Origin of the sequence: Gemmata palustris (assembly GCF_017939745.1) — a bacterium.
Classification (GTDB): Bacteria; Planctomycetota; Planctomycetia; order Gemmatales; family Gemmataceae; genus Gemmata; species Gemmata palustris.
In genome coordinates this window covers 634,384-747,339 of record NZ_JAGKQQ010000002.1, presented here as the reverse complement: position 1 = coordinate 747,339, position 112,956 = coordinate 634,384, and the positions used below count along the sequence as shown (strand labels likewise).

At 65.1% G+C, this 112,956-nt stretch carries 110 protein-coding genes, 1 tRNA gene and 1 pseudogene (1 of these 112 only partly in view); 42 read left to right on the top strand and 70 right to left on the bottom strand.

Annotated elements, in window-relative coordinates:
• A protein-coding gene (locus J8F10_RS37525) for a sulfurtransferase (protein WP_210663493.1) crosses the window boundary here: on the bottom strand, window positions 1–730 show its 5' portion. 236 nt of this gene lie to the left of the window's left edge; only the first 730 of its 966 coding nucleotides appear in the window; it begins with the start codon at window positions 728–730; its stop codon lies off the left edge, out of view.
• 341 nt (window positions 731–1,071) lie between these two features.
• Window positions 1,072–1,245 (bottom strand): hypothetical protein, encoded by a 174-nt coding sequence (locus tag J8F10_RS37520; RefSeq protein WP_210663491.1) that lies wholly within the window; start codon window positions 1,243–1,245, stop codon window positions 1,072–1,074.
• Between the two features lie 80 nt (window positions 1,246–1,325).
• Here J8F10_RS37520 and J8F10_RS37515 point away from each other — a divergent pair, with 80 nt between their 5' ends.
• Entirely contained in the window at window positions 1,326–1,562 is a 237-nt protein-coding gene (locus J8F10_RS37515; protein ID WP_210663489.1) for a hypothetical protein, read from the top strand.
• A gap of 124 nt (window positions 1,563–1,686) precedes the next feature.
• Window positions 1,687–2,079, top strand: coding sequence for a phytanoyl-CoA dioxygenase family protein (locus J8F10_RS37510; RefSeq protein ID WP_210663487.1), 393 nt, complete (start codon window positions 1,687–1,689; stop codon window positions 2,077–2,079).
• A gap of 807 nt (window positions 2,080–2,886) precedes the next feature.
• On the opposite strand, the gene J8F10_RS37505 is transcribed toward J8F10_RS37510, so the two are convergent.
• From J8F10_RS37505 to J8F10_RS37470, 8 genes are all read right to left on the bottom strand, one after another.
• Entirely contained in the window at window positions 2,887–4,098 is a 1,212-nt protein-coding gene (locus J8F10_RS37505; protein ID WP_210663485.1) for a cytochrome P450 family protein, read from the bottom strand.
• Window positions 4,099–4,303: 205 nt separating this feature from the next.
• Window positions 4,304–5,248 carry a tyrosine-type recombinase/integrase gene (locus J8F10_RS37500; protein ID WP_210663483.1) on the bottom strand — a complete coding sequence of 315 codons (945 nt, stop codon included), beginning with the start codon at window positions 5,246–5,248 and terminating at the stop codon, window positions 4,304–4,306.
• Between the two features lie 433 nt (window positions 5,249–5,681).
• On the bottom strand, window positions 5,682–6,053 hold the full coding sequence (locus tag J8F10_RS37495; RefSeq protein WP_210663481.1) for a hypothetical protein: 372 nt from the start codon (window positions 6,051–6,053) through the stop codon (window positions 5,682–5,684).
• A 38-nt stretch (window positions 6,054–6,091) separates the two neighbouring features.
• Window positions 6,092–6,370, bottom strand: a complete 279-nt coding sequence (locus J8F10_RS37490; RefSeq protein WP_210663479.1) for a hypothetical protein — start codon at window positions 6,368–6,370, stop codon at window positions 6,092–6,094.
• Window positions 6,367–6,663, bottom strand: a complete 297-nt coding sequence (locus J8F10_RS37485; RefSeq protein WP_210663477.1) for a hypothetical protein — start codon at window positions 6,661–6,663, stop codon at window positions 6,367–6,369. Before J8F10_RS37485 ends, J8F10_RS37490 begins: the two co-directional genes overlap by 4 nt.
• Before the next feature lie 52 nt (window positions 6,664–6,715).
• A complete protein-coding gene (locus J8F10_RS37480) occupies window positions 6,716–6,928 on the bottom strand; it encodes a hypothetical protein (RefSeq protein WP_210663475.1) in 213 nt (70 codons plus the stop codon).
• A gap of 258 nt (window positions 6,929–7,186) precedes the next feature.
• Window positions 7,187–7,528 (bottom strand): hypothetical protein, encoded by a 342-nt coding sequence (locus tag J8F10_RS37475; protein ID WP_210663474.1) that lies wholly within the window; start codon window positions 7,526–7,528, stop codon window positions 7,187–7,189.
• Window positions 7,529–7,579: 51 nt separating this feature from the next.
• Entirely contained in the window at window positions 7,580–7,831 is a 252-nt protein-coding gene (locus J8F10_RS37470; protein ID WP_210663471.1) for a hypothetical protein, read from the bottom strand.
• 169 nt (window positions 7,832–8,000) lie between these two features.
• On the opposite strand from J8F10_RS37470, the gene J8F10_RS37465 reads away from it, so the two are divergent.
• The 4 genes and pseudogenes from J8F10_RS37465 to J8F10_RS41050 form a co-directional block, all read left to right on the top strand.
• A complete protein-coding gene (locus J8F10_RS37465) occupies window positions 8,001–8,207 on the top strand; it encodes a hypothetical protein (RefSeq protein WP_210663469.1) in 207 nt (68 codons plus the stop codon).
• A gap of 235 nt (window positions 8,208–8,442) precedes the next feature.
• Window positions 8,443–8,655, top strand: coding sequence for a helix-turn-helix domain-containing protein (locus J8F10_RS37460; protein WP_210663467.1), 213 nt, complete (start codon window positions 8,443–8,445; stop codon window positions 8,653–8,655).
• A 193-nt stretch (window positions 8,656–8,848) separates the two neighbouring features.
• Window positions 8,849–9,400 (top strand): RNA polymerase sigma factor, encoded by a 552-nt coding sequence (locus J8F10_RS37455; protein ID WP_210663465.1) that lies wholly within the window; start codon window positions 8,849–8,851, stop codon window positions 9,398–9,400.
• Window positions 9,401–10,078: 678 nt separating this feature from the next.
• Window positions 10,079–10,174 (top strand): annotated as a pseudogene (locus tag J8F10_RS41050) (helix-turn-helix domain-containing protein); the annotation flags it as partial.
• A gap of 160 nt (window positions 10,175–10,334) precedes the next feature.
• Here the strand turns inward: J8F10_RS41050 and J8F10_RS37450 are convergent.
• Together J8F10_RS37450 and J8F10_RS37445 are read right to left on the bottom strand one after the other, a co-directional pair.
• Entirely contained in the window at window positions 10,335–11,138 is an 804-nt protein-coding gene (locus J8F10_RS37450) for a permease prefix domain 1-containing protein (protein WP_210663463.1), read from the bottom strand.
• Window positions 11,135–11,479 carry a PadR family transcriptional regulator gene (locus J8F10_RS37445; protein WP_210663461.1) on the bottom strand — a complete coding sequence of 115 codons (345 nt, stop codon included), beginning with the start codon at window positions 11,477–11,479 and terminating at the stop codon, window positions 11,135–11,137. Before J8F10_RS37445 ends, J8F10_RS37450 begins: the two co-directional genes overlap by 4 nt.
• A gap of 470 nt (window positions 11,480–11,949) precedes the next feature.
• Here J8F10_RS37445 and J8F10_RS37440 point away from each other — a divergent pair, with 470 nt between their 5' ends.
• Window positions 11,950–12,681, top strand: a complete 732-nt coding sequence (locus J8F10_RS37440) for a HipA family kinase (RefSeq protein WP_315854268.1) — start codon at window positions 11,950–11,952, stop codon at window positions 12,679–12,681.
• The gene (locus J8F10_RS37435) at window positions 12,678–13,478 is read left to right on the top strand and encodes a DUF3037 domain-containing protein (protein WP_210663457.1); all 801 of its coding nucleotides are present in this window, start codon (window positions 12,678–12,680) and stop codon (window positions 13,476–13,478) included. The genes J8F10_RS37440 and J8F10_RS37435 overlap by 4 nt, the downstream gene beginning before the upstream one ends.
• Window positions 13,479–13,573: 95 nt before the next feature.
• On the opposite strand, the gene J8F10_RS37430 is transcribed toward J8F10_RS37435, so the two are convergent.
• The 3 genes from J8F10_RS37430 to J8F10_RS37420 all read right to left on the bottom strand — a co-directional run bounded on the left by J8F10_RS37430 (window position 13,574) and on the right by J8F10_RS37420 (window position 16,576).
• Window positions 13,574–13,969 (bottom strand): hypothetical protein, encoded by a 396-nt coding sequence (locus J8F10_RS37430; protein ID WP_210663454.1) that lies wholly within the window; start codon window positions 13,967–13,969, stop codon window positions 13,574–13,576.
• Window positions 13,966–15,261 carry a hypothetical protein gene (locus tag J8F10_RS37425; protein WP_210663453.1) on the bottom strand — a complete coding sequence of 432 codons (1,296 nt, stop codon included), beginning with the start codon at window positions 15,259–15,261 and terminating at the stop codon, window positions 13,966–13,968. Before J8F10_RS37425 ends, J8F10_RS37430 begins: the two co-directional genes overlap by 4 nt.
• Window positions 15,262–16,243: 982 nt before the next feature.
• A complete protein-coding gene (locus J8F10_RS37420; protein ID WP_210663451.1) occupies window positions 16,244–16,576 on the bottom strand; it encodes a DUF1580 domain-containing protein in 333 nt (110 codons plus the stop codon).
• Between the two features lie 299 nt (window positions 16,577–16,875).
• On the opposite strand from J8F10_RS37420, the gene J8F10_RS37415 reads away from it, so the two are divergent.
• Window positions 16,876–17,367 carry a hypothetical protein gene (locus J8F10_RS37415; RefSeq protein ID WP_210663449.1) on the top strand — a complete coding sequence of 164 codons (492 nt, stop codon included), beginning with the start codon at window positions 16,876–16,878 and terminating at the stop codon, window positions 17,365–17,367.
• On the opposite strand, the gene J8F10_RS37410 is transcribed toward J8F10_RS37415, so the two are convergent.
• The 3 genes from J8F10_RS37410 to J8F10_RS37400 all read right to left on the bottom strand — a co-directional run bounded on the left by J8F10_RS37410 (window position 17,364) and on the right by J8F10_RS37400 (window position 19,437).
• The gene (locus J8F10_RS37410; protein WP_210663447.1) at window positions 17,364–18,365 is read right to left on the bottom strand and encodes a hypothetical protein; all 1,002 of its coding nucleotides are present in this window, start codon (window positions 18,363–18,365) and stop codon (window positions 17,364–17,366) included. The genes J8F10_RS37415 and J8F10_RS37410 overlap by 4 nt on opposite strands.
• Before the next feature lie 80 nt (window positions 18,366–18,445).
• Window positions 18,446–18,916, bottom strand: coding sequence for a hypothetical protein (locus tag J8F10_RS37405; protein WP_210653070.1), 471 nt, complete (start codon window positions 18,914–18,916; stop codon window positions 18,446–18,448).
• An 11-nt stretch (window positions 18,917–18,927) separates the two neighbouring features.
• Window positions 18,928–19,437, bottom strand: a complete 510-nt coding sequence (locus J8F10_RS37400; RefSeq protein ID WP_210653071.1) for a hypothetical protein — start codon at window positions 19,435–19,437, stop codon at window positions 18,928–18,930.
• 78 nt (window positions 19,438–19,515) lie between these two features.
• On the opposite strand from J8F10_RS37400, the gene J8F10_RS37395 reads away from it, so the two are divergent.
• A complete protein-coding gene (locus tag J8F10_RS37395; protein WP_210653072.1) occupies window positions 19,516–21,411 on the top strand; it encodes a hypothetical protein in 1,896 nt (631 codons plus the stop codon).
• Window positions 21,412–21,447: 36 nt separating this feature from the next.
• On the top strand, window positions 21,448–21,870 hold the full coding sequence (locus tag J8F10_RS37390; RefSeq protein WP_210663445.1) for a hypothetical protein: 423 nt from the start codon (window positions 21,448–21,450) through the stop codon (window positions 21,868–21,870).
• Between the two features lie 264 nt (window positions 21,871–22,134).
• Here the strand turns inward: J8F10_RS37390 and J8F10_RS37385 are convergent, their stop codons facing one another.
• The 4 genes from J8F10_RS37385 to J8F10_RS37370 form a co-directional block, all read right to left on the bottom strand.
• Window positions 22,135–22,449: a hypothetical protein gene (locus J8F10_RS37385; protein ID WP_210663443.1), complete on the bottom strand. Its 315-nt coding sequence runs from the start codon at window positions 22,447–22,449 to the stop codon at window positions 22,135–22,137.
• A complete protein-coding gene (locus J8F10_RS37380) occupies window positions 22,446–24,308 on the bottom strand; it encodes a serine/threonine-protein kinase (RefSeq protein ID WP_246524907.1) in 1,863 nt (620 codons plus the stop codon). The genes J8F10_RS37385 and J8F10_RS37380 overlap by 4 nt, the downstream gene beginning before the upstream one ends.
• A 59-nt stretch (window positions 24,309–24,367) precedes the next feature.
• Window positions 24,368–24,970 carry an RNA polymerase sigma factor gene (locus J8F10_RS37375; RefSeq protein WP_246524905.1) on the bottom strand — a complete coding sequence of 201 codons (603 nt, stop codon included), beginning with the start codon at window positions 24,968–24,970 and terminating at the stop codon, window positions 24,368–24,370.
• Window positions 24,971–25,201: 231 nt separating this feature from the next.
• Window positions 25,202–25,525: a hypothetical protein gene (locus J8F10_RS37370; protein WP_210663437.1), complete on the bottom strand. Its 324-nt coding sequence runs from the start codon at window positions 25,523–25,525 to the stop codon at window positions 25,202–25,204.
• A 343-nt stretch (window positions 25,526–25,868) separates the two neighbouring features.
• Here J8F10_RS37370 and J8F10_RS37365 point away from each other — a divergent pair, with 343 nt between their 5' ends.
• Window positions 25,869–26,150, top strand: coding sequence for a hypothetical protein (locus J8F10_RS37365; protein ID WP_210663435.1), 282 nt, complete (start codon window positions 25,869–25,871; stop codon window positions 26,148–26,150).
• A 33-nt stretch (window positions 26,151–26,183) separates the two neighbouring features.
• Here the strand turns inward: J8F10_RS37365 and J8F10_RS37360 are convergent, their stop codons facing one another.
• Together J8F10_RS37360 and J8F10_RS37355 are read right to left on the bottom strand one after the other, a co-directional pair.
• Entirely contained in the window at window positions 26,184–27,470 is a 1,287-nt protein-coding gene (locus J8F10_RS37360; protein ID WP_210663433.1) for a site-specific integrase, read from the bottom strand.
• Between the two features lie 117 nt (window positions 27,471–27,587).
• Window positions 27,588–27,661, bottom strand: a tRNA-Arg gene (locus J8F10_RS37355).
• 692 nt (window positions 27,662–28,353) lie between these two features.
• On the opposite strand from J8F10_RS37355, the gene J8F10_RS37350 reads away from it, so the two are divergent.
• Both J8F10_RS37350 and ung read left to right on the top strand, forming a co-directional pair.
• Window positions 28,354–28,752: a hypothetical protein gene (locus tag J8F10_RS37350; RefSeq protein ID WP_210663431.1), complete on the top strand. Its 399-nt coding sequence runs from the start codon at window positions 28,354–28,356 to the stop codon at window positions 28,750–28,752.
• 85 nt (window positions 28,753–28,837) lie between these two features.
• Complete coding sequence (ung, locus tag J8F10_RS37345) at window positions 28,838–29,686, top strand: uracil-DNA glycosylase (protein ID WP_210663428.1); 849 nt, start codon at window positions 28,838–28,840, stop codon at window positions 29,684–29,686.
• Window positions 29,687–29,770: 84 nt separating this feature from the next.
• On the opposite strand, the gene J8F10_RS37340 is transcribed toward ung, so the two are convergent.
• Both J8F10_RS37340 and J8F10_RS37335 read right to left on the bottom strand, forming a co-directional pair.
• Window positions 29,771–31,474, bottom strand: coding sequence for a sensor histidine kinase (locus tag J8F10_RS37340; RefSeq protein WP_210663426.1), 1,704 nt, complete (start codon window positions 31,472–31,474; stop codon window positions 29,771–29,773).
• A 57-nt stretch (window positions 31,475–31,531) separates the two neighbouring features.
• Window positions 31,532–33,163 carry a hypothetical protein gene (locus J8F10_RS37335; protein WP_210663424.1) on the bottom strand — a complete coding sequence of 544 codons (1,632 nt, stop codon included), beginning with the start codon at window positions 33,161–33,163 and terminating at the stop codon, window positions 31,532–31,534.
• Window positions 33,164–33,498: 335 nt separating this feature from the next.
• Between J8F10_RS37335 and J8F10_RS37330 the strand changes: the two genes are divergently transcribed.
• The 5 genes from J8F10_RS37330 to feoB all read left to right on the top strand — a co-directional run bounded on the left by J8F10_RS37330 (window position 33,499) and on the right by feoB (window position 38,878).
• A complete protein-coding gene (locus J8F10_RS37330) occupies window positions 33,499–34,527 on the top strand; it encodes a DUF6263 family protein (protein WP_210663423.1) in 1,029 nt (342 codons plus the stop codon).
• 307 nt (window positions 34,528–34,834) lie between these two features.
• Complete coding sequence (rfbD, locus tag J8F10_RS37325; protein WP_210663421.1) at window positions 34,835–35,698, top strand: dTDP-4-dehydrorhamnose reductase; 864 nt, start codon at window positions 34,835–34,837, stop codon at window positions 35,696–35,698.
• A 289-nt stretch (window positions 35,699–35,987) separates the two neighbouring features.
• Complete coding sequence (locus J8F10_RS37320; RefSeq protein WP_210663419.1) at window positions 35,988–36,227, top strand: FeoA family protein; 240 nt, start codon at window positions 35,988–35,990, stop codon at window positions 36,225–36,227.
• Complete coding sequence (locus tag J8F10_RS37315; RefSeq protein ID WP_210663417.1) at window positions 36,227–36,454, top strand: FeoA family protein; 228 nt, start codon at window positions 36,227–36,229, stop codon at window positions 36,452–36,454. Before J8F10_RS37320 ends, J8F10_RS37315 begins: the two co-directional genes overlap by 1 nt.
• A gap of 114 nt (window positions 36,455–36,568) precedes the next feature.
• Window positions 36,569–38,878 (top strand): ferrous iron transport protein B, encoded by a 2,310-nt coding sequence (feoB, locus tag J8F10_RS37310; protein WP_210663415.1) that lies wholly within the window; start codon window positions 36,569–36,571, stop codon window positions 38,876–38,878.
• 194 nt (window positions 38,879–39,072) lie between these two features.
• Here feoB and J8F10_RS37305 read toward each other — a convergent pair whose 3' ends face one another.
• The 3 genes from J8F10_RS37305 to J8F10_RS37295 all read right to left on the bottom strand — a co-directional run bounded on the left by J8F10_RS37305 (window position 39,073) and on the right by J8F10_RS37295 (window position 41,600).
• Entirely contained in the window at window positions 39,073–40,134 is a 1,062-nt protein-coding gene (locus tag J8F10_RS37305) for a hypothetical protein (protein ID WP_210663413.1), read from the bottom strand.
• A gap of 359 nt (window positions 40,135–40,493) precedes the next feature.
• A complete protein-coding gene (rpsU, locus tag J8F10_RS37300) occupies window positions 40,494–40,694 on the bottom strand; it encodes a 30S ribosomal protein S21 (RefSeq protein ID WP_210663411.1) in 201 nt (66 codons plus the stop codon).
• A 141-nt stretch (window positions 40,695–40,835) separates the two neighbouring features.
• On the bottom strand, window positions 40,836–41,600 hold the full coding sequence (locus J8F10_RS37295) for a hypothetical protein (RefSeq protein WP_210663409.1): 765 nt from the start codon (window positions 41,598–41,600) through the stop codon (window positions 40,836–40,838).
• Here J8F10_RS37295 and J8F10_RS37290 point away from each other — a divergent pair.
• A complete protein-coding gene (locus tag J8F10_RS37290; protein WP_052559824.1) occupies window positions 41,599–41,796 on the top strand; it encodes a hypothetical protein in 198 nt (65 codons plus the stop codon). The genes J8F10_RS37295 and J8F10_RS37290 overlap by 2 nt on opposite strands.
• A 189-nt stretch (window positions 41,797–41,985) precedes the next feature.
• On the opposite strand, the gene J8F10_RS37285 is transcribed toward J8F10_RS37290, so the two are convergent.
• Window positions 41,986–42,333 carry an ArsR/SmtB family transcription factor gene (locus J8F10_RS37285; RefSeq protein WP_210663407.1) on the bottom strand — a complete coding sequence of 116 codons (348 nt, stop codon included), beginning with the start codon at window positions 42,331–42,333 and terminating at the stop codon, window positions 41,986–41,988.
• Window positions 42,334–42,441: 108 nt separating this feature from the next.
• Here J8F10_RS37285 and J8F10_RS37280 point away from each other — a divergent pair, with 108 nt between their 5' ends.
• Complete coding sequence (locus J8F10_RS37280) at window positions 42,442–44,121, top strand: FAD-dependent oxidoreductase (protein ID WP_210663405.1); 1,680 nt, start codon at window positions 42,442–42,444, stop codon at window positions 44,119–44,121.
• Between the two features lie 31 nt (window positions 44,122–44,152).
• Window positions 44,153–44,698, top strand: coding sequence for a rhodanese-like domain-containing protein (locus J8F10_RS37275; protein ID WP_210663403.1), 546 nt, complete (start codon window positions 44,153–44,155; stop codon window positions 44,696–44,698).
• Window positions 44,699–44,749: 51 nt separating this feature from the next.
• Here J8F10_RS37275 and J8F10_RS37270 read toward each other — a convergent pair whose 3' ends face one another.
• Window positions 44,750–46,753, bottom strand: coding sequence for a hypothetical protein (locus tag J8F10_RS37270; protein WP_210663401.1), 2,004 nt, complete (start codon window positions 46,751–46,753; stop codon window positions 44,750–44,752).
• Between the two features lie 233 nt (window positions 46,754–46,986).
• On the opposite strand from J8F10_RS37270, the gene J8F10_RS37265 reads away from it, so the two are divergent.
• Window positions 46,987–47,568 (top strand): peptidylprolyl isomerase, encoded by a 582-nt coding sequence (locus J8F10_RS37265; RefSeq protein WP_210663399.1) that lies wholly within the window; start codon window positions 46,987–46,989, stop codon window positions 47,566–47,568.
• A gap of 357 nt (window positions 47,569–47,925) precedes the next feature.
• On the opposite strand, the gene J8F10_RS37260 is transcribed toward J8F10_RS37265, so the two are convergent.
• Window positions 47,926–48,693 carry a methyltransferase domain-containing protein gene (locus J8F10_RS37260; protein WP_315854264.1) on the bottom strand — a complete coding sequence of 256 codons (768 nt, stop codon included), beginning with the start codon at window positions 48,691–48,693 and terminating at the stop codon, window positions 47,926–47,928.
• A gap of 21 nt (window positions 48,694–48,714) precedes the next feature.
• Complete coding sequence (locus J8F10_RS37255) at window positions 48,715–49,482, bottom strand: hypothetical protein (protein ID WP_210663397.1); 768 nt, start codon at window positions 49,480–49,482, stop codon at window positions 48,715–48,717.
• 280 nt (window positions 49,483–49,762) lie between these two features.
• Between J8F10_RS37255 and J8F10_RS37250 the strand changes: the two genes are divergently transcribed.
• The 7 genes from J8F10_RS37250 to J8F10_RS37220 all read left to right on the top strand — a co-directional run bounded on the left by J8F10_RS37250 (window position 49,763) and on the right by J8F10_RS37220 (window position 54,060).
• Window positions 49,763–49,972, top strand: a complete 210-nt coding sequence (locus tag J8F10_RS37250) for a hypothetical protein (protein WP_210663395.1) — start codon at window positions 49,763–49,765, stop codon at window positions 49,970–49,972.
• Window positions 49,973–50,027: 55 nt separating this feature from the next.
• The gene (locus J8F10_RS37245) at window positions 50,028–50,795 is read left to right on the top strand and encodes a hypothetical protein (RefSeq protein WP_210663393.1); all 768 of its coding nucleotides are present in this window, start codon (window positions 50,028–50,030) and stop codon (window positions 50,793–50,795) included.
• Complete coding sequence (locus tag J8F10_RS37240) at window positions 50,792–51,607, top strand: hypothetical protein (protein ID WP_210663391.1); 816 nt, start codon at window positions 50,792–50,794, stop codon at window positions 51,605–51,607. Before J8F10_RS37245 ends, J8F10_RS37240 begins: the two co-directional genes overlap by 4 nt.
• A gap of 169 nt (window positions 51,608–51,776) precedes the next feature.
• Complete coding sequence (locus tag J8F10_RS37235) at window positions 51,777–52,277, top strand: flagellar basal body-associated FliL family protein (RefSeq protein ID WP_210663389.1); 501 nt, start codon at window positions 51,777–51,779, stop codon at window positions 52,275–52,277.
• A complete protein-coding gene (locus J8F10_RS37230) occupies window positions 52,274–53,128 on the top strand; it encodes a FliM/FliN family flagellar motor switch protein (RefSeq protein WP_210663386.1) in 855 nt (284 codons plus the stop codon). The genes J8F10_RS37235 and J8F10_RS37230 overlap by 4 nt, the downstream gene beginning before the upstream one ends.
• 33 nt (window positions 53,129–53,161) lie before the next feature.
• Window positions 53,162–53,524, top strand: coding sequence for a FliM/FliN family flagellar motor switch protein (locus tag J8F10_RS37225; RefSeq protein WP_210663384.1), 363 nt, complete (start codon window positions 53,162–53,164; stop codon window positions 53,522–53,524).
• The gene (locus J8F10_RS37220) at window positions 53,521–54,060 is read left to right on the top strand and encodes a hypothetical protein (RefSeq protein ID WP_210663382.1); all 540 of its coding nucleotides are present in this window, start codon (window positions 53,521–53,523) and stop codon (window positions 54,058–54,060) included. Before J8F10_RS37225 ends, J8F10_RS37220 begins: the two co-directional genes overlap by 4 nt.
• Here J8F10_RS37220 and J8F10_RS37215 read toward each other — a convergent pair.
• The 7 genes from J8F10_RS37215 to motA form a co-directional block, all read right to left on the bottom strand.
• Window positions 54,057–55,313 carry a flagellar hook protein FlgE gene (locus J8F10_RS37215; protein WP_210663380.1) on the bottom strand — a complete coding sequence of 419 codons (1,257 nt, stop codon included), beginning with the start codon at window positions 55,311–55,313 and terminating at the stop codon, window positions 54,057–54,059. The genes J8F10_RS37220 and J8F10_RS37215 overlap by 4 nt on opposite strands.
• An 84-nt stretch (window positions 55,314–55,397) precedes the next feature.
• A complete protein-coding gene (locus tag J8F10_RS37210) occupies window positions 55,398–55,760 on the bottom strand; it encodes a flagellar hook assembly protein FlgD (protein WP_210663377.1) in 363 nt (120 codons plus the stop codon).
• Between the two features lie 42 nt (window positions 55,761–55,802).
• Window positions 55,803–57,431, bottom strand: a complete 1,629-nt coding sequence (locus tag J8F10_RS37205) for a flagellar hook-length control protein FliK (RefSeq protein ID WP_210663374.1) — start codon at window positions 57,429–57,431, stop codon at window positions 55,803–55,805.
• A 14-nt stretch (window positions 57,432–57,445) separates the two neighbouring features.
• The gene (locus tag J8F10_RS37200; RefSeq protein ID WP_210663372.1) at window positions 57,446–57,757 is read right to left on the bottom strand and encodes a hypothetical protein; all 312 of its coding nucleotides are present in this window, start codon (window positions 57,755–57,757) and stop codon (window positions 57,446–57,448) included.
• Window positions 57,758–57,839: 82 nt separating this feature from the next.
• Entirely contained in the window at window positions 57,840–58,454 is a 615-nt protein-coding gene (locus J8F10_RS37195; protein ID WP_210663370.1) for a hypothetical protein, read from the bottom strand.
• An 89-nt stretch (window positions 58,455–58,543) separates the two neighbouring features.
• Window positions 58,544–59,098 (bottom strand): flagellar motor protein MotB, encoded by a 555-nt coding sequence (locus tag J8F10_RS37190; RefSeq protein WP_210663368.1) that lies wholly within the window; start codon window positions 59,096–59,098, stop codon window positions 58,544–58,546.
• A gap of 66 nt (window positions 59,099–59,164) precedes the next feature.
• Window positions 59,165–60,010 (bottom strand): flagellar motor stator protein MotA, encoded by an 846-nt coding sequence (gene motA / locus J8F10_RS37185; RefSeq protein ID WP_210663366.1) that lies wholly within the window; start codon window positions 60,008–60,010, stop codon window positions 59,165–59,167.
• Window positions 60,011–60,219: 209 nt separating this feature from the next.
• On the opposite strand from motA, the gene J8F10_RS37180 reads away from it, so the two are divergent.
• Window positions 60,220–61,041, top strand: a complete 822-nt coding sequence (locus J8F10_RS37180) for a HEAT repeat domain-containing protein (protein WP_210663364.1) — start codon at window positions 60,220–60,222, stop codon at window positions 61,039–61,041.
• Between the two features lie 75 nt (window positions 61,042–61,116).
• On the opposite strand, the gene J8F10_RS37175 is transcribed toward J8F10_RS37180, so the two are convergent.
• From J8F10_RS37175 to J8F10_RS37095, 17 genes are all read right to left on the bottom strand, one after another.
• A complete protein-coding gene (locus J8F10_RS37175) occupies window positions 61,117–61,848 on the bottom strand; it encodes a sigma-70 family RNA polymerase sigma factor (protein ID WP_210663362.1) in 732 nt (243 codons plus the stop codon).
• A 32-nt stretch (window positions 61,849–61,880) separates the two neighbouring features.
• Entirely contained in the window at window positions 61,881–64,016 is a 2,136-nt protein-coding gene (flhA, locus tag J8F10_RS37170; RefSeq protein WP_210663360.1) for a flagellar biosynthesis protein FlhA, read from the bottom strand.
• Between the two features lie 464 nt (window positions 64,017–64,480).
• The gene (gene flhB, locus J8F10_RS37165) at window positions 64,481–65,548 is read right to left on the bottom strand and encodes a flagellar biosynthesis protein FlhB (RefSeq protein ID WP_210663358.1); all 1,068 of its coding nucleotides are present in this window, start codon (window positions 65,546–65,548) and stop codon (window positions 64,481–64,483) included.
• A gap of 245 nt (window positions 65,549–65,793) precedes the next feature.
• The gene (locus tag J8F10_RS37160; RefSeq protein ID WP_210663356.1) at window positions 65,794–66,564 is read right to left on the bottom strand and encodes a flagellar biosynthetic protein FliR; all 771 of its coding nucleotides are present in this window, start codon (window positions 66,562–66,564) and stop codon (window positions 65,794–65,796) included.
• Entirely contained in the window at window positions 66,561–66,830 is a 270-nt protein-coding gene (locus J8F10_RS37155; RefSeq protein ID WP_210663354.1) for a flagellar biosynthetic protein FliQ, read from the bottom strand. Before J8F10_RS37155 ends, J8F10_RS37160 begins: the two co-directional genes overlap by 4 nt.
• Before the next feature lie 127 nt (window positions 66,831–66,957).
• Window positions 66,958–67,635 (bottom strand): flagellar type III secretion system pore protein FliP, encoded by a 678-nt coding sequence (gene fliP / locus J8F10_RS37150; RefSeq protein WP_210663352.1) that lies wholly within the window; start codon window positions 67,633–67,635, stop codon window positions 66,958–66,960.
• Between the two features lie 179 nt (window positions 67,636–67,814).
• Window positions 67,815–68,612 carry a hypothetical protein gene (locus J8F10_RS37145; RefSeq protein WP_210663350.1) on the bottom strand — a complete coding sequence of 266 codons (798 nt, stop codon included), beginning with the start codon at window positions 68,610–68,612 and terminating at the stop codon, window positions 67,815–67,817.
• Between the two features lie 404 nt (window positions 68,613–69,016).
• A complete protein-coding gene (locus tag J8F10_RS37140; protein ID WP_210663348.1) occupies window positions 69,017–69,529 on the bottom strand; it encodes a flagellar biosynthetic protein FliO in 513 nt (170 codons plus the stop codon).
• Window positions 69,530–69,555: 26 nt separating this feature from the next.
• A complete protein-coding gene (locus tag J8F10_RS37135; RefSeq protein WP_210663346.1) occupies window positions 69,556–70,293 on the bottom strand; it encodes a hypothetical protein in 738 nt (245 codons plus the stop codon).
• 27 nt (window positions 70,294–70,320) lie between these two features.
• Window positions 70,321–70,806, bottom strand: coding sequence for a flagellar FliJ family protein (locus tag J8F10_RS37130; protein ID WP_210663344.1), 486 nt, complete (start codon window positions 70,804–70,806; stop codon window positions 70,321–70,323).
• A 190-nt stretch (window positions 70,807–70,996) separates the two neighbouring features.
• Window positions 70,997–72,313 carry a FliI/YscN family ATPase gene (locus J8F10_RS37125; RefSeq protein ID WP_246524786.1) on the bottom strand — a complete coding sequence of 439 codons (1,317 nt, stop codon included), beginning with the start codon at window positions 72,311–72,313 and terminating at the stop codon, window positions 70,997–70,999.
• On the bottom strand, window positions 72,300–72,992 hold the full coding sequence (locus J8F10_RS37120; protein WP_210663342.1) for a FliH/SctL family protein: 693 nt from the start codon (window positions 72,990–72,992) through the stop codon (window positions 72,300–72,302). Before J8F10_RS37120 ends, J8F10_RS37125 begins: the two co-directional genes overlap by 14 nt.
• A 358-nt stretch (window positions 72,993–73,350) precedes the next feature.
• The gene (locus J8F10_RS37115; protein WP_210663340.1) at window positions 73,351–74,286 is read right to left on the bottom strand and encodes a FliG C-terminal domain-containing protein; all 936 of its coding nucleotides are present in this window, start codon (window positions 74,284–74,286) and stop codon (window positions 73,351–73,353) included.
• Window positions 74,287–74,336: 50 nt separating this feature from the next.
• Window positions 74,337–75,887, bottom strand: a complete 1,551-nt coding sequence (gene fliF / locus J8F10_RS37110; protein ID WP_210663338.1) for a flagellar basal-body MS-ring/collar protein FliF — start codon at window positions 75,885–75,887, stop codon at window positions 74,337–74,339.
• Window positions 75,888–75,974: 87 nt separating this feature from the next.
• Window positions 75,975–76,283 (bottom strand): flagellar hook-basal body complex protein FliE, encoded by a 309-nt coding sequence (locus tag J8F10_RS37105; RefSeq protein ID WP_210663336.1) that lies wholly within the window; start codon window positions 76,281–76,283, stop codon window positions 75,975–75,977.
• Between the two features lie 3 nt (window positions 76,284–76,286).
• Window positions 76,287–76,718, bottom strand: coding sequence for a flagellar basal body rod protein FlgC (gene flgC, locus J8F10_RS37100; RefSeq protein ID WP_210663334.1), 432 nt, complete (start codon window positions 76,716–76,718; stop codon window positions 76,287–76,289).
• A gap of 20 nt (window positions 76,719–76,738) precedes the next feature.
• Window positions 76,739–77,089 (bottom strand): flagellar basal body rod protein FlgB, encoded by a 351-nt coding sequence (locus tag J8F10_RS37095; protein ID WP_210663332.1) that lies wholly within the window; start codon window positions 77,087–77,089, stop codon window positions 76,739–76,741.
• A gap of 120 nt (window positions 77,090–77,209) precedes the next feature.
• Here J8F10_RS37095 and fliK point away from each other — a divergent pair, with 120 nt between their 5' ends.
• Complete coding sequence (gene fliK, locus J8F10_RS37090; RefSeq protein ID WP_210663331.1) at window positions 77,210–78,706, top strand: flagellar hook-length control protein FliK; 1,497 nt, start codon at window positions 77,210–77,212, stop codon at window positions 78,704–78,706.
• Between the two features lies 1 nt (window position 78,707).
• Window positions 78,708–78,977 (top strand): EscU/YscU/HrcU family type III secretion system export apparatus switch protein, encoded by a 270-nt coding sequence (locus tag J8F10_RS37085; protein ID WP_210663329.1) that lies wholly within the window; start codon window positions 78,708–78,710, stop codon window positions 78,975–78,977.
• Window positions 78,978–79,089: 112 nt separating this feature from the next.
• Here J8F10_RS37085 and J8F10_RS37080 read toward each other — a convergent pair whose 3' ends face one another.
• The 7 genes from J8F10_RS37080 to J8F10_RS37050 form a co-directional block, all read right to left on the bottom strand.
• Window positions 79,090–80,283: a response regulator gene (locus tag J8F10_RS37080; RefSeq protein ID WP_210663326.1), complete on the bottom strand. Its 1,194-nt coding sequence runs from the start codon at window positions 80,281–80,283 to the stop codon at window positions 79,090–79,092.
• A complete protein-coding gene (locus J8F10_RS37075; protein ID WP_210663325.1) occupies window positions 80,280–82,415 on the bottom strand; it encodes a hybrid sensor histidine kinase/response regulator in 2,136 nt (711 codons plus the stop codon). The genes J8F10_RS37080 and J8F10_RS37075 overlap by 4 nt, the downstream gene beginning before the upstream one ends.
• Before the next feature lie 487 nt (window positions 82,416–82,902).
• Window positions 82,903–84,654: a CRTAC1 family protein gene (locus J8F10_RS37070; protein ID WP_210663322.1), complete on the bottom strand. Its 1,752-nt coding sequence runs from the start codon at window positions 84,652–84,654 to the stop codon at window positions 82,903–82,905.
• A gap of 374 nt (window positions 84,655–85,028) precedes the next feature.
• Window positions 85,029–86,603: an FG-GAP-like repeat-containing protein gene (locus tag J8F10_RS37065; RefSeq protein ID WP_210663320.1), complete on the bottom strand. Its 1,575-nt coding sequence runs from the start codon at window positions 86,601–86,603 to the stop codon at window positions 85,029–85,031.
• A 194-nt stretch (window positions 86,604–86,797) separates the two neighbouring features.
• On the bottom strand, window positions 86,798–88,471 hold the full coding sequence (locus tag J8F10_RS37060) for a hypothetical protein (protein WP_210663318.1): 1,674 nt from the start codon (window positions 88,469–88,471) through the stop codon (window positions 86,798–86,800).
• Window positions 88,472–89,039: 568 nt separating this feature from the next.
• Window positions 89,040–90,200 (bottom strand): LysR family transcriptional regulator, encoded by a 1,161-nt coding sequence (locus tag J8F10_RS37055; RefSeq protein WP_210661683.1) that lies wholly within the window; start codon window positions 90,198–90,200, stop codon window positions 89,040–89,042.
• Between the two features lie 88 nt (window positions 90,201–90,288).
• Entirely contained in the window at window positions 90,289–90,669 is a 381-nt protein-coding gene (locus tag J8F10_RS37050; protein ID WP_210651472.1) for a hypothetical protein, read from the bottom strand.
• Between the two features lie 361 nt (window positions 90,670–91,030).
• Here J8F10_RS37050 and J8F10_RS39635 point away from each other — a divergent pair, with 361 nt between their 5' ends.
• From J8F10_RS39635 to J8F10_RS37030, 4 genes are all read left to right on the top strand, one after another.
• Window positions 91,031–91,873 carry a DUF1559 family PulG-like putative transporter gene (locus tag J8F10_RS39635; protein ID WP_246524784.1) on the top strand — a complete coding sequence of 281 codons (843 nt, stop codon included), beginning with the start codon at window positions 91,031–91,033 and terminating at the stop codon, window positions 91,871–91,873.
• Window positions 91,874–92,155: 282 nt separating this feature from the next.
• Window positions 92,156–92,593: a hypothetical protein gene (locus tag J8F10_RS37040; protein ID WP_210663316.1), complete on the top strand. Its 438-nt coding sequence runs from the start codon at window positions 92,156–92,158 to the stop codon at window positions 92,591–92,593.
• A gap of 240 nt (window positions 92,594–92,833) precedes the next feature.
• Complete coding sequence (locus tag J8F10_RS37035) at window positions 92,834–94,090, top strand: tetratricopeptide repeat protein (RefSeq protein WP_210663314.1); 1,257 nt, start codon at window positions 92,834–92,836, stop codon at window positions 94,088–94,090.
• A 40-nt stretch (window positions 94,091–94,130) separates the two neighbouring features.
• On the top strand, window positions 94,131–97,181 hold the full coding sequence (locus tag J8F10_RS37030) for a tetratricopeptide repeat protein (RefSeq protein WP_210663311.1): 3,051 nt from the start codon (window positions 94,131–94,133) through the stop codon (window positions 97,179–97,181).
• Window positions 97,182–97,327: 146 nt separating this feature from the next.
• Here the strand turns inward: J8F10_RS37030 and J8F10_RS37025 are convergent, their stop codons facing one another.
• From J8F10_RS37025 to J8F10_RS37010, 4 genes are all read right to left on the bottom strand, one after another.
• Window positions 97,328–97,834, bottom strand: a complete 507-nt coding sequence (locus J8F10_RS37025; protein ID WP_210663309.1) for a hypothetical protein — start codon at window positions 97,832–97,834, stop codon at window positions 97,328–97,330.
• Between the two features lie 48 nt (window positions 97,835–97,882).
• Complete coding sequence (locus J8F10_RS37020) at window positions 97,883–98,656, bottom strand: succinate dehydrogenase/fumarate reductase iron-sulfur subunit (RefSeq protein WP_210663308.1); 774 nt, start codon at window positions 98,654–98,656, stop codon at window positions 97,883–97,885.
• Window positions 98,657–98,843: 187 nt separating this feature from the next.
• Window positions 98,844–100,709, bottom strand: coding sequence for a fumarate reductase/succinate dehydrogenase flavoprotein subunit (locus J8F10_RS37015; RefSeq protein ID WP_210663306.1), 1,866 nt, complete (start codon window positions 100,707–100,709; stop codon window positions 98,844–98,846).
• Window positions 100,710–100,769: 60 nt separating this feature from the next.
• Window positions 100,770–101,573 carry a hypothetical protein gene (locus J8F10_RS37010; protein WP_210663304.1) on the bottom strand — a complete coding sequence of 268 codons (804 nt, stop codon included), beginning with the start codon at window positions 101,571–101,573 and terminating at the stop codon, window positions 100,770–100,772.
• Between the two features lie 192 nt (window positions 101,574–101,765).
• Here J8F10_RS37010 and J8F10_RS37005 point away from each other — a divergent pair, with 192 nt between their 5' ends.
• The 3 genes from J8F10_RS37005 (at window position 101,766) to J8F10_RS36995 (ending at window position 105,383) form a co-directional block, all read left to right on the top strand.
• The gene (locus J8F10_RS37005; RefSeq protein WP_210663302.1) at window positions 101,766–102,317 is read left to right on the top strand and encodes an RNA polymerase sigma factor; all 552 of its coding nucleotides are present in this window, start codon (window positions 101,766–101,768) and stop codon (window positions 102,315–102,317) included.
• Between the two features lie 194 nt (window positions 102,318–102,511).
• On the top strand, window positions 102,512–103,471 hold the full coding sequence (locus J8F10_RS37000) for a hypothetical protein (protein ID WP_210663300.1): 960 nt from the start codon (window positions 102,512–102,514) through the stop codon (window positions 103,469–103,471).
• A 64-nt stretch (window positions 103,472–103,535) separates the two neighbouring features.
• Entirely contained in the window at window positions 103,536–105,383 is a 1,848-nt protein-coding gene (locus J8F10_RS36995) for a redoxin domain-containing protein (protein ID WP_210663298.1), read from the top strand.
• 277 nt (window positions 105,384–105,660) lie between these two features.
• Here J8F10_RS36995 and J8F10_RS36990 read toward each other — a convergent pair whose 3' ends face one another.
• Both J8F10_RS36990 and J8F10_RS36985 read right to left on the bottom strand, forming a co-directional pair.
• Complete coding sequence (locus tag J8F10_RS36990; RefSeq protein WP_210663296.1) at window positions 105,661–107,454, bottom strand: GDSL-type esterase/lipase family protein; 1,794 nt, start codon at window positions 107,452–107,454, stop codon at window positions 105,661–105,663.
• A 331-nt stretch (window positions 107,455–107,785) separates the two neighbouring features.
• On the bottom strand, window positions 107,786–109,120 hold the full coding sequence (locus J8F10_RS36985) for an IS701 family transposase (RefSeq protein WP_210651692.1): 1,335 nt from the start codon (window positions 109,118–109,120) through the stop codon (window positions 107,786–107,788).
• Window positions 109,121–109,302: 182 nt separating this feature from the next.
• Here J8F10_RS36985 and J8F10_RS36980 point away from each other — a divergent pair, with 182 nt between their 5' ends.
• Window positions 109,303–112,194 (top strand): S9 family peptidase, encoded by a 2,892-nt coding sequence (locus J8F10_RS36980; protein WP_210663294.1) that lies wholly within the window; start codon window positions 109,303–109,305, stop codon window positions 112,192–112,194.
• A 441-nt stretch (window positions 112,195–112,635) separates the two neighbouring features.
• Window positions 112,636–112,893 carry a hypothetical protein gene (locus J8F10_RS36975; protein ID WP_210663292.1) on the top strand — a complete coding sequence of 86 codons (258 nt, stop codon included), beginning with the start codon at window positions 112,636–112,638 and terminating at the stop codon, window positions 112,891–112,893.
• Window positions 112,894–112,956 lie beyond the last annotated feature (63 nt).

The following is a 112,956-nucleotide window of genomic DNA, read 5'->3' as shown; positions in this document are numbered from 1 at the left end:
TGTCCGCCTCCATGAGCCGCGCCCAGTGGAAGCTGATCGCGCCGGGGATGTGCCCCTTCCGCAACCAGATCTCGTCGTCGCCCACGTACTCGTTGTGCGGCCGGGCGTCCACGAGAACCGCGCCCGGCTTGCGCTTCAGCACGTCGTCCACGGTCAGGGCGATATCCGGGTTACCCTTCTCGGGCAGGGCTCCCTTCGGGTTGCCGAAATACTCTTGGGTGACCGGGAGCTTGGCCGCCTTCCACGCCGGGAGCCCCCCGTCCACGATCCGAATGTCCTTCACGCCGTACTTCTCCAGCACGTAGGCCACCATGCTGGCGCTCAGGATCTCGTCGTTGGGCAGCTTCTCACCGGTCGCGTAGATCAGGTGCAACCGGTCCTTGTTCACGCCGGCGCGCACCAAGAGGGCTTTGGTCAGATCGTCCGGGAGGTACTGCACGGGGACGCCGTTGTCCGTGCCGCGCAGGGTGTCGAAGTTCAGGTGGTGGGCGGTCGGCAGGTGCCCCCGGAAGTAGTCCTTGTACCCGCCGCGGGTGTCGAGCACGATCGGCCGCTTCGCGGGGTCGTCGGCCTCGATGAGTTTCTTGGCCTCGGCGGGCGAAATGATCCCGATGTCGGCCCGCGCGGTGCGGCCGGGCAGTGCGAGAACGAGGGCCGCGACGACGGCTTTTGCCGGGAAACTCGAGCCGGCCGAACGGAGCGCGCGCAGGACGGATCTGAAAGGTTGCATGTGGGATCGATCTCCTCGTCGCTTGGATTACTGCCCGGGTGTTAGGTTACGGTTCCGGGGGTACCCGGCCACGTTTCGTGGGCCGGCGCGCCCGCGCTGGAACTCGAGTTGCAACCGCCCGATCACCGCCCAAACTGTGTTGAGCGCACCGGCCCCGAGCCGCGCCGCCCGGCCCGTGGACCTGAACCCCGATCGGGTCGGGCGCGCCGCTCGGTGTCGAGCCGGACGGACGGGCGCGCCGGTACCGCTGGTTCGCGAACGCTCCGGGTGTTCCGAGGCAAGGTCCCTTACCGCGCACCGTGTCGGGTTCACGAACCCAAATGTACCACGGGGCGCTTGACTCACGTTTCGTTCCCGACGAATATAATGACGCCTGCCGAGTTCTTAAGTTGTCGGCCGCGTTCTTCCAGCGACCTGAAGCACAGCAGGGTTCGCGTCTTCCCGTCCGCGGACGCCGTTTGGAGGAACACCTTGCCCCCGACGAGGAGGAAGGTCGCGAGCGCGAGCCGGTTCATCGGCACTCGCCTTCGTGCGCGACCCACGGCCGCGGCGCCGGGCGCGGACGAACACCGGTACACGCTCGGGGCCGCGCTCCTTGCCCGGGTTCTGGGTGTTCGGCCTTGCGCCCTCGTTCTACGGGTCGGTCACCGCGGGCACGTCACTGTTCGACGAGTCGCTCCTGGCCGCGCGCGGGTTCGACCGCAGCGTGTTCTACACGAGTACCTCGGTCACCTCGTCCATCGGCCCGGCCGTGAACCTCGGGGCCGGGTGGCTCGCCACGAAGGTTCGGCTCGGCTCACCGCGTCTCTGGTGCTCCAGGACATCGCGCTGATGTGCTTTCCGTTTGTGACCGCGCGGGGAAGTGTACACGACGAGCCGGCGTGCCTGTTCAAAGACAAGTTGATCTACAAGCCCCCGGGCGTGAAGGGGTGCGGGCTGCACCAGGACCGGATCGCGTGGGACGGGTTCCCCGCACCTTCCTCACGATCCTGGTCCCTTTTGATGCGGCCGATCGCGACAACGGGTGTACGGTGGTGTACCCGGGCTGCTACTCTACCGGCCCGCTCTCGCCCGAGGACGGCCAGTACCATGAACTCCCGCCCGGAACGGTGGACGAGGCGCGGGCCGTGCCGCTGCTCTTTGAGCCCGGGGGCGTGGCCGTGTTCGGCGGGTTCACCCCGCACTGCTCCGCTCCCAACGTCAGTGCGCGCTGGCGGTGCCAGTTGTACCTCAGTTACAATGCCCTTTCTGATGGCGGCGACCAGCGGGACGCGCACTACCGCGAGTTCCATGCGTGGCTGAAGACGAAGTACGCCGAGTACGGGAGGACCGACACCTACTTCGAGTGATCCGCCCTGTTGAGACCATGAGCGATCCCGTCCGCTTCCACCTCTCTCTGAACGTGGCCGATTTGAGCACGTCGGTCGCGTTCTTCCGCAGTCTACTCGGCGTGGAATCGGCCAAGCAGCGGGCCGACTAGAGATTCGGGCGAGCCGAACGGACCGGGAAGTAATTTCTCGTAGTGGCCCCAGGGCCATGTAATGTGTGGATGTGGGCAAGGGGGTGGAACTTTCCCATCCCCCGAGAACTAAAGGCCATGGGTCCAGATCAAGCGGCCCTTGCCGCTTTTAGTGCGTTTAAGGTAGTGCGGTACGAGTTTACGGGGACGTGTCATTGGTGCGGTTCCTCGGGAGTTTTGTGGGCCAGTCCACGAAACGCCTCATTCGGAAGCCGCGCCCGGCACACTGATGTAAGCAGAAGCTGCTTCGGCGAAAGGATTTAAGTCGAGTACACCCGAGAGGATTTGAACCTCTAACCCTCGGTTCCGAAGGCTCCGTCAGGACGGGCTTTCACTGCTCGCAAAGGCCAGAGAAACAAGGCAGATCGTACCCTTTTACCCCATCGCATGCCCCGTTGCAAGTGACTACAAACGCCATCAAGGAAATGCAGGGATTGTCCGTAGTTCGCCATTCGCACGCTGGGCAGATCGTGCGGTACGTCCGTAGCTGCTTCCGTAGCTGATCTGGTAAGCTCGCACCGACATACCTCCCACCAAATGCGGAAGTGATTTCGGCTGGTGGGTTGAGCGGGACGAACGGCACAGCTCAGCAGCGGGTGGTTCGGCCTTCTTGACATCCGTCTCGGCGGCCGCGTGGTCAGAAGCGGACGGGCAACTTCGCCAGGCCGCGAAGCCCGAAGCTGGGCCGCCACGTCAAGGTTTCGCCCGCGACCCCGAGCCGCAGGTCGGGCAACCGCCGTAACAGTGTCCCGAACGCGATCTCGCCTTCCAGCCGGGCCAGCGGTGCTCCCAGGCAGTAGTGGATGCCGTGCCCGAACGCGAGGTGCTTGTTGTCCGGCCGGGTGATGTCGAGCGTGTCCGGGGACGGGAACCGGGCCGGGTCGCGGTTGGCCGCCGTGATGATGACAAGCACCATCTCCCCCTTCGGGATGACCACGTCGGCCACGCTCACGTCTGCCGCCGCGTACCGCACGGTGGACGTCTTCACTGGCGAGGTGAACCGCAGCAGCTCCTCGACGGCGGACGGCATGAGCGCCGGGTCGGCCCGCAGCCGGGCGAGTTGGTCGGGGTGCTCTAACAGCGCCAGCACCCCGCTGCCGATCAGGTTCGCGGTGGTCTCGTACCCGGCCACGAGCAGCACATACGCCATCCCCTGCAACTCGTCTTTGCTCAGCTTGTCCCCCGCTTCCTCCGCCTGCACCAGCCCGGTGATCAGATCCTCCGCTGGTGCCCGCCGCCGGTCCTCGAACCGGTCCCCGAGGTACCGCGCCAACCCCTCCAACGCCGCGACCGCCTCCGGGGTCGCGGGCTGCGGCGGGATCGCCGTGAGGATCGCGTCGGACCACTCGCGGAACTGGTCGCGATCGGCCGCCGGGATGCCGAGCATCTCGGCGATGACGGTGATCGGCAGCGGGAAGGCGTACTCGTCGATCACGTCCATCTCGCCGCGGTCGGCGACCGCGTCCAGGAGGGCGTCGGCGATCGCTTGAACGCGCGGCCGCAACTGCTCGACCATCCGCGGGGTGAACGCCTTCGACACCAGCCGCCGGAGCCGGGTGTGGTCGGGCGGGTCGCGGGAGAGCATGTTGGTGCGGGCGTACCGCGTCGACTCGGGGCGGATCGGCATCCGGGCGAGTTGCTCCGGCGAGCAGGCGCTCCGCGGATCCTTAACCATCCGCGGGTCGGTAAACACTGCCTCCACGTCGGCGTACCGGGTGAGCAGCCACACTGCCTGCCCGTCGGGCAACACGGCCCGTTGGACGGGGGCCGTCTGCCGCAACCGGGCGTAGTAGGTGTGCGGGTCCGCCACGTACCGCGGGTCGAACGGGTTGAACAGTGGTAGGGACATACCGCCGCCTCCGCCCAACTGACAGCGTGCCGAACCGATGATTACGCGTACCAACCTAACACGCAGAATACCGGCCCCGGCCCGCACCCCGCAACTCCTTTCCCCCAATCGCCCCGCGACCCGGTCGTTTCACCTCGGCCGCACGTGTTAGACCGAGCAGCCTATCCCCACGTCTCTTGCGATACCTCTCTCTCCGCCGGCTCCCTCAGTTTCGTTGCCCAGTGTTTTCCCCTACTACGGGGCTTTCTTGAATTGGCACTAAGACGGATTCCATCACCGCCGCAGCCCGTTCTTGATCGCCCGGCATGACGTGCGTGTAGGTGCGGAGCGTGGTCATCACGTCCTCGTGGCCGAGCCGCTCGCTCACGACCTTGACGGGCACACCCGCTCGCAACAGCAGGGTCGCCATCGTGTGCCGGAACGTGTACGGTGTTACCCATTCCAAATTCGCTTCCTTGCGGATCGGGCCGAACACTTTCTTCATGAAATTCGACTGCCAGAAATAGCCACCGTCCGAATTGGGAACTACAAGTTTCGCCCCAGCCGGCCGCGTCTTTATCAGTTCCTGAACCGTACTTGCGGAGATCTTGATCGTCCGCCGGCTCTTGCGTGTCTTCGGCTCCTTCACGGTGTTGGTGATGAGCTCGAGCGATCGGCAGACGCGGATGGTCCCCGCGACCGGATCGAAGTCGCCCCACTCCAGGGCGAGCATTTCTGCTGACCGTAAGCCCGCGTCCACCCAGAGTTGGATGACGTGACCGAGGTTGTCGAAGTCCTCGGCCGCGGCGACGAACGCCCGCACCTGCTCGGCCGTCAAGCTCTGCTTTTCCTCGGGCTTCACGTTCGGCAGCTTGAACCCGGTGAGGGGGTAGGACGGTAACTGTTGGTAAATCACAGCGGACCGGGTCGCTCGCCGTAGCAGCGACCCCGCTTTGTGGCGTTCCGAATCGCTCCTACCGTCCTTGGCCATCGCCGCGAGCATCTGCGTCGCAATCAGGACCGTGAGATCACGGAGCTTAACGGTCCCGATCCGGGGCTTGAGGTGCTTGTCTACACGCCATTTGTCGCTGACGTAGGTCTTCGCGGCCTTGTCCGGCTTGATGAGTTCCAGCCACATGTCGAGCCACTCGCCCACGGTGCTAACACGCACCGCTGGCTGGTCGCCTTTGAGCCAATGAGCTGCTTCCCTCCGCGTGTCAAAGGTCTGGGACGAGCGGACCAGTTTGCCATCGATAACTTTTGACTTCCTCGCCCGGAACCTGCCGCTGGGCAGGTTCTCGATTTCACCCGCTCCATTGCGTCGCTTACGACCCGCCATCGTCGATCCTCGCTGGTGGTAGTGGTACCGTCGGAATCGGTGCCGCCAAAAACAGCGATTATTGTGCGCATGTCATCTAGTAAATGGCCACAATTATTCGCCCAGCCGATCTCCTTCATCTAAGCAAGTGGTCGCGCGACCACTTTTGGAACCATGTCTCCAACGGAATTTTACCGAGCAGGCCGTGCGAATTCGGACCGAGCTGGAATGGGTCGCTCCGAGGCCATTCGGAGTCCGCTATCCGACCCATCGCTTCGGCACTGCTTCAGAACCGGCCCGGCCTGCGTTCGACCTTCGGCCGCTCGTCTCGCCCGATCTGTTCCCGACGTTCCGATCGGAGGTGGGTAAGGAGTGGACCGGGAGGTTCGACGGGCGTGAACCCGTAGCGTCTCTCGAGCCACATGACCCACTCGGTGAGGGTGAGCAGGTGGCAGTGGATGTCGTCCGTCTCCCCGCCCTGGCAGCCGAACACGATGTCGCGTTTGATGGCGTTGGAGTGGAGCTTCTGGACCCGGCGGCGTTCCCGCTTCAGCACGGCGACGAGCCGAACCGCGGCGGCTACCCGCTCGGTTGGGGAGAGCGAGTAGAACGAGGCAAAGGCGTTGGGCGTGGTCGGGTTCATCAGAATCGTGACCATGATGAGCTCTTGGTTTGGTGTTGCGTGAGGGAGTCGGTTCAGTCCCAATTTCTCCCGGAACGGGTCGCCTGACGCGGATCGCGGAGCATCCAGATGACCCGGACCAGTTCGGCGACGGCCAGTAGGTCCGTGTGCAGGTTCTCGATTTCGGTCAGTTCCGCGTTCTCGTGGCCCATGTTCTCCAGTGAGTCACCGAGAGCGTTGACCCCGTTGTTGACGAGCCACCAGAGGCGGTCGGGTTTCAGCGTGCGTAGCGCTTCCTCGCACCCGACCGGCGTCAGCTTCAGCGGGTTCGTCCCCTTGCCTTTGGGTTTCATCTCCGGCCCCCGTTGCGGTTGAGCGGGTCGATGATCGCGTTCGCCTGCTCCGGTCCCAACTCCAGCATCCACGCGAAACGTAGCGTCTCGGCGATGCGGTCCACCTTGTACCAGAGGTCTTCCGGCCCCATTGAGCCACGATCGATGAGGCACTGGAGGCCCTCGATCATGTCCGTGGCGGCCTGCTTAATGTCGCCCGCGTCGAACGACTTCAGGGCCGCGATCAGGTTCGCGTAGTCCGGCGTTGTGGTAGGTACGGGCGTGGGTGCCCCCGCGACCGGTTCGGTCGTCATGGCAAAGTTCCTTGTGAGTGGGGGAAGTTGGATGGAGCCGGGGCCGTGCGATTCAGTCGCCCGTGGCGATCGTGAACCGGGTGCAGTCGAGACAGGTGAACTCGCGGTTCGGCCCCGTACCCGTGACGGTGGCGTCGCCGCCGCACATGGGGCAGATAAACACCACCCCAATCACGGGCCGCTTCGGGCTGGTCTTCGGGTTCGGTCGCTGGGTGGTCCCGCGACCACTTTGCACGGTCGCCTTGGTTGTTGTGGCGTTCTTCATGATCGGTCCTCGGAATAGGTTAAGGGTTCGGTCAGTTGGTCGGGACGGCGAGGAATTCACCGTCGTCAAAATGGATCGTGTACCGGCCGGGCGAGGATAGGATGAGCCGCTCGGCCTCGATCGGGCTCACCAGCATCCGGCCGCGTCCGTCTTGGACCCGAGCCACGAACGACTGCCGGAGCCAGCGACGCCAGCGGCTGACGTCGGTTCCGCGTGTGGTTCTGGATCGGGGAATTCGACCTGCCATGTTCGTGGTCCTCAGAGCCACCGGTTTTGGATGATGGTGTTGATCGCATCGACGTGCTTGCAAAAACCCCAGCGTGTGAACCCGCGGCACTCGCACCGATCCTGCCGCCCGTTGCTCGAGCAGAACACCGAGTACACCTCTTCCGTGGCGTCGGTGCCTACACCCGAAACTTTCTCCAGCCGGAACGCCCGGCCGTTCCAGTCGGTCGGCAGTTCCACCACGGCGTAGGTGGTCGCGTCCCGCCTGCCCTGGATCTCCACCACCCCGCACCCGGGGATGATGCCCGGGCTCCAGAGGAGCGTCATCTGCGGGCCTTCGTGCTTCGGCAGCAGGTCCGTGTAGGTCGCGGTCATCGGGCGATTCCTCGAAATGGACCGGGCGGTGAACCCGGTCCGGGTGTGGGATCAGAACGGGATGTCCGCGAGGGCAAGTTCGTCGGCCCGCACCCGCATGTCTTCCTTCCAGGCCGCCCGGTCGCGGCACCCGGCCCGCCACCCGTCGGCGAACAGTACCCGCTCCCGGGCGGTCAGGTCGCGGCCCAGGTTCAGGCGGATCAGGGTCACCGCGGCCACCCAGCCCGGCCCCTCCGAGCCGTAGCTGTGGCCGATCTCCCACTCGCTGCCGAGGAACTCGCGGTCCAGTTCGCTGCGGGTCATCTCAAGCCCTCCGTTCGATACCGCCGGAACAACCATCACCACTGGTGGCAATGTAATGTCGAATTGCTTGCATGTCAATATTGCTTGCAATGAAATCTCATCAGCGTAGATTGAATTTGCTAGACGAAGTGCGAATACTTGTGTGGCAAGACTTTAATGGAGCGTTAGCATGGTCAGCATGGCAAAAAAACCAAGCTCGAAAGCGTCCGCGACCGAGAAGAAGAAGCGGCACACGATCTTCATCACGCTCGACGACGAAACCGAAGAGCGGCTCCAGCGGTTCCTCAAATCGCAACGGGTTACCCCCGACCGTGCGGCCGTTGGGCTCACCGCCATCCTCGAGTTCCTTGATCGTGTTGAGGCAGAAAAGAAGTGACGTCCTGCACTGGGGCCAAAACGACGTGACGGCCCTTACTCTTCGCTGGCGTTGCTCGGCCTGAGCGAGTTCACTTTTCGGGTTATCCCCACCTCACCCGACCCACCCCTGTACCCATCACTTCAACGCGCCTTCCCTTTTCGCGGTCCTGCGCGTTACCTTCTTGCCCGCCCGGGTCACCGAGTGAGTGGCCCCGGGGGCGTTCGTTTCCTGTTACCACGTTGGAGGGTTCGACATGCCGACATTACCCCTGATCCCGCTACCCAAAGGCGACCGCTGGATGGACATTCGCAAAGTGGCCCGGCTGTTCGGCGTGCAGCGGAACACAATCCGCCGCTGGACGGTGGACGGCGAGATCACGGGCTACAAGCCCACGAAGAAGATGACGTACTACATGAAGTCAGACGTTAACAAGCTCCTCACGTCCCGCGGCCTACCGAACATCTGAACCACCAGTTCGACGCACATGAGTCCGTCACTTCTCTTTCCGAATACCCTCCCTCGACCTCCTCCTCTTTTTCGACCAAGTGGTCGCGCGACCACTTCCCGGCTCCCACATTTCCACTCGGCTCGCATTGAACGCCAGTCCACACGCCGTGTAAAATGGCTCCCACAGCCACCCCACCTCCCCGGCTCATCCCATGCGTGCTCCCCAACCATCCGATGCGGAACTGGCTCTGCGTGCCCAGGCCGGCGACCGTGACGCGGCCGACCAACTGGTGACCAGATACAAGGTTCAAGTGTGGCGACAGGTCTGGAAGGTGAAGATGCCCGCGGGCGTCGAACCGGATGACGTGGCGAGTGTCGGGTTGTACACGCTGTGGCGGTGCGTACTGGCGTGGTCCCCGAACGGCGGCGCGATCTTCCGCACCTACGCTTGGACCGCGGTCCAGCGAGCGATCTTTCGGGAAGCGGGTCAGCAGAAACGCCAACTTGATCGGCAGCCGGTTCAAGTGGACGAGGACGGCGACGACACGCTCGTTCTCGTTCCGGCCCGCGAGCCCGTTGAGTTGCCCCCAGGCGTCAGCGAGTGGGTCGGCGAACTGTCCGTCGTGGAACGCATCGTCGTTGAGAGGTCGTTTGGTTTGGACGGTACACCCGACGAGCCGAGTAAAATTGGGAAACTGGTTGGGCTTTCCATTCATCAGGTCAAAACCGCCCGCGAGCGAGCAATGGCCACACTCGGCCTGTAGTCACGCGACCACGCTGGGGCAGGTGGTGCTCCACTGAAGCATTTGCGACAGTCCCTAGAAATTCCGTCCCGCTGCGACAGTGGGGATGGGGCCGATCCCGACTGTTTCTTGCGTTCAACGCAAGAAACAGTCGGGCGTGAGCGACGGGGGTGGGGTAAGGGGCGGTTCGGCGACGTTTTCGGGATAGACACGAAATAGCCGCGACGACGTGGCTTCGCTACGCTGCTACGACGGGGATGGGGCTGATCGGGCTCATTTTCTGGACTGTCCAGAAAATGAGCCGGCCGCGAAGCCGTGGGGGTTAAGGGGTGGGCTCGTGACGTTGTCGGGATGAACCTGAAAAATCCGGGAGGGGCGAGCACCACCCGGTTTCCAAATAATCTGGATTTTTGGACCGCGTGGATCAACGTTGCGAGCGGTCCTCACCGGGACCGGGGGCTACACGATTCCCGGTGGTTTAAGTGGATGCGTGCGGCTACTGAAGTGACGACTTCAGTGAGACAGGGAGTGGGGTAAGGGGCACACGGCTCGGTACTGACATCTACGTGACAGTGAAGCGGCTCTGGCGAGGAACGGGAAGCAGTTGCAGATCATCTACACCCCCGATTGCCGTAATTGCCGCCGCGCTACAACATTCTCGCTCAGCTGCTCAACGACGACCGCCGACACGAGGATCGGATGCAGCGTGCCGAGCGTGTGCGGCGGTTGCGTGAGAAGGGGCTGAGCACGCGGGCGATCGCGGACGTGGTGGGGGTGGACCACTCCACCGTTGTGCGAGACCTAAAGGCAGGTGGTGCAACTGCACCACCTGAGCCAGAGCCGGAGCCCGATCCCGATCCGCCGAAGGTGAAGGGGTTGGACGGGAAGCAGTACGCGGCTTCCTGTGCGGCCTGGAAGCCGGTCGAAAACAGACCGGAACGAGCCGACCCGGGTATCACGCCGCGGTCTCGCCATCCACACCGCTCGGGAGCTGCGGTCCGATGTCGAGGGAGGCCCACTCGACGTACCGGATTTGGCCCGGGCCGGCTTTCCACACGAACCACACCAAGTACAGAGGCACGAACAGGTACCCGACGGCCGACGCCACGAGGGAAGTGGGCGTCGTCAACTGATCCGCCATCACGTCGATGTTGCCCAAGCTGACCTGGAAGAACAGCAACCCGAGGACCGGGAACGCCAGCAGCGACAGCCCCGCGAGGCCCGCGACCCGCCGCCACGACCGCGGCGTGCCGAACGCGCCGAACATCGCGTCCCGGATGCGGATCGAGAGCATACTGAGCACGAACACGCAGAGCGGTGCGAACACCAGCACGCCGCCGAACAAGCGTAGGATCGCCGCGGTCGTCGGCACCGTCTCGTCGTGCGGCCGACGCAGTCCCGCCGTCACCAACGCGAACGGTAGCCACGGCAGGATAACGAGCGTGAGGAGGAGCGCCAGCCGCGCCGAGTACCGCGTCGCCGACTCGCCCGGACGCCACCCGTACATGCGGTTCAGCCGAGCGTCGATGCGGTCGTTCCACTTGACCGATTGCTGCAACTCGGCCGTCAGCGACTCCGGGTCGCCGAACCGCCGGATCGCCTCGGCCCGCGCCGCGGACTCGTCGCCGAGGCGGGCCAGTTCTTCCTCGTGGATCGCCATCAGGTGGGCGAGCAGTTCCTCACGCATCCGGGTCAACTTCTTCGGGCCGGCTTGCACCGGACGCACCGCCCGCTCGACCAGCACCATGAACTCGTTCATGCCGGTGCCCCCAGTATCGTTCCGACGACACGCACGAACTGTTGCCACTCCGCCCGCCCCGCTACCAGACGCTTCACGCCCTGCTTCGTAAGGCGGTACACACGCTTCCGCGGACCGCGCCGCGGGGCCGACTCGTCTTCCCACGCGCTCGTGATGAGCCCGGCCTTCTCGAGCCGGTAGAGCGCGGGGTACAGCGACCCTTCCTTGAGCCGCAACGCCCCGCTCCCGGCCTCGGTCAAGCGGCGCAGGATCTCGAACCCGTGCGCCTCGCCCTTCTCGAGCGACGCCAGTGCCATCGTCTCCAGGTGCCCCCGGAGTGCATCACCGCTGATGGGTTCCATCCCATCTATTTAGCCTGTCTTGGTAGATGCGTCAAGAGACGGTCGCCGTTCACGAGGCGGAAGGCATTGACGGCTTGTTATCGGCAATTTCGGGCCGTGGTGCCATTGGCCGAAGTGCAACCGAGACACGAACCATTGCCGCAATTGCCTCCGCTAAGGAAGCGGCCGTGACTCATTTTGGCACCTCATGGCGACCCTCCCACGGCAATTCAGCATCGCGGCGGGCGCGGCGTACTGTTGCGAATTGAATCCTCGTCTCGACTTTGTTAATAGTCGCACTAGTAATGACACGAGCAAATGATGTGGTCAGACGGCCTCCATCGCACTGCCTCTCTGTGTGAGCTCGGCGTCCAATGTCATCAAGCACTCCCTCGCGGTCGCCGACCGCCCTTCGCTATCAAAAACGCAGGCTATCCAGTAATTCCCTACCAGTCGTTGTTGAAACAGATGTTGGTGAGGGATTTTTGAAGGTGCTGTCCCAAAAAGGCTGTCCTCACGATTTAGCGTGCGAACTGGTGGGGATCGAGCTAGCCCGTATCGTCGGGCTCCGCACACCAGAATACGCAGTAATCGAAATACCGCTTCATGCCCCCATCGAACTCGCAGACGGAAATGAGTTTGTGCCCGGCCACGGCTTTATTACTCGAAAACTTGACGGGATGGACTGGTCCGGTAGCCGGTCAGTGCTTACCCGCGTACTCAACCCGATCGACTTGGCACGCCTTGTTGTCTTTGATACCTGGACACTGAACTGTGACCGCTTTCGACCGAGGACAGAAACCGCCCCCGAGTGGCGTGCCGCGAGAAACGTGTTTCTTGAACGTGCTGCCGATTTCGATGATCAATACTACCTAACGTCTCTCGACCACGGGTGCTGTTTCAAGTGCCTAGCGGATTTGACTCCCGCCTACCTCAGACGCGCGGCGACCGCAGACACACTGTACGGCTACTTCCCTGAATTTGCTGGGTTGGCCCGTCGCGAACACGCCCTTCAAGCGGTTCGTGCAGTACAATCATGTTCGAGGGCACAAATCGATGCGATCATCGAGCGAGTGCCCGAGGCGTGGTTGGCCAACGGGCATCGAAATGCTTTGGGCGACATGATATACGGTCGTATACATTTGCTTGAGCGAATTATTCGTGTCGATTTCCCGGCAGCGGATCTCTTTGATGACCAACAACGGTCGGGGGATAACCCGTGATTCCCGGCTACTACTCCGTGATCCAATACTGCCCCGATTTCGGGCGTCTTGAGGGCGCCAATGTCGGGGTGCTCCTGTATTGCCCTGCCACGGGTTATTTTGACGTCAAAACGAATCGTCGCGTTGGCCGAATTCACAGGTTTTTCGGCAAGAACCACATCTCGCTGAAACAGTACACTCGGCTCGTGTCCTCCTTTGAGACACGCATCCGACAAGCGTCGAAGAGCTTCCGCGATGTTGCGGATCTACGCAAATTCATTGGTCAAGAAGCTAACGATCTACTCATCACGGACCCGCGTAAGGTGTCGGTGAGCGTCCCGGGGGTCCAATTTTTTCAGTTGTTTGAGGAACTCGTGGAGCCGCAGCCCGCTCCAAACCGCAAACGTGGGCTGAAAGAGGTTCTCGAAGAGGAGTTCTCGAAGCCCGAATTCAAGCCGCTGGTGATGCACGATGTTGAGGTGCATTTGCCGAAGATCCGAAGCAGCCTGATGTTGCCTTACGGGTATCAGAATGGCAAGCTGACGCTCATTCAACCGGTTCAATTTCCCCGCGACACGGCAACTGAGCTGATCTCTCGTGCAGGCCGCTATCAACTGGAAAGCGAGTTGATCCACACGGTCGGTAATCAACTGGTCATCGTCGGGGAATTCCCTCCAGGTGAGACGGAAACCCCTCAAATCGTGGAGAAATTGCTTCGCGAGAAGCACGCCGAGTTCTACCGAGCTGAGGAACTCGATTCCTTACTCAACGTGATTCGACGAACAGCAAAGGTCGTCGTGTATTCCGAAAGCGATTAGCCTCGTGGTTCCCGCCTTTGCTGAGAACCACGAGGCTATTTCGGTCGTTCCCACACTTTGTGGCGTTTCACCGTGCCAATATCATCGAGCGGGACTTATGCCGCGGTCGTGTCCTCGGCCGCTGTCGGCTCCTCCCATTGGGTCTGCTTGATCGCTTCGACCTCCGACCCAGCGAACAGCTTTTCACACTCTCTACGATCGTTGCGGGAAATCTTCAGCCACTGCCCGCCGATCGACCCGTCGCCCAGGCAGCACAAGTAATTGATTTCCGCCGGAATGACCTGCTCGGTACTCAGTTCGATCGTGTGGCCGGTGCCGTTCAAGCCGAGCCACTGACGGCCCGTGAGGACGGCCCGCATGCCCGTGTGCAGGACACGGAGCGGGGCTTTGAGTTCCTCCGGGATCGTGCTCCGACACTTTAGAATCAACCCCTCCACACTCACCGCCACCTTTTGGGTGCGGAGCGTTTCGAGCAACTGGCGAGCGGTCATAGTCCGGCCCCCGTTCCCAACTTGTAGTCGTAATTCCCATCGTCTTCCTTCGCCTTCGCAGGTTCCTCTTGCTCACTGCGTTCGGTGGCCGTTACTTTCGTCGCGGGCTTGGTCGGTTCGGACGCCCACCGAGTGCAGCGATCCTTGACGTTATGCAGCTTGTCGTGGCGGTCGATCTGATCGCTCGTTAGCCACTTTCGGCTGTTGCACAGGTGGCACTGTTTGAGGTTGTTCAGCACGGTCTCGGCGTCGTGCTGCCCGCCCTGACCTACCGACGGGCACACGGACTCGGGCAGGCTGTTGATGACCAAGCTGCGTAAACTGTCGATTGTCTTTTCGATACTCTGGAGCGTCCCTTCATCCGGGATCAGGCCGAAGTGCTCTTTGCGAAGAGACTGCTGCAACTCACGTAGCTCGCGGATCTTCCTCGACCACTCGCGGCGGGCGTCAGAAGCGGCCGCGAACACCTTCGCCAGTGACTCAGGAACGATACGGCCGTACCGATCCTGAACGTCCCGGGAGGTACCGAGCTTCTCTGTCTCGGGTACCGGTTGAGGAGCGGGAACTTCTCCAGCAGATGGAGCGGCTTGGCTCGCGGTCACCGGATTCGAGTCCACATCGCTGGTTAAATTACCAGCGGACAATTCTGTCCTCTTTTGTTCCCGCTCCCGAACTTCGGTCGCGGCGGTTACGACGATTCGGCCGTTACTCTCGCGGTGGCACCCACCGCGGATGTTTGCTCCCTCCTTGTAACCGCGGCCCGGGTTTTCGGCCGACGCTTTGCCGATGAGCTCCCCGGCCGAAGTCATCTCATGGCGGACGCTCCCAACGATGACGTGGCTCACGCCGCACAGGTCCGCGATCCGCCGGTCGCTCATGCCCTCGTTCTCACGCATCAGAAGGGCGTTACGAATCGCAGCCCGCTTGTCTTCGTTGGAGCGGGGCACGCCGTGGACCCGGTTCGCACGCCCTGACAAGGCGAACAGCGTGGCCTGCCGTTCGGCTTCTGCGGCGGACTCACAGCGGGTAATGGTCGCCTTGATCGTTTGGCGTTTCAGCTTGAGCATGGCTTCTCCACGGTGCCAGCCGTCGCCCGCAAAGTAGTACCGCCCGCCGTCGGGAACGTGGCCGTAGAACAGGTCGATCGGCTTCGAGTTCGACCACTCCGATTCGGTCTCGGCATACCGCTCCACGGCCTCCGCGTTGAGAGCGGCCCGGCCCTTCTTCGCGGGGCCAAAATCGATATCCGCCAGCGGCACGTTGGCTACTTCGGGTGGGCTCGTGTTGTTCATGGGGTTCCTGATTAGTGGTAGGCGTGATCTCTTGATCTCGACTGCTCAACCCGATCCACACAAAGCGTGAAACACGCCCCGTGAGATTTGATCCGGTTTCCAGACGTTTGATAATGCCGAGCTTTTCCAGTGCGAGGCGGTCTCCACAGGCGGTCCGCTCGCACACGCCCAACGCTTCGGCGAGTTGCTTCAAGCCGATTGTGAACTCGGCCCCAGGGGTACTGTCTGCGAGATGGCGGCAGATCTCCGCGACCATCCGACGGCGTGCCGTAACTGCCGGCGTCGCCGCTCTAAGTTTCAGCAATTCGGCGGGCCACTCTTCTGATCCGGCAAGCCTCACGGCTCGCTCGAACCAGCAGGGCTTGCAGCTTTCTTTTTGCCCTTTTAAAGAGGGACTCGTCGCCTGAGCCGCGTGCGAGCCGCTCGCGTTAACACCACAGGATTCGGGCGGGGTACGAGTCGATGACCGAAAGTTACGCGCGGCCCAAAATGACCTGCGAGATGCGATCGCTGGCCGGACGACCCGTTCCAGCCCATAATGTCGCGATCGCCGACCCGAGAACCACTTTGCGGCCATCGAAGTGACGCCAGCCAGAGGCGACCTCATGACGAGCAGCTCCAGCAGCCGTTCGTCGCTGCCCGCCCAGAACGCCAGCCCTCGGGCCAGTGCCAGCATCGCGTGTTCTGGGTGACGGTATGAGTGGCGGCCGTTGTACAGTTCAATGAGCCTACGTCCGTGCCGCGACGCGAACGCCGCGGCGACGACCGCATCGGCACCGCCGGGGTACGAAGGAACACACCTTTTCGACGTGGTGTTCTCGGGCGGGCCGGCGAAGAGACCAAATCTTGCGAACGGATCTGGAAAATGCCTCCGACCACGGAGGTGCGAGCGTAACATGAAATTGACTTCCTTGGTGCTTTGGTCGGCTCCGGGAACATTGAGCCGGCCGGGTTTGGCGACCCGGCCGGCTCGCTTTTTCGATCACATCCCGAGCAACGAAGCGACTTCGGCCGCCTCGCGATCGGCATTCGTATCAGCGACCTGCACAACGGAGTCCGCCGTCTTTGCGGATTGGTTTTGGGCTGCGACGAACCGCTCTACGGCCTCACGCGACGTGATCCACGAGCAGCCACACCGGACCGCCTCGAGCTTCACCCGCCCGCCAGGAGTCGCTACGCCTTCCCTGACCCACCGCCAGATCGTGGAGGATTTGACGGCTGAGTTTTTCCGCAAGGGCGGAAACAGTCGAGCTGCCGCACTCAGCGACAACAGTGACTCCTGCAGCACGCGATTGGCGAGTGTCACGGTACCCATTGCAAGGCTCCGAGTTGGCGATTGTCTTGTACGCACGTATACTGAATGATACGCACCGCCAATTCGCTCCCGACTGTAGAAATCTGTAAATTCTTCAACACGTTTGACACACACGGCACGCAGTGCCACACACGGCACGTTGGCCGTCACGCCGAGAGACAGGTGTGATGCCAACAGAGTGGTCGCGCGACCACTTGCTCTAAGGAGCGAAATGACAATCGCCAGAGGTGTGAAAAGGCGTTCAGATTGCAGATCGGCGGGCGAATGGAGACACTGTGGGCATCTCAGGAGGGCTCAGAGTGGACGCGGACGAAGAGTACGAGGAGTTGATCGAGCGACGCCGCTTCGCGCGGCAACGGAAGGCCCGACGGACCGCCGTTCTGGGAATGGTGGCGTTACTGGTTCTTTCGGTCGCTACCGTAGTGGTCGTGATCGTCGCCACCTCGGGCCGCGATGCGACGCACAGCAAACGGGTGCCCACTACAGACAGGGAATGGGCCAGCCACAAGGATCTCGCCGCACATCTGCGTCAGCAAGGCGTGCCGGTCGAATTCGCGACAGCAAGTGTGGTCGATCGACCCGACCGCCCTGCCGCACACTTCTGGATCGGCGACGGACGGGCCGGAACGCGAGTTGTGGTGTATCTGTGCAAGGACGCGGCACGAGCTGAAGAGGCGGCGGGCACTATCGAGGACGGTTTCACCGTCGGCCGGTTCGCGATCGGCTCGTTTGACTCCACTGCCGAAGCGAGGGCCACAACCAAAAAGATCCGCGGCGTGTTGAAGGGTTAGAGGAGTCGCCCGCCTGGACGCGATGTTCCGCCCGCGGCTCTGGCCCGATCCATCAGCCGCCGCCCTTCCGCAGCAATTCGGGCCGCTTCTGCTTCAGCGGCTTGCATGGAGCCAGCCAAGCCGAGTTCCTCTTTCTTCTTCTCTTCCTCTTTGACCGACCACGGCCAATTCCGCTGGATGAACTTGGCGATGTCGGCACACACTTCGATCGCGGGAATGATCGCGTCGTTCAGCTTCGCGAGCACATCGTTCTTGATGTTCGTGACGGCATTTTCCAACGGCTCCATTGCGTCCTTGCGACGCTGGTCCGCGTTCGACAGTGCCTCCGTGCTGGCCGCCTGTGCTCGGCCCTGCCGCATGCCCCGCATCGCGTCCTTGATGTCCGCCTGGGCAAAAATCACATCCATCTGGCCGCTCACGTCGCGGAGCTTCCGTGCCGCGGAGAGCTGCTCGTCGGTGGCCTGCACGATCGCCTTCCTAAACTCATTCAACCCCTGAACAACGCCGGCCACAACCGCGACCGGGCCTGCGAGTCGGGCCGCGGCACCGGACACCCCGCCGAGCCCGCCCATACCGGACGGCCCCTTGCCCCCGAGGAACGAACCGACGCCCTTCTGCCCGCCCTTGTACGCTCGCCCCAGCCGCCCGCCCTTGATCTTGTTGCCGATCCCGCCCCTCACGCGGCTCCAGAAGCTCTGAGAGGACTTCTTGCCCCGCCGCTTTCGGGTGGTGTTCTGCTGCTGCCCTTGACCGCCCTGTTGCTGCTGGTTCTGCTGTTGGGGGTTGTGGTGCGGGGCCGGGGCGGTTCCGGGTTGCGGTTGACGTAAAGGAGTACCGGCGGGCGGTTGTGCCGGTGCCGCTTGGGGCGTGGCCACGAGACCGGCGGGCATCGCCTGCGTCATGAGTTGCTGCGTGCCGGCCGCGATCGTGTTGGCGACGGTCGCCAACTTGACCTGCTTCTTCAGCTCGTCCAGCACGTCGTCGAGAGTCGCGGCCATTTCGTTACCTCACAGTGCCCGGGCAATTTCGGTCGCGATCCGGCCGGCGATCTTGTTCGCCCGCTTCTCGTACTGCCGCTCTACGTCTTCTCGATAGAACCAGAGCCCGCAGAGGAGCCGGTAGGGGAGTCGGGCGGCATCGAAGGTGAGGCCCGCGACGGCCAGTTCGAGAAAGGGCGGGCGTCTTCCGCGGCGGTGCTCATCCACACGAGCCAGTCCCCGAGCAACTTGAAGCTCGCCGCTTCGGTGAGCACGAACCCCATGAGTGGGTCGGGCGACTTCTGAACCCCGAATACCTCACGGGCCACCTTCACGAGTTTGGCCAGCGTGTCCTTCTGTTGCTGTCGCAGGTCGTCCACCACCGGGCCGGAGTCGCCCGCGAAACTGTGATCTTCCGCCAGGAACCCGAGCAGCGTCGTGTACTCGGGGCACAGCCGCTCGACTTCCCGGGCGATGACGAGCGGATCGGCGTACCGCGTCTTGGTACCGTCGTGGAAGCAGTAGACCGTCCTATGGCCCCGGGGCCACAGGCGGCGAATCCAGTTGAGCATGGGGATTAAACTCAGGAAAGGGATCGGGTCCAGAGCGGCGTGTCCTTGTTGGTAACGGCGGTGGCAGCCGCCCACGGGATCGCCTGGAACTCGATGCGGAACGGGTTGGCGGCACTCGCGAGCGTCGTGCCGTACCCGGGGCGGATGAAGCACTTGTTGAACGACCACGGTTCGTCGAACGGCGACTCGATCCCGACGCGGAACAGGTACCCGCCGGCACCGAGCACCAGACCGGCCGTGTTCGCCAACCCGGGCGTGGTCCGGTCGCCACGCCCTTGCAGCTTCTTGAACACGGCACGGTCCATCGCGATCAGGTTGACCACGATTCGGGCCGTCATGCTCATATCCTGCACGTCCTGCGGGGCTTCACCCGAGATGTCCGTGACGATGTCCTTCTTCAACTCGGTGATGTCGATCTGCACACCGCGGTCGGTGTACCCCAGCAACTCCAACGCCCCAGCGCTCCCGGTCCCGACCTGGACCCGGGCCGCACCGTTCACGCAGTACCCGTCAACGGCCATGATCGCCCCTCAAAAGTGGTCGCGCGACCACTCGGTCGCCATGAGATATAGTACGCAGACGGTCGCGTACTATATCTCATGAGCGTACTCACCGTTAACGGCATCCGGTTCCATCTCCTCAAAAGCGCTTCGGTACAGTTCGACACCAAGCGTGACTCGGTCGGCGGCACCGACGTGGTCTGCAATACGAGCACGATCCGGGCTCGGGGCATCGCGTCACTTCAGAGCACCATCCCGACGAACTCGGCCCTGTTGCTGGCCGACATCCGCCACATGCTGAACATGCCCCGGCGGTCGATCTACTACGAAGTGAACGGCGTCCCGATCATCCAGTGGCAACCGATCGACGGGCGGCCCGACGCAGATCTGGGGCCGAACCCGATCCAGCCGGCCACGATCACCGAAATCAACCCCGGCACGTTCTTCATCGACGTGGGGTACAAAATCTCGACTTACGACTGCGGAAACAACGCCCTGACTGATCCGGTAGTGAGTCTGCGATGGGAGCAGAGCGAATCGTTCGACGAGCTCAACTACTCGCACATCAGCACGCACGGGAAGCTGGTCGTCCGGGGCGATTTGCTCCAGTCCGCGGACAACTTCCGTGACCAAGTGACGCCGCCCATTCTCCCGGACTACAAGCGCAAATCCGCGAAGTACACGTTGCACCCGAACGGGACCGAGCTGGCGTTCTCGTTCGACGACATGGAGCAGGCTTACATGCCCCCGTTCCCGGCCCTCGACTGGAACGGGCGGTTTACGATCGAGTGCCCGAAGCCCGGGTTCCGGCGGACCGGGCGGGTCGAACTGACGCTCACCGGCCAGAAGGGGACGAGCCGCAAGGATCTGCTCAACGTCGCGATGTCGATGTGTTACAGCAAGCTTCGGAGCGAACGGTTCGAGAGCGTGCCAATGGCGTGGGGCTCGTTCAGCGAAGACCTCAAGTCGCCGTCCGTGCAGGTCGCGATGCAAGCACAACTCTCGCCCGTCGGCGGGTTCACGGCCGGGCTCATAGGTGCGGCGGCGGGGGCCGCAATTGCGGCGTTGGGCAAGCCACCCGGTCCGGCCGTCATGCCGTCGGTCGGGCAGATGCCCGGCATCCAGGAGGGGCGCCCCGGGCTCGCCCCGCCGATCCGCAAGCGGCTCACGGCACTGGTCGCCGCGGTGTTTAAAGACCCGTGTGCCGCGGCCGAAGTGATCGTGACCGAGTTGCGGTCCGCGAAGGGTGGCGACCAACCCAACCGGGAGATGCTGGCGGACGCCGAAACCCGGGCCGCCGGGTTCGAGTTGACCATTGGTGACACCACGTTATCGACCCGCGGGGCCACCGCGTACACCGACACGGCCCCCTACGAAACCTACGAGCTCACCTCGTCCTACGCCTTCGATACGGGCGTGGTGATGATGCCCGCGACTGGCGTCGGGCCGAACGGGAAGAAGGCCAAAGCCGTGACGGTACACGGCGGGGCCATGACGCTCGAAGTCGATTGGGTGGCGATGCGAACCGGTGCCCCGCCGGTGCTCCCCACGTTCGAGTCAAAAGACCCGAACTTCGTGCCCCTTCGCGGCGGGGTGACGGTGTCCAACGTCGAACTGTCCCCGGACGGGGTGATGCCGGTCCACAAAGTCGCCGGACACTACAGTTATGGCGTTATCGACCCGACAATCGTCTCGCTCGCGGCCCCGATCCCGCCGTTCCTGTCCCCGCAACTGCAGGACGTGTCGCTGAGCACGACCCGGAACTTCTCAGACGAGATCCTGTGGGCCGGGGCGCCCGTCAACCGGGGGCAGACGCCGTTCACGGGCGACGGGATACTCACCGGCGGGGGCCAGCCACAAGACCCGCTCAGTGGCGGAGCGAGACCGGCCGTGCCGGGTTCTGGTCTACAACAAGATCCGGGCAGCGGTGGCCTCCCCGGTCTCGGTTCCGGCTCCGGCGGCATCCTGGGCGGGAACCCGGTCGTGTACCCGTAAGTGGTCGCGTGACCACTCCCCCATACGAGGTGTCCCGTGCCGACCGAGCGTACAACCCGACCGGTACCGCCGAAGCTCGTGGAGATCTGGGAGCGGCTCGATGTTGAGCCGCTCCCAGAGTTCACGCAATCGATTCCGGGATTGGGGCTGCTCAACAAGAAGCGGCGGCTGGCCGCGTTGTGCTACGAACTTTCGGGGCGTGCCTGGGGCGGGCAGTTCCTGCTCAGCGGGACACAAGCCGGCGTGCTCGCGGGCGTACATCAGGGAACGATTTCCAATTGGCTCCGCGAGTTCGAGTCACTCCGACTGATCGTGTGCATTCGGAAGGGGGACGAGCGGCGGCGGGCGGCGAGTGTTTACGTGTGGGTGCATCACGGGACGATCGCCACACAGGTTTTGAAGTGCCGGAAGCCGTTGGCAGTCGCAGCGAGCACCAACCCAGCGTTACCATCCCCGTGATAAAAGTGGTCGCGTGACCACTTTGGCGAACAAAACATGCTGACGAGTCAGAAGGCCGCGGCTCTTCGTCTTCCACAAATATGCGATGAATTACATGCGAGAACACCGCGGCGTGACGACCTGTGCCGCGGTACCCACCTCTTAAAGCAAGGGAGCGGACACGCGGCCACTTTAGTGATCGGAATAACCCAATCTGCTCCCCGCGACTTCATCACAACCACCACGCCCGGTCCGGTGAGCCGAGGCTCACCGGACCGGGCGTACTTACACGGTAAAGCCGTGCGTTATAGCAGGCTTACCACCGAATTCGGTCACGGCAGTGTAGGCACCAGCCCCCAGTGTGGTGTCGAACGATACCGTTCGATTGCCGCTGGCATCGAGAGCGCCTGATTTGGTTTCAACAACCACCCCGGCCGAGTTCTTAATATCAACCTTATACGATTCACCGTTCGGACCATGCAACGTGACCGTTACTTTACTCCCGGTAACTGTTGGAACGGCAATTTTCCCAGCGGGCGTGGTTGCGGCCGTCGCTGAGGCCGCTGTAGGCGCAGTGTGCTGCGAATCTTCGTTTGTCATCGGTTATCCCCTTGGCGTGTTTGAGGAGGGATGATGCGGACCGACCGCACCTTGATTGCCCCTCCCGAAACGATCAGTCCGATCCGGTGGCTGTACCGGGCCTCGATCTGGTCGATCAATTCATTTGGGTAATCATTAGCAAATCCTGGCATACCTCGAGCGCGCGCGTCGCGAACGGGTATCAACGAGAGCGGCGGAGGACCGGACCAAGAAATCGGGTCGTTGATTGGAGGGAGCGTGAGTTCCACAACGCGAAACGGGGTCGGAGTGGGGACAGGTACTTGAGAGTTCTGCGAAGCATTATTTGGGTAATATTGCTTCGGTTCCATGACCCCACGCCTTCCGACCGGCCATATCGCTCCGACCTGTACCCATCCCAATCCACCCACATCATCAAACGACACATGGGAAACAAACTGTACCGTTTCCCCGTTGTGCAGAACGCTCGAGATTCCGAACACGATCCCTACGCGCAAGAACAGGTTCGCTCCGAAATTGCTGTGTTGGTGCCGAAGCTCGACCTGAATCCGGCACCCTGGAGGTAGACGCGGAACGAGTTCGAGGAGCGAGAAGGCCGTCGAGCGGACGACCCAATTTTCTTCCCGGTACTCGGTATCTGTTGCACCGTGCCCAACGAGAAGAAAATAATCCGGCTCACGCTTGGCGTCCGGGTCGATCAACTCGACCGTCTCTCCACGTTCCAGTCGCCGGTTCACCCCCCGTGTGCGCCAACAGAACCGGCGATATGGGTCGGCCGCGAAGAATCCCACCGGAACTCCACCAGCCAGGGCAACAACCCCGGCCGCGAGTCCCGCTCGGAGAACCTTCCGGCGGGACGGTTGACCCAAGGCGCGGAGAGCGTCGGCCAGTTCGCCCGCAGTTACGTACCGCTCACTCGGCGACCGTTGCAGGCAGCGTCGAATGATTGCCGCCAACTGTCGGCCGAGGTGACCTGGGACGGCCGTTACGACCGCGCCTGGGTCGGGCGGATGCACGGGGGTGGGTGGCTCCCCGGTGAGTAACTCGTGCAGAATTACACCGAGTGCCCACACGTCGGTCGCAGCGGTGATCGGCTCGCCGACCTGTTCGGGGGCCATGTAGCCGGGGGTGCCGGACTGCCGCCCTCCGACTGTCGTTAGGGCGTGGGCTCGGGGGGTATCGAACGTACCCGTCAGGGTGTTTGCTGTGGGCTCGGGCGGCGGGTCAGGCTCGAACAGTTTCGCCAATCCGAAGTCCGCAACCTTGGGCTCGCCATCCTCCGTGAGCAGAATGTTCGACGGCTTCAGATCGCGGTGGTAGATTGGCGACTTTTGCGCATGCGCGTAATGCACCGCACGTGCGACCTTCGTCATGAGAGAAGCAATCTCCAGCGGACTGCTGTTCGTAATGCGTTCCCGCGCGGCGGCCACGCTCCCACCGGATATGTGCTCCATTGCTAGATATGAGCATCCTTCATCCGACCCGCCCTCGTACACCGTCACGATGTTCGGGTGGGTGAGCCGGGCGAGCACTTGGCCCTCAAGAGCGAACCGCTGTTCAGCAACGGCATCGGTTATCAAAAGGTGCCCGGAAGAAATTGTTTTTACCGCGGCGAGCCGCTTCAGTGTCGGATCGAAGCCGAGATAGACAACGCCCATCCCACCCTCGCCGAGCACTCCCCGGATCTCATATTTCCCTATCTTCTCTGGAATCGGCTCATCGACACAAAAGGTCTGATCGAACTGTTCGAGTAGCAGGATACGCTTTGCCAGTTCCGCACGTGTCGCGGGATCATGTGGGCACAACTGTTCGGGCGTCACAATCTCGCCACGTTTCCGTCTCTCTTCCCACTCGAAGAGTAACTCGTTCAAGAGCGCCATCACAGCTCTACCTCCGTTACCTTCTCGGGTTACAGCAAGCCGAACGTGCTGACCCGATGTCACGAAAACGGAGTCAGGTTCTCGAACTGGAGCATGAGCTCGAGTCGCGCGTTCTGCCAACGCTTTTTGAGCGTCGAGAGCGGGACGTCGAGGAGTTCCGCGGCGGCCGGTTGGCTAAGTCCCTGGTAATAAAGCAGATCGAAGAGCGTGCGGTCCTCGACCTGCATCGCCCCGATCCGGGCATGAACTTCTTGCCAGATCGCCAGCGTCACCGGGTCGTTCGAGTCATCGGTCACGAGATCCGCCGGGCCGAGTTCGTCCCCGCGATCGCCCCCGACGGCCGGTACATGGCCGAGCTTCTTCCGCTTGGCCATGTCGAGAAGTGTCCGCCGGATCTGGCAGGCCGCGAATAAAAGGAAATCGGTCGGGCTATCGATTGGCACCGTTTTGAGCGCCTTAACGAGCCGCATCGCGGCCTCCTGAAAGACGTCGTTGGTGGAACCGTGCACACGCACCGCACGGAACCCGCGGAGCATGCGACGGATGTGGGTTTTCAGTCGCTCCTGACAGTGGGCAAAAATGTCATTAAGCGCTTCGGAATCACCGACCTTCAGTCTCTCAAATAGCAGATGAAGCGATGGTGACGAATCTCGGATCCACATATTGGCAACAGCCGGTGGGCGAACACGGACGATGGACGTGGGCACGAGTCTACCCTCTGTTCACACTGTCAACAAGCCCCCGTAATTCGCCGCCGGTCCGACAAGCCGGCGGGTCGACGGTCGACCTCCCGCCCGAAGCGACGAAAAGTACCCGTCAATCTGTTCGCACAACTGCCAAGTCCAAGAGAAACTCTCGTAACCCTGGTCGGGTTCGATGATCGGTCCGAGGGCCTAACTCAGTTGGATCCGCGACACCCCCTCGAAGACGCGCCAATCTCCGTTTTCTGTGTACCGACGGTAGTGCATGGTCACCGTGACCTGAGCTCTTGCCCGGATCGCCGCCCACGCTGCACAGGCCGCGGCCCACGTCCGCGCCTTCTGATCGTTGTCGCCTTCCAATTCGGCCCACGCCACCCGGCCTCCCTCAGTAATTACCATGAAGTAGTACGTATCCGGCCTATGGCCGATGGCTGCGAGGTCGGTGATCCTTACCCCCGCCAAAGTCGCCTCAAGCACCTCGAACGGATTTCCCTCGTTCTTTTTGACTTCCGCCATCCCACATCTCCGAACCGCTGAATTTAATTTGTCAAGCCGGGGGCAGCGTATCCACCCGCCTGACAACCCGAAACTCGGATGCGTTTGCTACGGAAGGGATAAGCGAAGCGTGTCGTCGAGCAGGTTGAACTTTTCGCAGATTTGTTGCAATCGCCCAGAAAGCACAACAGGCGGGTGGGATCCACCGGCCCCGGATGCAACTGCGTGCGAATGAGCTGCTCTGAAAATGGTACCGGACCGGAAGATTCCGGCGCCGCCGCCCAAAAAATCGACTATTGCTCCGAGCAGGTTCGGGGTTAGACTCGCGGCGTTTCTTCTCCTCCCCTTCGTCCGGGGATCGCACATGCGTCGGTACGCCCCACTCATACTCACGTTCGCAATCGGAACCGCGGTCGGCTGGGTGGTCAACGCCGCCCCATCGCGACAGCAGTCATCGCCGAAGCCGGCCCTGCCCCGGGCGCCGGACCGCATCATGATCGGCTGCCCCGAACCCAATTCTCCCAGCGGGCGGGCGTGGCACACGCTCCGCGTGGTCCCGTCGGTCGGCCTGTCGCCCGATCAGAAACTGACCGACGAATGGGTCGTCACGGTCCTGACCGACGACATCGCATCGGGGACGGCGTGACGGCCGTTTCCTACACCGCCAAGTGACGGCCGCTCACCCGATCCGCTCGAACGCTCCCATGACCTTGTCGCGGTCCCGCTCGGCGTACACGAGCGTCGTCGTCAAGGTCGTGTGACCCAACGCCAATTGAGCCAGCTCGATCCCGAACTCTTTCCGCATCGCGGTCGCCGCGTTGTGCCGGAGCCGATTCGGTGCCCACTTCGGAACGAACACTTTTTCCGCGAGCCCTGACACGTCCGCCCCCGGGTTCTGCTCTCGGGCTCGCTCAACGGCCCGCTCCCGTGCGGCCGCGTCCGCCTGCTCGCACGCATAAGCAATGGCCCGGCGGTAGCTGCTCGGGGTGTACCGGTCCCCGGCCTTCTTACGGCGAGTCGCCTTCTTCTTGGTGGCGTTCCTCTTCATGTGCGATGCCCACCGGGGCGTGGCACGGTTCTGTGATCGCTCCTCGTGCCGCTGGGCTTCCGCTTCCGCCGGCGAGAACAGGTAGGCGTTCGGATCATCCTTGAGCCACGGTAGCAGCACGGCCTGAGCCCGCGGCCCGATGTACACTTCCCGTGAGTGCCCCCGGTGCTCCGTCTTGTGGTGTTCCGGTTTGAACACCCATACTTTCCCCGAACGGTCGATGTCGCAACCGCGAATGGTAACAATCTCCCCGGGCCGGGCACCGGTGAACATCTGGAGCTTCACCAGTGCCGCGACCTGGGCCGACATGAAGAGTAGGGCGGCTTCGATCCATTCTTCCGGGACCGGTTTCACGGGCTCCGTTTCTCGAACTCCGGGCTCGCCTTTGCGGATCGCCGCGACCGCGGACAACCCCCAGTTGACGGACGGCGGGACCAGCTCCTCCGCGACCGCGAACCGGAACATCCGCTTGACCCGGTTCACCTGCCGGTTCGTGTAAGCCCGGGACCAGTCCAGCGAGAGCATCTTTTGCCGGACCTGCTTCAACGCCTTCGGCCCGAACTCGGCCGCGGGAATCCGGCCGAACAGACCCGCGACCACCCGGCACGCGGCCTTGATCGCCTCGACCTCGGAGTTCGATCCCTTCTCACGCTGGACGTGGTGCCCGGTCGCGTGCTCCACGAACGCCAGGATCACCGCGTTCACGGTGACGACGGGCCGAGCCGGAGTGGATTCGTCGGGGAGTTTGCGGCCGTTGGCGAGCCAGCGAGAAATGAGGACGTCGTACTCGGCGCGGACGGACGGTGGGGCCTTCCTCTGGTCGCGCGACCAGTGGCCGAGGTAGTGCTCTTTGCCGTTGAGGGTAACGTAGCCTTGCTGGGCTGCCTTGTGGTGGCAGAGTTTCGGAGTGTGGTTCATAGGTGCGGTGGAGCGAGGAGCTTCCGTAGTCTACGGAAGTGACCCTTGTCTCTGGCCGCACCATCGAACGCCGATGGGTAAGCTTTAAGTGCTTCGCCGAGCAGGACTTACTGAGAGTACACCCGAGAGGATTTGAACCTCTAACCCTCGGTTCCGAAGACCGATGCTCTATCCAGTTGAGCTACGGGTGCGTGTACTGCAAATCTTGGTGTTTTCTGTGCCTTCGTTCGCTTCTTTCGTTAATTCCCGATGTGGTTGCGCTCACAACAATTGCCCCCCCTTGAAGGGCCGCCATGTCTAATGGCAATTCTATCGCGCCGGCGCCCGCGAACAAGTCAAACAACCCTCATCCCGATTTCCTGCTATTTTTGCACGCAGTGTAAACTGTGCGACCACCGCACCACCGGGAGTAGCTACCCGGGTGAATGCGGCAGCCGAGGAACGGCGGACTCGTACCCGCCCGCCCGAGGCCACCGGCGCGGCCACTCTGAAGTATGAGGAACCAATGCCAGAGGCTCTTGAGCATCTTGAGCGGTTACGTAACTGGGTCTCTTATCGCTTGGTGGTGCTCGATGCTTCTGTATCTCCCTAAGTCGATCGTCCTGAAGTTCAAGAATTCCAGGAAGATGCGCGACGGAGGCTCGAAAAGTTAGTCCACCTAGCAGAACGATTCTGTGACTCCACAGGATGGGTTGAACGCTCTTAAAGGCGGGCTCAGCAAAGCGGTGAATCGCATTAGCCTGAACTGCAAGATCATCAGACTGGGCTTCAACCCGCCAGGAGATCCGTATTCGCGCGCCGTACTCGTTTTCAACACCACAACACCCCGCGCGAACGCGAACTACATTTCGCTGTCCGACTGCTCCCCAACGAGGATACCACGATGACGACTGGTGCGCCCGCCGAGACGAAGCCGAGCGCGTGGCCGAAGTTGTGGCAGTTCACGCTCCTCGGGCTCCCGCTCCTGGCGCTCGCCGCACTGGTCCTGAGCCTCTGGTTCCGGAAGCCCGATTACATGGCCGTGCTCTGGCGCGACCCGATGGGCGTGAGGATGCTCACCGGGTCGGTAGGGCTGCTACTCGTAGGTGCCGGGCTGTACCTCGGCGGGTGCGCGTTGCTAAATCGATTCACGGCTCGATCGCGGTGGGGGAAGGGGGCGACCGTGGCGCAAATCGGACTTGTCGCCGCGTGGGTCGTGGTGTTCTGTGCCCCGGTCGCGTTCGTGTGTTTGATCGGGCCGGCGGCCATTCAGATTCAGAATAGCTTATTGAGCAAGGGCTGAACTTCGCGCGATTGCACAACGTGGGATGCACGGGCGCTCGATGGTGGGTAAAGTATGCCCAACACCCCCCCAACGAGGCCGACACATGGGCAAGAAGAAGAAAGACGCCGAATCCGCGTCCCTGTTCGATGAAGAGAAGCCGGCTGCCCCACCGACCGAAGGCTCACCGTCCGTTGCGAAGGATGAACCACTCGCGGAACCGAAGGTCGAAGAGCTCCCACCGCTCCCGCCCGGCGTCCCCGGATTGCCGGCCGACCTCGACCCGTCCTGGCGCGCGGCCCTCGACCCGGAAACGCGGAAACCGTACTGGGCCGCGCTCGCGAAGTTCATCGTCGAGGAGCGCAAGGCCCACACGGTTTTCCCGCCCGCCGCCGACGTGTTCAACGCCTTCCGCTACACCCCACTCGACAAAGTGAAGGTGCTCATCCTCGGCCAAGACCCGTACCACGGGCCGGGCCAGGCACACGGGCTGTGCTTCTCCGTTCGGCCCGGTGTAACGCCCCCGCCCTCCCTGCGCAACATCTACAAGGAACTCGATAGCGACCTCGGCATCCCGCCGGTGAAACACGGCTACCTGGTCACCTGGGCGCAGCGCGGCGTGCTGATGCTGAACGCCTGCATGACCGTGCGGAAGGGGGAAGCCAACTCGCACGCCGGCAAGGGGTGGGAGCAGTTCACCGACGCGGCCATTCGCGCGGTCAACGACCAGAAGCGGACCGTCGTGTTCCTGCTGTGGGGCGCGTATGCGGGGAAGAAGCTCCCGCTCATCGACCCGAAGCGGCACGTGGTCGTGAAGTCGGCGCACCCGTCGCCGTTCTCCGAACTGAAGTTCTTCGGCACCAAACCGTTCTCAAAGGTCAACACCGCCCTCGAAGCCGCCGGCGAAGAACCGGTCGACTGGCGCCTGCCGGAGAAGGTGGAAGAAGCGTCGTGAGAAATAGTCGTAAGGTCACAAGTTGTAAAGTCAAAGGCTGTCACCATTGAAGCCTTTGACTTTACGACTTGTGACCTTACGACGTTACGACTCGACACAAGGGAACCGCACGTGGAAGGTCGTTCCGCGGAGCGGCGCGGATTCGATCTCCAGTGAACCGCCGTGGTGCTCGAGCACCATCGCCACGAACGACAGCCCGAGCCCCATGCCGGCGCTGTACCCCTCATAGAGCGCGTTGTCGCGCTTCGTGGTGAAGTGCGTTTTCAAGCAGTTCCGCCGCACTTCGTCCGTCATCCCGATGCCGTTATCGCGAACCTCCAGAACGACGTACTCGCCGTCGCGGTGCGCGGCTAGGTGGATCTCGCCCTTCCAACTCGCGGCGGCGAGGAGCTTGTGCCGGCGCGCGGTCGGGTCGGTCTCGCGCTTGGCCTCGTCGCGCAGGTAGTTCCGCATCTCGAAGGTCGCGTCGCGCGCGTTGAACACGAGGTTCTCCACGGCCTGCTGCATGTGCGACAAGTCGCCCGTCACCAGCGCGGCCCCGGGCGGCACGACGGCCGTCACCGCGAGTTTCCACTTGTCGCGGCCCATCTCGGTCCAGGTGCGCTGGGTCTCGCGGAACAGCGCGTACACGTCCACCTGGGTGACCTCGGCGTTCGCCGGGTCGCGCCGCACCGTGCGCAGGATCTGTTGCAGGCGCTCCGTGACCGTGCCGAGCGTGGACTTCACCTCTTCCAACATGCCGTGCTGTTCGGTGTTGCCGGCCGCCTCCATGCAGCGCGTGATGAGGTCGTTGGGCCGCACGAGCAGGTTCTTGATGTTGTGCGCGTAGCTCCCGGCCATGATGCCGATGCTCGCGTAGAGCTGCGACTTCATCTCCAGCGCCTCGCGCTCGGCCTCGGCCGCGCGGTTGGTGAGCTTCGCGGCCGCGAGTTCCTGTTCGAGTAACTTGCGTCCGAGTTCCTCGCTCGAGCGCTCCAGCTCTTGCTGTTTCACGCGGGCCTCGAGCAGGCTGCGCTCGATGAGTTCGCGCTCCACCTGGGCGGCGAGCAGATCCCGCTCACGGTGCTCGGCCTCGGCCGCCGCGCGCCACTTCTCCAGTTCGCGCGCCTGCTCGCGCCGCACGAAGCGCCCCACGACGAACACCGCGAGCAGCGTCGTGGGGACGAGCACGCCGGTCGCGATCGTCTGCCAGAAGCGGAACTCGTCCTGCTGCTTCTGCATCCGGTTGAACGAGTGGAGCTGGTACACGCAGCGGACGCGCGCGCGGGCACTCGGGCGGTCCAGGGGAGGGGCGAATTCGAGCGTGCGGAGCTGCGCCTTCGCGGACCCGCCGGGGCGCGGCTTGGGCGACGTCCACACGACCGGCTCAACGGGCCGCGCGTCACCCCCCGTGACCCCGGCGAACTCGATTTCGAGCGAGTACACGTTCGGGAACAGCGGGAGCTGCCCCGCGTACATGCGCGTCGGCTCGACCATCGCGCGCATGTGCTCTTCGATCTCGGCGCGCTTGTTCTTCACCCGGTCGCCGTGGTCCGGTCCGCGGTTCTCGACGTGGAGCAGGTCGACGTACTCCTTCACCAGTTCGGCGAGCGTCTTGCGGAACACGCGGGTGTTGTCGATCCACTCGCGCACGTCCGCGCGGTCGGACTCTTCGCCCCAATTCGCGCGCGTCGCGAGGAGCCACGCGAGCAGCCCGACCAGCACGGCCCACAGCACCGCGAGCGGCACGAGCCGCCCCGCGTACCGCCAGACCGGGAACCGCGGCGCATCAAGCGCGGATGAACTCATACCGAATTCCGTGGATGGATTCCTTGGTGCCTATCGCGTGTCGAACGGTGCCCGGCGTCACTCGCCCGGTCCCCCGGCGTTCGGCCGCACGGTTTGCACGACCGGGCGCACGCGGATGCGGTCCCAGCCCGCCCCCGGCTTCCGCGTCCACACTTCGAGTTCCGCGTCCGGGTACGTGACCACGCCCTCGACCCGCGCCGTCGGGCGGAGCACAACCACGTGCTCCCCGGACCCGCTGAGTCGATTGCCGGACGGGTCGAAGAACGTCGGGGCCAGCGCCCGGAACCCTTTGGCGAGTGCGTCGGGGCCATCGATCAGGTGATCGGCCCCGTCGGGGTACGCGCTGCGGGCGACCGTGCGGACGAGCGTCGAAAATAATTGGATGTCTTCGGTGCTGTTCTTCACTTCGCCGGGCTTCGTGGGCGGGGCGAGTTCGTACCCCGGTGGCGCCGGCGGGTCGCCCGGTTCGTCCCAATCGAACGGGTTGGTGTGCGTGAACAGGACCAGCGGGATCGGCACCGTTCGCACGGGCCACGCGAATTCGCCGTCGCGGAACAGCGCGTTCACCGGGATACCGTCGCCGGTCACCGCGACGAGGCGCCGGGCGGCCCCGGGGTTCCCCTGTGCCAGTGCCCCGAGCACGCGGCGCGCGGGCGCCGTTACGGTGGGGATCACCAGAACCGTGCGCTCGCCGCGCTTCGGGAAGTGCGGGTGCGCGAGGATGTGATCGACGATCTGCGCTTCGTAGGGGTTCGGGCGCGCGAACCGGCCGGCACTGAACGGCACCAGGTTCGATTCGACCCCGAGCCGCGGGCGCCCGGCGATCGCGCCCTGCTCCGCGATCGCTTCGCGGAACTGGAGCGACAGGTCGAGCGAGTACGGGTCGTCCTTCCACGAGACCGCGAACGCCTGACTTCGCGGGGGTTCGCTCGCGAGTTCCGCCAGCCAGGGGAGCATCCCCCACCCGCCCCCCGATGCGCCGGGAACCGCACGCAGACCGGGCCACACCGCGGGGCCGGGCCGGAGCGTCGCGTCGCTGAACACAAAGTCCGTGACCGCCTCGGCCATCTGCTTGTTCGTGAAGCAGAACCGGTACGAACGGTCGTAGAGTTCGACGAGTTTCGGCGGCTGGTAATCGGCCTGGTAGTTCTCGTGCTCCTTATCGGGGTACACGAAATCGGCGGTCGCGGTGGCGAGTAGTAGAAGCGGTTTCTGGCCGGGCCACTCGACCCCGGCCATCGCCTCGGCGAGTTCGCGCGCGCGGTCGCTGGACCACCCGCCGACGACCGCGAGCGGGATCGGGGTGCGGGCCGCCAGTGCCTTCACCCACGCCGCGGTCGAAGCGTCGTTGGTGACCTTGTACCAGCGCACGCGGATCTTCCCCGCGAACCCGTCGCGCGACAGAACCACTTCCGGCACCGCGGTGGTGCGCGTGGGGAAGGCGTGGGAGTCGTCCACGTGCAGCCCGGACGGGGCCGTGCTCATCTCCGCGCGCTTCATCCCCCACACGAAGTTCTCCCACGTATCGGTGGACGTGGGGATGTGCAGCCACGCGATCTCCTGGTCGCCGCTCGGCACCGGGCGCGGGTCCGCGGCCGTCGTGTCGAACCACCCGGACCGGGCGAGTACCCACGCGGCGATCAGGGCGACCATCAGGGCGCCCACGATTACCGGCCAGCGCCGTTGCATGTCGAGCGCCTCCTGGGACGAGATGCGAACCACGTTCACTGTACCAAATGACGGGAGCGGGCCTGCGCAGCGCTTCGCGCCCCCGTGTTGCGGGGCGCAGTGACGTGGGCGGGTACCACGGCCGACCGTGGTCTGCGGAGGTCGAAAGGCAAAAGTGTGACACAATCCCGGGGGCCGTGGAAGGCGAGTTCGCGGCCCGCGCGCGAGCGGTCCACGATCGGCAACACCGTTTTCCCCAACGCTCTTGCTTCCCCCGACGGTGCGGGTAGAACAACCGGAACGTCAACCCGTTGTCCCGGCCGTGCCGGGGATTCCGGCCCGTAGGAGATCCATCCGTGCTTCGCACCCGCTTCGCCGTTGCCGCGCTCCTGGGCGTCGCCGTTGCCGCCCTCGCCGGCGCGCAAGACCGCAAGTTCGATCTGAACTTCGGCACCAAGGACAAGGACGGTAAATACACCCCGTACTACCAGGAAGTGACGACCGAAGTCACCCAGGTCATCAAGGTGCAGGGCCAGGATCTCACCCAGAAGCAGAAGAGCGTCTTCTGGTACCAGTGGACCCCGATCAAGGAAGACAAGGTCAAGGAAGGGGCCGAGGACGTCACCAAGTGGACGGTGAAGCAGAAGATCGAAGGGCTGGAGATGAACATCGACATCTCCGGTAACCCGATCAATTACTCCTCGAAGACCGAGACCCCGGGCAGCGCGGGCAACCCCGGCCTGGTCGAGTTCTTCAAGGGGCTGAAGGACAGCGAGTTCACCGTGACCCTGGGCAAGAACTACAAGGTCGAGAAGGTCGAGGGCAAGGAAGACTTCATCAAGAAGCTCGGCGCCGGCAGCGCCCAGATGGACGCCCTCCTCAAGAAGGTGATGACCGACGACGCCCTTAAGGAGATGGTGGACCCGACCTCCAAGCTGTTCCCGGACGGCCCGAAGAAGGTCGGCGAATCGTGGGAAAAGAAGACCAGCCTGAACCTCGGGCCGATCGGCAGCTACGAGCTCCTTTACAAGCTGAAGTACGCGGCCGTGGAGAAGGAAAAGGACAAGATCGAGGTCGAGACCGCGATCACCTACACCGCGCCGAAGGAGAACCCGGAAGGCCTGCTGTTCCGCATTAAGGAGGGCAGCAAGCTGACCAGCGACCCGGCCAAGAGCAAGGGCACGGTGATCTACGACCCGAAGACCAAGCGCATCGAGTCCGCCGAGATCAACATCACCCTGAAGGGCGACCTGATCGTGGTGATCGGTGGTACCGACACGCGGGTCGAACTGACCCAAGAGCAGAAGACGATCATCAAGACGCAGGACAAGAGCTACCTCGAAAAGGCCCCGGCGCCCGTCACGCCGCCGGTACCGGGCAAGTAACATTCGCTCGAACGCGACCGCAAACCGCCCGGCCACCGCGCCGGGCGGTTTCGTTTCATCCTTGAGAGAGCGCACCAGTCAACAGCAAGCACAGGGCTTCCGCCCGGTGCTACGGAAGACGGCCCCTCCGGGGCGAAGACGCCGAACCATCTTCCGCCACAGAGCCGGTGCGCAACGCCAAGCCGCCCTCATCGGGGCGAAGGTCAATGCTCTCAATGCCTTTCCGCCCCGGAGGGGCCGGCGTTCGTAGCACAGGGCGGAAGCCCTGTGCGCTCTTTGTACTCTTGTTTTCATGGGAGTTTCCTCAATGAAAATTGCCGTTCTGGGTGCGGCCGGACAACTCGGGCGCGACCTGTGCCCGCGCCTTTCGGCACTCGGTGAAGTCGTTCCGCTGTCGCGCGTCGAGATCGACCTCGCGCGTCCCGACGCGATCGCCGCCGTTGTCGCCGATCTGCGGCCGGATGTGTTCGTGAACTGCGCGGCTTACAATTTGGTGGATAAGGCCGAGACCGAGCCGGAATCGGCGTTCGCGGTCAATGTGTGGGGCGTCCGGGAGTTAGCCACCGCGTGCCGCACGGTCGGCGCGAAACTGGTTCATTTCAGCACCGACTACGTGTTCGGCCTCGATGCGGCTCGAACCGTACCGTTCAGCGAAGACGATGCCCCGGGGCCGGTCAGCGCCTACGGGCTGAGCAAACTCACGGGCGAGTTCGTTGCGCGGGCTGCGGCGCCGGGCAATCTCGTGATCCGCACCTGTGGGCTGTACGGCGTGTGGGGCAGTGGCGGAAAGGGCGGCAACTTTGTTGAGACGATGTTGCGAATCGCGAAGCAGGGAAAGCCTCTGCGGGTGGTGAACGACCAGCACTGCACGCCGAGTTACACCGCGGACGTGGCGGCCGCAACCGTCCAGCTCCTCGAACACAACGCGACGGGTCTCTTCCACGTCACTAACAGCGGCACGTCCACCTGGTACCAGCTCGCGGCGGAGATCTTCCGCCAGGCGGGATTGCGAGCCGATCTCACGCCGATCACGAGCGCCGAGTTCAACGCCCCCGCGAAGCGCCCGCCGTACAGCGTGCTCTCCACGGCAAAGCTCACAGCGCACGGCGTGCCGGCTCTGCGCCCGTGGACCGAAGCACTCGCGGCCTATCTTGGCGAACGACCGGCGTGAGCCGAATGGTGAAAGTGTCACGGGCAAAATGACTTACGTCTACACCTGTGGCCGGTGCGAGCCGCCGTGAGAATGACCCCATTCTCCATATCAATCAAAACAGCCGCCCTCCGTTTCACCAGCCGGCTCACGCCGGCCGTTCGCCCAAATCTCGTAACGACCACGCATTCCCGCCTCCGCGCCGATCGGTTCACGCCAACCGTTCGGTTAAATCCCGCGTCGCGCCCTTGACTCGTGCACGGTAAAGAGCGAAACTGTAATGAGACGAAATCTCAACAAGTGAGCCGTCATGCTGATGCCCCTCGATATGGTGCGCGCCGGCGAATGGGCCGATGTCGAAGAGGTGACCGGCCAGGCCGATTGGGTCGGGCGCCTCGCCGAACTCGGAATCCGTCAGGGCTGCCGCGTCCAAGTGGTTCAGCCCGGGTCGACCTGCCTCCTGAAGGTGGCCGGGGGAAAGCTCGGCCTGCGCGGGTGCGAGTGCGCCCAGATCCTCGTTCGACCCGTCACCGTGGGGCACGCCGGCTGATGCCCACTCTCGCCGATCTCGCACCGGGCCAACGGGCCGAAGTGCTGTCCGTAACCGGCCCCCCCGCTCTGGTCCAGCGCCTCTACGAATTCGGGCTGCTCGAGGGCGAGCCCGTGGAGGTTCTCGCGCGCGCGCCGCTCGGCGACCCGCTCGAAATCGGCATCGGCAACTCCCGCCTGAGTCTTCGCAAGTCCGAAGCCGCCGGTATCGGCGTGCGCCCACTTTAGAATCGCGGAGTTCGGAACGCGGAGCGCGGAACTGAGTCCAGGACCAGCGCCCGTTTCGTGCCCGCTCCGGTTGGTTTTCGTTCCAAATTCCGCGTTCCGAACTCCGCACGACTTATGCTCACCCCCACGCTCACCGTCGCTCTCGTCGGGAACCCGAACGCGGGGAAATCGACGCTGTTCAACGCGCTCTCCGGGCTGCGCCAGCGCATCGGTAACTACCCCGGCGTCACCGTCGAGATGAAGAAGGGGCAGTTCACCGCCGACGGTACAACGGTGGACCTCATCGACCTCCCGGGCACGTACAGCCTCGCCGCACGCAGCCCGGACGAGATGGTCGCGGTGGACCTGCTTTTGGGTCGCAGGCCGGAAGAGCCCAAGCCGTCGGTGGTGCTCTCGATCGTTGATGCGACGAACCTCGACCGGCACCTCTACCTCACGAGCCAGTTGCTCGACTTGGGGGTTCCGGTCGTCGTCGCGGTCAACATGATCGACGCGGCCGCGGCGCAGGGGCTGAAGTTCGATTACGCGAAACTGTCCGAAGCGATCGGTGCCCCCGTCGTACCGATCCAGGCGAACAACGGCACCGGGCTCACCGAACTCGCCGCGACCATTCGCGCCGCGGGGGAACGCGCAATCGCGCCGAGCGGCCCCGCGTTCCCGCCCGCGTTCGATGAGGTTGTGGAACAGTTGCGGAAGGAACTCAGCGACGAGGTTCCGCCGGTCCTCCTTCGGCGCGCGGTCATCGACATCGGCGGGTACACGGAACAGTGGCTCGTCGAGCGGTACGGCGACCGGTTCAAGTCCGCGCTCGTCGGCGCCCGGGACAAACTCACCGCCCTCGGGCACGCGGTCCCGGGCGTGGAAGCCCGCACGCGGTTCGCGTGGGTGCGTGCGGCCGTGACCGCGGCCGTGAGCAAGCCCGCTACGCGCCCGGTCACGTGGACCGACCGCATCGACTCGGTCCTCACGCACCGGCTCTGGGGCACGCTCGTGTTCCTGGTCGTCATGTTCCTGATGTTCCAGTCGATCTTCCTGTGGGCGAAACCGCTCATGGACCTGATTAGCAGCGGGCAGGACGCGGTCGCGAAGGCCGCGGACTCGGCGCTGCCCTCCGGCCCGCTCCGGGCGCTGTTGGTCGATGGGATCATCAAGGGCGTCGGCAGCGTACTGGTGTTCCTGCCGCAAATCATGATCCTGTTCGGCTTCATCGCGGTCCTCGAAGACTGCGGGTACATGGCCCGCGCCGCGTTCCTCATGGACCGCATCATGAGCCGGTGCGGATTGAGCGGGAAGTCATTCATCCCGATGCTGTCGAGCGTGGCGTGTGCGGTGCCCGGGATCATGGCCACGCGGGTGATCGAGAACCGGCGCGACCGGCTCGCCACGATCCTGGTGTCACCCCTCATGAGCTGTTCCGCCCGGCTCCCGGTGTACATCCTGCTCATCGGGGCGTTTGTCGCGCGCCCGGGTTCGCCGGGGTGGTTACCGGGACTGGTGCTGTTCGCGATGTACATGGTCGGCTTCACGATCGCGCCGCTGGTCGCGCTCGCGCTCAAGCGGACGCTCCTCCGCGGCGCGCCGCCGGTTTTTGTGATGGAACTGCCGAGCTACCGGCGCCCCAAATTCACCTCGATACTGCGGCGCATGGGGGGCGCGGGCTGGGCGTTCACCCTGCGCGCCGGCACGATCATCCTGGCCGCGATGGTGCTCGTGTGGGCCTTGCTCTATTTCCCGTACATCGACGCACAGGGCGAATCGTACCCGGACCGTATCGAGAAAGCCGAAGACGCCGTCAAGGAGAGCGCGGACCGGCTCAAGGAACTCAAGGAGAAGGACGAGGCGAGCAAGAAGGAACCCGAAGCAAACGAACCCGCGCCCGCTCAACTGACCGAGGGCGAAAAGGCGGAACTGGAGAAGCTCGAAAGCGCGACGGGGGCTCCCGACAAACTCAACGGCGAGTGGAAGCGGAGCAGTTACCTCGGTCGGGCCGGGTTGTGGATGGAACCCGTATTCGAGCCGCTGGGGTGGGACTGGAAGATCGGCGTCGCGGCGATGGCGAGCTTCCCGGCGCGCGAGGTGATCGTCGGCACGTTCGGGCTGCTCTACGACGTGGGCGAAGTGGACACGAAGGCGATCGGCGACGCGGGCGCCGACGACGAAGCGAAGGAAAAGGTCGCCGGGCTGACGAAGGCCGTGCAAGACGACTGGTCGAAAGACCCGGTCCGCGGCAAGTACGGCGTACCGGTCGCGCTGTCGCTGATGGTGTTCTTCGCACTGTGCTGCCAGTGCGCAGCGACCCTCGCCGTCATCCAGCGCGAAACGAAGAGCTGGCTCTGGCCCGCGTTCACCTTCGTCTACATGACGGTCCTGGCGTACTGCGGGGCGTTCGTCACGTTCCAGGTGGGTCGGCTGATCGTGGGGTGAGAGCCTCCTCCGATTGACGAGGAGGCGCATCCGAAGTGAACTCGCCCGAATTCATTCCGTGATCGTCGCGGAGCGCGAACGAGCCGCGACTGCAAGGGAGCGGGGTTAGGCTCCCCGTGTACTGAACTGGAATCATCAAGCCGCCGCCTCCCGCTCCTTGCGGTCGCGGCTCGCCGTGCAGAGCGCGAAACCAACTAACCGGCGAGCGGCGGGGCGAGGAGCCAGCGGAGCAACTTCGCGTTATCGGCGCCCTCCCCGCGTTCCCCGGCGGCCCACCACCACCACAGCGGCACACCAACGGCGGTGATCTCTCCCTTTCCGACTTTCGCTGTTGCCACGAACCCCAAGCCCGCTTTCTCGAAACCGACCGCGTTCACGAGAACCCGACCGGCGTTCTCCACACGGATCGGTGAAGCCCGAAAGAACGTCGTCGATTTGATGCCGGCCTTAACCACTTCGGCGGAGAAATCGTCGGCCTTCGGGGTCGCATTCTTCAGTCCGCGCGGTGCTTCTTGATCGAGGAGTTCCAAGCCGGTCCCGTCTAGCACCTCGTTCGCCGCGGGAACCGATCCCGCAAAGAACGCGCTCGTCGTGACGACCACGCGGCCGCCCGCTTTAGCAAAAGCCCGAACCTGTTGCACATCGTCCGCGGTCTTCACCAAGAGGGCACGAGCGTCCAACAGGACGCAGTTGTACTTGCTCAAATCAAGACCGCGGAGAACCGGCTGCTTGGCGCGAACGAGCAGGTAACTCGCGTCCAGATCCGCGCCCCGAACGAGGTCGGTCCAGGCCTTATACATTTTCCCGTTGTCCGCCGAGTCCCGCTCGAACGGCGTTCCGGCAACCAGGAGCCGCGTCTGCCCGACCTTCCGTGCCTTCACAGCGGCCGAGACCGGCACCTTGGTTGTGACCTCCCCAACGGTAACCTTGATCTCGCCTTCAAATTCGCCCGCGCGGGCCGTCTCGATCGCGACCTCGACCGCAACACACGTAAAGTTGTTCCCCAGACCCGCTTGTCGGGCGTAGGTCTCGGTACCGAGTACCTTCACGAACTTCGGGGCCTCGACCTTTACTACCGGTTTCGGGTCGTCGGCCGAAGCGTACACCAGGAAACTCCCTTCAGCGATCCCGCCCACGCACACGGTTCCGAAGGGGAGGTGGTCGGGTTGGGCCTGCCCCACGACCGGCGCGCCCCACGCAGTGGGTACGATCGCCAGCAAACAGCCAACAGTCAGCGCGAATCGAAACGGTGTCACGAGCGCCTCCGCACGAGCCATTGATGGATTGGCAGTAACGCGATTGGCGCCCACGATACCCATAGCAAGAGGAAGGGCTAATGAGGGCGGAAGGATTTGCAGGGATTGGCGTTGAACGCAGAGCTTGGTCGTTTCCGGTTTCTCGCGGTGGCGCCTCCCGCTCCCTCGCGGTCGCGGCTCGTTCGACTCGCGGGCACGAGCCCGAACCGAACGAATTTGTCCAGCACCGCTCGCGACGCGAGCGGCACGCACTGGAGCGCGGAATGATTTTGGTGCGCGAAAAATAGAAAATTGATACGGCCCCGCCGCCCTCACGGGCCTACGGTTCACCGAGTGCCGAGAGTTCGGACGTGGGCGGTTCAGGTGCGGGGCGTGCTCGCGGCCTTGCGGATCGCGTTCATGCGGCGGGCTTCCTTGCGGCGCCGGGCCTCGCACGGCTTCTCGTAATACTCGTGGGAGCGGAGTTCACCCTTCATCCCGCTGCGCTCGATCAGTTTTTTGAACCGCCGGAGAGCGGCGCCGATCGGCTCCCGCTCGTGAACACGCATCCGCAAGCCCATTCGATGTCCCCGTGAATCGGACCCATTGTGGTGGGTTCTGAGTGAAAAAACGCCTTCCCTAATATAAACGACCCGATATCGGTTCGGAAGTTCCTGCTTTGGAAACTATTTTCGGCACATCTAGGCTATGGAACGCGCGCGTCAACGGTCACGGGGCTTTTTTCGCTTCGGTCCCTTTTGTCGGTCGCTCACCTTCCGCCGGAGCCGGAAGTCGGCGCTGCCGTGGTACGTCGCCAGCACCGCCCCGACGCCCGCGTAGGAGTCGAACAGGTCGTACACCACCGCCTCCTCGTCCGGCCACGGGTACGCGAAAATCACGTCCAGGTCGCTGATTTCCAGGTCCAGGTCTTCATACGCCTGGTCGCCCTCGGTCGTGAGCCACGAGTACGTGCCGCCCTTGTACACGCGGTCCTCCGCGCCGGGCGGGACGAAGCTCCCGTGGATCAGCTCCACCGGCAAATCGTAGTCCTCGGCGAGCTGGCGCCCCTCGTCGACCAGCGTGCCCTCGATCTCGATCCCGCACGCATCGAAGTCGAGCATCGCGGCCAGCCCCACGACCACGCCGAACCCGCACCCCCACTCGCAGAAGCGCGACCCGCGCGTGAACTCCCCGCCGGCCAGCGCCCGGAGCACCTTGTACGCGGTGGTGTAATCGCACGGGACGAACGCGGGCACCCGGCACGCGGTCTGGAACCGGTCGATCCGGCGCTCGGCGTCGCGGAGGAACCGGCGCACGTCGGCCGGTGGGTCGGTGTCGGTGATCGGTACGAGTAGTTCTCGAAGTGACATTTGGAGCGGCACTATTGGGAACGGTTCCGGTAACTGTGCGCGAATTTCGTGCCCGAACCGAAACGGGTCGTAGGATATATGGGTGTTGTATTGCACCCGTGCCGCGAGGTTCGACATGTCCGAAGAACAATCAGGCCAAATCACCGTCGAACAGCGCCGCGCGATTTTCAAGGCGCTGGTCGAGGCCCAGGACGGCGGAGCGGGCGTGGCCGCGTCGCGCACCGCGGTGGCGCGCCAGTTCGCGGTGAGCGAGGACCAGGTGCGCGACGTCGAGCGCGAGGGCATGGCTAACCAGTGGCCCCCGCTCGACTAACGGCCCGCTCGACGCGGCTCGTCGAGCGCTCCTCTCCACAACGTCACGCGGGCACACGCTGACCCGCTCGACAAAACACTCCGCCCGAATACCGGCCGCGCGCCTCGCACTCGTCGGATCGTCCGCGGTCCCGGCGCCGAGACCGGTCGCGCGATCGGACGTGTTCTGGTTTGGCGATAGAACCGCGGATCACTTTCGCGGTTTGTCCTCCCCGCCCAGCGCCTCAAGTCGGCGCTCCGCGTCGCGCCGGAGCTTGCCACACACCAGTTCGCACAGCTCGAAAATCATCGATTCGGCAATCGAATACCGCACCAAATTCCCGTCCCTCTCTCGCGCGAGCAGCCCGGCCGCGTAGAGGATACCGAGCTGCTTGGAAACATTGGCCTGTTTCGCTTCGAGTTCGTTCACCAGCTCCGAAACCGCCCTCGGCCCGCCCTTTAAGCACTGAAGAATCGCCAGTCGCGTCGGCTCCGCGAGCACCGCGAACAGCCGAGCCACTGCTTCAAGGGCGTTCCGGTCGAGAGGACTTGACTCCACGTCACACTCCACACTATATTGCCAAATAGCAATATCGCCCAATCGCAAATTCCATCGCGGTAATTCTACCGTCATTGAAGGCGCAGGTGAAGGCCCGCGGAGAAGATCATGAGCAAGCGCGTGCTAATTGTGGGGGGTGTGGCCGGCGGGATGAGCGCGGCCGCCCGCGCCCGGCGGCTGTCCGAGAGCGCGGAAATCATCGTGTTCGAGCGCGGACCGGACGTGTCGTATGCGAACTGCGGGCTGCCGTACTTCTTGGGCGGGGAAATTGCCGACCGCAAGAAGTTGCTAGTGCAGACCCCCGAGCGCCTGAAAGCGGTCTTCAACATCGAGGTGCGCACGCGGTCCGAGGTCACCGCGATTCACCGCGGGCGCCGGGAAATCGACGTGCGCGACCTCGTTTCGGGGCACGCGACCACCGAACGGTACGACGCCCTCATCCTGTCCACGGGGGCGGCGCCGATCGTCCCGCGCGTACCGGGCGCGGCGCGCGCCGGGCACTTCGCGCTGCGCACGCTCGAAGACATGGACCGGATCGACGCCTGGGTCCGGGACCGGGGCGCGAAAACGGCCGTCGTCGTGGGCGGCGGGTTCATCGGCTTGGAGGTCGCAGAACAGTTCCACGCGCGCGGGCTGCGGGTGGCCGTCGTCGAGCGGAACCCGCAGGTTTTGAAGCCGTTCGACCCGGAGATGGCCGCGCACCTGCACCTCGAACTCCGCGGGCGCGGCGTCGCCCTGCACCTCAATAACGGGCTGAAAGAGTTCGATGACCCGCGAGCCGACGAGTCGGCGAGCGCCTCGGTCGTGGTGCTCGCCGACGGCACGCGCCTCCCGGCCGACGTGGTCGTGACGGGTTTGGGCGTGCGCCCGGAATCGACGCTCGCGGTCGCGGCGGGCCTGGATCTCGGTCGAACCGGCGGCATCAAAGTCGACGAGCACCTGCGCACGAGCGACCCGAACATCTACGCGGTCGGCGACGCGATCGAAGTGACGCACGCGGTCACGGGCGCGCCCGCCCTCATACCGCTGGGCGGCCCCGCGAACCGCCAGGGGCGCACCGCGGCCGACAACATCTTCGGTACCGCGAGCGCGTGCCCCGGCGCGCTCGGCACCGCGATCGTGCGCGTCTTCGGCCTCACGGCCGCGGTCACGGGGGCGAACGAAGCTCAACTGAGGGCCGCCGGGATCGCGTTCGAGGCGGTCCACCTGCACCCGAATTCGCACGCGGGCTACTACCCCGGTGCCAGGGCGCTCGCGCTGAAAATCCTCTTCGCCCCGGATTCGGGGAAATTACTCGGCGCACAAGCGGTTGGCCCCGACGGTGTGGACAAGCGCGTTGATGTGCTCGCTACCGCGCTCCGCGCGGGCCTGACGGTCGATGACGTGGCGGACCTGGAGCTCTGCTACGCCCCGCCGTTCGGCTCCGCGAAAGACCCGGTGAACCTGGCCGGGATGGTCGCGCAGAACGTCCGCGCCGGGCGCGTGCGAACGATCCAGTGGGACGAGGTCGCGGCACTGGACCGTTCGCACGTACTCGTTCTCGACGTGCGCGACGCCCCGGAGCGGGCGGGCGGAGCGATCCCCGACTCCGTCCACATCCCGCTCGGGGAACTCCGCGCCCGACTGAGCGAGTTGCCCCGCGATCGGGAGATCGTCGCGCACTGCGCGAGCGGGCAGCGCTCGTACACCGCCTGCCGCGTACTGATGCAGCACGGGTTCCGGTGCCGGAACCTCGCCGGCTCGTTCAAGACGTGGAAGGCCGCACGAGACGGCCTTACGCCCCAATAAACGCTTCTCCGCCAAATCCAGGAGGTTCACAATGTCCGCTCCCACCATCACCCCGACGCAACTCGCGGAATTGGCGAAAGCCGGCCCGGTCGCGCTGATCGACGTGCGCACGCCGGCGGAGTTCGAGGACGTTCACGTCGCGTTCGCGCACAACGTGCCGCTCGACCGGCTCGACCCGAGCACGGTGGGTACTGATCCCGCCGCGCCGCTGTTCGTGGTGTGCCAGCGCGGGAGCCGCGGCGAGAAAGTGTGCGCGCAATTACTCGCGGCCGGGTTCACGAACGTGACGAACGTGGCCGGCGGCACGCTCGCGTGTGTCGAGGCGGGGGTGCCCGTGGTCCGCGGGCGGAAAACGATCGCGCTGGAGCGCCAGGTGCGCATCGCGGCCGGGGCGCTGGTGCTCCTCGGTGTCGCCCTCGGGTTCGTTCACCCCGGGTTCTTCGGCATCTCGGCGTTCGTCGGTGCGGGCCTGGTGTTCGCGGGCGTGACCGACACCTGCGGAATGGGGCTGCTCTTGGCCCGAATGCCGTGGAACCGGCGGAAAGCGAAGCCCGCCGGCCCAACTTGCGCTTCGTGACGCTAACGAGGGCGCGGCGCTCTCAAGTGGGAGCGCCGCGCGGAACCGTGGTCATTTCTTCTTGGGAAACTGCCAGTTCTCATCGAACAGCCCGGCGGCAACGACCTCATACGCGGCCGGGTCTTTCTCGGTCGGCGCCGGCTTGATTACGGCCCAATCACCGAGGCGCGGGTACAAGAGCGCGTTGGTGCCCTTCAGGTCGGCTTCCTTGAACGTGTGCCCGCTGTTGATGACGACGTAAGAGAATTTGTCGGTCAGTGGGTTCGGGTAGATGAGTACGGGAACGTGTATTTTCGGATCGTACTCGGTGCCGTTCACCACGAGCTTGTCTTTCGTCCAGGTGATGGGCAGTTTCGGGAGCACCTTTGCGATGAGCGGGTTGCTTTGTGGATCGCCGAAGAGGACGAGGTTTTGCCCGCGATCGGGATCGTATTTTCCCTCAGTGGTTACGAACAGAGTACCACGAAAATAGCGGTCCCAGAGCGCGGCAAACTGCTCCAGGGCCGCAGCCGGGTAGCCACCAGCAGCCGGGCCGACGACAACAAAATGCGACCGGAAGGCGTCGTCGATCGGGCCTTCCAGACCGGACTCCTTGATCGCCGGGACGCACCGCGTGCTGAAAGGCGCATCGGCACTCACGTCCGCCCACTTTTGCCCCACCTTCTCGACTGCAAACATTCCTAACGTGTCCTTGCCCGCCACGGTTTCCACCCGCTGCCCGTCCACGTTAACAACGGCCTTCTGTCGGAGGTCGGGGTTGTTGACACAGATGGTGCGAACGTTCGTCGTCGCAATCGTAAACACCCCGCCCTTATAGCTCGCGTCCACGACCGCTTTCTCGTAGGGAACGGCGAGCGCGCGGACATCGATCCAGTCGCACAGACCGGCGGTGTACGTCACGAACCTGATACGCTCCGGATCGCGGTTGCGGCCCTTGTCCGCGAACTTGCGGTACTCGACCTCGGCCTTCCCCTGCCACTCCTTCGGCATCTGGTGTTCCAACCCCGGCGCAACGAGGTGCTTGAACTCGTGCGGCTCTTTGAAGCCCTTCAGCGCGTTCTCGATGTTGTCCGCGGCCTTCTTCTGCGCGTCTTTCTCTCCGCTGTACGCGACCACCGGAATGTTGAAGGCATTCTCGGCGTACCCGATCGCGTCGTAGATACGCAGGCACTTCTCCTGATGTTCGGGCAGGTGCTTCGGCAAGTTCGCGATGTAGCCGTGTGTGGTCGTAAAGCCGGCGCCGGGACCGATAACGCAGAACGAGGAGGGGTGTCGCAGCCCGATGTGCCAGGCGCCCGCACCGCCCATCGAGAACCCGCGAAGCACAACGCGGTTCTGGTTAACCGATCCAGCCCCGGAAGAACCTTCAAATGCGCGCATGGCCTCGAACACATCCGTCTCGCCGGCCCAGCGGTATGCGTTGTTTCCCCGCCCGTACACTTCGAGTTGGATGTACGCCAAATCCTTCGGTGCCGCGCCGCCGTGGGTCGCGATGAACTTCGCTTCGGTCAGCGACGAGTCGCGCCCATGCAGGACAACGTCGAGCCGCCATTTCTTGTTCGGGTCTTTGCCGTAGTCGTGGGGTAACAGCACCGCGTAGGGCTGAATCGAGTCGTCGACGTGCGACCGGTACGCGCGCAACACCCATCTGCCCGGGGCGTCGCGCCAGACGGCCTTGCCGCCTTCGGCCTGCTTCGCCCGGGCGAGGCCCTGGTCGAGCGTGGTCAGCGCCCACTTCCCACTGTTCGCGTGGTACCACTCTTCAAACCGGACAATGTTCTCTGCCGCCTTCAGGTAGATTTCGACCTCGACCAGCACGTCACCGGGGATCTTCTTCTCTTTCAGTGCCGCCACCGCTCTGCGGAGTTGTTCCGTTTTCTCCGTGATTTGCTTGAGCGTTGCTTCGTCGGGCTTGGTGGGCTTCGGCGGATCGAACTTCGGCTGCGCCACCTTCTTGTCGTCCTTCTTCTCTTGGGCCGCGGCCGTGTCGGGTTGCGACACCCCGACCGTAGCCCCGATGCCGGTGAACAGACCGATGGCGAGAAACAAGCGCATGTGTGAGCCTCCGGGCGGGACCAGCACACTACCAGTTCCCGGTTGCGCGTTCCAGGGTTCCGAATCCAAAAGAGAGGGGGGGCCGGTGCGCCGTCGTTCGGGTGTCGGTTTTCAGTTTGGAACTTGGACCTCGGGAACCTGAAACTTGCTAGAATCGAAATGCGAGACGGGCCGGTTCGGGGCGCGCGGCAGGGGTCGCGCCCGCACCCGACGGACGCACGCGGAGGTCAACCATGATTTCGGTCAAAGTGATGGTGATGTGCTTCGTGGTTCTCGGCGTGGTGGCCGGTTCCGCGCGGGCGGCCAACCCGGTCGTCCTCGTCGAAACGAGTGCGGGGAGCGTCAAGATCGAGTTGTTCGAGGACAAGGCGCCGGTCACGGTGAAGAACTTCCTGCAGTACGTCGAGGACAAGCACTACGACGGCACCATTTTCCACCGGGTCATCAGCGATTTCATGATCCAGGGCGGCGGGTTCGAGTCGGGGATGAAGGAGAAGAAGACCCGCGACCCGATCAAGAACGAATCGGGCAACGGGCTGTCGAACCTCAAGGGCACGCTCGCGATGGCCCGCACCAGCGAGCCGAACAGCGCCAGCGCCCAGTGGTACATCAACCTCAAGGACAACACGTTCCTCGACAAGGCCAAGGCTGGCGACGGCGTCGGCTACTGCGTGTTCGGCCGCGTGATCGATGGCATGGACGTGGTCGACAAGATCAAGGGCGTGGAGACCGAAACCGTGAAGGGCCACGAGAACGTGCCCTCCAAGGACGTCGTCATCAAGTCGGTGAAGGTCGTGAAGGAAGAGAAGAAATAAGTAGCGAGAAGGCAAAAGTAAAAAGAGAACAGGTAAGAACGAAGCCCTCGTTTGGCTTCGTTCTTACCTGTTCTCTTTGGTGGTGAGCAAAATTCTAGGGCTGGGTTGGTGCGCCGGTCCGGATCAGGCGGTCATCCGGTGCTCCTTACTGCAGATCGGCACGGCCATCGTGTACACCCGCCCGGCGCTCCGGGGATGTCGAACACGGATACCTTCCCGCCCGCCCCGCTTGCCTCCGAAGTAGGCCTCGTCCAACTCCACAGCCCTCGATCAGAGGCCGCTCCTCGGCATCGGTCGTAGCCCGTAGGGTAAGGTGGTGGGCCTGTACTGAGCCTGGACCCACCCACAAATACACACTCAGCGCTTCGTCGCGCGGAAGAGGAACGCCTGGTTCGCGAAACTGAGCCGGTGCTCGACGTCGGTGAACCCGGCGGCCGTGAGCTTGGCGGTGATGGTTTCGGCCGGGAGGTAGTGGAACCGCCCCTTGCGGGCCTCGCGCTTCAGCCACCCGCCGTAGCTCCACATGCCGTAGAGCTTGCCCAGGAACCGGAGCTTGCGCTTCGCCGACCAGAACGCGCGCATCGCGTTCCACCCCACGCGCCCCCATGAGGGCTCGGGCACGTTCATCGAGAACACGAACCGCGCGCCCGGCTTCAGCACGCGGTGGACGTCGCGCAGCAACTGGTCATAAGCGTCCGTGGTCCAGCGCTGCTCGGCCTCCGAGTACGATTCGGCGTACTGGATCGCCAGCCCGCTCACCGCGCCGTCGAACAGGTTCTCGCCGTCCCACGGGAGCCCGGCGCTGAAGTCCACCGCCTCGAACCGCAGCTTGTCGCCCGGGGGCGGTGTGAGGGATTCTCGCAGCTTGGCAAATGACTTCGCGTTGAAGGCCGCGACGTCGAGGCCGACCAGCTCCGCGAGCTGCCCGCCGCTCTTGGTCCACAGCGCGCGGCACAGGCGCCCGGACCCGCACCCGAGATCGAGCCAGTGCCCGCCGGGGGCGGGGTTCATCCACTCGGTGGTGTCGGCCAGGAGCTGCTGGTACGCCGGCATCTCGTACTGGCTCCAGAACGCCTTCGCGCAGCGGTCGTCGCGCCAGTAGTTCCGGGGTTGCGTCTTCGTCACGGGTGTTGCTCCTCCGATGGGTCAGGCCGCGCGCGCGTGAGCCTCGCGCACCTCTTCGGCCAGCGTGGTGTTCAGGACGTGTTCGAGATCGACGAGCACGCGCGCGACGTGGCGCCCGTCCATGACGCGGTGGTCGTATACGACCTTGATCGTCACGCGCCCGTCGGGTTGCACCGGGCCGAAGGTCAGGTACGTGGTGAGCGGCGTGAGCGGGTGCATCTGCTCCACGCCCTGCGCGCCCAGGCTCGACATCATGAACGTGCCGAACCGCTTGGCGCGCTTGTAGCCGGAAAAATAGAGCGACGACCAGAACACGAACCGGCGCAGGAGCCACGGTTGCCGCCCGAGCCGGAGCACCTGGCGGAACGGCGACACCGAGAGAACATCGTCCTCGCGGAACCGGCGCAGGTGCTCATCAATGAGAGTAAGTGGCGTCGTTTCGGGCGAAATGACCTTCGCGCCCAGCACGACCGGTTCGCCCTGCCACTCGCGCTCGATCAGCACGGCACAATCGCTGCGCGGGTGCTCGTAGAGTTTGGCCGTGGGGTAGGGGATGTACGCGCGGCGCAGCACCGGGTGGCGCAGGGCCACGAGGCCGTAGGCCTTCATAAACATGCTGGTCCACGACACGCCCGTGCCGGCCCGCTTGCGGGCGTCGGCGAGCACGTCAATGCGACAGTCGCGCGCCAGTGGGAGTGATGGAACCTGTTTGGCGTGGTGCAGTAGTTCGTCCACCATCCGCCGGGCGGGTGAAAGCGGAATCACTTTCCCGCGCGGACTGCTCGCCATCACCGCCCCTCATGTGCAAATGCGTAGGCGTGAGCTTATAAGGCGGACCGCGTAGGTTGGTCAAGGCCGGATCGCGCGCGCCACAGGGCCGTTTAGTTCTCGCGTAAGTCGTTCTTCTTCAGCCAGGCAGTCCCGATATTCGGGCCTTCCGCATTGAATTTGCGTGAGAACTGAACGGCCCTGGGCTTTGCACAGCGTGTGTTGACACGGCGCCCAAAGACGGTATAGCGTGGGCCTACTTTCAAATTTGAATTGCGTCAGTGCTTGCAGGAGGCGGGGCATGGACGAGGGACGAGCCGGGGCCGGCAGCCCGGTCGTGCGCGCCACTCGCGTGCGGGTCTCCGAGGAAGCGGTTCGGATCGGCGCCCCGGTCCCACCCGGGGCCTCGGGGGAACCGACGGTTCGGATCATCCGCGAAGGCGATGTGATTCAGGCGCTCGAAGTGACCTGTTCCTGTGGGGAGCGGGTCCGGATTCGGTGCGAATACTAGGGGACCGGCCGCGCGGCCGGTTGACGATCATGCCTCTGGCTCCAGGGAGGGAGCGGTGAACCGACGGTACGTCATCCTGTCGGGCTTGTTTGCGCTCGCCGTGGGGGCGGCGGGCTGCACCCCGCTTAGCGGTTCCCGACCCGATGTGTCGGTCCCGCAGCCCTACGGCAAGCCCAACCCCGTGAACACCGATCGGTCGCCGGGCGGTCCCGGCGGCGTGGTCCCGGCCGGCGGGCTCGAGCCCGCCGGCGAGCCGATCGGCGCGAACAAATTTGAACTGACCGGCCAGCCGGTGGGGTACCAGTCGGGGCCTTCGGGCCAGCCGCTCGCCCAACCGCGCCCGACCCAGTTGCCCCCGGTCGGAACCGCCCCCCCAGTTCCGGGGAGCGGCGCGCCGGGGGCGCCCGGTGCCGGAGCCCCGCTCCCCGGTACTCCGGGCGCGCCGAACCCGAACGTGCTGCCCGTCCCGACCGTGTACGGCAAGAACTGGAACCTCGGACCCAACGAGGTGCCCACGGACCGCGTCGTCGAGTTGACGCGCCAGTTGGAACTGGTCTTCGCGCAGAACCGCGAACTCGTGACCCGCATCAGGGAGCTCGAGAACCAGGGCATCAAGCGCGAGCAGGCCCTTATCGAAGCGATGCGCGAGGTCGAAGCGGCCCAGGCCGAGGTCGACAAGACGCGCGGCATCATCTCGACGCAGCGGTCCGACATCTCCGCCCTCCAGGAGAAGATCCGCCAACTGGAGCGCGAGGACATCGAGATGCTGAAGCTCATGATCGGGGCGCTCGAAAAATTGCTCCCGGCCCGGAGGGAGCCATGACAACGCGCTTGATGGGACCGGCCGCGGTGCTCGCGACCGTGGCCCTCGCGGGGTGCGGGCTGCTCGACCGGGTGCGGGACAAGGACCGCCCCCCGCCCGCCCCGCCGACGTTCAGCCAGTACCACCTTGAGGGGTGGCAGTGGGAAAACGTGCGCCGGGTGGTCGTGCTCCCGTTCCGCAACGAATCGGGGTACACGCGGGCCGGCGAAGAGGCCCGGGACGCATTTACCGCGGAGCTGCAGCGGGCCGGGCGCTTTGAAGTGATCTCGACCCCGGTTGATGATCGTGCTCTACTCGCGGCCCAGGTGCGGTGCGGCGGGCGCTTCGACGAGGTGCTGCTGTACGAGATCGCCCTGGCCACCAACGCGGACGTCGTGGTCCACGCCACCGTGTCGAACTACTCGCCGTACCCGCGCCCGCGCCTGGGGCTCGTGATTCAGGCCGTCGGGTCGCAGGAGGGGAAGGTCGTCGCGTCGGTGGACGGGCTGTGGGACTCGACCGATCTGGCGATCGCGGAACGGGTCCGCATTCACTACCGCGAGCGCGCCCGCGAGCGCCCGCCGTGGGTCCGCAACCACGTGATCGCGGCCGACGACAGCTTCGCGTCCGAACTCGCGCTGGATTCGCCGATACTGTTCCGCCGGTTCGTGGGGCGCGAGGCCGTGCTGACGCTGCTGGGGCTCCCGGTGCCCGGCGTCGTGATGGGCGCGGCGGGTGCGGACGCGGGTCCGGCGGGGAACTGTCGGGTCGGGTGCGCCCCGGTACTCGCGCCCGGCGCGCCAGTTGTGCCCGCCGCAGGAACTGTGAGATAAACGGGCTCGTAAAGGGCGGTTTTAATGCCGCCGGTTCGGAGATCGGTGTCCTAAGAGATATTTGGAGCTACGCGAAGTATGGAAGCTTCGGGGGCGTTTCAAGCCCCGCAATATTTTTACTCGCACGGACGCGACCCTATGAGCCAACACTCACCGAGGAGTTCGTACCGTGTCAACGCCCGCCGCCGGAGCCCCGCGCAAGAAAAGCCGTAAACTGGTCCTGATCGTCGTGTGCCTCGCCGCCATTGTCGGCGGCGCCGTGGTGCCGATGGCGATGGGCGGGGCGCTCCCGTTCGGGAAGCCCGCGGCGGAGAAGGAAAAGGGTAAGAGCAGCAAGAGCAAGGAGAGCAAGACCGCGATCGTGCCGTTCGGCGAGGTGACCGTGAACCTGGTCGAGGAGCGCCAGCAGCGCTACCTGCGGTTGAAGATCGCGATCCTGGTCGAGGCCGAGGCCGAGAAAGAGGCGACCGACCTGGTGACCAAGAAGAAGGCCGCCGTGAAGAGCGCCATGATCGGGCACCTGGCCGGCAAGAACACGAAGGACGTGAGCGGATCGGTTGGTGTTCAGCGGATGCAGCGGGAACTGCTCGAACGGATCGAGGAAGTTCTCTACCCCGACGGCAACAGCCGCATCCGGGCCGTCTTGTTCGAAGAGTACGTAGTCCAATGACCCCGCCGGCCGAGTTCGACTTCCGAAAGCCCCCCCCGGGGCAGATCGAGCGCAACGTTTCGGCGTGGCTCGCGAGCGCCTGCCGGTGGGCCACCGAAGCCGCCGCGGGCGCGCTCCCGTACCCCGTGACGTTCCAGTTCGCGGGCCTCGACACCCCGACCGCGACGGCCAGCATCCTGGCCCTCCCGGAGGGGGCCGTGGGCATCCAGCTCGCCGCCCCCGACGTCATCGGCACCGGCGCCGCACTTCTCGTGTTCCCCAATCCGCTCTTTCTCGCGCTGCTCTCCGGCCTCGTCGGTGAGGCGCCGGCCGAGCTCCCGGTCGGGCGCGAACCGACCCCGCTGGAGCTCTCGCTCGTCCCCCACCTGGTCCGCGAATTGTTCATTAGCCCGCTGACGAAGAGCTGGCCCACCAGCGCGCCGCCCAAGTTCAGTGTGGGCGCCCCGTCGCTCCCGTCGGCCGTTTGGCGCGCCGGGAACGAGCGCGTGATGGTCGGGACGCTCACCGCGTCCGCGCCGTTCGGCGACCACCCGGTCTACCTGTTCCTCGCGCGCACCGGCCCGTGGGAAGAACTCGGGGCCGCACCGGTCGAACAGGTTGCGCCGGTGCCGCGCGAGGTGATCGAGTCTTTAGTGCGCGAAATGAATGTGGAAATGACGGTCGTGCTCGGAAAAGCCGATCTCACAATGCACGACGTCACGAGCCTGACGCCCGGTGATTTAGTCGTATTCGATCAGAAAGTGACCCAGCCGCTCGACGGCCTGGTGTCCGGGGCGCGGAAGTTCCGCGTCTGGCCGGGGGTCGTCGGCGACCGGACCGCGGTCGTAGTCGATACCATAACCGGAGACTGACCGACCGACCCGCGAGCGAGCGAGACGCGATCTATGGCCGACCCGACGACCCCGACCGACCCCGCCGAGGCTGGCCCCGCGGTGGTCGCCAAACACGCCGAGTTCCCGCAACTGGACCCGCGCGCCGCTACCGGCGCCGGCGCCACCCTGGACTCGCTGCGCGACGTACCCATCACCGTCACCGCCCGGCTCGGACACACGATCATGCCGATCGCGGAGATCCTCACGCTCGGCCCCGGGTCCGTGGTGGAACTGGAAGAAATCATTAGCGCGCCGGTCGAGTTGACCGTCCGCGGCGTGCCGTTCGCCGTCGGCGAGGTGGTGGTGGTCAACGACCACTTCGCCGTGCGCATCAAGAACCTGCTCCCGCCCCGCACCGGAAGGACCGACTTGTGACACGGACGTTCGTCGCACTCGCGGTGTCGCTCGGTACCGCCGCACCGCTGTTCGCGGGTCCGACGAGCGGGTTCGAGTACACTGCGCCTACTACGCCCGCGGCGCCGGACTTCGGCGCGCTGGTACTCCGTCTGGTTCTGATGACGGTGGTACTCGTCGGACTGTGCGTGCTCGTGTTGGGGCTCGCGCGGCGGGCCAACCGGCCGGCCGGCGGGACGGGCGACGGGGGCGGGCGGGTGAAGCACGAGGGGACGCTCGCGCTCGATCGCGTGTGCGCCGTCCACATGCTCACGGTGGACGGCCAGACGGTCGCGGTTACTACCGACGCGACCGGGCTCCGCTCGATGGTTGTTCTGGCGGAACCCTTTGACGCCGCACTAAATGCGGCGACCGAGCCGGACGTGGAAACGGAACCGGCACCACCCGCGCCCGTTGCGCCGGCGGTGCCGAAGTGGTCACCGAACGATGTTCACCAGCTCCTCCAGCGCCTCGTGAGTCGGACCGACGGCCCGGTTCAAGGAGCCGGCCTCCGTTAGCGGATGATCTGCACCAGCGACTGGAGCGTGTCGCTCGTCGTGGAGATCGTCTTGGCGTTCACCTCGAACCCGCGCTGGGCGATGATGAGTTTCGCGAACTCGCTCGCGATGTCCACGTTGGACCGTTCGAGCGACCCGCCCACCATCGTCCCGCGGCCGCCCTGTCCGGACACGCCGACCAGCGCCTCGCCCGACGAGACCGAGGACTGGAAGTAGTTGTTACCGGTCCGGATCAGGCCGCCCTCGTTGTTGAACCCGGCGATCGCGAGTTGGGCCAGGCTGAGGGTGCGCCCGTTCGAGAACTTGCCCGAGAGCACGCCCGTCGAATCGACCGACACGTCCGTCAGGGTGCCGAAGCCCGCACCGTCCTGGTTGATCGCACTCGCGGTCGTGGCCCCACCGAACTGTGACAGCCCGTCCGCCGTCCCCGCCGTCCCGAGGTTCAGCGTGACGGTCTGCGACGCCGCGGCCCCGGGGATACCGGTGACGGCGACGCTCAGGGTCGTCGGGCTCACGAGCAGACCGGCCGTGTCGAACGTGATCGGCCCACCGGTGACCGTCGCGGTCCCGCCGCTGACGGTCGCGGTGGCGGTGAACGTGTTGGACGCGGTCTTGGTGAACGTCACCGTCAGTGCGCGGGGCGTGCTCTGCGAGTCGTACATCTGGATCGCGGTCGTGGCGACCTCGCCGACCTGGAGCGAACTGCTCAGGTTCCCCTGGTACTGGACGGCCGTCGTCGCGACGCCCTCGACGCCGGTGCCGAACGGGATCTTGATGTCGAGGTTGCCCGGAACCTGGAACGCCGGGGTGGTCGCGTTACCTTCGCCGGCCGCTCCGAAGCGCTGAACGCGGAACCCGGTGCTCGGGTCGACCAAGTAACCGGACGAGTCCACGTCGAACCCGCCGGCCCGCGAGTACGCGACGCTGTTGGCGTTCTTCAGCACGAAGAACCCGTTCCCCTGGATGCCGACGTCGAGGTTCCGCCCGGTCGGGTTCAGGTCGCCTTGGGCGAACATCGTACCGATCGAGCCCGTTCCCACACCGAACCCGAGCTGGGTCGGGTTCGTCCCGCCGACCGACGCGGACGAGCTCGAACCGCTGCTGAGCGTCTGGTACACAACGTCCTTGAACAGCATCCGCTGGTTCTTGAAACCGGTCGTGTTGATGTTCGCCAGGTTGTTACCGATCACGTCGAGAGCGGCCGAGTTCGCGCCCAAACCGCTGGAACCGATGAAGAGTGCGTTCAAGGACATTGCGAGAAACTCCTGGTGTGTGCGAGTGTTGCGAAACTAGTACGAGTTAGGATTAAAGTTGTGAAAAATCGTTCGATTTAGGGCCTAGCGGACGGACTGAATCTGGTCGAGGGTCACCGCGTCGCTCCCGACCTGGAGCACGAACGAGCCGCTCTGCGCTTCAACCGAGCTGACCTTGCCGGTCCTCGTTTCGGACGCACCGGCCGGGAGGTACTCGATCGTTTTTCCGATCAGGTCCGCGCCCTGGGTGAGCTGTTGCAGCTTGAGTTGCTGCGCGAAGCTGGCGTTCAGGTCCTGGAGCCCCTGAACCGTATTGAGGGACGCGAGCTGGGTGATGAACTGGCTATTGTCAACGGGCGACAGCGGGTCCTGGTTCTTGAGCTGGGCGATGAGCAGTTGGAGGAACTGGTCCTGCCCGATGCTGGCTACGCTGCTGGTTGTGGCCATTGCAATGCTCTCCTAAAAGTCTTCGATTGAGGGGGTTCGAGTTCAGGCCATCACGTCGAGCACACCGGGGCGGCGGACCGTCGGCGGGCGGGGCGGCGGGCCGGTCGCGACGGGGGCTTGCCGGGCGAAGTCCGCCGGGCCGTCCGAGCGGAACCCGCGGGAGCCGGTGTCCGCACCAGTCCCGGAGTCCGTTGCGACGCTCAAGTTCTGGACCGTCACGCCGGTCGCTTCGAGGCGCTGGCGCAGCTCGGGCAACTGACTTTCAATCATTCGGCGAACGGAGTCGCTCGCCACCACCACTTGTCCGTTAATTCCGTCACCATCGGACGTGAGCCGGATGCGGACCGTGCCGAGTTCGGGCGGGTCGAGCCGGATCTGGAACTCGGTCTTTCCGCCGCGTGCGATCACGTGAGCGTGGGTAATGATCCCGTCCGCGACTTGCGCGACCGGGGCCGGGGTCTGGACGGTCGCGGTCGGTTGGGGAGCGGTGGGGGCTTGGGGTGTCAGCACGTGTGCGAACCCACCCGCGGCCGCCGCGGAGGGGGCCGCGTCGCCGAAACTACTTTCTTTCTTCGTGAGTTCCCCGAGTTCCGCGAGTTGCGTGGGTACGCGGGTCGCGGACGCGGCCGTCGTTGCAGTGGTACTCGTGAGTGCGTTGGCCGTGAGCGCGTTAGCCGCCGCAGTTGCGACCGCATTGGTCGCGACCGGGATCACCGTTTTGGCCGCGGCCGTGTCGGTGAGTGTGTCGGTCGTGACCGGGGTCGCCGCAAGCGTCGTCGCGAACGGCGACGGCGTCGTCGCGGTGGTCGGTGCCGGAGCGTTTGTGGTCAGCGTGGACGCGGCCGACGCGATCGCGGCAAACTGCTCGCCCGCGGTGCTCGGGCGGCTGCCCACCTGCACGCCGGGGAGGGCCGTAGTTTCGATCGGGGCTTGCGGGGCCACCACGGGCGTCGGCACGAGGGTCGCGCCAACTTCGGTTTGGTTCGGCAGTAAGCCGGCGACGATGGGCGTTTGTGCGACGACGATCTGTTTCTGTGTGGGTTGCACCGCGGCGACCGCACTGGTCAGGTTGGTCGTATCGAGAACCTGCGGAGCGGTCGTGGTCGCGGTCGTTTGCGGAACCACGGGCGGCGTCGGAACCGCGTTCGCGTTCGTTGTGTTGGTGTCCCGAGTCACCGGGGTCGCGATGCGAGTATTGTTTTGGGCCGCGGCTTCGGACACGAACTGACGGAACAGCGGGTTCGTTTGTGTGGGAACGTTCGGGGGTGCGAGTTCCCCCGTCGTCCCGTTCAGTGCGGCTGTCGCTTGGCCGGCCCCGAGCGCTCCCGTGACCGCGAGATCGGTCGTCGAGTCGGTCGGTGTGGTGAGCTGAGTGGTCGCGGCGAGCACCCCGGCGAGTTCCGCGGCGCGGGCATCGGCCGCGTCTTTGTCGGCCGCGTCTTGATCGGCGAGTTCTTGTGCGGCCGCGGCATCGGCGGCTTGCGCGGTCGCGGCGGATTTGTTCGCGTCGCTCGCGGCCTGCGCCGAGCGCGTGTCGTTTGTGGCTTCCGCGAGAACAGTTTGGAACGGGTCTGAAGAGGCCGTGCGCGACGTTTGACGGGTCGTAGTCGAGGTGGTACTCGTTTGAACGAGCGGGAAGGCGGTGGTCACATTTGCGACGGTCGACGCCATGTGTTGTGCTCGTCTTAGGGGGATGAATCGTCCCGCACAGGAATGCCGTACAGCTTCTGTACGCGCATCCTCATGTGGAGGTTTGCAAGTTCCGGGCCGTCGGCGACCGCTTCCAACCAGCGGCCACCAACTATTGTCGTCTCTTGGACTTGCGCGAGCAATCCTGTAATTTCCGCCCGCAGATCGTGGGGCAGGGTTCCGGCTCGCGCTACGTCCAACTCGATCGTGGCGACCAGGGCCACGAGTCGGCTGGTTTGTTCGAGTGCCGCGTCGCCGAGTTTGAACCGGTCGCGAATTTCCGCCACCAGTTCAGTCGCGGTCGTCACAGTTACTCGCAGTTCCTGTAGCACGAGAGCCGGTGGGAAATGGGGGGTGGAAACGAAAAAATGGGCCGCACCGCGCCAAGAATCAGCGCGATTTCGGCCGGGCGCGAAGTTGTGCGAGTTGGGCCTGAAGTTCTTCACCCGTGCGAATGAGGGATACCTGTGAAACTGCAGACGACGCAATAAATGAGTCTTCTCCGCCGTCGCCCACCTCGCGGTAAATGGGCAGCGCTTCGGCCGTTCGGCCCTGGCGCCGCAGGCAGGAGGCCGTCATGAACCGCGCGAACGCCCGGTCTTCGGGTGCCAGCGACTGGAGATCGATCTGGCGGAAGCCGTTCAGGGCCGCTTCGATCTCGTTATTCAGCACCAGGTTCATTGCGTACCGCAACTTATCAACTGCGGCCCCGCCGGCGCCGGGTTCTTTGTCTTTCGTCTTCGGGGGGCTGATCGGCCCCGGGGGCACCACCGGCCCCGGTCCGGGAGGGTTCTTTTCGAGCCGGTCGATCAACCGCCGCAAATCGGCCTGCAGCTTGGCCCGCTCCGTACTGGTCGATTCGGCGGCGGCCCGTTCGCCGGCGAGTGCGGCCGTATCGGTTTTCAGTTTGTCGGCCACGGACGGTGGTTGCGCCGTCACTCCGGCGGCCACGCACGGGATCAGGAACGCGCCGAGCACGAGCACGCGGTACATCGCGAATCGCATGAGCCTGCCCTCATCGGGGAACGTTGTCTGGGCGGCTATACCGCAAACCTTTTTCGGGAACAAGTTCGTTCGCCGGTCACTCGAACCAGTTACTCCGAGAGGAGAACCTCTGCGGCCTGCTTCCAGTTTATCTCTTTGAACGAACCGAACAACAAATCCTTGTAAACGTCCGGCGTGTCCTTCGGAATGCTCCCGGCGACTTCGGTCGAGAGCAAACTGGTCAGTTGGTTGCTCGCCACTTCTTCGGGCGACTGTGTCTGGTTAACGGCCTTCTGCGAGTTCGCGGCCACGCGGCACCGCTGGGCCTCGGACTTCCAGTGCTGGTACCGCTTGGGATCGCCTTTGATCCAGTTGATGACCGCGGCCGTACTCGGGCTGGGAACGTCGCCGCCCGGCGAGCGCGACCCGCGCCCGCCCTCGACCTTCACGTTTTCCGGTACCGGGCCGGAAACCGGGGAGTCGAGAACGGCCCCCGCGTTCGCGGGCTTCTTGCTCACCCCGGACGGGTCGACGAAGTAGTTCGCGACCGACTGGCGCACCTTGACGTCCTGCGCCCCGATCCACATCACGAGGAAGAACGCCATCATCGCGGTCACGAAGTCCGCGTAGGCCACTTTCCACGAACCGCCGCCGCCCTTTGCCACGATCCACTCCACCCGGTGGGACCGGAAAAGAAGTACGAGATCCGAAACTCGAAACTCGAGACCCGGTTAGTTGAACATGTCCTTGAGTTCCGCCTGGTTGGGCCGGCAGTCCGTCGACATCACGCGGCGCGCGCGGGTCACCACGTCCTTCGGGCTGGCCCCGTCGTTCATCGCGATCACGCCCACGGCCATCGCCCGGAAGAACAGGATCTCTTGGTCGCCGAGCGACTGCATGCGCGCCGCGAGCGGGGCCACGAAGCCGTAGGCCGCCAGAATCCCGAGGAACGTCCCGACGAGGGCCGCACCGACCTTGTAGCCGATCTCGTCCACCGGGCCGCCGATCGACTGCATCGTCACCACGATCCCGAGCACGGCGGCCACGATCCCGAACCCGGGCAGCGCGTCGGCGCTCTTCGCCAGGGCGTCCGAGGCCGCGTGGTGCTCGCGCTCGACCACCGAAATTTCTTCCTCGAGCCACTCGCCCAACTGGGCGCTCTCCACGGTGCCGTCGAGGATCATGGCGAGCGAGTCGCACAGGAACGCGCGGGCGTGGTGGTTGCCGTTCAACTTGGGGTGCTCCCGCAGGAGCGCGCTCGATTCCGGGTTCGTCACGTGCGTGTCGAGCGCGAGCAACCCCTCCTGGCGCACGAGGCGCGCGAGGGCGTACTGGAGTTTGAGCAGGTCGACGCACGCGGCCTTGCCGAACGCCGAGCCCTTGATCGTTTGGATCACGCCCTTGACCAGGTCCTTGATGACCTTTACCGGGGACATCAGGATCAGCGCGCCGAACGAGGCGCCGCCGATCGTGACGAACTCGGACAGGTGAATGAGGGACATGACCTTGCCCCCCGCCATCGAGAACCCGACGAGGACGGAAACGAGGACGATCATTGCGCCAACGATTACGACCACCGGTCACCGTTAGTTAGGGGGAAGTTGCGAACCGAGTATTGGGATGATCGAAGCCGCGTGCCGATTTTTGCCATCGCGCGAGAAAAACAGGTTGTTCCGGGCGGATCGTGTCGGATTTCGCCCCGGGCGCGCGGGACAATGTACGGGCCGAAGTCGCGCCAGGGCCGGGGCCGATGGACAGAGTGTTCCGCACCTGCCGGGGGGTTGTCATGCGCTGTGGACTGGTTCTCGTGGCGCTCTTCGCGCTCCCGCTCGTGGCGCGCGCGGACGAGGCCGACGACGCGCTCGCGAAGAAGCTCGGGGGGATTGTCCGCGACCCGCGCCAGTCCCTACAGGGGCGCGTGGAGGCGGCGGTCATGATCGGCAGGATCGGCCCCCGCGCGGGGGCCGCGGCCGGCGACTTGATCGCGGTCCTCGATCGCCTACGGGGAACCGAGCAGGAGCCGCTCCAGGAAGCCGTCGTCGAGGCCCTGGGGCAACTCGGGGCGCCCGCGAAGGCGGCGCTGCCCGTGTTCACCCGGCTCGCCGGCCGGACCATCGACCTCGACCTCGCGCTGAAACAGTCCCGGGAAGCGATCCTGAACACCTCGGATTCCCTGGAAGTCGATGTGCTCATCCGGCAGTTGTTGAGCCGCGACGCGAGCACGCGCGTGCGGGCGACCAAGGCCCTCGCGGACCTCGGCCCGACCGCCCGCGCTGCGGTCACCGTACTCGAGGTGGTCCTCGGGGATGCCGACGGGGACGTGCGCCGCGGGGCCATTAACGCGCTGAACCGCGTCCAACCGAACGCGAAGCCGACCGAGGGGTACGTGCGTGCGCTTGCGGTGGATCTGCGCGACCCGGACGCGAACTACCGGCTGCTCGCGGTCCGCGCGCTCGGTCGGCTCGGGGCGCCCGCGGCGCCCGCCGTTCCGGAAATTGATGCGCTCCGCGGCGACCCCGATCCCGACGTGCGCCGGGCCGCGGTCGATGCGCTGAACCGCATCCCCATCCCGCCGCTGCCCGGGGGGATGACGGTAACGAACCCGTAGAAAGACGCACAGAACACAAACGCACAGGGTTCCTGCCCTGTGCGTTTGTGTTCTGTGCGTCCGTTGTGCGTGGAGTCACCCGGCCGCGAGCGCGCCGCCGGCCTTGAGTGCCTTCAGGCGCTCGCCCAGCTCGAACGTCGCCTTGCTCAGCAGGCGCGAGACGCGCGACACGGAGAGCTTCATCACCTCGGCGATTTCCTTCAGCCGTAGGTCCTCGCGGTAGTACAGCGTGACCGCGATCCGCTCCTTCGAGTCCAGGCCCTCGATCGCGTCGGTGAGCTGCTGGATCGTTTCCCAGCGCTCCATCTCGGCCGACGGCTCCTCGGACGCGATCGCCGGTTCCAGGCCGTTCGCATCGGCGGTCTGTTCCCAGGACGTCGTTTTAGCGACCCGTTCGGCCGCGAGTGTATCGGTAACTTCGTCTTCGGTCAGGCCGGTCGCGGTGGCGATGGCTTCGACGGTGATCGGGTGGGGCAGGGTGCGGCACGCGCGCCGGACCGCCGTGAGGCGCGTGTGAACGTGCTGCGGGAGCGGGCTGTTCCGGCGCATCTCGTCCACGATCGCGCCGCGGATGCGCAGGTACGCGAACGTCTTGAACTGGGCGTTGCGGGTCGGGTCGAACTTCGAGGCCGCTTCGACGAGCCCCAGGACGCCCGCCGATTCGAGGTTCTCGACGTCCACGCCGGGCGGCGTATCGCCGATGAGTCTTCCAATAACGTGTTTGACCAGGGGGAGGTGCGACACGATGAGTTCGTCGCGGCGCTGCTGGTCGGCCTGTCGTTGGTACGCTTGAATGTTGCCACTCATGGTGTGTATGACTCGGGCGAACTACGGGACGATTAAGTTCGGGACGACTCGAACAAGTTGCTCACGGCGGCGGAGGCCTCGCCGGTCAGCTCCTCGGGGCGGATCACCGCCACCGGTTCCATCAACAGGTCGGTCGGAATTTCCTGGTACGAGATCACGCTCAGGTCGTGCAGGGCGCGGGCCAGGGAGTGCCGGACGGCCCGGCGGAGGCTCCCGTCGCACAGCAGCGCGACCTCGTAGCCGCGGGCGCTCGCTTTCCGCAACTCGCCCGCCACCCGCATCGTGAGCTGCTCCAGCCGGCTCGGGTCGAGGACCAACTGGTGCCCCTGGACCGAGCGGCGCAGCTCGAGTTCGAGGCGCGGGTCGAGAACGATAGCACGAATTCGGCCGGACGGGTCGCGGAACCGGTCCACGACCGAGCGCCCGATGTCGGCCCGCACCCGTTCGGTCAGTTCGTTCGGGTCCTTCACGGTCGGCGCGTGGGCCGCGAGGCTCTCGAGGATGCGCGGCAAGTTCGAGATCGGCACCCGGTCCTCGAGCAGCAGAATCAGGACGCGGTGCAGCGTGCCCATGCTCATGACGTTCGGGATCAGGTCGTCCACCACGGCCGGGGTCGTTTCGCGCACCCGGTCCACCATCGACTTCAGGTCGTCGCGGCCCAGCAGTTCGCCCGCGTGCCGGCGGACCACTTCGCCCAGGTGCGTAATAATCACGTTCGGCGGGTCCACCACGGTGAACCCGGCGGCCTCGGCGCGGTTGCGGTCCGCGTCGGTGATCCACTTGGCCGGGAGGCCGAAGGCCGGTTCGCGGGCCTCTTCGCCCGCGAGCGAGATCCGGCTCGCGCCGCCCGGGTCGATCGCCAGCCAGAAGTCCGGGCGCACCTCGCCGCGGGCCACTTCGCGCCCCCCTAAGAGGACACGGTACGAGGGCGGATCGAGCTGAATGTTGTCGCGGACGCGGACGGCCGGTACCCACAACCCGCTCTGTTTCGCGAGGTCGCGCCGCAACCCGCCGATCCGGTCCAGGAGCCCCGGTCCGCGCCGGGCCGACACCAGCGGAATGAGCGCCGCGCCGATTTCGAGGCTGATGCGGTCCGTTTGGAGGAAGTCGTCGAGGTACCCTTCGACCGGGGACTTCGGGGCCGCACCCGCGGCGCCCGCCTGGGCCGCGGCCCCTTCGCCGCCCGCGGTCGCGGGGACCGGTACGGCCGGCTTCGCCCCGCGGCGCGACAGGTAGAACAGCGCCCCGCCCAGTGCGAGGAACGGGACCGTCGGCATTCCGGGGACCAGCGAGAGCGCGATCAGGATGTACGAGCCCAACCGGAACGGGGCCGACGCGGTCTGGAACTGGTCGTTCAGTTCCTCACCCAAACTGGTACCGGACGTCGCCTTCGTCACCAGCATGGCGGACGCGGTGGCGGTGATGAGCGCCGGGATCTGGGTCACCAGCCCGTCGCCGACCGTCAGAATCGAGTACGTCCGGATCGCCTGGGTCAACGGCATGCCCTTCGTCAGACCGATAATGAAGCCGCCCACGAGGTTCACGGCCGTGATGATGATCGCGGCCACCGCGTCCCCGCGGACGAACCGACTGGCCCCGTCCATCGTGCCGTAGAACTCGCTCTCCCGCATCAGGGCCGTTCGGCGCTTCTTGGCCTCGACCTCGTCGATCATCCCCGCGTTCATCTCGGCGTCGATCGCCATCTGCTTGCCGGGCATCGAGTCCAGGGTGAACCGCGCCGCGACCTCCGACACCCGCCCGGCCCCCTTGGTAATCACCACGAACTGGATCACGATCAGGATCAGGAAGATCACCAACCCGACGATCAGGCTGCCGCCGACGACGAACTTTCCGAACGCCGCCACGATCTCCCCGGCGTCGGCGTTCAGCAGGATGAGCCGGGTCGTCGCCACGTTCAGTGCGAGCCGAAAAAGCGTAAAGAGCAAAAGTAGCGACGGGAACGTCGAGAATTCCAGTGGCTGCTTCACGGTCAGCGTGACCAACAACAGCAGGATGGTCGCGCTGATGTTGAACGCGAGCAGCAGGTCCAGCACCAGCGTGGGGAGCGGGACCAGGAAGATCACGAGTAACCCGAGCAGGGCCACCGAGAGGAGCAGTTCGCTCCGCAGCAGGGGCGAGCCGGACACGGGTTTGATTTCGTTCGCCATCGGGAGTCCATTCGGCCACCGTTTCCGGCGACACCATGATTTAGAACGCAGCCGATTTCCGGCGCGCGGAAGTCACTGAAGACGCAGCGTTTCTGAAGTTTTCTTCCTGTCACACTCTCAGGATTCGGCCCCGGCGAAAATCCCGTTCGGGTTATACCGCGCCCGGTTTTGCGCCGATCCTGAAAACTACGCTCCCGCGCCACTCCGTAAGGGCGCGAACACTCAATCCGTCGTCGTTTGACGCAACTCTCGGCGCTGCCGATGAGCCGCCCGATTTACACGCGCGTGCCCGTTAGTTGCTGTGTCGCACAGACTGTTCCGGTCCGTGCGCCAACCCTCCAGCGAGAGCCGCGAACCGATTTCCGGCTCCGCTCGGGCCGCCAAATACCACACACAGACAAGAACGTCCGCGCCACCCGCGGGAAAACGGGCATGCACACCCGCGACCCCGCTCCGCTCGCGCCCTACACTGCTCCGCTGCGCAACTTCATCACGAACGCGAGCACCTCGGCCACCGCCCGGAACAGCACGTTGGGGATCGGTTGCCCCTCGCGGATGGACTGGAGCGCCCGCGCGAGTGGCGGGCGCTCGAGTACCGGCACACCTGAATCGCGGGCGAGTTTCGTGATCCGTTTCGCGAACGCGCCCTTGCCCTTGGCGATGACCACGGGGGCACTGTCGCGGTTCGCATCGTACCGGAGTGCGACCGCGTAGTGGGTCGGGTTCGTGACGACGACGGTCGCCTTCGGCACTTCCTTCAGCATCTTTTGCTTGGTGCGCTCGCGCGCGATTTGCCGGATGCGGGCCTTCACCATCGGGTCGCCGTCTTCTTGCTTCAGTTCCTGTTTTAATTCTTCCTTCGTCATCCGAAGGGAGATCTCGAACTTCCGGCGCTGGTGCGCGTAGTCGAAGATCGCAACGAAGGCGACCGCGGCCGAGAGGTACAGGGCCAGTTTCATCACGACGGCCCACGCTGCCGGCGCCGCGCCCGCCACCCGCCCCTGACCCAAACTGGCGACGAGCCCCCCGCGCCCGTTGAGCACCACATACGCGACTACCCCCAGCGCGATCACTTTCAGGATGGTAAGCAGCCCGCGGATCAGCGCCGTGGTGGAGAACAGCCGACCTAACCCGGTGGCCGGGTTCAATTTGTCGAAGTTGAGTTCGAGCTTTTCTGTGTTGATCTGGAGCCCCACCTGTGCGACGCTCGCCACCACCCCTACCGCGAGCAGGAGCCCGAAGAACGGCAGGAGCGCTGCGAGCGCCCGGAGCCCGGTACGGGCCATGAGGTCCACAGCCACATCAATGTTGAAATCGGGCCGGAACGCGCGGGGGAGGTCGTGGCGGAAGATGTTGATGAGGGCGTTCCAGACGTCCGGTCCGAGGTTCGTCAGCCCGACCACACCCACAACGAGTACGAGGCTCCCAACCAATTCGGCACTAAACGGCACCTGACCCTGTCGGCGCGCTTCCTCGCGCCGACGCGGTGTCGGGTCTTCTGTTTTTGATTCCTCATCGACTTCGTCAGCCACTCGTCACCCTTTCGGGAATGACCGTGCCCGATGAGCCACCAGTCACCGGGGAATTACAAACGACGCCGGGTTCTTCGTGAGCCGGTTCCGAGTTCGTTGAGCGAGCCGCGACCGCAAGGGAATGGGAGGCACGGCCAGTATCAAGGTTCCCGAACCAACACGATCGCCATCTACTGCTGCTGAGAGAGCCGCTGCAACCGCTCCTTGCGGTCGCGGCTCGTTGACTACTTCTCGCCCGCAAGTCGTTACTTGGGGCCGCTCAACATCTTGGGGAGCATTTCGCCGGTGCGCCCGACGATCGCGGTCAGGATGTTCACGAACTCGGGGACCAGGACCAGTCCCGCGACGAGCGCGACGAACACCTGGAGCGTGAAGCCGACCGAGTAGATGTTCAATTGCGGTGCGGCCCGGGCCATCACCGCGAGCGTGATCGCGAGCAAGAACAGGCACAGGGCGAGCGGCGCGGCGAGGAGCAGGCCCATTTCGTAGGCGCTCGCCAGGCCGGTCACCATCGGGCCGGCTTCCGGGATCTCGGACCCGCCGAGCGGGAGCGCGGCGAACGAGGAGTGGAACACCGCGAGGACGATGTGGTGCCCGTCCACGAGGAGGAAGATCAGGGCCCCGGCCGTTTCGAGGATGTTCGTGAGCGGGCCGGCGGAATCGGTCCCGGTCGGACCGACTTGCGGCGAGATGTTCAACCCGATCTGCTGCGTCACGAACTCGCCCGCGATCCGCCCCGGCAGGAGGAACAGCCCGAACGCGAGGCCCATCGCGGCGCCGATCAGCGCTTCGCGCGTGACCACGAGCCCGTAGCGGAGGGTGTCGACGTCGCGGACGCTCCCGGCCGGGAGCGCGCCCAGATCGGCGCTCGCCGGCCCGACGTAGAACGCCGCGAACACGAGCACCATCCCGGCGCGCACCGAGCGCGGCGCGCGGCCCGAGAACAGCGGCATCACGGAGACGAACGCCCCGATCCGCGCCAGCAAAAGTCCCAGAGCGATGCCGGAGATTGTCACGTGCCTTTCCCCGCGGCATAGGCGATCATGCGCTGCGTGAACGCGACCGCCTGTTGGAACGAGAACCCGAGCGTGACCACGAGTACCAAACCCACCAGGATGATGCGCGGGACGTAGCTGAGCGTTTGGTCCTGGATGCTCGTGACCGTCTGGAAGATGCTCACGATCAACCCGACGGCGAGGCTCACCACCAGCGCGGGCATGGCCACCACCAGCGCCACCAGGAACAGCTCCTGGGTCATCCGTATCACGTGGTCGGTTGTCATTCGGCGCTCCGTGCGAGTGTTCAGTTCTCAGTGTTCAGTTTTCAGCCAGAAACTAAGGGGCGAACTCGACTCTCAGCAGGCGACCCGTGCCTATCCGAACACTGAAAACTGTGAGCTGAACACCGCGTCATCCGTAACTCAGTGCAATCGCGTAAGTAACGAGGTGCCACCCGTCCGCGAGGACGAACAGCAGGATCTTGAATGGGGCCGAGATCGTGATCGGCGGCATCATCACCATGCCCATCGACGTCAGGATGCTCGACACCACCAGGTCCACCATCAGGAACGGCAGGTAGATGCAGAACCCCATGATGAACGCGGTCTTCAGCTCGCTGATGAGGAACGCGGGGATCACGGTGAGGAACGGCGTGTCCTCCGCGCGCTCCACGGTCGTGTTCTTCGACAGGTGCAGGAAGAGCGCGAGGTCTTGTTTGCGCGTCTGCTGGAGCATGAACTTCTTGTAGATGTCCATGCCGACCTTGAGCGCCTGCGGGCCGGCCATTTGCTTGTTCACATACGGCTGGTACGCCTTCTGATCGATCTCCGCGAAGGTCGGCTGCATGATGAACAGCGTGATGAATATCGCGAGGCCGGTCAGGACCAGGTTGGGCGGGACGTTTTGGGTGCCCAGCCCCTGGCGCACGAACGAGAGCACGATGATGACGCGCGTGAAGCACGTCATGGTCATCAGCGCCGCGGGCAGCAGCGTGGACAGCCCGAGCATCAGGGCCATCTGGACCGGCGGCGACAGGTTCTGGAAGTTCAGCCCGTTGGGGCTGTTGATGAAGTCGGCGATGTCGCCCATGAACTGCGCCTCCGTGCGTTCGGGGGCGGTGTCTATCGCGGGTGGCGAGATGAGTCAAGGCGGACAAGATGTGAGGGGGCGCGTCGGGTGGGGTACCTCCGGGACCGCGGGCATCTTGCCCGCTCTTCGGTTGTGGCAGGAGGGCGGGCAAGATGTCCGCGGTCCCAGGAGGCCGTTTGCTATTTCGCCGGGACGATTTTCTTGATCCGGTACGTCTTCGCGTTGTCTTTCAGCCAGGCTTTGGCCTTATCGGGGGTGAAATTGGGTCCGAAGCCGTCCTCGCGCGACAGGTTCAGTGAGGACGCGGCCGTGTAAAACGCATCAGAGTTCTTTTCGGCCAGGGCGAGCAACCCCTCCACGATCGCCTGACTCTCGTCCGCCCCGACCGGTTCCTCGGACGTTTTGCCAATGACGGCATCGGCCGGGTACGCGCGGTAGCGCGTGGTGAGGAGCCACGCGGCGGTCATCCGTTCGGTTTGGTCCTTCGACTTCAGCGCCTTGTCCGCGTCGACCAGGATTTTGCCGGCAGCTTTGGCTTCTTTGATGGCCTCGTCGAGCTTGTTGGACTTCTTGACCGCACCGAAGTGGCCGCCGAGTCGGTAGAAGCCCTCGTCCGAGCGCTTACGTAGGAAGAGGAGCACTTCTTCGTCCTTCTCGAGTACCGGGGTTCCAATCTTCAGTTTGCCGCTGGGTTGGTCCTCTTTGGGAACGAACGCGACGCGCAGGTGCGTCACGTCCCCGCCCCCAAACACTTGGTCGGACACCTTCACGACCGCGATCCGGAACTGGGTCTTGTTGCCCCCTTTGTACTGCTCGGCCTCGATCGTCTTTTCTTCGATGTTGGTCACCGTTCCAACGGCCACGACGTCCGCACAGGCGACCCGTTCCGGGATCGGGATGAAACGGATCTCCGTAGCGGGGGCCAAGTTCGCAGACAAAGTGACAAGTACGGCTGCTGCGAGTACGCGGGCGGTCATGGTGACTCCGGTGCGGTGTTTAGGCGGGCAAAATGAGACGACGTGCGACGCTGATCCGATTGCCCGCGTGACCGAACCGTTACACCGCCTTCTGGCCTGTCAGTGAAGACGGCCTTTCCGGTGCGAAATCAACAACTCAGGGAGTGATTTAATGGATTTCCGTTCACTGAATGCGTAGAATTGCAGTGGCGGATATTCAGCAGTTGAACAACACCTGAGAAGCGAACGCTAAAGTCGGGAGAATGTTGGTGATTGTTAGCCTTTTAACGCCATCGCGAGATGCCGCCATGTTGCTGTAAAACATTTTCCGAGAACAGATTGCGGCAAGAAAGAGGGTTTAGTGAAGCCCCGCGGGGCGAAAATGTTAGCGAATGTTAGCCCCGGAGTGGATACGGTCCGGCGACTCACGCTGCCGGTGCGATCGAAGTTGTTTCGGTGGTGGGAGTTGCGGCCGGGAGTTCTGGCTCGGGGCCTGAGAGTTCGACGAGCGCCTTCACGCCGGTGACGTCCGTCCCGATCAGCATGCGCCGGTCCCCCGCACGCACGAGGTGGACCGCACACCGACCGACGCGGAGCGAGGTTATCACGCGCATCGACTGGTCCGCGGGGGCCGAGGGCTTCCGGCCCATCCACCGCGTGGTGATGACGCACAGTCCGCACACCACCACGAGCGCGACCACGAGTTGCAAGAGGCCGAGGCCGACACTCGCCGGGGACTTGGACGTTCCGGCTTGAGACTCCGGGCGCGGCGCGAACGCCGCGGCCCCTTCGGTCGCGGCCCGCGGCGGGGCGTCCGGGAGCGGGGTCGGGGACGAGATGAACCCGGGAAGGCCGAAGCCGAGAGCGATGATGAGCACCCCCGCGCCAATCAGCACGGGGGGGATGCGAACGGGATTCGGTTTCTTCGCGTCGGGCATCGTGCCCTCTCAATTCGGGTGGTTCGTCACGGCGTGGGGCGACCGGGCGTTGCCCCACCAGCCGTTGGTGCGGGAGCCAGACCCGGGGTCGCGTTCGCGGCATTGAGCGCCTTCAACTGGCGCACCTTGTCCATGAGCTGAGCGGCGAGGGGCGCGTCGTTCAGGGCTTCCATCAGCCGCGCCGTGTTGCGCTCCTTCATCCGAACCAGGATCTGGGCGGCTTGCTCCATCTTCCCGGTCCCGGATTCGGCCATCTGCTTCAGGATCGGGGCCGCGCCCTCGGGCGTCATCGCGTCGTACACGGCGGCGAGTTTCTCGTAGTTCTTGATCTCGTTCGCGCGGTCCTCGGCCTGCCGCTTCTTCAAGTCGTCCGTGAGCTTCGGATCGGGCTCGGGGCTCTTCGCGGCGGTCTTCAGTTCCGTCGTGACCTGACGGAGCAGCGCGTCGGTGGCCTCGCGCTGGGCCTGCACGTCTTGCAGGATGAGCGAGATCTGCAGCGCCTTCCGCTCCAGCTTCGCCTGCTGGTCGAGCGAGGTCACGTCGGGGCCGGTGGCCGACGGCGGGAGCTTGGAAATCGGCTTCGGCTCGGCGGGCGGGTCTTTCGGGTTGTCCCCGGTGGGGCCGGGCTTCAGGGCCGGCTTCTCCGGCTTGTCCTTGTCCGCGGTCTCCTGTTGCTGGCGCGACTGGTTCAGCCACAGCGACAGCGCGGCCGAGAGCGAGAACAGGAGGAGGGCGATCACGCCCAGGAACAGCAAGTTTTTCATGTCGGGCTCCGCTCGCGGGTCGGGTCGTTACGCGGCGGGTTCGGCCTGGTACAGCGCCACCGCCGGCGCGTTCTGGGCGGACTGCCACCGCTGCTGGATGAGTTCGTCGAGTTGGTTCTGGTCGGACTTCTGGGCTTCCTGCTGCCACTTCTCGACCTGCTGCCGGCGGAGCGTGGAGAGCGCTTCGACCTCGGTGGCAAGTTGCGCCCGCTCCTGGGCCGCGGCGTGGAGCCGCTGTTCGGCCTCCGCGACTTCCGTTTCGGACGCGCGGATCGAGACCCCGACGCGCTCCGCCATGTCGGACGCGGACGCCCACTGCTGCGGGGCCATCACGCGGCCGACCGAAGCGGAGATCTTGTCCGAAATGCGGTCCAGTTGGTCGCGGAGCGCGAGGAGCGTGGCGCGGGCGCGCTCGGTCGCCTCTTGCGCGCGCTTCTGTTCGAGTTCGGCGATGTGTTCGAGCTGCTTCTTGACGCGAAGCAGTCGGTCCAGTGAGAACTCGAATCGTTTCACGGCGAGGCACCTCCGTTGGTGCCGGGGTTATGGCGAACCGGCGGGAGCTTGTCAAGTGCGAGCGTTCGGCCCGAGCCGGTGCTTCATGTAGCGTAGCACGCGCCCGGGCCGAACGCTCGCGGGCACGCGCGGTTCTCACATGTTTGGAGAACCGCGCGTGCCCGCGAGAGCGTGTGAAAATTCGGGCCGGTTAGAAGGGCCAGGCGCCGGCGATCTGGAGCAGGCCGGTCCGGGTCTCCTCGAACGTGGCCCGTTCGCCCACGTCCTGCTTCAGGAACTTCTCGACCCGCGGCATGAGTTCGATGGCCTTGTCGACCTGCTGGCTCGACCCGCGGACGTAGGCCCCGATGCGGATCAGGTCCAGCACTTCCGCGTGCGTCGCGAGGATCGCACGGACCTTGCGGGCCGCTTTCGCGAAGTCGCGGTCCACGACGTCGGTCGCGACCCGGCTGATGCTCCGCGAGACGTCGATGGCCGGGTAGAACCCGCGCTCCGCGATCTTGCGGTCCAGCACGATGTGGCCGTCCACCAGCCCGCGCACGTAGTCCGCGATCGGCTCGTCCATGTCGCCGCCGTCCACGAGGACGGTGAGCAGGGCGGTGATCCCGCCGACGGCCGCGTTGCCAAGCCGCTCGACGGTGTTCGCGAGGGTCTGGAACACGCTCGGGGTGTACCCGCGGCTGCTGGGGGGCTCGCCCAACAGGAGCCCGAGTTCGCGCTGGGCCATCGCGAGCCGCGTCAGGCTGTCGATGACGAAGAGGACGTTCTGGCCCTCGCCCCGGAAGTAGTCGGCGATGGCGATGGCCGCTTGCGAGGCCCGCACCCGCATGAGCGGGGTCTGCTCGCACGTCGCGACGATCACGACGGACCGGGCCATGCCCTCCGGTCCGAGCACGTCTTCGAGGAACGGGGCCACTTCGCGCCCGCGCTCGCCGATGAGGGCGATCACGTTCACGTCGGCCTGCGACCCGTTGGCGACTTCGCCCAAGAGCGTGCTCTTGCCGACGCCCGACCCGGCGAAGATCCCGATGCGCTGGCCGCCGCCGCAGGTGAGCATGCTGTCGATCGCGCGGATCCCGGTGACGAACGGGTCCCGGATCCGCTGGCGCTCCATCGCGGGCGGGGCCGGGCGGTTCACCGGGCGCAGCGGGCAGTCCGTGATCGGCCCCTTGCCGTCGAGCGGGCGCCCCAGGCCGTCGATCACGCGCCCGAGCAGGTTGCGCCCGGTCGGGACCATCAGGCCCTTGCCCTTCCGCAGCACCGGCATGCCGGGCTGGAGGTTCTCGGCCGCGTCGAACGGCACGAGGTAGGCGAGGTCGTTCTCGAACCCGATCACTTCGGCCAGGACGGGGTCGCCGTCGCGGGGAATGATCGCGCAGTGGTCGCCGACCGCGGCGGGGATGTTGCAGGTCATCAGCCCCGTGACACTCTTCAGCCGGCCGCCCATGCGGTAGAGGGGCGTCTGGACGATGCTTCGGTTCATCGCGGGCATATCAAGACCGAGCATTCTTCAGGCTCCGTAAAAGTTCGTCGCGAATTTCTTCGAGCTCGCGGGTCACGTCCGAAAGGAGCATGGACTCGCGGCCTTCTACTTGGCAGTCCCCGCGGCCGAGGTTGGCGTCCGGCACGAGCCGCGGGTTGATTTGGTCGGGGAGCAGCGAGTCGCCGCCCAGTCGCTTGTTGAGCAGTGCGAGGTCGTCGGGATTCAACCGGATCGTGACCGCGGCGTCTTCACCGAGCTGCGCGATCATGTCGCGCACCTTGGCCTCGATCGGGAACGCCCCGGACTCGACCTGTTCATGTAGCACGCGGGTCGCGATGGTGAGGGCCAGTTCGATCGCGGCCCGCTGCCACTCGCGGAGGCGCTCGCCGCGCTCGGTGCGAATGTTCTCGACGGCGGACTTCACGTTCGTGAGGGCCGCTTCGATGCGCTCGCGATCGGCCTGGATCTCCCGGCCGGCGTTCGTGGTCCAAAAATCGATTGGTTGTGCTGCGGCAACGGGTGCGGGTTGGGGTGCGGGCGTCGTAGCGGGTGCGACAACGGGCGCCGGGGCGACCGGGGGCGGGGAAACGATTTCTTCCTTGGCCTCAACGATCCGGGCGTCTCGCAAGCGCCGGGAGAACCGGACGCGGAACTCGTGCGAGCCGGGATTACTCCCCCGGTGGGCGACCGGTGTGGACCGCATATTATCCCCTTGGCTCACTTTTGACCCCCGCGCGAGTGCGGTTAGACCCCGGCGAGCGGATACCCTCGTGGGGCGATTTCCGCAAGGGATTCCGTGGGTGAAAGTGAACAATTCCACAATGGCTCAGGTTCCGCAATAGCGGGCGAGCGGATCGGGATTTTCGGCAAAATTGGAAGCGTAGGAAGGCCGGATTGGAGCCGAACCGAGAAAGTTATTGCAGCAGTGAAATAGACGGTTCAGCGGGTTCTGGAATATGTGCGGTTTGGGATAACAAAACGGCTCCACAGCCCGTTTACCCATTGTCGAAGGTAAACGCGCTGTGGAGCCGTGAAAAATGCGGAATCCGTGAACTTTGAGGTCAGTCCATCGTAATTTGGCCGTCCTCTTCGCCCTTGCGGATCGCGCCGAGGACGCTGCTTTGTGCTTCGCGAACAACGGAATCGGCAATGGACCCGAGGAGTTCGCTTTCCTCTTCCAGAACCGACTTCGACCGGCTCGACATGTTCGAGGTGACCTTCTGGCGGATCGTCGGGGCCGCGCCCTTCAGTGCCACCGCGACGGTCTTCACGTCCAGCTTCCCGAGCAGCATCTGAACCTGCCGATCGGGGATGCGCAGGATGTCTTCGATCCGGTACAGCTTTTCGATAACTCGAGCGGCCAGTTCGGGATCGGTCTCTTCGAGTTTGAGAACCACCGGCGTCCGGTCCGTTCGCGGGAACGTGCGGAGCATGTCGGCCAGGTTCTGAATCAACTCGTCCTGCGACGGCTCCGCCGGTACGTCCTTGAGTCGGCGAATCTTCTCCAGGACCGCCTTCGCGAGCGGGTGCAGGAGGGCCAGGTTCCGCGGGCCGGGTTTCGTGAGACGCAGAGCGATTTCGGGCCGGATCTCGGCCGGCAACCGGCGGATGACGTTCCCGGTCGTTTTCGCGTCCAGGGCCGAGAGGAGCATCGCGATCGCGCCGGACTGCTCGCCGTCAAGGGCACGGGCGAGCTGATCCGCGGGGATCGTGCGGAGCTCGTCGATCGGGTTAACAGGGGGGCCGGGCTCTTCGGCCGGCTCGTTCCCCTTTGTCGCCCTTGAAATACTGGAGACGATACGGTCGACATCAAAAAATTGAGCGAGCGCCGCGTCGAGCTCGGTCGGCGGCGGCGGTTCGGCCGGGGCCGCGCGCAGTTTGGTCCTGAGCCGCGCTTCCTCGTCCGCACCCATCTGACCGAGAACATTCTCGGCGAGGTCTGCGGGCAGGACGCGCAGTAACAGGACCGCGACATCTTCTCCAGGAACGTTGGCCATCCATAGCACCAGTAGGAGCCACGTCTACAGCAGTCAAGGCAGGATCGTCGTCACACGGCGGGTTCGCCGATCAACAGACGGAACACGTTGGCCACATCGCCGGGCTTGCTTCGGGCCAGTTCTTGGAACCGCCCGAGTTCCGCGTTTCGGCGTTCTTCTTTCACCCGAGCTTCTTCGGCGGCCGCGGCAGCCGCGGTTTCGGGGTTCGTTGCGGCATCGGTTGCGACCGGCACCCTGCGCCGGCGGAGGACGAGCAACCCGGCCACAAGGACCGCCAAAACGGTCGCCACGGCGACGCTGAGGTTCCGGGCCAGACTGATATACGTCTGGAACCGCTGGAGCTTGACCAGCGTGTCGTCCGGCTCGGCCACACCCGGTCCGCTGAGCGGCGCCCGCGCCAGTGTAACATTATCGCGACCGACGCGGAACCCGACAGCCTGTTTAATGATTTCTTCGGCATCCGTCGCGCTGATGACCGTCTGACCCTCGCCCTGGGGGGCCAGATCCACGATCGCGGCGACACTCAGTCGCGTCACGGCCCCGGCGCCGTCCTCAATGTCACGAATCGTTTCGGACACGAGGTAATCGGTCTGAATCACCTCTTCTTTAGCCGTACCACTACCGCCGCCCGAGCTGGAAGGCACGCCGCCGGCACGGGCCACGTTGCTGACGGCCCCTGCGGGTCCGCGGGCCGTTCCACCAGAGCTCGTCGAGTTCGCCGTCCGTTCAGCTAACGCTACTCTCCCATCTGGCGAATAAGTTTTCAACCGCTCTTTGATTTTCTGGAAGTTGACGTCCGCACTGACCCGGATGACGGCCCGCCCCGGCCCTAGGGTTTTTGCCAGCATTTCCTCGGCTTTTGTCGACAGATACGTCTCGAGCCGCTCCAGGTACTCGAGTTGCGGGGTGGGCAGGTTCCCGCGCTCGGCCGCGTGTGGGTCCGAGAGGAGCCGGCCGCCCGTTTCCATGACCGTAACGTTTTCCGGGCGCAACCCTTCGATACTGTGCGCCACAAGGGACACGATGCCGGACGCGGTCGCCGGGGCCATGCGCGCCCGCGGTTTCAGCTTGATGACCACGCTGGCGGTCGGTTGCTTCTGGTCGCGGACGAACGGCGACGGGTCCGGCTTCGCGATGATGACCCGGGCCGACTGCACCGCTTCCATCTGCATGATCGAGCGCGCGAGTTCGGCCTGGAGCGCCCGCTGGTAGTTCACGCTCTGGACGAACGGCGTCGTCATGAGTGACGTTTCGTCGAACAGCTCGTAGCCCTTCCCGCCGCGCGCCGGGATGCCGCCCGCGGCGAGCGAGACGACGGCCTCGGGGTACCGTTCTTCCGGGACCTCGAGGCTCGTGCCGCCGTTCGCGAGGCGGTTGGTGATGTTGTCCGCGGTGAGCTTGGCGCGCATCGCCGCGACTTCTTCCGCCGGGAGCGGGGCCTGCGAGAGCGGCACGTAGTGCGCGCCCGGCGAGAGGTACGCAACGGCCGCGAGCGCGATCACGATACCGAGCGCGCCGATTACCGCGCCCGTTCGGCGCCCGGCGCTCAGCCCCGCCCAGTACGCGCGGGTCTGGGCCAGAAGGCGGTTCAAAGGTTCCATGCGTCACCCGATCGAGTCTGGTCTTGAGGTCCGGCCCGGCCACCGTTCGCGCCGGGCGGGCTCCGCCCGCCCGACGAACCACCCGCACTACACCTGCATACGGGTCACTTCTTGGAGCGCGTCCGCGAGCCGGTTCCGCAGCTCCAGGATCAGCCGGAACGAGATGTCGGCCTGCGCGACCGCGAGGCTGACCGTGTGGAGGTCTTGCGCGTTGCCGTTCGCGAGGTCGCGCACGGCGTTATCGGCGGTGACCTGGGCCTGGGCGTTGCCCGCGAGGACGCCGTTCAGCACGCCCGCGAACGGGACCGAGGACGGCGCCTCGGCCGGCATTTGCGGGGCGACGAGCGGTTGGAGCCGCGTGAGCGGGCCGACGGTCGCGATGGAATCGACTGGCATGGCTTACCCCCGGAGCAGCGCGAGGGCCTGCTCGTTCATTTGGCGGAACGTTTGGGCCGTGCGCAGGTTCGCTTCATACGCCCGCGACGCGGTTAACAGGTTGACCATTTCGATCGGGAGCTGAACGTTGGGCATCCGCACGAAGCCCTCGGCGTCCGCGTCCGGGTGCCCGGGCTGGTACACGCGGGGCAGTTCGCTCTGGTCCTCGATCAGCTCGACCGCTTCCACCCCGCGCATGTCCGGCCCGGTGCCGCGGTGGGCGGCGCCGAGCACCTCGGCGAACACCACGTCCTGCCGGCGGTACGGGCCGCCGTTCGCGGACCGGGTGGCGTTCGCGTTCGCGATGTTGTTCGCGACCACTTCCATCCGCAGCCGCTCGGCCGACATGCCGGAGCTGCTGATGACCGAGGCCGAAAATAGGTCGTTGAAGGGCATCTGGGTTCCTCGTTTCCGCGTTAGCGGCCGGCGATCGCGGCCCGCAGCGACGCGACGCGGCTCGCCATGATCTGGGTCGCGGCCTGGTACAGTAGGGCGTTCTTGGTCATGTCGTTCATCTCGCGGTCGATGTCCACCGTGTTGCCGTCGGCCCGCTCCGGGCCGTCGGCCGTCACGATGCGCGACCGCACCGGCGCGTCGCTCGTGGGCGAGGCCAGGGCTCGTGCGAGGTCCGATTCGAACGCGACCGTTTGCCGGCGGTAGCCGGGCGTGTTCACGTTCGCCACGTTTTGTGCGATGACGCGGTGCCGCAGAGCGCTCGTATCGAGCACCTGCGCCAGCGTGCTCAGGCCGGGTAAGTTTGTTTCCATGTGGTTGATAAGTCGGAAGATTTGCGCGGAAACTTGAACCAATCGCGCCGGTAGTGCGGGCTGTACCGGCGATTTGAACGAATTCGGCAAAATCGCGCAAGATGGGCTAAAGTAGAGTTTATGCAGATCAACGCGACCGAGATCGTGCTCCCCCCTCCACCACCGGCGCAAGCGGCGTCCGCTGCGAATCTGCGCATTTTGGCCGGGAGTCTTACGGCGGTCCCGCTCGGCTCGCTCTTGCAAGCGACCGTTACTCAGGTGAACCCGCGCGACGCGGTTTTGAACGTCAACGGGCAGTCCCTCACGGTCAGCCCGTCGGTCGGACTTCAGGCCGGATCGGTACTATTCGTGCGGGTGCCGAAAGCCGGCAACGGAACACTGGAAATTGCAGCGGCGCCAACGCGCGAACCGAAACCGCTGGCGCCGCTCAACATTCCAACGGGATCGACGCAACTCAAAGTCGTGGACGTGACCGCGGCGCTTCCCGATGGTCGCGTGCTCGTGCAGATCGAGGGGCAGGAGCAGACTGCGACGACGCGCGACCCCCTCGTACCGGGCCGGTTCGTTTTGGAAGTGAGTACGACGACGAAGGGAATCGTGCTCAAAGCTCCGGCCGAAACCCCCGCGCTGCCCACGGAAATCGCGACGGCGATCATTCGCGCGACACCCGCGCCCGACCTCGCCTCGAACCTGAAACCGCTCCAGGCCGAGCTAAAGACACTGATCGAGTCGCAGCCGCAGTCGGGGAAGGGCGAACCCGCGGCGGTCGTTCCCGCCCGCGTGCGCGAGGCCGCGATCGCGGTGAGCGACACAATAAAAACTATCGTCCCGAGTTCGCCGCGTGTGTTGAACGCGACCGAGCTCCAAAGCCTCGTTGAGAACGGCGGGATTCAGTTTGAAGCGAAGCTCGCGCGGCTGGTCGCCCCGGACCCCGCGAGTTCGGACCCGGCGGGTGCCGCCAGTGCCGCAAAACACTCCGCTCTCAAGAACGAGCAATCGCCTACAAAAGATCCCGCGCCGGCGAACGGACCGGCGCCGAAACCCGACGTCGCACACGAACTGAAGGCGGACCTCAAGGGCGATCTGCTGCGGTTGCTCCAGACGGCGCGCGAGTTGGGCGTCGCGTCGCAGATTCCGGCCGCAAAAGCCACACTCGACGGGATCGAGTCACAACAGGCGACCCAAACACTCGCGCAGGCGACCGGGACGCCGTATGTGCTTCAGGTTCCGTTCCCGGATCGCGACCAGTGGCGCACGCTCCACCTGTCCGTCGAGCCGGAGGAGCAACCGGACCGCGGCAACGATCCCGAGCGCCCCGGCCGCTTCCGGATGCTCATGCACGTCCCGCTGAGCGAGTTGGGCGAGACGTGGATCGACGCGGGATTGGCCGGCGACAGTTTCCGCGCCGCGATCTTCATCGACCGCGCCGCGGTGCGCGAGCGCGTGAGCGCCGCGCTACCCGAACTGCATTCGGAACTGCGGACCGAGGGGTTCGGTGAAGTGTTCCTCGACGTGCGCTCGACCGCCGACCTGCCCGCCCGCACCCGTCAGCAGTCCTCCGCCATGACCGCCGGGCGCCCGGCGGCCTTCGCTTCCCTACTGGACGTGAAAGTGTGATATGGCCGAGAAACCGAAACAGAAGCGCGCGGTCGCGCTCCGCTACGACCCGGCGCGAGACAAGGCCCCCACCGTCGTCGCGAAGGGGAAGGGGCGCACCGCGGAGCAGATCCTCGCGCTGGCGCGCAAGAACGCGGTCCCGGTGCGCGCGGACCCGACGCTCGTGCAGGTCTTGAGTCGGCTGAATCTCGATCAGGAGATCCCGCCCGAAGTGTACCGCGCGGTGGCCGCGATCCTGGCCTTTCTGCACCGCGTGAACCGCCCCACGTGAGCGGAGCCGTGCGCGTTGCTGTTGCGCGCACTGCGCCCGCTTCCACTTCGTAACCGGGCAGGTACCTGCGTCCCCAAAGAGAATCGGGCACACGACCGCGTGCGATCCTCTTTCAAACCTCCCGCTCGTCGCGCTTACTGCGATCCTGCCACATCTTCCGCCACGTCGCGTACCGTTCTGTGAGACCGAGCCGCGCGAGGTAGGCCCAATCAGGGGCAGCTTTTACGCCTTCCGTGAGGATCGTGTCGGCGGCGTGAACGGCGGTGAGTGGGGTGAACACGCTGCCCGGGCACCCGGCCGGGTTGTGGTGCCACGCGACCGCTTCGACCAGGCCGTCGGGCATCCCCCAGAGCCCGAGGAGGTACGCCCCGACCTCGGCGTGCGAGGTACCCAGCACCCGGCGCTCGGCCTCGGCCGCTTCCAGGTTCTCTTTGCGCATCAGCGCCAGAATTTCCTTGTACGGCCCGGTGAGCTGGCTCGCGAGCGTGAGGCGGCCGATGTCGAGGAACAGCCCCGCCAGAGCGGACTCGCGCACCACGTGCTCCTCGGCGCGCTCGGTCGCGGCGATGGTCGCCGCAAGCTCCCCGACCGCCTGGCTGCGGTCCCACAGCGCCTCGATCGAGAACGGCTTGAGCGCGTGCGGGTTGTAGCGCGAGAACAGGTCCACCGCCAGGACCAGCGTGCGCGTCAGGTCCGCGCCCAGAATGCGCACCGCCTGGGACGGCGTCGAAGCCGGTTTGCGCAGCCCGACGAGCGCGGAATTGGCCATCTGGAGCAACTTGGCTGCGATCCCGACGTCTTGCGACACCAACCCGCCCACGGCCGCGAGCGAGAAGTCCGGGAACGCGAGTTCTTCCGCGATCCGGGTGTACACCGCGGACAGCGCCGGGACGCTCGCGAGCCGGCCGACGAGGGCCGCAAGGGACGGGCTGCCGAGCAGTTCGCGCAGGGAGTGCGCCCGCTGGATCGCGCCGATCAGCTCGGCCGGCGGGCACATTTTGGGCAGCATCCGGTGCGCGAGCGTGACGAGCCCGATCACCTCCATCCGGCCCGGGGCCGCGAGCACGATGCGCACCATCGGCGGGTGCCGGCGCCGGGCCTCGGTGAGCAGTTCCGCGCACCCGTTGGCGGGGAGGTGGGCGTCGGCGACGAGCGCGTCGTAGGCCGGGCGGTTCAAGTGGTTCAGGGCTTCGGGGCCGCCGCGGGAGAACTCCGCGTCCCACTCCGCCGCGAGCGGGGCGAACGTGTCCCGCAGCGCGAGGTGCGCGCCGGGGTCTTCGGTCACGAGCAGCACGCGGCGCGTCATAGGTCCTGCGCTCCGACGGGGGAGCCGGGAGCCGGCACGGGGGGCACACTCGGGGGGCGCGCGCCGTCCGCTTTCCGCTGGCGCAGGGCCCGCTCCGCGCACCGGAGCAGGTCGAACGGGGTGAACGGTTTGGGCAGGAACACGCCGTCGGAGAACCCGTCGAGGCGTTTGATGTCCGGGACGTACCCGGAGATAAAGACGATAGCGGTATTGGGGCGCTCCGCGCGCACGCGGGCCGCCAGCTCGCGCCCGTCCATCCCCGGCATCACGAGGTCCGTAACGAGGAGCTCGAACTCGCGGTCGACCGCGAGCAGCGCCAGGGCCTCTTCTGCCCGGTCCGCCTCGGTGACCGCGTAGCCCCAACCCTCCAGCGTTCCGCGCACCAGTTTGCGGACCCGCTCTTCGTCCTCGACGAGCAGCACCGAGCGCCCGGCGCGGGCGGCGAACGGGGCTAGCGGGGTGAGCGAACCGGACGGCGGGGGCGTCGGTGCCGCGCACCAGGGGAACCGGATCGAGAACGTCGTCCCGGTACCCAGTACGGACGTGACCTCGATCCCGCCCCCGGCCTGCTGGACGATGCCGTGAACCGTGGCCAACCCCAGTCCGGTTCCCTTACCGATTTCCTTTGTGGTGAAGAACGGCTCGAAGATTTTGGCCTTCACCTCGTCCGTCATGCCCGTCCCGGTATCGGTGACGGTGAGCCGGGCGAGCTGGCTCGCGAGGTCGGGTGCGGTCGCGATGGTCAGCGCGCCCCCATTGGGCATCGCGTCGCGCGCGTTCACCGCGAGGTTCATGAGGATCTGTTCCAGGTGCCCGCGGTCGGCCCGGACGCGGACCGACTCGGCGTCGAGTTCGGTTCGCACCGTGACGCGGTTCCCGAGGAGCCGGCGCAGGAGGCTCGCCAGGCCCGTGACGACCTCGTTCAAGTCGAGCACTTCCGGGCGCGAGGGCTGCTTGCGGCTGAACGCGAGGAGCTGGCGCGTGAGCGCCGTGGCGCGATCGACCGCGGCCTGGATCTCGTCGACGTAGGTGCCGACCGAGGTGTCGCCGGGCGGCAGCGACCGGATGAGGTGAACGCTCCCGGTCACGATCGTGAGCAGGTTGTTGAAGTCGTGCGCGACGCCCCCGGCGAGCCGGCCCACCGCCTCCATCTTTTGCGAGTGCCGCAGCTCGTCCTCCAGGCGCTTGCGCTCGGTCACGTTCTGCGCCACGCCGACGACGCCTACCACGCGCCCGCCCGAGTCGCGGAGCGGGACGCGGTTCGTCAGGAACGTCGCCTTCGCCCCGGTCGCGAGCGTGCGGGTCTCTTCCACGTCGAGCAGCGGGGCGCCGGACTCGATGACCCGCAGGTCGCTGGCGCGGACGCTCTCGGCCTCCTCGGAAACGCGCGCGAGGTCGTAGTCCGTTTGGCCGATCACCTCGCCCGGCACGCTCAGCCCGTGGTCGCGCGCGGCCTGGTCGTTGCACCCGATGTAAATGGACGCGCGGTCCTTCCAGGACACCGCACACGGCACGTTGGTGAGCACGTCCTGTAGCAGTTCGTCGCGCTCTTTCAGGGCGCCTTCCGCTTTCCGGCGGTCCGTGGCGTCGCTGGCCACGATCAATCGCAGTAACCGCCCCTCGGTCGGGATGCGGTGCGAGGTCACTTCGATCGCGATGAGGGCGCCCGACGAGATCCGGTGGCGCCACTGAAGCGTTCCCGGGGTACCGGTGAGCCGGTCCGCGTCCGCTTCCGGGCACACGTCGCGGATCGTGAGCCCGAGGAACCGCTCGCGCGTGTACCCGTAGCGCCGGAGCACGGCGTCGTTCACCGCGACGAACCGGAGCGTGTCCTCGTCGAACACCCACGCGGGCGCCGGGTGGTTCTCGAACAGGAGTCGGAAGACCCCGTCCGATTCGGGCCGGGCTTGGAATGCTGAGGGCGCGATCGGGGCCGGAACGAGAACGGGAATGGGGGGAGCGGCCCGGCGCTTGCGGCGGACCCGCAGCGCGATCGTAACGAGCAGGGCCGGGACGAGAACCGTGAGACTCAGTGCCAATCCGACGGAGTACGAGCCGGCGAACGCGGCCGCGAACACACCGGAACCCGCGGGGGCCGGGGGCACTGAGGATAGTTCGATCCGGCAAGGCATACGGCGACTCGGTACTTGGCGGGTTCGCGGGTCCGTGCGTGCCGATAACTCGCACCGCCCCTTCCGACTCTAGCTCACGCGCGGGGGCCGCACGCCCCGGAACCTCGCGTCACCTCAACTTCCGTCATTTTGAGACCGTTTCTCATCCTCCAGTTCCCTCACGAGCTGAAAATTCGCAACCGACGGGAGCCGTTCGCACGGATTTGGGTTTTACAAACTAGGGTCAGCGCGCTCCAGGTGCGGCTCAAAACACGTGGAATTGCTCGGTCGCTCTGAAAGCTGCCCGGGGCAGCACGTGAACGGTTTCGAGATGTGGAGACGGCTCGGGGTCGGAATCGCGCCCGTTATGAGTAGACGCGACCGTTCGTTGTTTGATTATTGGATGGGCGGCCGAGATTATGGTGGCACCGAACTTCGCCGACGTGCGCTGAGGCTGGTTCTGCGGGGCGCGAGTTGTGATTGCGCCCCGCAGCCTTCGGAACGAACTTTACGGTTTTGCGGCCGCTTTCTCGGGCTTCGGCCCGCCCTCGGTAACGGTCCAGTAGGCGTCCGGTTCCAGGCCGGCGATCTCCTCGACCTTACCAGACGGCCAGTAAACGGTGGCCTTGTTGATTTTGGTGTCCGCGCCCAGACCGGCGTGCAGGCGCGGGTCGTTCGTGGTGCCGTAACTGCCGCCCCCCCGGGCGAACTTCGTCTGCTTCCCTCCGGCCGTTTCGATCACGACGCGGGCGCCCACGCTGTTGGCGTTCTTCGCGCCGACCAGGTTGATGCCGATCCAGTGCCGGCCGTCGGTCGGCGTCACGTTCTGCAGCACCGCAACCGGTTCGTTCAGGTGGCTCACCACGGCGTCGATCTTGCCGTCGTTGTCGAGATCCCCGAGCGCGATGCCGCGGGCGTTGTGCGGGTCGCGGAGGTAGGGCCACCCGGCGGTCGCGAGCGGTTTGAATTTTCCGTTCTGGTTGCTCAACAGGACCGGCTTCTGGCGCCGGTCGATCTTCGTCGGGAACCGGATCGCGTGCCCGCTGACGATCATGATGTCTTCCCAGCCGTCGAGGTCGAAGTCGGAGAACCCCGTGCCCCAACTCACGTAATTGCCCCCGATGGCGCCGATGCCGCTCGGGACCGTGTTGTGCAGGAACCGCACCTGGCGGTCGGTGCTCTGGTTCTTGTAGAGCGCGGGCAGCTCGTTCTCGTAGTTGGTCACGAAGATCGAGGCGCGCCCGGTGCGGTCGTAGTCGCTCGCGCCGAGCCCCATGCTCCCGTTCGCGATCCCCCGGTCGTCGCGCGCGACCCCGGCGAACAGTCCCATCTCCTCGAGTACCAGTTCGCCGGGCTTACCGCGGTTCACGTAGAGGAAGTTGTCGTCCGTGTCGTTGGCCGCGTAGATGTCCGGGCGCGCGTCGTTGTTCACGTCCACGAGCAGGGCGCCGATCCCCTTGCCGTCCTTGCGCAGCTTCAGTTTCGGCGTCACGTCGGTGAAGGTGCCGTCGCGATTGTTCTGGTAGATCGTGTGCGGGAGCGGCTTGAACTTGGCCGGCTGGCACACGTCCCGGGTTTTGCCGTTGTAGGTGCAGTCGGTGGGGTGGTTGGTCTCGAAGCCCCAGTTCCCGTAGTGGCACACGTAGACCTCGGGGTACCCGTCCCCGTCCAGGTCGCCCCACGCGGCCGACGTGGACCACAGCGCGTCACTCAGCCCGGACTTCGGGGTGACATCGACGAACCGCCGGCCCCCGGCCGGGTTGGGCTCGTTGTGAAGGAGCACGAGCCGGTTGTACCCGGTGACGAGCAGGTCGGTCCACCCGTCGCGGTCGTAGTCGAACGCGGCGGCGCCGTGGCTGTACTGGAACGCGACTTTATCGAGACCCGCGCCGGCGGTCGCGTCCGCGAACTTGAACCCCCCGAGGTTGCGGTACAGTTTGCACGGGTGGCCGAGCACCTGTTTCCCCTCGTAATGTCCGCCGGCCGGTAGGAACACGTCCAGGAGACCGTCGCCGTCGAAGTCGATGAGCGCCACCCCGCCCCCGAGAGATTCGATGATGGCGAAGTTCCCGGCCTCCTCCCCGTTGCGGTACGTGAACCCGATCCCGCAGGTCGCGGTCACGTCGGCGAACGGCGGCGGACCGGGGGCTTCCTCTTCGTCCCGCGCCGGTGCAGTGGCGGTCGAGGGAGGGGGAGAAGAGCACGCGGGAATGGCGACAAGGGCTACCGCAATTAGAACGCTGACAGCGAAAATCCCCACTATGGTCGCGCGCGACCTCAAGTGTGAGTTACTTCGTTCGGACACGAGATGACCTCGGAGAGTTATGAAGTGCCGTCTATCGTAATCAGAATAACAGGGCACTGAGGGTGAGAACTACAGGGTGGCGCGTTCAGGATTATGCGGACCCAGCGGATTTGGTTCTTGGCTCGGAGGATTTGCGAGACGAGGGGTAAAAGGGGAACTCGCTTTCACGGCGGGCCAACCGCGGTGATCGTATGCGATTGCACTGTTGGGCATCGGGCTCCAAATCCTAACGCCGAAAAGCCAAATGATGACCCGCTGGGTCCGTGCGCGGGCCTATTAAACGCGCTGAGTTGGTTCTCAACGGCAATCATCGGATTTTAGCGATCGCGTCACTTTCCCATGTTCTTCCAAATTGTGACGGGGGCGTCGGTGTTTGGCGCGCCAAAATTACCGATCACGAGATCGGGACGCCCGGTCCCGTACACGTCCGCAGCGCAACACACCACGGCGTCACACGCACCTATTGCTAGGGGGTGTCTAACGAACTTTCCCGGTGCGACTTGTTCAAACAACGTGATCGCGTCCGGTCGGCGCCGGTCCCGGTCCGGGAATTTCGCGACCGGCAAAAAACTGACCGCGAGAAGGTCCGGGAGTTTTCCGCCGGTGATCCGCGCCGCGACCGCCCGGTGGGCGCCAAACATGTCCGCGACGCGGTGGTATTCAAAGTCCAGATCGCCCTTGTTTTCGAGCCACTGGACCCCGTGGAACGGTTTCCACAGGTGCGGCTCATCGAGAATGTCTCCGTTCGTGTACAGGACGTCGAGGCGCCCGTCGGCGTTCACGTCGGTCAGTTCGATCCCGCTGCTCCCCCACCCGGGGTGCGGGGCGGTGTAGAGAATTTTTTTGCGGAAGGTGCCGCCGCCCTCGTTCAGAAACGCGACCACCGTTTCGTGCTCCTGAGAAATCAGCGCAACGAAATCCGGTTTGCCGTCGCCGTTGAGGTCCGCGACGGGGACGTGAATCGTTCCGTGACGGGGGTCGAGTACGCGGCGCTCGAACTGTGGCTTGCTCCAGTCCGTCGTCTGGTTCTTGAGGAGCAGGATTTCGCCGGTGTCGTGGAGGCCGAACACGGCGACGACCAAGTCCAATTTCCCGCTCCCACAAAATTCCGCGGCCCTGACGTCGGCCACGCGACCGGTGTAAGAGAGCAGGGGAATCGGCTCGTATGAGCCGTCCCGCTTGCCGCGCAACCAGACCAGGCTGCCGAGCAGCCGGTCCGTGGGGAGAAAACTGCCGAGATCGGCGACGAGAAGGTCGGTGACCCCGTCCCGGTCGAGATCGACGACCTCAACGCGGGCGGGGTTGCGCACCGTTGCCAGCGTCTTCCACGCCGGGGCCGGGTCGGTCGGGCGCAGCGCGAGAACCCGCCCCCCTTCCATATCGCAGGCGACGAGTGTGAACGGTTCGCGCGCGATTGCCGCGGGATCGACCACGCCGGGTGGCGGCAACCGGACCGCCTGGACGTGTGAGATCCAGGTTTTTGAGCCGGGCGGGGGAGGGAAACTCACCTGTTCAAACTTCGGGGCCGGACCGGACGCGGGCGCGCCCGGCGGGGCCGGGTAGTCGGCCGGCGCCCGGTCCTCGTAGTAGCGCACCGCGTGCTCGAGGTGCGGGGGCTTCAACGGGAGTCGCGATTTTTCAAAGAATCGGTACCCGCGCTCGACCTCGGCCCGCCAGTGCGCGCGGGGAAAGGTGTCGGGAGCAGGGTACTGGTGACAGGCCGCACAAAAGCCGTGAACTTGGGCCTCAATGTCCGCAGGGAGCGCGTCGTTCGGTTGGTCCGCGGACAGCGGGTCCGGTGCTTTCTTCCACCAACCAGCGCCCGTTGCCCACGCGAGCCCGATCGCGGCGAGGAGCACAAGAACAATGGTGAGTCCCACGCGCCCGCGCGGTGTCGCAAGCATAAATTGCCCAGTGCCCTTCAATACAAACACACACATTTCAAGTTCGCGATACGGTACCGGCCGGTTCCGGGCCGCTCACGGGCTCGTGCGTGCGGACATGGTGTGGAACGTTTTTTGTGTCCGCGTTCGTGCCGCCGGACATTCTCGGACTCGACAGGTCGAAATCCGTTCGCGGTCGATCGCGGCCCGGGCACTTAGCGCGTTTGTCGGAGGTACCAGTCCGACATTCTATCGCGCTGCTGCGGGGCGGTGGCGAGCCCGATCGCGGTATCCGCTTCTTTCCGGCCGCCCGCCGCGTCCCCGAGGCGGTGGCGGCACAGTGCCAAGTAGAGGCGCGCTTCCGGATGGAGGGGCTGGATGCCAAGGGCCGCTCGTGCTTCGGCTTCGGCTTTGCCCCACTGCCCGCGCCGCGAGAACACCGTTGCGCGGGCGAGGTGGGGTTCAACGCTCGTCGGGTTCAGTCGCACCCAACTCGCCGCGGCCTCCTCCGCGAGTTCGTCCTTCCGCACGGCCAGGGCCGCTTCGACTAATTCTGCGAGCGCGGCATCGGAGCCGGGGGCGAGTTGAGTCGCGCGGGTCGCTGCGGCGAATCGCTTTTCCGCGTCGCCCCCGGCGGCCCGCGCGAAACTCAGGGCGAGCCAGGCATCGGCGTCGCCGTGCCAGGTGCCCAGAGAGCCCTCGAGTCGGTCCCGCGCGATGGCCGCGATCGCGCGTTGGGGGCTCCCGGGGCCGGCCGGTAGTTTCACAGTCGCCCACGCGAGCGCGATACCGAGGTCGCGCTCGCGCTCCTCTTTTGTTGGCCCGTCGCGGCCCGTCTGGAACGCGACCAGGGGCAATCCGCCCGCGGGCGGGCGCTTAATCACAGGGGGCTGCGTCGGGCGCCGCAAGATCCGGTGATCGGTGACGCTTGTGTGGGGAATGTTCGCGCTCCCCGTCCGGGGCATGTGGCACGCGACGCAATTGTCCTGCCGACTTTGGCGGTCCGCTTGGGGGGCGGAACAGTCCCTCCGCGCGTGGCAACTGTTGCACCGGTCGCGATAGAACGGTTCGCGCTCGGCGGGGGGCGGGGTTCTGTGCGGGTCGTGGCAGTTCGTGCATCCCAATTGCCCGGCACTCGCGGCGAAGCACCGGCTCTGTTCCAACTGCTCGAACTGACCCACCGACCGGTTCGCGTTCGCGCCGTCGGGGGGCCGAACGAAAACCGTTACGAACTGCTCGAACGGCAACCCGGGGCGGAACTCGAACACCTCGCGCCCCCGCCGCGGGATCCGCTCCTCGCCCTGAAGGTGGCACTGCGCGCACACCGACGCGCGCAATTCGGGCGACAGGTGTTTCGGGTTAACAATTGACGTGTCGATACCTTCGGGCACGAGCCCGTTTTTCCGCTCCGTGACGTGTAACTCACCGGGGCCGTGGCACCGTTCGCAGCCGATCGCCGCTTGGAGCGGGAGGAGCGGGGGGCGGTAACGGTTCAGCGCTTGCGGAACCGGTTCGACCCGATCGACGTGGCAGAACAGGCACCCGGGGCTGATCGGCCGGCGCCCGCCGTTCCCGAGATCGAAGCCCGGAGAGAGGTCCCAGCGCGAGTCCGGCGAGAACCAACTCACGGGTGATTGCCACACCACTCCCGATTCCGTGGAGAGATAGGAGCGCCCGCGCGTGCCCGAGCCGATTACGAGGTTCGCCGGGACGGTGTATTCCGGGAGCGGGTTCCCGGCCGCGTCGTTTGCCGCCACGTGGTGAACCACGCCGCCACTGCCGCGGCTCACGCGCAGTTGGTACCCCCCGGACCGGAACGGGTTGTTGGCCGCACCGTCGTATTTCTCGATCGGCGTGGCGCTTTCGACGGGAGCAGCGGACCGGCCCATCGGGTGCGCGTGATACGACGCGCAGATTTTACTGTGACACGCCGCGCAGCTCGCGTCTCCCAGGTACTGAATTTCGGGTTTAACGTTCCGGAACGGTGTGGCGAATGTTAGCCGCGGATCGGCCGGGGGCGGACCGAGCACGGGTTCGCCGGTTTCCGATTGTGTACGGGGGAGGGCGGCCGGAGGGGGGACTCTGGGGATGCAGACCGCGTACCACGCACACACCGTTGTGCCAACAACCATCACGGCCGCAACGAGTCGACCGGTGCGTGGAATTCCTGACATGAGATGACGGGTGGTGAGGTTTTGGCTTCGTGTGCTGGTCTTGCGATTGTGCTCGAGCAGCGTAACAGAATCTGGGGCGGAGTCACGCCCCGCCCTCCTGAATTTTTTAGTCAATGAAATCGATGAGGGTGCCCCTCGTCGAGCGCGACGCGGCGTCGCAGTAGCCGCAGCAGAGGAAACGGTGGGGTGATTGTCGGTGGGGGGCTCCTGACGACGGATCAGGCCCGAGATCACTCAGATCGCGTGACGAGTTCAGCCCAGGGATGGATTCCCCGAACCGAGGTCACGCCGCGGTTTGCGTGTTTGGGGTGTCGTCTTTCTCCACTGGCTGCCGTTTCCGGAACGGGCTTCCGGATCGGTCAGTGAAGTACCGACTCAAGCGATCGTCCTCGCTCAGAACGGCCGCCCGGAGTTGCAGGATGGATTCGGCCCCGTCCGGGCGGTTCCAGTGCTTCTGCTTCCCTTTCACACGAGCGCTGAACTCACCCACCAGCGACTCCACCAGGCTGCTCGTCGTCGGCAACCCCTCACGCCGGTATCTCGGGTAGTCCATCCGCTTCTCGTTGTTCCTCAGGTAGCACCTCGCCTCGGCCACCAACCGACGTGGGTCACGGCGGTCCTCCGCCGTCCTTGCCTCACCCGCCGGCGACTCTCCCAGGCGTTCGTGCCACCCGTCCAACTCCACCAGCACCTCGGCGACCCGGCCCTTCCAACACGAACGCATCCACGCCTCGTACTGTCGCCACCCGCCCGACTCGTCCCCGCCCACCGCACGCGCCGACGAGTACACGTAGCACAGCACGTGCAACAGGTCCACGACCGGCTCGAAGTCCCGGAAGTACCCCTCGTGGATCGACCAGTTGTACGCCGCCCCGTCGGCCACGAACGCCCGGCGCCTCGCCTCGTAGAAGTGCCGCTCTTGGGCCTCCGCCGCCACCAACGGGCCGAACGAACAACTCGATCCCAGGCTCGCCACACACGTCCGCACCAACTTCTCCGGTGACCACCGCCCGGCCGACCCGGTCGCGATCGGCTCGACTCCGGCCGTGGTCGATTCGTCCGGGGTTTCTTGGGTATCGTCCCGACCCGAGTGCCCCTTCATCTGGCTCACCAGACGTTGCACCCGGCGGGGGCAGAGGAACGACTCCGGCGGTTCGGGGCACGGGTCGGCGGCGAACGTCGGACCCTTCAACGTGGCCAGACCGGCGATCTTGTCCTCCTTGTTCTGGGCTTCGTGGACACCAGGGGCCGCCCCCGCCGCGCGGGTACGGATGCGCCCCCCATCGACCTCCACCACGACGACCTCGGGAACCACCCCCGTCCGCGAGGCCAGTTGCCGGCGGCGGTGCTCGACCGCCTTCCGGTCCCGTTCGGCGACCAGTTCCGCCCCGACCTTGTGGGCCAGCCGGCGGACCTGGCTCTCGCTGATGCCGACCCGCGACATCTGCACGGCGAAGGTGGCATCGCGGAACGACGCGAACCGGGCGGCGGCGGTGACGATACGCTCGAGGACGGAGGAACTGTACCCGTGCTCATCCAGGCCCAGAGCCGTCCGCAGGGGGGAAAAAGTCCCGGCGGCAGTCGGGACAGTGGGCCTTGCGTTCCGTCTGCTCGACCTCGGCTCCGTCCGCGGTGAGCGGTCGGGTGTGCGGCGTCGTGGGACAGAGCGTGCCGCACGCCGGACACGGCTGTTCGGTGGAGAGCTTGTCGGCCTGCTGTTGGAGCAGCAGTTCGAGTGTGCCCTCGGTGAGTCCCCGGGCCGCGGCGGTGGCGATCTGCTCCATGGCTCGGAAGTCCACGTCGAGTCCGGGGCCGTCGTCGCCGAAGGCCCGCTTGGAGACGATCTTGGCCCACTGCCGGGCGAGGTCGTGGAGTTGGCGGAGTTCCTCGGGCGTGAAGCGGGGCGTCGGCATGGCTCGTCCTGCCTTGAGGTTGCGTCGACGACGGGTTGGGGATTTCCTATCCCGCCCTCGAAACACTGCTAGCCCCCAACAAACCGTGAACTGACCTCCCCCGAACCATCGGACTGGAACGAACCTTGTCCGCAGCAGAGCGATTTGGTATTGACAACCTTCACAGCAAATTTATGATAACACTGACCTTGCCGGTTCATAATTGGAACTAATTTCCCTGTGGATATTGAGCGAATTGCGGACGCTTGAGCGGCGCATTTTCTCGGCCGTGTTCTCGTTTTTTCAAGGCTTTGTTTCTCCCGAAGGGCCTTCCATGTTTTATTTCACAAATTTCGGTTGCCGCCGTAGGCGCGGATTTACGTTGATCGAATTGCTGGTAGTAATCGCGATCATTGCGATCTTGATCGGGTTGCTTTTACCGGCCGTTCAGAAAGTTCGCGAGGCGGCCGCTCGGATGAGCAGCCAGAACAACCTCAAGCAGATGTCGCTGGCGCTGCACAACGTGGCCAGCAACACCAGTGACGGGCGGCTCCCCCCGGCGTATGGATTCTTCCCGAAGGGGACCGACGCGGCGTCGAACGACTGGCAGCAGAGCGGGGCCGAAGGGCCGATCTACTTCCACCTGCTCCCGTTCATTGAGCAGGGGAACATGTACAATTCTGCGGCAACGGGTACCTCGGGGCACCTCGGCGCGCAGCTCCAGTGGGCCGGCAAAGCGCGGACGGTCAAAACTTACATTGCTCCCTCGGATCCGACCAACGATACCACAAAAGACCTTTCAAGCTACCGAACCAATTTGCTCGCGTTCGCTACCCCGCCGGCCAACGCCGGTACCAGTTGGGACGGCCCCCGCCTCCCCGCGACGTTCTCGGATGGAACCTCGAGTACCGTCGCATTTGCGGAAGGGTTCGCGGTCCCAAACGGGACTACCAATTATTGGTGGTACTCGATGGATAATGCGGCTTGTCCGAACGGCGGTCGCTGCAACGGTCCGTCTTACTTGGCGACGACCACCTCCCCCGTGTTTACGACGCAGCCACCGCAGACAGCTCTGTGGGACCGGCCCAACGCTTATAATGCCTCCGGTGTTCAGGTTGCCATGTTGGACGGTTCCGTCCGCTCGGTGACAACCAGTATTACCCCGGCGACGTGGTACACTGCGAACCACCCGTCCGATGGGGGCGTTCTTGGTAGTGACTGGTAAGCACGCTCTGACGACTTGATAGTCTTTCAGCTTCGCTCTTCATTGAACTTCGGCCAGTGGGATTTACAGTTTTTGAAACTGTAAATCCCGCTGGTGTAAGCCTTCATACCTTCTGTTTCCTTTCCCGCGAGGTTTTACGTGATGCTCTCCGAGCGCCCCCGTCTGACTCGGCGTTGGGGATTCCTCTGTTTGTCTCTCTTCCTCTTCGCTTTCGTTAGTGGTTGTGGAGGTGGTAAAGGGAACGTTTCCGGGACGGTCACGGTAGGCGGGAAACCGTTACCGATGGGAAATATCGTCTTCACCCCCGAGAGCGGGCCGTCGGTTGTTGCTGAGATTCACGACGGTAAATACTCGGCCGAAGGCGTCCCGACGGGCGATGTCAAAGTGTCCCTTGATTTACGAAACCTCAAAACGATCGCGGAACAAACGGCTCCAAAAACAGGCCCGGCGGGAATGGCTGCCAAGTTCGGGAAAATGAGCGGGGACGATGCCGCCAAACAGAAAAGCTTGAACCCCGGCGCGGGCGCGAACATCCCGCCCGAGGCAAAAGAGCAGCTCGCGCAACAACAGAAAAATAGCGCCGAAGCAAGCCGCCTTCAAAAAGAAACACTTCCCCTGATTAGCGGAATTCCCGAGAAGTATTCTGATCCAAACCAGTCGGGATGGACGGTAAAGGTATCGAGGGGCGACAACACGTTTGATGCGAAGGTCACAAAGTAGATAACAGATTCGGCCCGTGTGGAACTCGTGCTCCGAGCGGATGACCGGGGCACGATGATTCGGCTTGAAATCTTTGGTGCGTAAGATTGTTTTAATTACGTCAGTGCCGACATTGATCGCCGGAAGTCAGCCCGTGCTCATTTCGTAACTGCAATTCTGCGTTTCAATTGTCAGTAAGGCGGCTCTGTCCCCTTTTTGGGGTAAGTGATTATGTTCGTGTGGGTGCCACCCCGTAGAGTGATGCGAATTCTCCTCGGCTGTTTTTTGCTCGGCTTAACCGCGTTCGGTCTGTGGGCAGCGGCTAAACCACTTTTGGCTAACTACTACGAGCGCAGTGCGGCGAAAGCTCTCGAGAAACAGCAATACCCAAAGGCACTGGCCGCGTATCAACAGGCGCTCCGGTATCGTCCTGATAGCCCTAATATTAATTTGCTCGTTGCGCGAACGGCGCGGCGGGCCGGTAATTTTTCGACCGCCCGGGAGCACCTTCAGAGGTGCCGGGAGCTGCAAAGCGGCGTTTCCGAAGAACAGCAGGTCGAAGGGTACCTTTTACGCGCGCAAACCGGCGAGGTCGACGAGGTCTTCAACTATTTGCTCCCGTACTTGATTCAAGAGGGGCCGCTGACGCCCCTGGTCCTCGAATCACTTTCTCGCGCCTACATGGGGAAGTACCGGAGCGACCTTGCGTGGAGCTTTCTCTCGCGTTGGAACGAGATGCAGCCAACGAACGTTGAGGCAATTTTCTGGCGGGGAACCTGGTACGCTCAACAGCAGAATACGCGCGAGGCCGCCGCCGACTTCCGCCGGGCACTGGAGCTCGACCCCGAGCGGATCGATATTCGCCTAACTTATGCCGAGATCATACGGGCCGACAAACAATTTACCGAGGTTGCCGAAGAGTACCGGACCGTGTTGCGACAGTCGCCCGGAAACGCCGACGCGATCCTGGGGCTCGCTCAGGCGTATCTCGAGTTGGGTAAGACTAATGAGGCCCGCGAGCAACTCGCGGTGATACCGCCCGACAAGAGAGAGGCCGCCGCATATCTTTGGATGAGCGGTATGGTAGAGTTCCGATCGGACCGCCCGGAGCTTGCGGAACCGCTCCTCCGGCGGACCTTGGAGAGTGACCCACGAAACGTAGACGCCTGCTATAACTGGATGTTGTGTTTGAGGGCCCTCGGGCGCGACAGCGAAGCGACCCAGGCGCGCGAGCGATTTGAACAGATCGAGAAGGACCAGAAGCGGCTGATCCAGTTGACGACGCAAGAGTTCCACGCGCACCCGACGAACGCCGAGCTCCGGTGCGAGTTGGGAGAGATCTACTTGCGGATGGGGCTCCACGAGCGGGGCATTTACTGGCTGCACGCGGCGCTGAAGCTCGCACCGACCTGCCGCCGCGCCCACGAACAACTGCGAGACCATTTCGAGGCGGTAGGTGGCCCGGATTCGGCTGGGAAAGCCGACTTCCACCGCCAACAACTCGCCAACTTGCGCTGACACGGCGCGAACCCGTCTGTCGTGAATTGAGGAAGCGTTCATGAGTGCCGGCAGTTCCCCCCTCCCTTCCGGCGCGCCGGTCCGAACCGGTAGTCGGTTCGGGTCGGGGCTCGCGCTGGTCGCGGTCGCGTTGGCGGTTGTGCTCGCGTCCGCCCCGGTGCGCGAACCGGAAATCTGGTCGCACTTGGCCCGGGGGCGGGCCGTGGCCGAAGGGCGCCCGCACCCCGCTCGCGACGACGGGTTGCTCTCGCCCCCGAATGCGCGGGGCGCGCACGTGTCGGTTCTTTATGACCTCCCCCTTTATGCGGGGTTCCGTTTCTTGGGCGGGGCGGGGGCCGCGGCGCTGAACGCGGGGGCGGCCGCGCTGCTCGCCTTCGTGGTGTTCCGCACGGGCCGGACCCCGGGCCGTTCCGCGCCCGCGGGCGCCTGTGCCCTCGTGACGGTCCTGTGCGTCGGCCCCTGGCTCGAACTCGGCCCGCGGGTCGCTTCCTACCTGTTCTTGGCGCTCACGATGTTGCTCTTACGGAGCGCGGCGCTCCGGGCCGAGTCCGGCGCGAGGGGTACGGGGGGGGCGCGCTGGCAGGTGTTCGTCCTCTTCGCGGTCTGGGCGAACGTCGACCGCTGGGTCGTAGTGGGGCCTGTTACCATTGGCTCAATGGCACTGGTCGCGTGGCGGGGGCGCACCCCGGCCGCGTGGGTTCTCGGGGAACTCTTCCTAATCGGCCTCGGTGCTTCTCTGCTGAGCCCGAACCACTGGACGGTTTGGACCCCGGCCCACACGGTGGGGTGGGAGGGGGCGGGGCCGAGCGCCTCACCGTTTTGGCCCGCGTGGTACCGGACCGGATCACCGATCGTCGGGGCGGGCTACGCGGGCCTCGTTCTGCTCGGTCTGTTCGCGTTTTGGCGAGACCGGGGGGCGCGCGCCTGGGCGCCGGTGTGGTTCCTGCTACTGGTCGGGGCCGCCCGCTGGCCGGTTGTCGCTCCGCTCTTTGCGGTCGTCGCCGGGCCGACCGCGGCGCTCGGCCTTGCTTCGGCCCAACTGCCCGCGCTCCCGGGGGCGGGCCGGCGCTGGGGCCGGGCGGTGCGGTTCACCGGGTGGGTATTTGTGTTGGCCGGGGCCGGCGCGCTACTCGCGGTCGGCTGGACCGGGTGGGCGACCGGGCGCCCGCTGGGGCGCCCGGCGTGGTCCGTGGATACCGATGATTCGTTGCGCGATGCGGTGCTGGTGATTGAACGCTGGCGCCGCGAAGGCGCGCTCGGCCCGAACGAGAACGGGGTCGCGCTCTCGCCCGAGGTGGCCGATTACCGGTCCTGGTTCGGAGAAGGTGGCGCGCAAGGAACCGGCGAACAAAGTGGTGCGCTCGATTTCGCAACGGTCCGAGCCGGGCTGCTGCCCGAGGGCGACGGTGAGCCGGGGGCGGCCGGTTGGCGCGAAGTTTTTCGTAAGCGCGGCATCAGCTACCTCATCCTCCACAGCGGCGGTGCGGTGCCGACCGAGCGCGTAGTGACCCGACTGGCCGGAGCGCCCGACGAGTGGACCCTCCTGTACCTGCGCGGGCGAACGGTCGTCTTCGGGTGGCAAGACCCGGCCGCCCGCGGCGCCGGGGACCGGTTCGCCCCCCTGCGATTGTCACCCGAGCGGAGGGCCTTTTCTCCCGCTTTGAGCGACACGGCCCCTCTCGGAGGGGCCGACCGGGAGCCTGGCGCACGGGCGTGGGCGCGCGCGTTCGCGGCCCCGAACCCGGGCGCCCCCCAGGAGCAGGACGAAGCCGCGCTGTACCTCGCGTACTTCGACGGGCAACGGGGCACCTACGATGCTCAGAACCGCGCGACGTGGCTCGCGAGTCAGAGCGCCAGCCTGCTCGGGAACCTTGCCGCTCCCGCGCCGGGGCCGGGGCCGGGCGCGGCGGACATCGGTCAATGGATCTTCGGGGTTCCCGGCGCGTGGAACGCATTTCTTGCCGGCCGAGACGACGGCTCGCTGGGCGCGCCCGTGCTCGCCGTCCGATCGGCCCGCCGGGCGGTCCGAGAGAACCCCGATGATGCGAGGAGCTATTTTCTGCTCGGCGAAGCTTATTTGAGGCTGGCGCAAGCGACCCGGGAGCGCACCTGGAGGTACCTCCTCCCGGCGTTCGACCGAATTCGACAAGTGCAGGCGATCACCGCGTTCCAGAAGGTTCTGATCCTCCGGCCGGATTCCGCGGCCGCGCACGGGCGGTTGGCGCGCCTCTACCGGGACCGCGGCAGTTTGGATCTCGCCCTCCACCACTTGGACGGGTTGATCAAGGCGACCCGGGCGCGCGGCCCGCAGCCCGGAGAAACGCCCGAGGGCGCGCGCCAAGCGCTCGCGGCCCTCGAGCGCGAATACGAGGGCCTCGGTACCGAAGTGCGGCGCCGCGAGGCGCTCTGCGAGGGCGGCGCCGGGAGGCGGGCGCTCGACCAGGCCCGCGAAGCGGCCGGGGCCGGGTTGCCGGACCGCGCCTTGAAGCTCCTTCTCAAGTCCGACGCCTCGGAGTTCGGGCCGGAAGGCGCGAAACTCGAGCTCGACCTGCTCCTTTGGGCGGGCCGGGGAAATGACATCCGCGCCTGGTTGGACCCGGAACTGGAGAAGAGCGTCGGGGCCGCGACGTACCACGAGATCCTGGCCTGTCTCGCGGCCGTCACCGGCGATTACCGGGACACCGGCCCGGAGATGCGCAACGTCGCGGGCGCCCTGTTACGGGTTCCGAGTCGCTTGCCGACCCCGCACGCGCAGGCGTCTTACGATGTCGGCCGGGCGCTACTGTCAACGCCCTTTATCTCCGGTACCCCCAGTACCTTCGTGCACAACGCTCTCGTGCGGGAGGGGCTGTACGAGGAGGTCCATCAGATCACAACGAGTCTGCGCCGGGAGGCGAACGCTCACGTGGTGGGCGGCTTGCTCGCGATGGAAGCGGGGCAGATCGAGGAGGCGGAAGCCTTTTTCAAACTCGCTCTGGTGGCTTGGGGCGCGCGGGACGGGCGGGGCGGGGGTAGCGGGCTCGATTTTTCGGGACGGCGGGTGGCCCAGGACTGCCTGCGCCTGATTAGGGAGCACCGGACCGACGGATAAAATCCTTACGGGCCGCGCGGTTGCACGGTCGGCGAAATCGCGCCCTAGTAAAGACCGTTTCTCGCTCACCGAGCCGCGGCCGCCCGTAGCTCGGTGAGGGCGACTGAAATGGCGCTTCTTGTAAACCTCTCGAACCGGCGCCCGGGTCAGTCGCCGACGTAGACCTCGCTCGCGATCTCTTCGGTCGGGTAGACGTCGGGGTGCTTCATAATCATCCGGGCGCAACTGTTCCACCGCAGGAGCGCGTCGTCGTTGGCCGGCGGGCTGACCGCCTCGGCCGTTTCAAAGTGGTTCATCGCGTCGTGGAAGCACACGAACGCGGCCCCACCGGACCGCGGTTGACCCGACCGCAGCCACGCGATCCCCTCGCGCTCGGCGATGATCCCGGCGAAGTACGCGCGCTCGTAGTCGCCGGTCAGCCGCGGCAATAGTTCGCGGACGTACCGCGGCGGCACCGGGCGCGGGCTGCCGAAGCGGTCCGTGAGTGCGAGGATCAGCGAGGCGAGCGCGGCCTGGTTGCCCGGGTCGATGCTCAGCACGTCCTCGCAGATGCTCTCGGCCTGCTCCGGTTCGTTGAGGAGCCGGTAGCGGTGCGCCTTTTCGAGTGCGGCCGGGATCGCGTCCCGACGCAGGATCTTGAGTTCCAAATTCATGGCGCCCTCCCCGACGCGGTCGCGTCGATACGAAACACGGTTCGTCCCTCAATCCGCCGTTCCGCCCAGATCCTCCTTCTTCCGGGGCCGGAACACCAACTGGATCAGCTTCATCACCGGGTCGTAGAACTCGTCCACGACGCGCTCCTTCAACGGGATGATCGCGTTGTCCGTGATGGTGATGTGCTCGGGGCACACCTTCGTGCAGCACTTCGTGATGTTGCAGTAGCCGATCCCCTGTGTCTCTTTCAGGTCGCGCACGCGGTCCGCGGTGTCGAGCGGGTTCATCTCCAGTGCGGCCGAGTACACGAGGAACCGCGGGCCGATGAACTCGGCGTGCTTGTGGTGGTCGCGCAGCACGTGGCACACGTCCTGGCAGAGAAAGCACTCGATGCACTTGCGGAATTCCTGCACACGATCAGCGTCTTCCTGGGCCATCTTCCAGGTGCCGTCGGGGTTGTCGGGTTTCCGCGGGCGGAAGGGCTTGATGCGCTTCTTCACCTCGTAGTTCCACGACACGTCCGTGACCAAGTCCTTCACCAGCGGGAACGCCTGCATCGGCTCGACGATGACGATCTCGTCCGGCGGCAGGTCGTCGAGGCGCGTCATGCACATGAGCTTGGGCGCGCCGTTGATCTCGGCGGAGCACGACCCGCACTTACCCGCTTTGCAGTTCCACCGGCACGCGAGATCCGGCGCTTGTGTGGCCTGGATCTGGTGAACGGCGTCGAGAACGACCATCCCCTCGCCCGCTTCGGCGGTGTAGTCGCGGAACTCGCCCTTCGTGGCGTCCCCGCGCCAGATGCGGAACGTTGTGGACATTAGGAGCGCTCCCTGTTTCACAACGGCAAAACTAGATCACAGGGCTTCCGCCCTGTGCTACGAACGCCGGCCCCTCCGGGGCGAAGACCGAAAACTAAAGACAACGGGTTCACCCGTCATGATTCGCCCCGGAGGGGCCGGCGTTCGTAGCACAGGGCGGAAGCCCTGTGACTTATTTGAATCGTGTTCATTTCAGCTCGTCCGGAAGCACACCGTTCGCTTCCGCTTTAATGGCATCCTTTAGTTCGTCGGGCACGGGCGGAATCTGTTCCAGGCGGATCTGCATCGTGCCGTCTGTACCTTTCGCGATGATGCTGTTCACCTTCCCGAACTTCGCGTTGTCCTTTTTCGGATAGTCGTCGCGGAACTGCGCGCCGCGGCTCTCTTTGCGCAGGATCGCGGCGCGCGTCACGGCTTCGGAAACGGTCAGGAGGTTGTGAAGGTCCATTGCGGTGTGCCAGCCGGGGTTGTACTCGCGGTTCCCGGTGACTTGCACCTTCGCGGCGCGGGTGCGGAGTTTTTCCAGTCCGTCGAGGGCACGAAGCATCTCGTCTTTTTTCCGCACGATCCCGACGAGGTCTTGCATCATGTCCTGCAAGTCCTGTTGAACCTTGAACGGGTTCTCTGATGCCTCGCGATCAAACGGGGCCAGCGCCCATTTCGCAGCGGCATTGACTTGATCCGTGGGAACGGCTCCCGCAGAGTTTTGCTCGCTCGCGTACTTCGCGGCGAATTCCCCCGCGCGCTTGCCGAGAACGAGCAGGTCGGAAAGTGAGTTCCCGCCCAGGCGGTTCGCGCCGTTGATCCCGGCCGCGCACTCGCCGCACGCGAACAGCCCGGGGACGCGCGACATCTGCGTGTCTGCGTCGACGCGGACGCCGCCCATCATGTAGTGCGTCGTCGGGCCGACTTCCATCGGCTCCTTCGTGATGTCCAGCCCGCCGAGTTCCTTGAACTGGTGGTACATGCTCGGCAGCTTTTTCTTCCAGTGCTCGGCCGCGTCGAACTTCTTCGCGCGCTGGCCGTACCACCCGGCGAACGTTTGCAATTCGAGGAACACGCCCCCGTGCGGGCTCCCGCGCCCCTCGCGCACCTCGCGCACGATGCACCGGGCCACGTGGTCGCGCGTGAGCAGTTCCGGCGGGCGGTTGGATTCTTTGTCGCCGAGCACGTAGCGGAAGCCTTCTTCTTCGTCCTTCGCGGTTTGGGGGCGGTAATTGTCCGGGATGTCGCCGAACATGAACCGATTGCCCGTGTTGTTCCGCAGCACACCGCCCTCGCCGCGCACGCCCTCGGTGACCAGGATGCCGCGCACGCTCGGCGGCCACACCATTCCCGTCGGGTGGAACTGCACGAACTCCATGTCGATGAGTTCCGCGCCCGCGTCGTAGGCGAGCGTGTGCCCGTCGCCGGTGTACTCCCACGAGTTCGATGTGATCTTGTACGCCTTCCCGATCCCGCCGGTCGCGAGCACGATGGCCTTCGCGCGGAACACGGTCCACCGACCGCGCTCGCGGTCGTAGGCCAGCGCGCCGCTCACGCGGTCGCCGTCCTTCAGGAGCCGAATGACGGTGCGCTCCATGTACACGGCGATGCCCCGGTGGATGCCGTGGTCCTGGAGCGTGCGAATGAGTTCGAGGCCGGTGCGGTCGCCGACGTGCGCGAGGCGCGGGTACTTGTGCCCGCCGAAGTTCCGCTGCAGAATCTTGCCGTCGGGCGTGCGATCGAACACCGCGCCCCATTTTTCAAGTTCGCGCACGCGGTCCGGGGCCTCGCGCGCGTGAAGTTCGGCCATCCGCCAGTTGTTGACGTACTGCCCGCCGCGCATCGTGTCGGCGAAGTGGACCTTCCAGTTGTCGCGGTTATCGACGTTCGCGAGCGCCGCAGCGATCCCGCCCTCGGCCATCACGGTATGGGCTTTGCCGAGCAGTGATTTGCACACCAACCCGACCGACACGCCGGTCGCGCTCGCCTCGATCGCGGCACGAAGGCCCGCGCCCCCGGCCCCGATGACGATCACGTCGTGTTCGTGAGTCTGGAACTCGACAGACATGAATCCGGACTCCGGCCGAGTGGTTGAAACACAAGTCCGTACCGATCTGTAGCGCGTGGGTCAAAGAATGCGGACGTCCGTCCACACGCCCATCGAGCAGAGCCGCACATAAACGTCGGTGAACATTACCCCCACGAGGCTCACCCACGCCCAGAGCATGTGCCGCTTGTTCAGCGCGCTGCACCCCTTGTAGGCCTTGTGGCACAGTGGTGATGTTGAGATGCAGTCGCGCCGGCCGCCGACGAGGTGGCGCAGCGAGTGGCACCCGAGCGTGTAGCCAGAAAGCAGGATCACGTTTGCCGTGAGTACGAGCGAGCCGACCCCGATGCCGAAGTTCCCCTTTCCGTTCGCGTCCTTGAACCAGAACGCAGAGGCCGCGTCGTATGCGAGCATGAAAAGGAACAGGATCGCGAAATAGAGGAAGTAGCGATGGATGTTCTGAATGCGGAGCGGCCAGTTGCTCTCGCCGATGTAGTGCTTCCGCGGTTCGCCGACGGCGCAATTGGGCGGGTCGGCCCAGAACGCCTTGTAGTACGCGCCGCGGTAGTAATAGCAGGTGAGGCGGAACCCGGCGGGCGCCCAGAGGATGATGAGCGCGGGCGAGAACGGCAACCAACTCGGCCACCACGCCGGTTGGGGGCCGAACCATGCGTGCGGTGAATTCCCGAAGAGTTCCGGCGAGTAGAACGGCGACAGGTACGGGCCGTAGGTGTAGTGCGCGCCCTGGAACGCGGCCCAGTTCGCGTACACGAGGAACGTGCCGAATCCGAGGAACACGAGCAACGGCTGGAGCCACCAGCGGTCGCGCCGCGCCGTTTCGCCGAACGACCGCTGCCGGAGAACCGGGAGAGGGGTACTCGCCATGCCACGCTCAGGGTGAGAGAGAATCCTGAACTGTGAGACCAGATAATATGCGTACAGTCGAACGGGTGCAAGTTTTTAAAGAGGAAACGGTTGGCCGTATCCGGCGCCGGTTCGAGATCGAACGCTTTCGTGTCCGGAACCTGTTTCGCTGGACGCGGTTGATAGGATGTGGCGGACCGGGGAACGACCGCAATGTTGACGAACGAACAGCGGCAGCGCTTCGGGGCGTGGGTGGTCGCCATCGGCCCGCGTGCGACCGCCTACGCCCGGTCGCTCGTGCGCGACCCGTCGCGGGCCGACGACGTCGTTCAGGAGTGCTTCTACCGGCTCCTTCGCCGGGCGGACGCTTACGACCTTGAACGCGACGGCGTGAAGATCCTCTTCAAAGCGATCTCCAATCTGTGCATCAACCAGGCGACGCGCGAAAAGGCCCTTCTCAGCCTCGACTCCTCCCACCCCGACGATTCTCCAATTACAGTGGCCGATCCGGTGGCGCTGCGACCCGAACAAATCCTCCAGCACCGCGAACTCGAACAGGCGATATGTGACGCGCTGCAGAGGCTCCCGCCGCTCCAACGAGCCGCGGTCGAGTTGCGAGCGCTGGGGATGTCGAAGGAGGAGATCGGCGAGGCGCTGGGCGTCTCCGCGACGAACGCGGGCGTTCTCGTTCACCGCGGGCGCCACGCGCTCGCCCGTGAACTGGAATCATTGCACAATATCGCGGATTCCGATGACAAGGTGTAACCGCCTTGCGTGGCGTGGGTTGTTCTCTATTGCCGACCGCGTTTGCTGTTAACGTTTGGCATCGGTTTTAAGCCTTGCACCTGTCTTACCAGCATCGTGTGTGCTGAGTGAGGTGGGCTCAAGGCAGAGTTAATAATGTTCCGACCGCTTTCGGCCCGCGATTCCTTCGCGGGCTTCGTGCGCGAGAACCTGTGATGCTTCCACCCAATTCGTTTCCCGAACCTGAACCGGGAATCGACGAACTCGTTCGCGCGCAGCTCGACGCGGACGCGGCCCGTATGGACGCGCAGGGGATGGCCGACCGCGTTCTGGCGCAGCTCGCGGCGGACGCAGAACCGACTCCCACACTTCGCCGCGTGCGGGTGTGGCGCCGAGTGGCGTCCGTCGCCGGGGTGGTGGGGTTGGCCGCGGCGGTGCTGATTGCGGTGTTCGCGCTCTCCGGTCCGCGCGAGGTGGTCGCGTCGCCCGCGCAAGTCGTGCAGGGGGCACGCGACGCCTACACCCGAAACGAGGCGCGGTGCTACCGCGTCACGATCGAGTTACCCCCGCGCTTGCGCGAAGCGCTTCCGCTCCTCGCACTCGATACCAGCCCGCGCGTGCTCTGTACGCGCGGCGACCGGTTCGTTGTCGAGCCGGGATTTGGCGGAAGGGGGGCGTGGGGTAGTGACGGATCGGGTCGGGTGTGGGTCGCCCCTACCATTGAGGGGGCCGTGGCGTTCGACGAAAGTGAATTGCCCGTCGCGCTGCGCAACGCGGTCAAGATTCACGAACTCGAACTCGATTCGCTACTTGATGAGGTGCTCGCCAATTTCGACCTCACCTGGACCGAACCGCCCGAGCGCGCGGCGGAAACCTATTCCGTGACCGCTGTGCGCCGCGGGGACGTGCGCCCGCTGCACATCGCGTCGGCCGAACTGGTGATCGAGAAGCACACCAAAATCGTCCGCTCGTTGGTGGTGCGGCGAAAGGCGCTCGGCGAAGGGACCACGGCGCTCACGTTCGCGCTACTCGAAACGGTTTCCAAGGACGACGCAGTGTTCACCCCAGAGGGGCACATCAAGCCCGGGGCGCTGGTCCACGACCGCACCAAGCCGAACCTGCGTCGGCGCCTCCTGATTCAGCAAATCGGCGAAATCGTGTTTCGCGGGATGTAACCGGGGTAAGTGTCGCGGGTTGTTCTTCTGAGACGCGGCCTTTCCGCAGCCCAGGAGAACAAACGTGAAACGCCTGCTCGTTGTGCCGATCCTTCTTGCTCTCGTCGTACCCCTCGTCGGGGCACCTGCCGATCCCAAATCCGACCCGAAGCCCGTCGCGAACTTCACACTCACCGACCCCGCTGGCAAGACGTGGGCGCTCGCGGACCAGAAGGCGAAGGCCGTGGTCTTCGCGTTCCTGTCGTGCGAGTGCCCGATGTCTAACGGCTACATACCCGCCCTCGCCGATGTCGCCACCAAGTTCGCGGATAAGGGCGTCGTGGTCGTCGGCATCCACGCGGACCCGGACGAATCCGCGGAGCGCGTCGCCAAACACACGAAGGAGTACAAGATCCCTTTCACGGTGCTGCGCGACCCGACCCATGCGGCCACTGCTCTGCTGGGTGCCAAGACCACGCCGGAAGTCGTGATTCTGGACGAGAAGTTGGTGGTGCGGTACCGCGGGCGGATCGATGACGGGTACTCCGCGCGGATGAAGCCGAAGGCCACCGTTTCGCGACAAGATCTCGTCACCGCGCTGGATGAAATCCTCGCGGGGAAGCCGGTGAGCGTGCCGGAAACGAAGGCGTTCGGGTGCCCGATCCCGGACCCGGTTAAGGAGGCCGCGGCAGATGCGCCGGTCACGTTCTACAAGGACGTGCTGCCCGTGATGCAGAACCACTGCCAGTCGTGCCACCGTCCGGACCAGGTGGGGCCGTTCAGCCTCGTGAACTACAAGCAGGTGGCGAAGTGGGCGGACACGTCGCTCGAAGAGATGCACGCGAAGCGGATGCCGCCGTGGAAGCCCGCCCCGAACCCGCTCCTGACCGGCACACGGGCGATCCCGGACGAGGCGGTCAAGGTAGTCGAGAAATGGATCGTCGGAGGTAAACTCGAAGGCGACCCGAAGGACGCGCCCGCGGCGCCGAAGTTCACCGACGGGTGGACGCTCGGTGAGCCAGACCTCATCCTCGAAGCGCCGAGCGAGACGACGATCGCGGCCAGCGGTAAGGACCACTTCCGCGTCGTGGTGTTCCCCACGAACCTGTCCGAAGACAAGTTCATCGTCGCGATGGAGGTGAAGCCGGGGAACCCGCGGGTCGTTCACCACACGCTTCAACTGGTCGATACGTCGGGCAAGGCTCGCGCGCTCCAGGCCAAAGCGAAGCCGAAAGCCGACGACGCGGACCACGGCCCGGGGTACCCGGTGAGCATGGGTTGGGGCTTCCTGCCGGACCGCAGCGGGATGGTCGGCGGGTGGGCGCCGGGTTCGCTGCCGAAGAAACTCCCCGACGGCATCGGGCAGAAACTCCCGAAAGGCGCGGATCTGTGCGTGCAGTTCCACTACCACCGCACCGGCAAGGAAGAGAAGGACCGCACCAAGATCGGGCTGTACTTCGCCAAAGCGCCCGTCACGCAGCCGTTCCGCACGATCCCCGCGACCGGCGTGTTCCTGTCGATCCCGGCCGGCGAGAAGCAGTTCAAAGTCGATTCGTCGTGGAAACTGGCAGAGGACGTGACGCTGTACCGCATGTCGCCGCACATGCACCTGCTCGGCAAGGACATCGAACTGACCGCGACCGTTCCCAGCGGGAAAGAGCAGACGCTCGTGCGAATCCCGGCGTGGGACTACAACTGGCAGGAGCAGTACGAACTCAAGGAACCGATGAAGTTACCGAAGGGCACCGTGCTCCGGGTGCGCGCGACCTACGACAACTCGGCCGGCAACCCGCACAACCCGAGTTCCCCGCCGCAAGCGGTGCGGTTCGGGGAGCAGACGACCAGCGAGATGTGTTTCGTGTTCTTGGGCGTCTCGACTGAGAGCAAGGTCACTCGGCTGATTACTCCGAACGGCCCGCTGTTCGGGAAGTGATTCACGGGTGGCAGGGCCGTTGAATGTGTGCTTGTTTCGCGCGAGGGAGGGGGAGTCTATTGGATCGGGAAGTAACCCCTCACCCCGCCGCGAAGCGCGGCGACCCTCTCCCGCAAGGGGAGAGGGCAAAAGTCAGGTCTCCGCGGTGAAGATGCGAGCTAAATCAGGGTTTTGGTTTTGCCCTCTCCCCTTGCGGGAGAGGGTCGCCGCGCTTCGCGGCGGGGTGAGGGGTGCTCCCACCTCCTGGAATCATCGTCGTGTTTCGTACCGCGCCCGATCACCCGCCGAATGATGCGCCGAAGCGGAAGCCGGTTTCGTAGACGAAGAACGCATCCAGGAGCCCGTTCGAGGGCGACTCGAAGACCCGAACGTCCGTTGCGGCTGCCGTGTTTGTCGCGGTGACGAGCGCGCTGTGCCCGTTACGGTTCGTCGTTGCGAGCTGCACACCTCCGCGGAACCCGGAATCGTAGGCGTAGAAGCTGCTCACCAGTTTTTCCGTCAGTGGGCGGAGCACTTTGACGTGTGGATCGTATCCCGCCGACGAGGGCGCGACGGCGACCTCTGCGAGTCCGTCGCCATCGAAGTCGTCTGCAGCCAATGACACTGTGCCACTGAACGCGGGTCCGAACGCGAAGAAACTGGCTAACAGCCCCAGGTCCGTTCCCGAAAACACGACGACGTGCCCCTGTCCGCCGGTCCCGGCCGCAACGATGATGTCGGCGAAGCCGTCGCGGTTCACATCGCCGCTCGCGACCCGTCCCCCACCCGTGAACGACGACGCGAACGCGAGGAAACTGTCCAGCAGTTCGCCCGCGCCGTTGAAGACCTTCACGTGTGCGGGGGCGTTGGCTTCCGGGCACACGATGATGTCGGCGAAGCCGTCGCGGTTCACGTCGCCGGTCGCGATGCTCAGGCCGGTCGTCAATCCCGTGTCGAAGGCGTAGAAGCTCGCGATCAGTGTTCCCGTTTGGCCGTCGAAGACTTTGACGTGCGGGGGACCGCCGGGACCGACCGACGCGATGAGGTCCGGTACCCCGTCGTGGTTCACGTCCGCCAGCGCGACGCGGACGCTCCCATCGAACCCGGGGAACGGATCGAAGCGGAACAGCACGCGCCGGGTGGTCGTGTCGATCACTTCGACCTGGAACCCGGTCGTGTCCCCCGCGGCCACCGCGAGCGCGTTCGTGAGAGGCGCCCACGACTGGTTGTCGCTCGGCAGATCGGGCGACTGACCCGAGATCAGCACGCGGCGCAGTTTGTCGAGCGTTTGCAGTGCGGTGAGGTTGCGGACGTTGTAGCCGAACTGCAGCCCCCTTTCGGTCAGGTCGCCGCCACCGGCCGGTGAAACGCTGGGGTGAACGCCGTCCGCGCTGATCCCCGAATTCGGGAGCCGTTGGAGCGCCCGCCAGTAGTTCCAGAGCGGCACCTGGAGCGCTTCGCTCACATCTTCGATGACCTGGTTGTAGCTCGGTTGCAGCCGCTCCAGTTCCGCCGAGAACTTGCTGTCCGGGATCGTGCTGAGGACCGGGACCACGCCCGCGTTCAGGGCCGTTTGGACGATCCGCGTCAAATTCTGCCGGAACGTGTCGAGGGTCACGCCGGCGGCAATGTCGTTCGTTCCGATCATGATGAGCACGAACGCGGGCTTACTAACCGCGAGTTCGCTGGGCAGTAGCCCCAGCACATCAGCGGACTTGTACCCGCTGACCGCCGCGGCGCTCGGGTGCGTGAAGTAGTTCGTCGTCCCGACCTGGCCGGAGCGGAAGTACGCGAGTGTGTCGTTGAGCGAGCCGTCCCCCGCGAGATCGACCCCCGCGGTGGGCATTCCGAGCGGCACGAGGAAGTTGTTCGAGAACGTGATGCTGTCGCCGGCGCGCGTAAAAACGTTCGCCTGGTTCCCCAGTGCGGCCCCGCGCTGGATCACGGTCGAGAGCCGGGCCGCCATTGCCGCATCAATTACGGGAACGACCGGCGTGAGCGTATAAGACGTGAGCAGCCACCGCGCCTCCAGGTCTTCCATGCGCAACGGGATGCGAAGTGCGGGGGCGAACGCGCGGGGGCCATAATCCATGACGTCTCCTGAATCGCGAGCGGCGAAGACTCAGGCCAGTAATGTCGTTACGCAATTTCAAACGGTAATCTTCGTCGCGTAACACCGCTCCTTCAGCACAGAATTGGCAACGATATGGAGAACGCAAAGGATGTGATTGATACAGACTGCGTGACGCTTATTATTCACTCAATCGATATAATCAGCAAAGTCATTAGAGTTCTGTGTTGTATACGGGGGGATCTCATTTTATCTTCATCCATAGTTCACGTTGTTACTACGGCTTGTGGCGATTAACTGCTTTCCTGCTATCAGTTTGCACTTCTCTGTACTTTCCGCGAACTTATAGCGTTTAAGCAGCCAGATCCAGGCACCGGTGCGCGAGGGCGCGGATTCTCGCGGGGTCGTGGTGCTCGCCCACAACGGCCTGAATTTCCTCGGCCAGCAGCTCCCGTTGCCAGGCCCGGCGCTTGTCCGCGTGGCTCGGGCGCCGGTTCGGATCGTCCCACGGGGAGGCCGCCCGATGGGCCACCAGTTCATCCGCCTTCTGGTTCCAGGCCCACACCTCGGTGAGCGTGAGGGACCACGCACACAGGTGGAAGCATCCCACGTTCGACGCGACCCCGCGTACCTGCTGGTGACCGGCGCCCGCGACCTGTTTGAGATCTCGAAAACAGGTTTCCAACGAGAACCGGTCCGCGATCAGGCCCAGGATGTCGGCCACGGAGGCCGTGGGGTCCGTGCAGAAGAACGCGACCCACCCCTTGGGTTCGTCCACCAGGACGACCCGGATCGTGCCCCCGGCCGGCCGCCACGTGGCCTCGAACGTCTTGTACCGCTTCTCCACGGGCTTCCCATACAGGGTGAACGTGCCCGTGGTCCACCCGCCCTTGTGCCCGGCCCGCTTGGCGAGCGACACCCGCTGCTCCCCGTACACGCGGGGCCGCCCGCGGGCGCTCGGATCGCGGGCCGGGGGCACCGTCCACAGGGCCGCGTCCTTGCGGAGCCGGCTCACCATGGTCACCCGGAGCGCGAGTAGGGCCTTGAGCACCGGGGCCTTGGCGTACGCCCCGTCGGCCACCACCCACACGGCCCGGCCCCACGTCTTCAGCCACCCGTGGGCCCACCGGACCAGGTCCACGGCCATCACCAACTTGGTTGCGAACTCGGGCCGGTCCGGCCCGGGGATGGCCCCGAGATCTTTGCGGCGGATGTACAGGCGGGCCAACAGGGGGAGGGCCACAATCCCCCCGAGGGGGTGTCCCACCAACAACCCGAGGACCACCCACACGTGCCCGTACACGAACGGGCCCCCGGCCGGCCCGGGTGTCGGGTTGTGGTGCGCCCCGGCCCCTCGAACCTTGGGCCCGTACCGCTCCGTCGGGGTGTCGTCGAGGGCCAGCACCACCCGAGGCGCACCGGCCACCATGGGCTTGAGAACCTCGACCAACAACCGCATGGCGATACGCTCGGTGCGGCGCCCCACGGCCGCGGCCGTGGCGTAGCACCGGCGGTACTGGGGCGACAGCCCGGCGGCCCGGATCCAACCCGCGAGGGTGCGGCGCCCGCGGGTCAGGATGATCCCGAGGAACAGGACCGCGAGCCGCCGCCCGGACCGCGGGTCCAGAGCCTTGGCCAGGGTTGAAAACCAGTGGCACCGAGGGGCCGGAGTATGCGAAGATGGCATGGCCGCGTCCGTTCGGGTCGGGAGGTCGTGTGGTAACGCCATCCTCCCGGACGGGCCGGCACTCGTCTACTCCCGACCCCACAACTTACGCCAACCGCCTATAACTTCGCGGAAAGTACAGACTTCTGCAACAACCTGGATAATCTGGCTAAACGGCACCTTTATCACCAGGGCACTACGCCATGACTCGCTGCCACGCGATTGTCGCGATCTTCGTGATCGCGCTCGCCCCGCTCGTTTCCGCTCAAGAGCGGATCACAGGGGCCAACTACCCTCTCGCCCAGAAGTTCGACCGCGATTTCGTGACGCGCCACGTTCAAGAGGCGTCCGTTGCGCCGCAGTGGATCGGCAAGTCGGACACGTTCTGGTACGCGGCCCGCACCGCGACCGGGAACCGGTACTGGCGCGTCGATCCCACGAAGAAGGAACGGGCGCCGTTGTTCGATCACGTGGCGTTGGCCTCGGCGCTTTCGGAAGCGTCGAAAAAGCCGCTCGACGGCGACACGCTGCGGCTCGATCGCGTGGTTGTCGCCGCGGACGGGAAGAAATTCACCTTCGCGTTCAGCGAGAACCAGTACGAGTTCGACCTGGGTGCGGGCAAACTGAAGTCCACCGGCAAGGCGTCCGCGAGCGGGACCGGCCCCCTCAACGCGGAAGCCATCGAGCGCCTGCGCGGGCAGCTCGGTGATGAGCGCGTGAACGAGATGCTCCGCCGGTTGCGCGAGGGCGAAACCGAGCAGAAGAAGGACGATATGGGTGGCGGAACGGGTGGCATGGGCGGCATGGGGGAGGCGCAGCCCAAGACCCCGACCGAGCCGGCGTCTTCGTACAAGAACTACTCGCCGGACAAGAAGAAGTACGTGTTCCTCTTGAAGTACAACCTCTACCTCTGCGACGAGGGGCAACCCGAAGACAAGGCGGCGCAGCTCTCGACGGACGGCGCGGAAGAGTACACGTTCGTGGGCGGCTTCGGCGGTGGGGGCGGCGGGTTCGGGAAGGGGAACAACACCGGGAAGGGCACGGGCGCCGGCGCTTCAGCGCCGGCGGACCGCAAGACGCGGCCCAACGTGACGTGGTCGACGGACTCGAAGGCGTTCTACATCACGCGGGCCGATAGCCGCGGGGTGAAGGACCTCTACCTCGTGGACTCGATCGCCGACCCGCGGCCCAAGCTCGAACAGTACAAGTACCCGATGCCGGGCGAAGAACTCGTTCGCAAGACGGAACTCTACTACTGTGTCGTCGAGTCCAAAGCGCTCACGCGGATCACGCAGAAATGGAAGGACGAGCGGTACTCGGACCTGCGTTGGGGCAAGGGCCCGGGCGAGTTGCGGTTCATCCGCCGCGACCGGCTCCGGCGGAACCTCGAAATCTGCGCCTTTGATGTGTTCAGCAGCACCTGCAAGTGCCTCGTGAACGAGGCGTTCGATGCCGCGTACCTCGAAATGCAAACGCCGCGCTACATCGAGGAAACCGACGAGTTCGTGTGGTGGTCGGAGCGCAGCGGGTGGGGCCACTTCTACCGCTACGGGCGCGACGGCACGTTCAAGAACGCCCTCACGAGCGGCGCGTGGCGCGCGAGCCGGATCGTCGAGATCGATGCGAAGGCCGGGTTCGTCTACATCATCGGCAACGGGCGCGAACCGGGCGAGAACCTGTACTACACGCACCTCTACCGCGTGAAACTTGACGGCACCGGGTTGACCTGCCTCGACCCGAGCGAGGAACCGAACTCGGCTCCGATCGTCTCCCTGGTTGAAGGGAGCGAGAAGCAGCCCCTGAGTGGCTTCAACCAGTCGTCGTCGCTGTCGCCGTCGAAGAAGTTCGTTGTGACCAACAGCACGCGGGTGGACTACGCGCCGTTCGCCACGCTCCGCGACGACGCCGGCAAGGTGCTGATGGTGCTGGAAACGACCGACCTGTCCGCGCTGAAGAAGACCGGCTGGCAGATGCCGGAAACGTTCACGGTGAAGGCCGCGGACGGTGTCACCGACCTCTACGGGAACATGTGGAAGCCGTTCGACTTCGACGCGAAGAAGAAGTACCCGATTATTGCACACGTGTACCCGGGGCCGCAAACGGAGGGCGTCGTTTACCGGTTCTCGGCCCACAGCCAGACGATGCAGTTAGCACAACTCGGGTTCATCGTCATTCAGGTGGGGCACCGTGGCGGCAGCCCGGAGCGGTCGAAGGCGTACCACTCATTTGGTTATTTCAACTTGCGTGACTACGGGCTGGTGGACAAGAAAGCCGCCCTCGAAGCCCTCGCTGCGCGCCACAGCTTTATCGATATCGATCGTGTGGGCATTTACGGGCACTCCGGCGGCGGGTTCATGTCGGCCGCGGCGGTGCTGCAGAAGCCATACAACGAGTTCTTCAAGGCCGCGGTCGCCAGCGCCGGTAACCACGACAACAACATCTACAACGACAACTGGTCCGAGACCTATCACGGCATGAAAGAGGTTCCGGTAGGGGACGGGAAGGGTACCTCCACCGCGACCGATGCGAACACCGGGGCCGGAAAGGGCTTCGGGAAGGGCACGGGCGGGCGCAAGAAGGGGCCGACGCCGGAACAGGCGCTCGAATCCGAACTCGAAGACCTCCTCGAATCGTTCGATCCGCGGAACGAGGACTCGGTCGCGGACCTGGAGCGCAAGCTCGCGGACCTGAACGCGAAACTGGCCGCGCTCAAGAACTCGGCGGCCCAGGCTCAGCAAGCGCCGCCCCCGCGCACGGCGGGTACCGCTCTCCCGGTCGTCACGCTGCCGGCGATGCGGTTCGACATCCACATCCCGACGAACGCGGAACTGGCCGCGAACCTGAAGGGGCACCTGATGCTCGTTCACGGGGAGATCGATAACAACGTTCACCCCGCGAACACGATGCGCCTCGTGGACGCGCTCATCAAAGCGAACAAGCGCTTCGACATGCTGATGATCCCCGGCGCGCGACACGCCTTCGGCGCCGCCCAGCCGTACTTCACGCAGCGGATGTGGGACTTCTTCGCAGAAAATTTGCTGAACGATCGCCAAACCGGGGCGGACATCAACATTAAGGACGTGAAGCGGAAATAAGCCCGTTGCGGGTATTTTGCGCGCACGAATGGTCACGACGCGCCTCCGGGACTTCCCGGGGGCGCTTTTTGTTTTGTGTCGGGGTGAAGTGGGGCACGGCCGCGTTCACGAGTGCTCAACTGCCGTTGCCGAAAGCGCTTTGACAAAGAGCATTTCCGTTCACGACCCTTGCAAGTGTGGCCCCGTTCGCCGGGCACGAATGCTGCTTCTGCCCTTCTGATTCGCGCGCTTGCGATCTCACCACTGGCGTGAATTCAGGTGACGTGGGAACAACGTTGTGCCCACGGACTGACCACGACGTCTCGCGAGAATTTCTTGTGATTCCGCGACTCGTCGCGGGCGATTGGGGCAGAATAGAAATTATGAAAGGTTAGTTTGCGCGCAAGAGATCGTCCCTGAAATCGGTGCCACCCGAGGATGGGGCGGTGACGAGGAGATGTTGTGGACGACAAGTATCCCTCCATGATGGAGCGGAGGCTCGCTCTGGTTCAGTTACTCGCCGACCGGGAAACGCTCACGATTCCAGAAATCGAGGTCGGTTTGGGTACGCACCGGTTCGCGGCCGTTGCCGCTCTGTCTCACGGCTGGTTCGAGCGCCGAACGACCGGGCGCAGCGCCCGCTACGGCCTGTCCGCGCGCGGGCGCGAGAAGGCCGCGCAACTCGGCCCGGATCGGGGAGCCCCCGATCGGCCGAACTGATACGGCCCTTCTTGGGCAACTTTCGGCGCGCGATATTCACCCGCGAAGAATCCCCTCATCCGT

Bases quoted from the DNA above. Each gene is read 5' to 3' on its own strand.
- J8F10_RS37520 (WP_210663491.1), bottom strand. From the start codon at position 1,245: ATGAACCGGCTCGCGCTCGCGACCTTCCTCCTCGTCGGGGGCAAGGTG.
- J8F10_RS37505 (WP_210663485.1), bottom strand. From the start codon at position 4,098: ATGTCCCTACCACTGTTCAACCCGTTCGACCCGCGGTACGTGGCGGAC.
- J8F10_RS37495 (WP_210663481.1), bottom strand. From the start codon at position 6,053: ATGGTCACGATTCTGATGAACCCGACCACGCCCAACGCCTTTGCCTCG.
- J8F10_RS37490 (WP_210663479.1), bottom strand. From the start codon at position 6,370: ATGAAACCCAAAGGCAAGGGGACGAACCCGCTGAAGCTGACGCCGGTC.
- J8F10_RS37485 (WP_210663477.1), bottom strand. From the start codon at position 6,663: ATGACGACCGAACCGGTCGCGGGGGCACCCACGCCCGTACCTACCACA.
- J8F10_RS37480 (WP_210663475.1), bottom strand. From the start codon at position 6,928: ATGAAGAACGCCACAACAACCAAGGCGACCGTGCAAAGTGGTCGCGGG.
- J8F10_RS37475 (WP_210663474.1), bottom strand. From the start codon at position 7,528: ATGACCGCGACCTACACGGACCTGCTGCCGAAGCACGAAGGCCCGCAG.
- J8F10_RS37470 (WP_210663471.1), bottom strand. From the start codon at position 7,831: ATGACCCGCAGCGAACTGGACCGCGAGTTCCTCGGCAGCGAGTGGGAG.
- J8F10_RS37465 (WP_210663469.1), top strand. From the start codon at position 8,001: ATGGTCAGCATGGCAAAAAAACCAAGCTCGAAAGCGTCCGCGACCGAG.
- J8F10_RS37460 (WP_210663467.1), top strand. From the start codon at position 8,443: ATGCCGACATTACCCCTGATCCCGCTACCCAAAGGCGACCGCTGGATG.
- J8F10_RS37455 (WP_210663465.1), top strand. From the start codon at position 8,849: ATGCGTGCTCCCCAACCATCCGATGCGGAACTGGCTCTGCGTGCCCAG.
- J8F10_RS37450 (WP_210663463.1), bottom strand. From the start codon at position 11,138: ATGAACGAGTTCATGGTGCTGGTCGAGCGGGCGGTGCGTCCGGTGCAA.
- J8F10_RS37445 (WP_210663461.1), bottom strand. From the start codon at position 11,479: ATGGAACCCATCAGCGGTGATGCACTCCGGGGGCACCTGGAGACGATG.
- J8F10_RS37430 (WP_210663454.1), bottom strand. From the start codon at position 13,969: ATGACCGCTCGCCAGTTGCTCGAAACGCTCCGCACCCAAAAGGTGGCG.
- J8F10_RS37425 (WP_210663453.1), bottom strand. From the start codon at position 15,261: ATGAACAACACGAGCCCACCCGAAGTAGCCAACGTGCCGCTGGCGGAT.
- J8F10_RS37420 (WP_210663451.1), bottom strand. From the start codon at position 16,576: ATGGGTACCGTGACACTCGCCAATCGCGTGCTGCAGGAGTCACTGTTG.
- J8F10_RS37410 (WP_210663447.1), bottom strand. From the start codon at position 18,365: ATGGCCGCGACTCTCGACGACGTGCTGGACGAGCTGAAGAAGCAGGTC.
- J8F10_RS37405 (WP_210653070.1), bottom strand. From the start codon at position 18,916: ATGCTCAACTGGATTCGCCGCCTGTGGCCCCGGGGCCATAGGACGGTC.
- J8F10_RS37400 (WP_210653071.1), bottom strand. From the start codon at position 19,437: ATGGCCGTTGACGGGTACTGCGTGAACGGTGCGGCCCGGGTCCAGGTC.
- J8F10_RS37395 (WP_210653072.1), top strand. From the start codon at position 19,516: ATGAGCGTACTCACCGTTAACGGCATCCGGTTCCATCTCCTCAAAAGC.
- J8F10_RS37385 (WP_210663443.1), bottom strand. From the start codon at position 22,449: ATGACAAACGAAGATTCGCAGCACACTGCGCCTACAGCGGCCTCAGCG.
- J8F10_RS37380 (WP_246524907.1), bottom strand. From the start codon at position 24,308: ATGGCGCTCTTGAACGAGTTACTCTTCGAGTGGGAAGAGAGACGGAAA.
- J8F10_RS37375 (WP_246524905.1), bottom strand. From the start codon at position 24,970: ATGTGGATCCGAGATTCGTCACCATCGCTTCATCTGCTATTTGAGAGA.
- J8F10_RS37370 (WP_210663437.1), bottom strand. From the start codon at position 25,525: ATGGCGGAAGTCAAAAAGAACGAGGGAAATCCGTTCGAGGTGCTTGAG.
- J8F10_RS37365 (WP_210663435.1), top strand. From the start codon at position 25,869: ATGCGTCGGTACGCCCCACTCATACTCACGTTCGCAATCGGAACCGCG.
- J8F10_RS37360 (WP_210663433.1), bottom strand. From the start codon at position 27,470: ATGAACCACACTCCGAAACTCTGCCACCACAAGGCAGCCCAGCAAGGC.
- J8F10_RS37350 (WP_210663431.1), top strand. From the start codon at position 28,354: ATGACGACTGGTGCGCCCGCCGAGACGAAGCCGAGCGCGTGGCCGAAG.
- ung (WP_210663428.1), top strand. From the start codon at position 28,838: ATGGGCAAGAAGAAGAAAGACGCCGAATCCGCGTCCCTGTTCGATGAA.
- J8F10_RS37340 (WP_210663426.1), bottom strand. From the start codon at position 31,474: ATGAGTTCATCCGCGCTTGATGCGCCGCGGTTCCCGGTCTGGCGGTAC.
- J8F10_RS37335 (WP_210663424.1), bottom strand. From the start codon at position 33,163: ATGCAACGGCGCTGGCCGGTAATCGTGGGCGCCCTGATGGTCGCCCTG.
- rfbD (WP_210663421.1), top strand. From the start codon at position 34,835: ATGAAAATTGCCGTTCTGGGTGCGGCCGGACAACTCGGGCGCGACCTG.
- J8F10_RS37320 (WP_210663419.1), top strand. From the start codon at position 35,988: ATGCTGATGCCCCTCGATATGGTGCGCGCCGGCGAATGGGCCGATGTC.
- J8F10_RS37315 (WP_210663417.1), top strand. From the start codon at position 36,227: ATGCCCACTCTCGCCGATCTCGCACCGGGCCAACGGGCCGAAGTGCTG.
- feoB (WP_210663415.1), top strand. From the start codon at position 36,569: ATGCTCACCCCCACGCTCACCGTCGCTCTCGTCGGGAACCCGAACGCG.
- rpsU (WP_210663411.1), bottom strand. From the start codon at position 40,694: ATGGGCTTGCGGATGCGTGTTCACGAGCGGGAGCCGATCGGCGCCGCT.
- J8F10_RS37290 (WP_052559824.1), top strand. From the start codon at position 41,599: ATGTCCGAAGAACAATCAGGCCAAATCACCGTCGAACAGCGCCGCGCG.
- J8F10_RS37295 (WP_210663409.1), bottom strand. From the start codon at position 41,600: ATGTCGAACCTCGCGGCACGGGTGCAATACAACACCCATATATCCTAC.
- J8F10_RS37280 (WP_210663405.1), top strand. From the start codon at position 42,442: ATGAGCAAGCGCGTGCTAATTGTGGGGGGTGTGGCCGGCGGGATGAGC.
- J8F10_RS37275 (WP_210663403.1), top strand. From the start codon at position 44,153: ATGTCCGCTCCCACCATCACCCCGACGCAACTCGCGGAATTGGCGAAA.
- J8F10_RS37270 (WP_210663401.1), bottom strand. From the start codon at position 46,753: ATGCGCTTGTTTCTCGCCATCGGTCTGTTCACCGGCATCGGGGCTACG.
- J8F10_RS37265 (WP_210663399.1), top strand. From the start codon at position 46,987: ATGATTTCGGTCAAAGTGATGGTGATGTGCTTCGTGGTTCTCGGCGTG.
- J8F10_RS37255 (WP_210663397.1), bottom strand. From the start codon at position 49,482: ATGGCGAGCAGTCCGCGCGGGAAAGTGATTCCGCTTTCACCCGCCCGG.
- J8F10_RS37250 (WP_210663395.1), top strand. From the start codon at position 49,763: ATGGACGAGGGACGAGCCGGGGCCGGCAGCCCGGTCGTGCGCGCCACT.
- J8F10_RS37240 (WP_210663391.1), top strand. From the start codon at position 50,792: ATGACAACGCGCTTGATGGGACCGGCCGCGGTGCTCGCGACCGTGGCC.
- J8F10_RS37230 (WP_210663386.1), top strand. From the start codon at position 52,274: ATGACCCCGCCGGCCGAGTTCGACTTCCGAAAGCCCCCCCCGGGGCAG.
- J8F10_RS37225 (WP_210663384.1), top strand. From the start codon at position 53,162: ATGGCCGACCCGACGACCCCGACCGACCCCGCCGAGGCTGGCCCCGCG.
- J8F10_RS37215 (WP_210663380.1), bottom strand. From the start codon at position 55,313: ATGTCCTTGAACGCACTCTTCATCGGTTCCAGCGGTTTGGGCGCGAAC.
- J8F10_RS37210 (WP_210663377.1), bottom strand. From the start codon at position 55,760: ATGGCCACAACCAGCAGCGTAGCCAGCATCGGGCAGGACCAGTTCCTC.
- J8F10_RS37205 (WP_210663374.1), bottom strand. From the start codon at position 57,431: ATGGCGTCGACCGTCGCAAATGTGACCACCGCCTTCCCGCTCGTTCAA.
- J8F10_RS37195 (WP_210663370.1), bottom strand. From the start codon at position 58,454: ATGCGATTCGCGATGTACCGCGTGCTCGTGCTCGGCGCGTTCCTGATC.
- J8F10_RS37180 (WP_210663364.1), top strand. From the start codon at position 60,220: ATGCGCTGTGGACTGGTTCTCGTGGCGCTCTTCGCGCTCCCGCTCGTG.
- J8F10_RS37175 (WP_210663362.1), bottom strand. From the start codon at position 61,848: ATGAGTGGCAACATTCAAGCGTACCAACGACAGGCCGACCAGCAGCGC.
- flhA (WP_210663360.1), bottom strand. From the start codon at position 64,016: ATGGCGAACGAAATCAAACCCGTGTCCGGCTCGCCCCTGCTGCGGAGC.
- J8F10_RS37155 (WP_210663354.1), bottom strand. From the start codon at position 66,830: ATGACAACCGACCACGTGATACGGATGACCCAGGAGCTGTTCCTGGTG.
- fliP (WP_210663352.1), bottom strand. From the start codon at position 67,635: ATGGGCGACATCGCCGACTTCATCAACAGCCCCAACGGGCTGAACTTC.
- J8F10_RS37145 (WP_210663350.1), bottom strand. From the start codon at position 68,612: ATGACCGCCCGCGTACTCGCAGCAGCCGTACTTGTCACTTTGTCTGCG.
- J8F10_RS37140 (WP_210663348.1), bottom strand. From the start codon at position 69,529: ATGCCCGACGCGAAGAAACCGAATCCCGTTCGCATCCCCCCCGTGCTG.
- J8F10_RS37135 (WP_210663346.1), bottom strand. From the start codon at position 70,293: ATGAAAAACTTGCTGTTCCTGGGCGTGATCGCCCTCCTCCTGTTCTCG.
- J8F10_RS37125 (WP_246524786.1), bottom strand. From the start codon at position 72,313: ATGCTCGGTCTTGATATGCCCGCGATGAACCGAAGCATCGTCCAGACG.
- J8F10_RS37120 (WP_210663342.1), bottom strand. From the start codon at position 72,992: ATGCGGTCCACACCGGTCGCCCACCGGGGGAGTAATCCCGGCTCGCAC.
- J8F10_RS37115 (WP_210663340.1), bottom strand. From the start codon at position 74,286: ATGGCCAACGTTCCTGGAGAAGATGTCGCGGTCCTGTTACTGCGCGTC.
- fliF (WP_210663338.1), bottom strand. From the start codon at position 75,887: ATGGAACCTTTGAACCGCCTTCTGGCCCAGACCCGCGCGTACTGGGCG.
- J8F10_RS37105 (WP_210663336.1), bottom strand. From the start codon at position 76,283: ATGCCAGTCGATTCCATCGCGACCGTCGGCCCGCTCACGCGGCTCCAA.
- flgC (WP_210663334.1), bottom strand. From the start codon at position 76,718: ATGCCCTTCAACGACCTATTTTCGGCCTCGGTCATCAGCAGCTCCGGC.
- J8F10_RS37095 (WP_210663332.1), bottom strand. From the start codon at position 77,089: ATGGAAACAAACTTACCCGGCCTGAGCACGCTGGCGCAGGTGCTCGAT.
- fliK (WP_210663331.1), top strand. From the start codon at position 77,210: ATGCAGATCAACGCGACCGAGATCGTGCTCCCCCCTCCACCACCGGCG.
- J8F10_RS37085 (WP_210663329.1), top strand. From the start codon at position 78,708: ATGGCCGAGAAACCGAAACAGAAGCGCGCGGTCGCGCTCCGCTACGAC.
- J8F10_RS37080 (WP_210663326.1), bottom strand. From the start codon at position 80,283: ATGACGCGCCGCGTGCTGCTCGTGACCGAAGACCCCGGCGCGCACCTC.
- J8F10_RS37075 (WP_210663325.1), bottom strand. From the start codon at position 82,415: ATGCCTTGCCGGATCGAACTATCCTCAGTGCCCCCGGCCCCCGCGGGT.
- J8F10_RS37065 (WP_210663320.1), bottom strand. From the start codon at position 86,603: ATGCTTGCGACACCGCGCGGGCGCGTGGGACTCACCATTGTTCTTGTG.
- J8F10_RS37060 (WP_210663318.1), bottom strand. From the start codon at position 88,471: ATGGGCCGGTCCGCTGCTCCCGTCGAAAGCGCCACGCCGATCGAGAAA.
- J8F10_RS37055 (WP_210661683.1), bottom strand. From the start codon at position 90,200: ATGTCGCGGGTCGGCATCAGCGAGAGCCAGGTCCGCCGGCTGGCCCAC.
- J8F10_RS37050 (WP_210651472.1), bottom strand. From the start codon at position 90,669: ATGCCGACGCCCCGCTTCACGCCCGAGGAACTCCGCCAACTCCACGAC.
- J8F10_RS37040 (WP_210663316.1), top strand. From the start codon at position 92,156: ATGGGAAATATCGTCTTCACCCCCGAGAGCGGGCCGTCGGTTGTTGCT.
- J8F10_RS37035 (WP_210663314.1), top strand. From the start codon at position 92,834: ATGCGAATTCTCCTCGGCTGTTTTTTGCTCGGCTTAACCGCGTTCGGT.
- J8F10_RS37030 (WP_210663311.1), top strand. From the start codon at position 94,131: ATGAGTGCCGGCAGTTCCCCCCTCCCTTCCGGCGCGCCGGTCCGAACC.
- J8F10_RS37025 (WP_210663309.1), bottom strand. From the start codon at position 97,834: ATGAATTTGGAACTCAAGATCCTGCGTCGGGACGCGATCCCGGCCGCA.
- J8F10_RS37020 (WP_210663308.1), bottom strand. From the start codon at position 98,656: ATGTCCACAACGTTCCGCATCTGGCGCGGGGACGCCACGAAGGGCGAG.
- J8F10_RS37015 (WP_210663306.1), bottom strand. From the start codon at position 100,709: ATGTCTGTCGAGTTCCAGACTCACGAACACGACGTGATCGTCATCGGG.
- J8F10_RS37010 (WP_210663304.1), bottom strand. From the start codon at position 101,573: ATGGCGAGTACCCCTCTCCCGGTTCTCCGGCAGCGGTCGTTCGGCGAA.
- J8F10_RS37005 (WP_210663302.1), top strand. From the start codon at position 101,766: ATGTTGACGAACGAACAGCGGCAGCGCTTCGGGGCGTGGGTGGTCGCC.
- J8F10_RS37000 (WP_210663300.1), top strand. From the start codon at position 102,512: ATGCTTCCACCCAATTCGTTTCCCGAACCTGAACCGGGAATCGACGAA.
- J8F10_RS36990 (WP_210663296.1), bottom strand. From the start codon at position 107,454: ATGGATTATGGCCCCCGCGCGTTCGCCCCCGCACTTCGCATCCCGTTG.
- J8F10_RS36985 (WP_210651692.1), bottom strand. From the start codon at position 109,120: ATGCCATCTTCGCATACTCCGGCCCCTCGGTGCCACTGGTTTTCAACC.
- J8F10_RS36980 (WP_210663294.1), top strand. From the start codon at position 109,303: ATGACTCGCTGCCACGCGATTGTCGCGATCTTCGTGATCGCGCTCGCC.